Annotated in this window: 123 protein-coding genes and 3 tRNA genes (2 of these 126 only partly in view); 116 read left to right on the plus strand and 10 right to left on the minus strand. The window is 60.0% G+C overall.

Annotation, left to right across the window (positions count from 1 at the left end; translation table 11 throughout):
- From Q4T40_08120 to Q4T40_08170, 11 genes are all read left to right on the plus strand, one after another.
- Positions 1-326: the 3' portion of a DUF3189 family protein gene (locus tag Q4T40_08120; GenBank protein MDT8901201.1), read on the plus strand. The gene continues 133 nt to the left of window position 1, outside the view; 326 of the gene's 459 nt are visible here — the last part of the coding sequence; its start codon lies beyond the left edge, outside the window; the stop codon is at positions 324-326.
- Between the two features lie 54 nt (positions 327-380).
- On the plus strand, positions 381-1,739 hold the full coding sequence (locus Q4T40_08125; GenBank protein MDT8901202.1) for a DUF512 domain-containing protein: 1,359 nt from the start codon (positions 381-383) through the stop codon (positions 1,737-1,739).
- A gap of 3 nt (positions 1,740-1,742) precedes the next feature.
- Positions 1,743-2,267, plus strand: a complete 525-nt coding sequence (locus Q4T40_08130; GenBank protein ID MDT8901203.1) for a cob(I)yrinic acid a,c-diamide adenosyltransferase — start codon at positions 1,743-1,745, stop codon at positions 2,265-2,267.
- A gap of 24 nt (positions 2,268-2,291) precedes the next feature.
- Positions 2,292-3,620 carry a ribosome biogenesis GTPase Der gene (der, locus tag Q4T40_08135; protein ID MDT8901204.1) on the plus strand — a complete coding sequence of 443 codons (1,329 nt, stop codon included), beginning with the start codon at positions 2,292-2,294 and terminating at the stop codon, positions 3,618-3,620.
- 163 nt (positions 3,621-3,783) lie between these two features.
- A complete protein-coding gene (gene plsY / locus Q4T40_08140; GenBank protein ID MDT8901205.1) occupies positions 3,784-4,407 on the plus strand; it encodes a glycerol-3-phosphate 1-O-acyltransferase PlsY in 624 nt (207 codons plus the stop codon).
- On the plus strand, positions 4,404-5,426 hold the full coding sequence (locus tag Q4T40_08145) for an NAD(P)H-dependent glycerol-3-phosphate dehydrogenase (protein MDT8901206.1): 1,023 nt from the start codon (positions 4,404-4,406) through the stop codon (positions 5,424-5,426). Before plsY ends, Q4T40_08145 begins: the two co-directional genes overlap by 4 nt.
- Positions 5,427-5,886: 460 nt before the next feature.
- Complete coding sequence (spoIVA, locus tag Q4T40_08150; protein MDT8901207.1) at positions 5,887-7,365, plus strand: stage IV sporulation protein A; 1,479 nt, start codon at positions 5,887-5,889, stop codon at positions 7,363-7,365.
- Between the two features lie 197 nt (positions 7,366-7,562).
- Complete coding sequence (locus Q4T40_08155) at positions 7,563-8,009, plus strand: ACT domain-containing protein (GenBank protein MDT8901208.1); 447 nt, start codon at positions 7,563-7,565, stop codon at positions 8,007-8,009.
- A gap of 18 nt (positions 8,010-8,027) precedes the next feature.
- Entirely contained in the window at positions 8,028-9,329 is a 1,302-nt protein-coding gene (locus Q4T40_08160) for a homoserine dehydrogenase (GenBank protein MDT8901209.1), read from the plus strand.
- A gap of 24 nt (positions 9,330-9,353) precedes the next feature.
- A complete protein-coding gene (gene thrB, locus Q4T40_08165) occupies positions 9,354-10,262 on the plus strand; it encodes a homoserine kinase (GenBank protein ID MDT8901210.1) in 909 nt (302 codons plus the stop codon).
- A gap of 46 nt (positions 10,263-10,308) precedes the next feature.
- Positions 10,309-10,385 (plus strand) — tRNA-Pro (locus tag Q4T40_08170).
- Between the two features lie 172 nt (positions 10,386-10,557).
- Here Q4T40_08170 and Q4T40_08175 read toward each other — a convergent pair.
- On the minus strand, positions 10,558-12,087 hold the full coding sequence (locus Q4T40_08175; GenBank protein ID MDT8901211.1) for an amino acid permease: 1,530 nt from the start codon (positions 12,085-12,087) through the stop codon (positions 10,558-10,560).
- 229 nt (positions 12,088-12,316) lie between these two features.
- Between Q4T40_08175 and Q4T40_08180 the strand changes: the two genes are divergently transcribed.
- The 12 genes from Q4T40_08180 (at position 12,317) to fusA (ending at position 22,064) form a co-directional block, all read left to right on the plus strand.
- Positions 12,317-12,481 carry a hypothetical protein gene (locus Q4T40_08180; protein ID MDT8901212.1) on the plus strand — a complete coding sequence of 55 codons (165 nt, stop codon included), beginning with the start codon at positions 12,317-12,319 and terminating at the stop codon, positions 12,479-12,481.
- An 86-nt stretch (positions 12,482-12,567) separates the two neighbouring features.
- Positions 12,568-13,821 (plus strand): aminotransferase class III-fold pyridoxal phosphate-dependent enzyme, encoded by a 1,254-nt coding sequence (locus Q4T40_08185; GenBank protein MDT8901213.1) that lies wholly within the window; start codon positions 12,568-12,570, stop codon positions 13,819-13,821.
- Between the two features lie 12 nt (positions 13,822-13,833).
- Complete coding sequence (locus Q4T40_08190; GenBank protein ID MDT8901214.1) at positions 13,834-14,274, plus strand: aromatase/cyclase; 441 nt, start codon at positions 13,834-13,836, stop codon at positions 14,272-14,274.
- A 147-nt stretch (positions 14,275-14,421) separates the two neighbouring features.
- Positions 14,422-15,291, plus strand: coding sequence for a zinc metalloprotease HtpX (gene htpX, locus Q4T40_08195; GenBank protein ID MDT8901215.1), 870 nt, complete (start codon positions 14,422-14,424; stop codon positions 15,289-15,291).
- A gap of 105 nt (positions 15,292-15,396) precedes the next feature.
- The gene (locus Q4T40_08200) at positions 15,397-16,155 is read left to right on the plus strand and encodes a fumarylacetoacetate hydrolase family protein (protein MDT8901216.1); all 759 of its coding nucleotides are present in this window, start codon (positions 15,397-15,399) and stop codon (positions 16,153-16,155) included.
- 134 nt (positions 16,156-16,289) lie between these two features.
- The gene (speD, locus tag Q4T40_08205) at positions 16,290-16,664 is read left to right on the plus strand and encodes an adenosylmethionine decarboxylase (GenBank protein MDT8901217.1); all 375 of its coding nucleotides are present in this window, start codon (positions 16,290-16,292) and stop codon (positions 16,662-16,664) included.
- A gap of 215 nt (positions 16,665-16,879) precedes the next feature.
- Positions 16,880-17,953, plus strand: a complete 1,074-nt coding sequence (locus tag Q4T40_08210; protein ID MDT8901218.1) for a M42 family metallopeptidase — start codon at positions 16,880-16,882, stop codon at positions 17,951-17,953.
- Positions 17,950-18,474, plus strand: coding sequence for a gamma carbonic anhydrase family protein (locus tag Q4T40_08215; GenBank protein ID MDT8901219.1), 525 nt, complete (start codon positions 17,950-17,952; stop codon positions 18,472-18,474). The genes Q4T40_08210 and Q4T40_08215 overlap by 4 nt, the downstream gene beginning before the upstream one ends.
- Positions 18,475-18,497: 23 nt before the next feature.
- Positions 18,498-18,914, plus strand: coding sequence for a nucleoside-diphosphate kinase (gene ndk / locus Q4T40_08220; protein ID MDT8901220.1), 417 nt, complete (start codon positions 18,498-18,500; stop codon positions 18,912-18,914).
- Positions 18,915-18,929: 15 nt separating this feature from the next.
- On the plus strand, positions 18,930-19,433 hold the full coding sequence (locus tag Q4T40_08225; protein MDT8901221.1) for a cob(I)yrinic acid a,c-diamide adenosyltransferase: 504 nt from the start codon (positions 18,930-18,932) through the stop codon (positions 19,431-19,433).
- Between the two features lie 5 nt (positions 19,434-19,438).
- The gene (locus Q4T40_08230; GenBank protein ID MDT8901222.1) at positions 19,439-19,642 is read left to right on the plus strand and encodes a zinc ribbon domain-containing protein; all 204 of its coding nucleotides are present in this window, start codon (positions 19,439-19,441) and stop codon (positions 19,640-19,642) included.
- A gap of 337 nt (positions 19,643-19,979) precedes the next feature.
- Complete coding sequence (gene fusA, locus Q4T40_08235; protein MDT8901223.1) at positions 19,980-22,064, plus strand: elongation factor G; 2,085 nt, start codon at positions 19,980-19,982, stop codon at positions 22,062-22,064.
- Between the two features lie 244 nt (positions 22,065-22,308).
- Here the strand turns inward: fusA and Q4T40_08240 are convergent.
- The 3 genes from Q4T40_08240 to Q4T40_08250 all read right to left on the minus strand — a co-directional run bounded on the left by Q4T40_08240 (position 22,309) and on the right by Q4T40_08250 (position 23,644).
- A tRNA-Gln gene (locus tag Q4T40_08240) sits at positions 22,309-22,383 on the minus strand.
- Positions 22,384-22,762: 379 nt separating this feature from the next.
- Positions 22,763-23,431 (minus strand): hypothetical protein, encoded by a 669-nt coding sequence (locus Q4T40_08245; GenBank protein MDT8901224.1) that lies wholly within the window; start codon positions 23,429-23,431, stop codon positions 22,763-22,765.
- Positions 23,432-23,567: 136 nt separating this feature from the next.
- A tRNA-Pro gene (locus Q4T40_08250) sits at positions 23,568-23,644 on the minus strand.
- A gap of 163 nt (positions 23,645-23,807) precedes the next feature.
- On the opposite strand from Q4T40_08250, the gene Q4T40_08255 reads away from it, so the two are divergent.
- Positions 23,808-24,506, plus strand: coding sequence for an NlpC/P60 family protein (locus tag Q4T40_08255; GenBank protein MDT8901225.1), 699 nt, complete (start codon positions 23,808-23,810; stop codon positions 24,504-24,506).
- Between the two features lie 104 nt (positions 24,507-24,610).
- Here Q4T40_08255 and Q4T40_08260 read toward each other — a convergent pair whose 3' ends face one another.
- Complete coding sequence (locus tag Q4T40_08260; GenBank protein MDT8901226.1) at positions 24,611-26,293, minus strand: DUF4127 family protein; 1,683 nt, start codon at positions 26,291-26,293, stop codon at positions 24,611-24,613.
- Between the two features lie 146 nt (positions 26,294-26,439).
- On the opposite strand from Q4T40_08260, the gene rsmD reads away from it, so the two are divergent.
- From rsmD to Q4T40_08275, 3 genes are read left to right on the plus strand one after another with little or no spacing between them, the layout of a single operon-like run.
- Positions 26,440-26,994, plus strand: a complete 555-nt coding sequence (rsmD, locus tag Q4T40_08265; protein ID MDT8901227.1) for a 16S rRNA (guanine(966)-N(2))-methyltransferase RsmD — start codon at positions 26,440-26,442, stop codon at positions 26,992-26,994.
- 15 nt (positions 26,995-27,009) lie between these two features.
- Positions 27,010-27,492 (plus strand): pantetheine-phosphate adenylyltransferase, encoded by a 483-nt coding sequence (gene coaD / locus Q4T40_08270; protein MDT8901228.1) that lies wholly within the window; start codon positions 27,010-27,012, stop codon positions 27,490-27,492.
- Positions 27,493-27,520: 28 nt separating this feature from the next.
- Positions 27,521-27,973 (plus strand): ATPase, encoded by a 453-nt coding sequence (locus tag Q4T40_08275; protein ID MDT8901229.1) that lies wholly within the window; start codon positions 27,521-27,523, stop codon positions 27,971-27,973.
- 50 nt (positions 27,974-28,023) lie between these two features.
- On the opposite strand, the gene ylbJ is transcribed toward Q4T40_08275, so the two are convergent.
- Positions 28,024-29,274 (minus strand): sporulation integral membrane protein YlbJ, encoded by a 1,251-nt coding sequence (gene ylbJ, locus Q4T40_08280; GenBank protein ID MDT8901230.1) that lies wholly within the window; start codon positions 29,272-29,274, stop codon positions 28,024-28,026.
- Between the two features lie 98 nt (positions 29,275-29,372).
- Between ylbJ and Q4T40_08285 the strand changes: the two genes are divergently transcribed.
- Positions 29,373-30,200, plus strand: coding sequence for a patatin-like phospholipase family protein (locus tag Q4T40_08285; protein MDT8901231.1), 828 nt, complete (start codon positions 29,373-29,375; stop codon positions 30,198-30,200).
- On the opposite strand, the gene Q4T40_08290 is transcribed toward Q4T40_08285, so the two are convergent.
- On the minus strand, positions 30,121-31,374 hold the full coding sequence (locus Q4T40_08290) for a nucleotidyltransferase family protein (GenBank protein ID MDT8901232.1): 1,254 nt from the start codon (positions 31,372-31,374) through the stop codon (positions 30,121-30,123). The two genes, Q4T40_08285 and Q4T40_08290, sit on opposite strands and share 80 nt — an antisense overlap.
- A 197-nt stretch (positions 31,375-31,571) precedes the next feature.
- On the opposite strand from Q4T40_08290, the gene Q4T40_08295 reads away from it, so the two are divergent.
- The 17 genes from Q4T40_08295 to ftsY all read left to right on the plus strand — a co-directional run bounded on the left by Q4T40_08295 (position 31,572) and on the right by ftsY (position 48,651).
- Entirely contained in the window at positions 31,572-32,774 is a 1,203-nt protein-coding gene (locus Q4T40_08295; GenBank protein ID MDT8901233.1) for an acetate kinase, read from the plus strand.
- Positions 32,775-33,041: 267 nt separating this feature from the next.
- Positions 33,042-33,548 (plus strand): DUF177 domain-containing protein, encoded by a 507-nt coding sequence (locus tag Q4T40_08300; GenBank protein MDT8901234.1) that lies wholly within the window; start codon positions 33,042-33,044, stop codon positions 33,546-33,548.
- A gap of 72 nt (positions 33,549-33,620) precedes the next feature.
- Positions 33,621-33,800, plus strand: a complete 180-nt coding sequence (gene rpmF / locus Q4T40_08305; GenBank protein ID MDT8901235.1) for a 50S ribosomal protein L32 — start codon at positions 33,621-33,623, stop codon at positions 33,798-33,800.
- Positions 33,801-33,944: 144 nt separating this feature from the next.
- A complete protein-coding gene (gene fapR / locus Q4T40_08310; GenBank protein ID MDT8901236.1) occupies positions 33,945-34,511 on the plus strand; it encodes a transcription factor FapR in 567 nt (188 codons plus the stop codon).
- Between the two features lies 1 nt (position 34,512).
- Entirely contained in the window at positions 34,513-35,532 is a 1,020-nt protein-coding gene (gene plsX, locus Q4T40_08315; GenBank protein ID MDT8901237.1) for a phosphate acyltransferase PlsX, read from the plus strand.
- On the plus strand, positions 35,522-36,535 hold the full coding sequence (locus tag Q4T40_08320) for a beta-ketoacyl-ACP synthase III (protein MDT8901238.1): 1,014 nt from the start codon (positions 35,522-35,524) through the stop codon (positions 36,533-36,535). The genes plsX and Q4T40_08320 overlap by 11 nt, the downstream gene beginning before the upstream one ends.
- Positions 36,528-37,466, plus strand: a complete 939-nt coding sequence (gene fabK / locus Q4T40_08325) for an enoyl-[acyl-carrier-protein] reductase FabK (protein ID MDT8901239.1) — start codon at positions 36,528-36,530, stop codon at positions 37,464-37,466. Before Q4T40_08320 ends, fabK begins: the two co-directional genes overlap by 8 nt.
- A gap of 40 nt (positions 37,467-37,506) precedes the next feature.
- Entirely contained in the window at positions 37,507-38,451 is a 945-nt protein-coding gene (gene fabD / locus Q4T40_08330) for an ACP S-malonyltransferase (GenBank protein MDT8901240.1), read from the plus strand.
- A gap of 1 nt (position 38,452) precedes the next feature.
- Positions 38,453-39,196, plus strand: coding sequence for a 3-oxoacyl-[acyl-carrier-protein] reductase (gene fabG / locus Q4T40_08335; protein MDT8901241.1), 744 nt, complete (start codon positions 38,453-38,455; stop codon positions 39,194-39,196).
- A 38-nt stretch (positions 39,197-39,234) separates the two neighbouring features.
- Positions 39,235-39,471, plus strand: a complete 237-nt coding sequence (locus Q4T40_08340; GenBank protein MDT8901242.1) for an acyl carrier protein — start codon at positions 39,235-39,237, stop codon at positions 39,469-39,471.
- 88 nt (positions 39,472-39,559) lie between these two features.
- Positions 39,560-40,522 (plus strand): nitronate monooxygenase, encoded by a 963-nt coding sequence (locus Q4T40_08345; protein MDT8901243.1) that lies wholly within the window; start codon positions 39,560-39,562, stop codon positions 40,520-40,522.
- Between the two features lie 15 nt (positions 40,523-40,537).
- Positions 40,538-41,779 (plus strand): beta-ketoacyl-ACP synthase II, encoded by a 1,242-nt coding sequence (gene fabF, locus Q4T40_08350; GenBank protein ID MDT8901244.1) that lies wholly within the window; start codon positions 40,538-40,540, stop codon positions 41,777-41,779.
- Positions 41,780-41,783: 4 nt separating this feature from the next.
- Entirely contained in the window at positions 41,784-42,497 is a 714-nt protein-coding gene (gene rnc, locus Q4T40_08355; protein ID MDT8901245.1) for a ribonuclease III, read from the plus strand.
- Between the two features lie 91 nt (positions 42,498-42,588).
- Positions 42,589-43,638 (plus strand): radical SAM protein, encoded by a 1,050-nt coding sequence (locus Q4T40_08360; GenBank protein ID MDT8901246.1) that lies wholly within the window; start codon positions 42,589-42,591, stop codon positions 43,636-43,638.
- 83 nt (positions 43,639-43,721) lie between these two features.
- Positions 43,722-43,982 carry a stage V sporulation protein S gene (locus tag Q4T40_08365; protein MDT8901247.1) on the plus strand — a complete coding sequence of 87 codons (261 nt, stop codon included), beginning with the start codon at positions 43,722-43,724 and terminating at the stop codon, positions 43,980-43,982.
- Between the two features lie 187 nt (positions 43,983-44,169).
- Positions 44,170-47,727 carry a chromosome segregation protein SMC gene (smc, locus tag Q4T40_08370; protein MDT8901248.1) on the plus strand — a complete coding sequence of 1,186 codons (3,558 nt, stop codon included), beginning with the start codon at positions 44,170-44,172 and terminating at the stop codon, positions 47,725-47,727.
- A 6-nt stretch (positions 47,728-47,733) separates the two neighbouring features.
- On the plus strand, positions 47,734-48,651 hold the full coding sequence (ftsY, locus tag Q4T40_08375) for a signal recognition particle-docking protein FtsY (protein MDT8901249.1): 918 nt from the start codon (positions 47,734-47,736) through the stop codon (positions 48,649-48,651).
- 201 nt (positions 48,652-48,852) lie between these two features.
- Here the strand turns inward: ftsY and fliB are convergent, their stop codons facing one another.
- A complete protein-coding gene (gene fliB / locus Q4T40_08380) occupies positions 48,853-49,794 on the minus strand; it encodes a flagellin lysine-N-methylase (GenBank protein MDT8901250.1) in 942 nt (313 codons plus the stop codon).
- 264 nt (positions 49,795-50,058) lie between these two features.
- Positions 50,059-51,273 carry an HDOD domain-containing protein gene (locus Q4T40_08385; protein ID MDT8901251.1) on the minus strand — a complete coding sequence of 405 codons (1,215 nt, stop codon included), beginning with the start codon at positions 51,271-51,273 and terminating at the stop codon, positions 50,059-50,061.
- Positions 51,274-51,687: 414 nt separating this feature from the next.
- Between Q4T40_08385 and Q4T40_08390 the strand changes: the two genes are divergently transcribed.
- From Q4T40_08390 to Q4T40_08490, 21 genes are all read left to right on the plus strand, one after another.
- On the plus strand, positions 51,688-53,673 hold the full coding sequence (locus Q4T40_08390) for an ATP-dependent endonuclease (GenBank protein ID MDT8901252.1): 1,986 nt from the start codon (positions 51,688-51,690) through the stop codon (positions 53,671-53,673).
- A gap of 140 nt (positions 53,674-53,813) precedes the next feature.
- Positions 53,814-54,161, plus strand: coding sequence for a YlxM family DNA-binding protein (locus tag Q4T40_08395; GenBank protein MDT8901253.1), 348 nt, complete (start codon positions 53,814-53,816; stop codon positions 54,159-54,161).
- 13 nt (positions 54,162-54,174) lie between these two features.
- Positions 54,175-55,521 (plus strand): signal recognition particle protein, encoded by a 1,347-nt coding sequence (gene ffh, locus Q4T40_08400; GenBank protein MDT8901254.1) that lies wholly within the window; start codon positions 54,175-54,177, stop codon positions 55,519-55,521.
- Positions 55,522-55,564: 43 nt separating this feature from the next.
- Positions 55,565-55,846 carry a 30S ribosomal protein S16 gene (rpsP, locus tag Q4T40_08405; protein ID MDT8901255.1) on the plus strand — a complete coding sequence of 94 codons (282 nt, stop codon included), beginning with the start codon at positions 55,565-55,567 and terminating at the stop codon, positions 55,844-55,846.
- A 6-nt stretch (positions 55,847-55,852) separates the two neighbouring features.
- Positions 55,853-56,080: a KH domain-containing protein gene (locus Q4T40_08410; protein ID MDT8901256.1), complete on the plus strand. Its 228-nt coding sequence runs from the start codon at positions 55,853-55,855 to the stop codon at positions 56,078-56,080.
- Positions 56,081-56,096: 16 nt separating this feature from the next.
- Complete coding sequence (locus Q4T40_08415) at positions 56,097-56,504, plus strand: YlqD family protein (GenBank protein ID MDT8901257.1); 408 nt, start codon at positions 56,097-56,099, stop codon at positions 56,502-56,504.
- A 2-nt stretch (positions 56,505-56,506) separates the two neighbouring features.
- Entirely contained in the window at positions 56,507-57,010 is a 504-nt protein-coding gene (rimM, locus tag Q4T40_08420; GenBank protein MDT8901258.1) for a ribosome maturation factor RimM, read from the plus strand.
- Position 57,011: 1 nt separating this feature from the next.
- The gene (gene trmD, locus Q4T40_08425) at positions 57,012-57,755 is read left to right on the plus strand and encodes a tRNA (guanosine(37)-N1)-methyltransferase TrmD (GenBank protein MDT8901259.1); all 744 of its coding nucleotides are present in this window, start codon (positions 57,012-57,014) and stop codon (positions 57,753-57,755) included.
- A gap of 1 nt (position 57,756) precedes the next feature.
- Positions 57,757-58,347 (plus strand): RNA methyltransferase, encoded by a 591-nt coding sequence (locus Q4T40_08430; GenBank protein MDT8901260.1) that lies wholly within the window; start codon positions 57,757-57,759, stop codon positions 58,345-58,347.
- 101 nt (positions 58,348-58,448) lie between these two features.
- Positions 58,449-58,790 (plus strand): 50S ribosomal protein L19, encoded by a 342-nt coding sequence (rplS, locus tag Q4T40_08435; protein MDT8901261.1) that lies wholly within the window; start codon positions 58,449-58,451, stop codon positions 58,788-58,790.
- A 100-nt stretch (positions 58,791-58,890) separates the two neighbouring features.
- Positions 58,891-59,418 (plus strand): signal peptidase I, encoded by a 528-nt coding sequence (gene lepB, locus Q4T40_08440; protein MDT8901262.1) that lies wholly within the window; start codon positions 58,891-58,893, stop codon positions 59,416-59,418.
- A gap of 100 nt (positions 59,419-59,518) precedes the next feature.
- On the plus strand, positions 59,519-60,370 hold the full coding sequence (gene ylqF, locus Q4T40_08445) for a ribosome biogenesis GTPase YlqF (GenBank protein MDT8901263.1): 852 nt from the start codon (positions 59,519-59,521) through the stop codon (positions 60,368-60,370).
- Positions 60,371-60,479: 109 nt separating this feature from the next.
- On the plus strand, positions 60,480-61,271 hold the full coding sequence (locus Q4T40_08450; GenBank protein ID MDT8901264.1) for a ribonuclease HII: 792 nt from the start codon (positions 60,480-60,482) through the stop codon (positions 61,269-61,271).
- Positions 61,258-62,409, plus strand: coding sequence for a hypothetical protein (locus Q4T40_08455; GenBank protein ID MDT8901265.1), 1,152 nt, complete (start codon positions 61,258-61,260; stop codon positions 62,407-62,409). Before Q4T40_08450 ends, Q4T40_08455 begins: the two co-directional genes overlap by 14 nt.
- A 15-nt stretch (positions 62,410-62,424) precedes the next feature.
- On the plus strand, positions 62,425-62,706 hold the full coding sequence (locus Q4T40_08460; protein MDT8901266.1) for an EscU/YscU/HrcU family type III secretion system export apparatus switch protein: 282 nt from the start codon (positions 62,425-62,427) through the stop codon (positions 62,704-62,706).
- Positions 62,707-62,720: 14 nt separating this feature from the next.
- Entirely contained in the window at positions 62,721-63,785 is a 1,065-nt protein-coding gene (locus Q4T40_08465) for an HD-GYP domain-containing protein (protein MDT8901267.1), read from the plus strand.
- Positions 63,786-63,792: 7 nt separating this feature from the next.
- Positions 63,793-64,149 carry a YraN family protein gene (locus Q4T40_08470; protein MDT8901268.1) on the plus strand — a complete coding sequence of 119 codons (357 nt, stop codon included), beginning with the start codon at positions 63,793-63,795 and terminating at the stop codon, positions 64,147-64,149.
- Between the two features lie 31 nt (positions 64,150-64,180).
- Complete coding sequence (locus Q4T40_08475; GenBank protein ID MDT8901269.1) at positions 64,181-64,738, plus strand: UbiX family flavin prenyltransferase; 558 nt, start codon at positions 64,181-64,183, stop codon at positions 64,736-64,738.
- A gap of 620 nt (positions 64,739-65,358) precedes the next feature.
- Positions 65,359-65,817 (plus strand): OmpH family outer membrane protein, encoded by a 459-nt coding sequence (locus tag Q4T40_08480; GenBank protein ID MDT8901270.1) that lies wholly within the window; start codon positions 65,359-65,361, stop codon positions 65,815-65,817.
- Positions 65,818-66,054: 237 nt separating this feature from the next.
- A complete protein-coding gene (locus Q4T40_08485; protein ID MDT8901271.1) occupies positions 66,055-67,590 on the plus strand; it encodes a YifB family Mg chelatase-like AAA ATPase in 1,536 nt (511 codons plus the stop codon).
- Positions 67,591-68,155: 565 nt separating this feature from the next.
- Entirely contained in the window at positions 68,156-68,986 is an 831-nt protein-coding gene (locus Q4T40_08490) for a methyl-accepting chemotaxis protein (protein ID MDT8901272.1), read from the plus strand.
- A gap of 128 nt (positions 68,987-69,114) precedes the next feature.
- Here Q4T40_08490 and Q4T40_08495 read toward each other — a convergent pair whose 3' ends face one another.
- A complete protein-coding gene (locus Q4T40_08495; protein MDT8901273.1) occupies positions 69,115-70,167 on the minus strand; it encodes a nicotinate phosphoribosyltransferase in 1,053 nt (350 codons plus the stop codon).
- A gap of 113 nt (positions 70,168-70,280) precedes the next feature.
- On the opposite strand from Q4T40_08495, the gene folP reads away from it, so the two are divergent.
- The 50 genes from folP to rpsB all read left to right on the plus strand — a co-directional run.
- The gene (folP, locus tag Q4T40_08500; GenBank protein MDT8901274.1) at positions 70,281-71,492 is read left to right on the plus strand and encodes a dihydropteroate synthase; all 1,212 of its coding nucleotides are present in this window, start codon (positions 70,281-70,283) and stop codon (positions 71,490-71,492) included.
- A complete protein-coding gene (gene folB / locus Q4T40_08505; protein MDT8901275.1) occupies positions 71,485-71,844 on the plus strand; it encodes a dihydroneopterin aldolase in 360 nt (119 codons plus the stop codon). Before folP ends, folB begins: the two co-directional genes overlap by 8 nt.
- On the plus strand, positions 71,841-72,332 hold the full coding sequence (gene folK, locus Q4T40_08510; protein ID MDT8901276.1) for a 2-amino-4-hydroxy-6-hydroxymethyldihydropteridine diphosphokinase: 492 nt from the start codon (positions 71,841-71,843) through the stop codon (positions 72,330-72,332). Before folB ends, folK begins: the two co-directional genes overlap by 4 nt.
- A 4-nt stretch (positions 72,333-72,336) precedes the next feature.
- Positions 72,337-73,473 carry a glycosyltransferase gene (locus Q4T40_08515; protein ID MDT8901277.1) on the plus strand — a complete coding sequence of 379 codons (1,137 nt, stop codon included), beginning with the start codon at positions 72,337-72,339 and terminating at the stop codon, positions 73,471-73,473.
- A gap of 68 nt (positions 73,474-73,541) precedes the next feature.
- Positions 73,542-74,636, plus strand: a complete 1,095-nt coding sequence (gene dprA, locus Q4T40_08520; protein ID MDT8901278.1) for a DNA-processing protein DprA — start codon at positions 73,542-73,544, stop codon at positions 74,634-74,636.
- Positions 74,629-76,785: a type I DNA topoisomerase gene (gene topA, locus Q4T40_08525; protein MDT8901279.1), complete on the plus strand. Its 2,157-nt coding sequence runs from the start codon at positions 74,629-74,631 to the stop codon at positions 76,783-76,785. The genes dprA and topA overlap by 8 nt, the downstream gene beginning before the upstream one ends.
- A complete protein-coding gene (gene trmFO / locus Q4T40_08530) occupies positions 76,778-78,088 on the plus strand; it encodes a methylenetetrahydrofolate--tRNA-(uracil(54)-C(5))-methyltransferase (FADH(2)-oxidizing) TrmFO (GenBank protein MDT8901280.1) in 1,311 nt (436 codons plus the stop codon). Before topA ends, trmFO begins: the two co-directional genes overlap by 8 nt.
- 103 nt (positions 78,089-78,191) lie before the next feature.
- Positions 78,192-79,097: a tyrosine recombinase XerC gene (gene xerC, locus Q4T40_08535; GenBank protein MDT8901281.1), complete on the plus strand. Its 906-nt coding sequence runs from the start codon at positions 78,192-78,194 to the stop codon at positions 79,095-79,097.
- A gap of 5 nt (positions 79,098-79,102) precedes the next feature.
- Positions 79,103-79,639 carry an ATP-dependent protease subunit HslV gene (gene hslV, locus Q4T40_08540; GenBank protein MDT8901282.1) on the plus strand — a complete coding sequence of 179 codons (537 nt, stop codon included), beginning with the start codon at positions 79,103-79,105 and terminating at the stop codon, positions 79,637-79,639.
- A gap of 16 nt (positions 79,640-79,655) precedes the next feature.
- Positions 79,656-81,047, plus strand: coding sequence for an ATP-dependent protease ATPase subunit HslU (hslU, locus tag Q4T40_08545; GenBank protein MDT8901283.1), 1,392 nt, complete (start codon positions 79,656-79,658; stop codon positions 81,045-81,047).
- Between the two features lie 105 nt (positions 81,048-81,152).
- The gene (gene codY, locus Q4T40_08550) at positions 81,153-81,929 is read left to right on the plus strand and encodes a GTP-sensing pleiotropic transcriptional regulator CodY (GenBank protein ID MDT8901284.1); all 777 of its coding nucleotides are present in this window, start codon (positions 81,153-81,155) and stop codon (positions 81,927-81,929) included.
- A gap of 326 nt (positions 81,930-82,255) precedes the next feature.
- Positions 82,256-82,666 carry a flagellar basal body rod protein FlgB gene (gene flgB, locus Q4T40_08555; protein MDT8901285.1) on the plus strand — a complete coding sequence of 137 codons (411 nt, stop codon included), beginning with the start codon at positions 82,256-82,258 and terminating at the stop codon, positions 82,664-82,666.
- A 2-nt stretch (positions 82,667-82,668) separates the two neighbouring features.
- Entirely contained in the window at positions 82,669-83,103 is a 435-nt protein-coding gene (gene flgC, locus Q4T40_08560) for a flagellar basal body rod protein FlgC (protein MDT8901286.1), read from the plus strand.
- Between the two features lie 18 nt (positions 83,104-83,121).
- The gene (gene fliE, locus Q4T40_08565; GenBank protein ID MDT8901287.1) at positions 83,122-83,424 is read left to right on the plus strand and encodes a flagellar hook-basal body complex protein FliE; all 303 of its coding nucleotides are present in this window, start codon (positions 83,122-83,124) and stop codon (positions 83,422-83,424) included.
- 50 nt (positions 83,425-83,474) lie between these two features.
- On the plus strand, positions 83,475-85,010 hold the full coding sequence (gene fliF / locus Q4T40_08570) for a flagellar basal-body MS-ring/collar protein FliF (protein ID MDT8901288.1): 1,536 nt from the start codon (positions 83,475-83,477) through the stop codon (positions 85,008-85,010).
- A gap of 15 nt (positions 85,011-85,025) precedes the next feature.
- Positions 85,026-86,036 (plus strand): flagellar motor switch protein FliG, encoded by a 1,011-nt coding sequence (gene fliG / locus Q4T40_08575; protein ID MDT8901289.1) that lies wholly within the window; start codon positions 85,026-85,028, stop codon positions 86,034-86,036.
- Positions 86,029-86,796, plus strand: a complete 768-nt coding sequence (locus Q4T40_08580; protein ID MDT8901290.1) for a FliH/SctL family protein — start codon at positions 86,029-86,031, stop codon at positions 86,794-86,796. The genes fliG and Q4T40_08580 overlap by 8 nt, the downstream gene beginning before the upstream one ends.
- A complete protein-coding gene (gene fliI / locus Q4T40_08585) occupies positions 86,793-88,106 on the plus strand; it encodes a flagellar protein export ATPase FliI (protein ID MDT8901291.1) in 1,314 nt (437 codons plus the stop codon). Before Q4T40_08580 ends, fliI begins: the two co-directional genes overlap by 4 nt.
- A 25-nt stretch (positions 88,107-88,131) precedes the next feature.
- A complete protein-coding gene (gene fliJ / locus Q4T40_08590) occupies positions 88,132-88,575 on the plus strand; it encodes a flagellar export protein FliJ (protein MDT8901292.1) in 444 nt (147 codons plus the stop codon).
- A gap of 11 nt (positions 88,576-88,586) precedes the next feature.
- On the plus strand, positions 88,587-89,117 hold the full coding sequence (locus Q4T40_08595; protein ID MDT8901293.1) for a lytic transglycosylase domain-containing protein: 531 nt from the start codon (positions 88,587-88,589) through the stop codon (positions 89,115-89,117).
- A 30-nt stretch (positions 89,118-89,147) separates the two neighbouring features.
- Positions 89,148-89,756: a magnesium transporter MgtE gene (locus tag Q4T40_08600; GenBank protein ID MDT8901294.1), complete on the plus strand. Its 609-nt coding sequence runs from the start codon at positions 89,148-89,150 to the stop codon at positions 89,754-89,756.
- Between the two features lie 50 nt (positions 89,757-89,806).
- The gene (locus Q4T40_08605) at positions 89,807-91,318 is read left to right on the plus strand and encodes a flagellar hook-length control protein FliK (protein ID MDT8901295.1); all 1,512 of its coding nucleotides are present in this window, start codon (positions 89,807-89,809) and stop codon (positions 91,316-91,318) included.
- A gap of 17 nt (positions 91,319-91,335) precedes the next feature.
- Entirely contained in the window at positions 91,336-92,073 is a 738-nt protein-coding gene (locus tag Q4T40_08610; protein MDT8901296.1) for a flagellar hook capping FlgD N-terminal domain-containing protein, read from the plus strand.
- Positions 92,074-92,088: 15 nt separating this feature from the next.
- The gene (locus tag Q4T40_08615) at positions 92,089-92,475 is read left to right on the plus strand and encodes a TIGR02530 family flagellar biosynthesis protein (GenBank protein ID MDT8901297.1); all 387 of its coding nucleotides are present in this window, start codon (positions 92,089-92,091) and stop codon (positions 92,473-92,475) included.
- Between the two features lie 87 nt (positions 92,476-92,562).
- Complete coding sequence (locus Q4T40_08620) at positions 92,563-94,191, plus strand: flagellar hook protein FlgE (GenBank protein ID MDT8901298.1); 1,629 nt, start codon at positions 92,563-92,565, stop codon at positions 94,189-94,191.
- Positions 94,192-94,258: 67 nt separating this feature from the next.
- Positions 94,259-94,456 (plus strand): flagellar FlbD family protein, encoded by a 198-nt coding sequence (locus Q4T40_08625; protein ID MDT8901299.1) that lies wholly within the window; start codon positions 94,259-94,261, stop codon positions 94,454-94,456.
- 13 nt (positions 94,457-94,469) lie between these two features.
- A complete protein-coding gene (locus Q4T40_08630) occupies positions 94,470-95,249 on the plus strand; it encodes a flagellar motor protein (protein MDT8901300.1) in 780 nt (259 codons plus the stop codon).
- A gap of 41 nt (positions 95,250-95,290) precedes the next feature.
- Complete coding sequence (locus Q4T40_08635; protein ID MDT8901301.1) at positions 95,291-95,761, plus strand: flagellar basal body-associated FliL family protein; 471 nt, start codon at positions 95,291-95,293, stop codon at positions 95,759-95,761.
- 30 nt (positions 95,762-95,791) lie between these two features.
- Positions 95,792-96,796 (plus strand): flagellar motor switch protein FliM, encoded by a 1,005-nt coding sequence (gene fliM, locus Q4T40_08640; GenBank protein MDT8901302.1) that lies wholly within the window; start codon positions 95,792-95,794, stop codon positions 96,794-96,796.
- Positions 96,789-97,949 carry a flagellar motor switch phosphatase FliY gene (gene fliY / locus Q4T40_08645; GenBank protein MDT8901303.1) on the plus strand — a complete coding sequence of 387 codons (1,161 nt, stop codon included), beginning with the start codon at positions 96,789-96,791 and terminating at the stop codon, positions 97,947-97,949. Before fliM ends, fliY begins: the two co-directional genes overlap by 8 nt.
- A gap of 35 nt (positions 97,950-97,984) precedes the next feature.
- Positions 97,985-98,347 (plus strand): response regulator, encoded by a 363-nt coding sequence (locus Q4T40_08650; GenBank protein MDT8901304.1) that lies wholly within the window; start codon positions 97,985-97,987, stop codon positions 98,345-98,347.
- A 1-nt stretch (position 98,348) separates the two neighbouring features.
- Positions 98,349-98,900, plus strand: coding sequence for a flagellar biosynthetic protein FliO (gene fliO / locus Q4T40_08655; GenBank protein ID MDT8901305.1), 552 nt, complete (start codon positions 98,349-98,351; stop codon positions 98,898-98,900).
- 19 nt (positions 98,901-98,919) lie between these two features.
- Positions 98,920-99,666: a flagellar type III secretion system pore protein FliP gene (gene fliP / locus Q4T40_08660; GenBank protein ID MDT8901306.1), complete on the plus strand. Its 747-nt coding sequence runs from the start codon at positions 98,920-98,922 to the stop codon at positions 99,664-99,666.
- 13 nt (positions 99,667-99,679) lie between these two features.
- Positions 99,680-99,949 carry a flagellar biosynthesis protein FliQ gene (gene fliQ, locus Q4T40_08665; GenBank protein MDT8901307.1) on the plus strand — a complete coding sequence of 90 codons (270 nt, stop codon included), beginning with the start codon at positions 99,680-99,682 and terminating at the stop codon, positions 99,947-99,949.
- Positions 99,950-99,968: 19 nt separating this feature from the next.
- Positions 99,969-100,748 carry a flagellar biosynthetic protein FliR gene (fliR, locus tag Q4T40_08670; protein ID MDT8901308.1) on the plus strand — a complete coding sequence of 260 codons (780 nt, stop codon included), beginning with the start codon at positions 99,969-99,971 and terminating at the stop codon, positions 100,746-100,748.
- Positions 100,702-101,847, plus strand: a complete 1,146-nt coding sequence (gene flhB / locus Q4T40_08675; protein ID MDT8901309.1) for a flagellar biosynthesis protein FlhB — start codon at positions 100,702-100,704, stop codon at positions 101,845-101,847. The genes fliR and flhB overlap by 47 nt, the downstream gene beginning before the upstream one ends.
- Positions 101,848-101,905: 58 nt before the next feature.
- The gene (gene flhA, locus Q4T40_08680) at positions 101,906-103,969 is read left to right on the plus strand and encodes a flagellar biosynthesis protein FlhA (GenBank protein ID MDT8901310.1); all 2,064 of its coding nucleotides are present in this window, start codon (positions 101,906-101,908) and stop codon (positions 103,967-103,969) included.
- Entirely contained in the window at positions 103,970-105,076 is a 1,107-nt protein-coding gene (gene flhF / locus Q4T40_08685; GenBank protein ID MDT8901311.1) for a flagellar biosynthesis protein FlhF, read from the plus strand.
- Between the two features lies 1 nt (position 105,077).
- Complete coding sequence (locus Q4T40_08690) at positions 105,078-105,968, plus strand: MinD/ParA family protein (GenBank protein MDT8901312.1); 891 nt, start codon at positions 105,078-105,080, stop codon at positions 105,966-105,968.
- Positions 105,969-106,137: 169 nt separating this feature from the next.
- Complete coding sequence (locus Q4T40_08695) at positions 106,138-107,202, plus strand: chemotaxis response regulator protein-glutamate methylesterase (protein ID MDT8901313.1); 1,065 nt, start codon at positions 106,138-106,140, stop codon at positions 107,200-107,202.
- A gap of 1 nt (position 107,203) precedes the next feature.
- A complete protein-coding gene (locus Q4T40_08700; GenBank protein MDT8901314.1) occupies positions 107,204-109,282 on the plus strand; it encodes a chemotaxis protein CheA in 2,079 nt (692 codons plus the stop codon).
- 12 nt (positions 109,283-109,294) lie between these two features.
- A complete protein-coding gene (locus Q4T40_08705; GenBank protein MDT8901315.1) occupies positions 109,295-109,762 on the plus strand; it encodes a chemotaxis protein CheW in 468 nt (155 codons plus the stop codon).
- A gap of 35 nt (positions 109,763-109,797) precedes the next feature.
- Positions 109,798-110,421 (plus strand): chemotaxis protein CheC, encoded by a 624-nt coding sequence (locus Q4T40_08710; protein ID MDT8901316.1) that lies wholly within the window; start codon positions 109,798-109,800, stop codon positions 110,419-110,421.
- Complete coding sequence (locus Q4T40_08715) at positions 110,421-110,906, plus strand: chemotaxis protein CheD (protein MDT8901317.1); 486 nt, start codon at positions 110,421-110,423, stop codon at positions 110,904-110,906. Before Q4T40_08710 ends, Q4T40_08715 begins: the two co-directional genes overlap by 1 nt.
- A 13-nt stretch (positions 110,907-110,919) precedes the next feature.
- Positions 110,920-111,252: a hypothetical protein gene (locus Q4T40_08720; protein ID MDT8901318.1), complete on the plus strand. Its 333-nt coding sequence runs from the start codon at positions 110,920-110,922 to the stop codon at positions 111,250-111,252.
- Between the two features lie 29 nt (positions 111,253-111,281).
- The gene (locus Q4T40_08725) at positions 111,282-112,028 is read left to right on the plus strand and encodes a FliA/WhiG family RNA polymerase sigma factor (protein ID MDT8901319.1); all 747 of its coding nucleotides are present in this window, start codon (positions 111,282-111,284) and stop codon (positions 112,026-112,028) included.
- 26 nt (positions 112,029-112,054) lie between these two features.
- The gene (locus Q4T40_08730) at positions 112,055-113,677 is read left to right on the plus strand and encodes a FapA family protein (GenBank protein ID MDT8901320.1); all 1,623 of its coding nucleotides are present in this window, start codon (positions 112,055-112,057) and stop codon (positions 113,675-113,677) included.
- A gap of 24 nt (positions 113,678-113,701) precedes the next feature.
- Complete coding sequence (locus tag Q4T40_08735; GenBank protein MDT8901321.1) at positions 113,702-114,013, plus strand: hypothetical protein; 312 nt, start codon at positions 113,702-113,704, stop codon at positions 114,011-114,013.
- A gap of 8 nt (positions 114,014-114,021) precedes the next feature.
- Positions 114,022-114,537 (plus strand): hypothetical protein, encoded by a 516-nt coding sequence (locus Q4T40_08740; GenBank protein MDT8901322.1) that lies wholly within the window; start codon positions 114,022-114,024, stop codon positions 114,535-114,537.
- Positions 114,538-114,719: 182 nt separating this feature from the next.
- A protein-coding gene (rpsB, locus tag Q4T40_08745) for a 30S ribosomal protein S2 (GenBank protein MDT8901323.1) crosses the window boundary here: on the plus strand, positions 114,720-115,343 show its 5' portion. It continues 93 nt past the right edge of the window; only the first 624 of its 717 coding nucleotides appear in the window; the start codon lies at positions 114,720-114,722; its stop codon lies off the right edge, out of view.

A 115,343-nucleotide genomic window follows, 5' to 3' on the forward strand; every position in this document is an offset into this window, starting at 1 on the left:
CCGCTCCCCGCCTGATCGGCAGCCCTTATCTCATGGGCAGGGACGAATACGGCCACAACGTTTACTTCCTCGGCCTCTGGGACCAGCGCCTGCCCATCATGGCCGCCGTCGGCGCTCTGCTCGCCACCGCCAGCATTGACGAACAGGACTACTTCTTCCAGGACGCCTTTCCGCTCATCAACTTTTCCACAAAAATCGGCGGGCTGCTTTCCAAGCGCTACTGCCTCACGAGCATTGGCAGAAGGATTACCGTCTGGGGCATGCAGCGGCAATACCCGGCGTTCGTATCCATGGTTGCGGACGTCAAAAGCAAACTTCACCCGTGACGGCAACTTGGCCTATTTATCGCCGTCCGGCAGGAAAAGGCTGCTAAAGGCGGAATACATAGTAAAGGCCGAAAGAAGCGGCCACAAGTACCGGAGGAGAGAAAAACCTTGACCAAAGGAACAATCTGCCGGGTTGCCGACGACAGCATCGCCGCCGAACTGGGGCTTCGCCCCGGCGACGCGCTTCTCGCCGTCAACGGCGAACCCGTCAGCGACATAATCGACTTAAGCTTCGCGCTGGCCGACGAAAACGTGGAGCTCCTCGTGGCGCGGCAAAACGGCGAAGAGGAGCTTTTCGCAATCGAAAAAGACTACGACCAGGATCTCGGGCTGGAATTCGAAAGCGCCGTCTTTGACCGCGTCCGCCCGTGCGCCAACAACTGCGTCTTCTGCTTCGTCGACCAGATGCCACCCGGCATGAGGGAAAGCCTCTACATCAAAGACGACGACTATCGGCTCTCCTTCCTCTACGGCAACTTCATCACCCTCACCAACCTCTCGCCGCGCGACTTTGCCCGCATCCGCCGCCTTCACCTGTCGCCCCTCTACGTCTCCGTACACGCCACCGACGGCGACCTCCGGGCTTCCCTGCTCGGCAACCCGCGCGCCAAAAATATCATGGCCCGTCTCCGCGAACTTTCCGACAGCGGCATCGAGCTCCACACCCAAGTTGTCCTCTGCCCCGGTCTCAACGATGGCCCAGTCCTAGAGCGCACCGTCGCCGACCTCTTCGCCCTCGCCCCCGGTGTCCTCTCGCTCGCCATCGTGCCCGTCGGCCTCACCCGCCATCGGGAAAAATGCCGGCCCCTGCGCTGCTTCACACCGGACGAAGCCCGCGCCGTCATCGCCGCCGTTTCCGCGTGGCAGAGCCGCTGCCGGGCCGAAACCGGCTCCACCTTCGTCTACCTCGCCGACGAATTCTACCTCGCCGCCGGCTTACCCATACCCGAATACGACCATTACGACGACTTCCCCCAGCTTGAGAATGGCGTCGGCATCGTCCGCTCCTTCCTCGCCGAATGGGAGGAAACTGCCGCACCAAAAGAAGGCTACGCCACTCCCCGGCGCATCGACGTCGTCTGCGGCGTTTCCGCGTCAGCGGTACTCGCCCCCCTTATCGCCGGCCTTTCCCTAAAAAACCTTACCATCCGGCTCGTCACCGCCGTCAACGCCTTTTTCGGGCCGTCCGTCACCGTAACCGGCCTCCTTACCGGCGCCGACATCATCGCCGCCCTCAGGGACGCAGATTCGCCGTCCGACGGCGTCATCATCCCCGGCGTCGCCCTCAGAAAAGGCGAAAACATCTTTCTCGACGGCCTCACCCCCGAAGACGTCGCCCGCGTCATCGGCCGCCCCGTGCGGGTGGCCCACTTCGCCGCCGACCTCAAATCGCAGCTCGCCGCTTGGAGGTGAACCATGAAAGACCTCGGACTCATCCAAGTGTATACCGGCAACGGCAAAGGAAAAACTACAGCTAGCCTCGGCCTGGCCTTCCGGGCCTCGGGCCACGGCTTCAAAGTCTGCATGCTCCAATTCATGAAAGACTGCTCGGATTATGGCGAAGTAAAAGCGGCCCAGTATCTGCCGGGCTTTGTCGTCATTCCGGTCGGCCGCCACGACTTCGTCGACCTCGCCGACCCCGCTCCCGTCGACATCGAGCTTGCCGGAAAAGGCTGGGAGCAGGCAAAAAAAACCATCGACTCCGGCGAATACGACATCGTAATCCTTGACGAAATAAACGTCGCCATGGCCTGCGGACTACTCCCCGCAGCCGACGTCGCCGCCTTCCTTACGGCCGAAAAGCGCAACGTCGAAATCGTCCTCACCGGCCGCTACGCGCCGCCGGAAATAATCGCCATCGCCCACCTCGTCACCGAAATGCAGGAAGTGAAGCACCCCTACAACGACGGTGTGGCGGCCCGCCAGGGCATCGACTACTGAACCAACGCGAAAAAGGTGATGACCATGAGCAAACCGATCGTAGCCATCGTTGGCCGGCCCAATGTCGGCAAATCCACCCTCTTCAACCGCATCGCCCAGAAGCGCGTCTCCATCGTCGAAGACATCCCCGGCGTAACCAGGGATCGCATCTACATGGACGCAGAATGGCTTAACCACGAATTCACCATGATCGACACCGGCGGCATCGAGATCGAGTCCACCGACAAAATCCTGACCTCCATGCGCCATCAGGCCAAACTCGCCATCAAAGAGGCCGACGTCGTCGTCTTCGTCGTCGACGCCAAAACAGGCCTGACCTCAGCCGACGAAGAAGTCGCCGTCATCCTCAAAAACGCCCGCAAACCCATCCTTCTCGCCGTCAACAAAGTCGACAGCCCCAAAGACGAACTGGAAACCTTCGAATTCTACAACCTCGGCCTCGGCGAGCCCTACGCCATTTCGGCCGCCAACGCCCTCGGCCTCGGCGACCTCCTTGACCAGATCGTCGCCGCTCTGCCTAAAGAGACATCCGTCGCCGACGAAACCGACACCATCAAAGTCGCCTTCATCGGTCGGCCAAATGTTGGCAAATCGTCGCTCGTCAACGCCCTACTCGGCGAAGAAAGGGTCATCGTCAGCGACATCCCCGGCACCACCCGAGACGCCATCGACACCCACTACTCCAAAGACGGCTCCGACTTCATCCTCATCGACACCGCCGGCATGCGGCGCAAAGCCAGAATCGACCAACCCGTGGAACGCTACAGCGTCATCCGTTCCCTCCGGGCCGTCGACCGGGCCGACGTAGTCCTGATGCTCATCGACGCCGTCGACGGCGTCACCGAGCAGGACAAAAAAATCGCCGGCTACGCCCACGAGGCCGGACGGGCCAGCATCATCGTCGTCAACAAATGGGACCTCGTCGAAAAAGACAGCAAAACCACCCTCCGTTACACCGAAACCATTCGCAGCGAGCTCGGCTTCATGCAGTACGCGCCCGTGCTGTTTCTCTCGGCCCTTACCAGGCAACGCGTCAACCGGGTCAGCGAACTGGTCAAATTCGTCGCCGATCAGCACGCCATGCGCGTTGCCACCAGCGTGCTCAACCAGGTCATCGAAGACGCCGTCGCCATCAACCCCCCGCCGTCCGAGCGGGGCAGAAAACTGAAAATCTTCTACACCACTCAGCCGGGCGTAAAACCGCCCACCTTCGTCTTCTTCGTCAACGACGCCGAAATCATGCACTTCTCCTACCTCCGATACCTCGAAAATAAACTGCGGGAAGCCTTCGGCTTCGAAGGCACGCCGCTGAAGCTAGTCGTGCGCGGCCGCAAAGACAAAGAAGACGATTGACGGCCGTTGATAAGCGCCCATCTGCGGCGTTAGGTCTGCGGGCGCTTGCTAGCGTACGGACCGAGTACGCGTCGCTGCGCGTCCTCGACCTGCCTTGCATATGGGCACTTCTAAACGGCCTAAGCCAGATATTTTACTTGTAAGCTTTTTGTGGGGTGAGAAAATGGACTACTTTATTGTAATAGCCCTCAGCTACGTCATTGGCTCCATCCCCAACGGCCTCATTGTCGGCAAATTCTTCAAGGGCGTCGACATCCGCCAGTTCGGCAGCAAAAACATCGGCGCCACCAACGTATACAGAGTCCTCGGTCCGTGGCCCGCCTTCTGGGTACTCGTCACCGACATCGCCAAAGGCATCGCCGGCGTCTACATCGGCAAAGCCGTCCTCGGCACCCCGCCGGCCGCTCTCCTTGGCGGCATCGCCGCCATCGCCGGACACAACTGGTCGCTCTTCCTCGGCTTCAAAGGCGGCCGCGGTGTTGCCACCGCCCTCGGCGTCATCGCCGTTCTCATGCCAAAAGTCACCGCCATCGTCTTTATCGTCTGGGCCGTCATCGTCGCCCTTACCCGCTACGTCTCCCTCGGCTCGATCGTCGCCGCCGCCATCGCTCCGCCGCTTATCTGGCTGTTCGGCGAGCGGGTGGAATACCTCTACTTCGGTCTTGTGGCCGCCATCTTCGTCATCGTTCGCCACCGCCCAAACATCGAGCGCCTCCTCAAGGGCCAGGAACTAAAAATCAAAGCCGGCAGCGCCTCGCCGGAAAAAAAGGATACCGACAAACCATGAAAATTGCCGTAATCGGCGCCGGCGGCTGGGGAACGGCCCTGGCCACCGTCCTTGGAGAAAACAACCATCAGGTATCGCTCTGGGCCCGCAGTCAGGCGTTCGCCGCCGAACTCGCCGCTACCAGACACAACCCGCGCTACCTTCCCGACGCCGTCCTCCCGGATGGCGTCGTCTGCACCGCCGACCTTGACGCCGCCGCACGCGGCGCCGCCATCGTCATCATCGCCACCCCGTCCCACGCCGTCAGAGCTGCCGCCGGCGCCCTCGCTGAGCATCTCGCCGCCGGCGCCGTCGTCGTCAGCGCTGCCAAAGGCCTTGAAATCGGCTCCCTCAAGCGCATGTCCGAAGTCATCGTCGAAGAGATACCCGCCGCTGCCGCGCGCCTCGTCGCCCTCTCCGGCCCGAACCACGCCGAAGAAGTAGCCCTCCGCCAGCCCACCGCCACTGTCGCCGCCTCCGCCTCCCGCGAGGCCGCCGAAGCCGTCCAGGACGCCCTCATGGCGCCCTACTTCCGTGTATACACCAATCCTGACATCATCGGCGTCGAACTCGGCGGCGCCCTCAAAAACATCGTCGCCCTCGGCGCCGGTATCGGCGACGGCCTCGGTTTCGGCGACAACGCCAAAGCCGCTCTCATGACCCGCGGCCTAGCCGAGATTACCCGCCTCGGCGTCGCCATGGGCGCCAGCCCGCTAACCTTTGCCGGCCTCGCCGGCATCGGCGACCTCATCGTCACCTGCACCAGCAGCCACAGCCGCAACCGCCGCGCCGGCCTGGCCCTCGCCGCCGGCAAAACGGTGGGGGAGATAGAAGGGGAGACCGGCATGGTCGTCGAAGGCATCCGCTCCACCCTCGCCGCCCACCAGCTAGCAGGCCGCCTCGGAGTGGAGATGCCCATTACCGCCGAAATCCACCGTGTCCTCTACCAGGGAGCCGATCCCAGAGAAGCGGTCGGCAGACTGATGGGGCGGGGGAGGACGCATGAAGTAGAAGAGGGCGCGGAAATCGAAAACTGGTAATCTTAATTTGCGGACAAATTTGAAAACCCCCTGGCCATGTACAATGGCCAGGGGGTTTCATTGTGCCGTTAGAATTTAAACGTCAGCCCGATTCCGGGGCCCTTCACTCTCAGGTTGTATTTATCATCGTCATCCTGGCGCGATACCTCAATAAATTGCTTGTACGCAAAATAAATTCGCTCTATTGGGTGGTAAGGGCCAACCGGGTGGACGCTAAACTTCCTTTTGTGCGGGGCATGACCGCAATAGCTCGACACCGACAGTTGCCATACTCTTTTTTGTCTTTCGTCATATTCTTCTTGGCATGTCATATATTTGTAATGATTAATCGGGCAATTCCCCAGTAAGGACCTGAAGCTTCTGCGGCCCGTCGCGGAAGACGTTTTTCGGGGAGGGGTGACAGGCCAGCAGAGCTAATGTGCTCATACATACGAACATAGGGGGAGGGAAACGAAAGCAAATGGAAAAATTTGACCTGTTCCGGGACATTGCCGAGCGGACCGGCGGCGACATATACGTCGGCGTCGTCGGCCCCGTGCGCACAGGCAAATCCACCTTTATCAAGCGGTTCATGGAGACGATGGTGTTGCCGAACATCACCGATCCTTACGACAAAGAACGCGCCAAGGACGAACTGCCCCAGTCGGCCGCCGGGAGAACCATCATGACCACCGAGCCCAAGTTCATTCCCGACGAGGCGGTCGAAATCGTCGTCAAGGAAAATGTCAAGGTCCGCGTCCGGGTCGTGGACTGCGTCGGCTACACCGTCGACGGCGCCCTCGGCTACGAGGAGGAAGACGGGCCACGTATGGTTCTCACTCCCTGGGACGACAAGGAGATACCCTTCCAGGAGGCCGCCGAAATCGGCACCCGCAAGGTCATCGCCGACCATTCGACAATCGGCCTTGTCGTCACCACCGACGGCACCGTCACCGACCTGCCGCGCGACCAATACATCGCCGCTGAAGAGCGGGTTATCGGCGAACTCAAAGAACTGCAGAAACCGTTCCTCGTCATCCTCAACACCGGCCAGCCGACCGCCAAGGAGACCAGGGAACTTGTCGCCAAACTGGAGAACAAATACGATGTCCCCGTAATCCCCGTCGATTGCCTGCAGCTCACCACCGACGACATATACGCCATTCTCCAGGAAGTTCTCTACGAATTCCCTGTCAAGGAAGTCAACATCACGCTGCCGCGCTGGGTGGAAGAACTCGAAGCCGATCATTGGCTTCGCCAAAAATTCGACGGCGCGGTCAACGACGTCGTCCAGTACGTGCACCGCCTGCGCGACATCGATCGGGCCATCGACGACCTCTCGGGCTACGACTTTGTCGCCGACGTCATCCTTCACGACATGGACCTCGGCAGCGGCATCGCCGTCATCGAAATGACCGCCCGCAGCGAACTCTTCTACCAGGTGCTCGAAGAGCTCACCGGCTTCACCGTCAGCGGCGAACACCATGTCCTCCGCCTTATGCGCGACCTGTCAGTCGCCAAGCGCGAGCACGACAAGATCGCCTCCGCCCTCGAACAAGTACGCCAGACGGGCTATGGCATCGTTCCGCCCCAGACCGATGAAATGGTCCTCGAGGAGCCCGAAATCATCCGCACCGGCAACCGTTTCGGCGTGCGCCTCAAAGCTTCCGCGCCATCGCTCCACATCATCAGGACCGACGTCCAGGCCGAAATCTCGCCCATCATCGGCACCGAAAAACAAAGCGAAGAACTCATCCACTACCTGCTGCGCGAATTTGAAGGCGAGCCGGAAAAACTGTGGCGCACCAACCTGTTCGGCAAATCCCTCAACGCCCTCGTGCGCGAAGGCATCCAGAACAAACTCAACACCATGCCCGAAAACGCCCAGATCAAATTGCGCGAAACGCTGCAGAAAGTTGTCAACGAGGGGAGCGGCGGGCTGATCTGCATCATCTTCTAGCATAACAGGCCGGCGATGAAGGCCCTTTCGCAGCAAAGGCCTTTCTAGCCGGCCATAATATCGCCGAGTTTCGTCGGCTACGACCAGCCGGCTTCTTTTTTTGCCCTTTTTCCCTTGTCTTGGTATAATCCAAGTGTTATAATGTCTACGATACGGAGATAATTATCCTTTTGTGCAATACTAAAGGAGGGAAAAGAATGTCCGGCCTCAAGTCGACATTTTACTTAGTCCGGGAGGAAATCCTGCCCGAAGCCATCAAAAAAACCATCAAGGTTAAAGAGCTCTTGAAGCGCGGCGACGCCCGCACCATCAACGAAGCGGTGGAAAAGATGGAGCTCAGCCGCAGCGCATACTATAAGTACAAAGACTACGTATTCCCGTTTTACGAAGCCAGCAAGGAAAAAATCGTCACCCTCGCCCTGCTCCTCGAGCACAAGCCCGGCGTTCTCTCCCGCGTTCTCAACACCATCGCCAACGAACGCGGCAGCGTCCTCACCATCAACCAGGGAATCCCTCTCCAGGGCGTCGCTAACGCCACCGTCTCCCTCGAAACCGTCGAACTGGCCATCGACCTTGAAGCCCTGCTCGACAAACTGAGGATGGTGGATGGCGTCAAGCGCCTCGAAGTGCTGGGACAAGCTTAACAATAGGAGATGACCTCGATGAAAGCCAATTCGCACAAGCAAACAATCAACATCGGCATGCTCGGTCTTGGCACTGTAGGCACCGGCGTCGCCAAAATCCTCGCCGCCAACGAACACTGCATCGCCCAGAAGGTGGGTTCGGCAGTCGCCCTGAAAAAGGTCCTTGTCCGCAATGCCGCCAAGCCGCGGCGGGTCACGCTCGACGGCCTGCTCACCACCGATCCGGCCGCTGTCATCGACGACCCCGAAATCGACATCATCGTCGAACTCATGGGCGGCGAAGAACCGGCCAAGGACTATATAATCCGCGCTCTCAAGGCCGGCAAGCATGTCGTAACCGCCAACAAGGATGTCGTTGCCAGACACGGCCGCGACCTCTTCGCCGCAGCCGAGGAAAACAACGTCGACCTGCTCTTTGAAGCCAGCGTAGGCGGCGGCATACCCATCATCCGGCCGCTCAAGCAATGCCTGGCAGGCAACCGCATCAGCCAGGTAATGGGCATCGTCAACGGCACCACCAACTACATGCTCACCAAAATGACCGCCGACAAGAGCGACTACGAAGCCGTCCTTGCCGAGGCCCAGCAAAAAGGCTACGCCGAAGCCGACCCCACCGCCGACGTCGGCGGCTTTGACGCCGCCCGCAAGATCGCCATTCTCGCCTCCATCGCCTTCGGCACCCGCGTCACCCTGGACGATGTCTATGTCGAAGGCATCACCGGCATCACCCCCCAGGACATCGAATACGCCGGCGAATTCGGCTATGTCATCAAACTGCTGGCAATTGCCGGTGAAACTGATAAAGGCGTCGACGTCCGCGTCCATCCCGCCTTTATCGCCAAAAACCATCCGCTGGCAGCCGTCAACGACGTCTTCAACGCCATCTTCGTCAAAGGCGACGCCGTCGGCGAAACCATGTTCTACGGCCGGGGAGCGGGGGAGATGCCCACCGCCAGCGCCGTTGTCGCCGACATCATCGATGTCGCCCGCGACATCCAGCATGGCGTTGCCAGCCGCGTCCTCTGCACCTGTTTCGACAACAAGCCCCTTTGCCCCATCGACAAGACCGAGGCCCCCTACTACATCCGCCTGCTCGTCGAAGACAAACCCGGCGTGCTGGCTGCCATCGCCGGCGCCTTCGGCTGCCAGCAGGTCAGCCTCAACTCCGTCGTACAGAAACGCAAAGTGGATGACTGGGCGGAAATCGTCCTCATAACCTACCGCGTTTCCGACGCCAACATGCGGATGGCCCTAAGCGCCCTCGGCGGCATGCCGGTCGTAAACAAAATAAGCAGCGTCATCAGAGTGGTCGGGGAATAACGACCGCCACCCCGGGGAGGAAATATGGAATCGACAGTCACAGTGCGCGTGCCGGGAACGACAGCCAACTGCGGTCCCGGCTTTGATACGGTCGGCATCGCCTGCACCATCTACAACGACCTTACCCTCACATTGAGCGAAAAGCCGGGCTTCACCCTCGCCGTCACCGGCGAGGGCGCCGACGGCATCCCCAACAACGAACGCAACATCGCCTACCAGGCCGTAAGCGCCGTCCTCAATAAAGTCGGCGTCACCAGTCCGGGCATAACCATCGCCATGCACAACAACATTCCTCTGGCCCGCGGCCTCGGCTCGAGCGCCGCCGCCATCGTCGGCGGACTCGTCGCTGCCAACGCCGCCACCGGCGGCAAACTCGGCAAAGACGAACTGCTTGTTTTGGCCACCGCCCTCGAAGGCCATCCCGACAACGTCGCCCCGGCCATATTCGGCGGCATCACCGTAAGCTTCACCGCCGGCGGCACCCCTGAAACCCTGCGCTTCAACCCGCCCGATCCGCTCAGGCTGGTCGTCGCCGTGCCCGATTTCGGCCTCTCCACCAAAGCCGCCCGTCAGGTGTTGCCAAAAACCGTTCCCTATGCTGACGCCGTCTTCAACGTCAGTCGCGCCGCCCTGCTCGTCGGCGCCCTTTGCCAGGGACGACTCGACCTCCTGCGCTTCGCCCTCGAAGACCGGCTGCACCAGCCTTACCGCGCAAAACTCATCCCCGGCATGGACGAAGTCCTCGCCGCCGCCCAGGCAAACGGCGCACTGGGCGCGGCCATCAGCGGCGCCGGACCCTGTCTCATCGCCTTCGCGCACCGCGAGACCTCCGCCGCCATCGGCGGCGCCATGGTTGCGGCCTTTGCCCGCCATGGCGTAAAAGCCGCCTCTCTCGACCTGGACGTAGATAATCACGGCGCGAAGATAATATAGCCTTGACAGCGCCCTAAAAAAAAGGTACAATTGATTTTGTCAGTGTCGGGGCGTAGCGCAGTTTGGTAGCGCGCTTGCTTGGGGTGCAAGAGGTCGTGGGTTCAAGTCCCGCCGCTCCGACCAACTTTATATTAGCAAAATCAAGGACTCGCCGAACAGGCGAGTTTTTTGTTATGTAATGTTATCCCCTTCGGCAACGAAGTAATATTCTATACGGCCATCGCGGCTGTGGGTGCCTTTGCCACTCCAAGCATAGAACTTTGATGACGATGAGGATTTTTTCGTATTATCCTCCCTATGGACGTCGACCGGAGAGACGACGACGGCTAAGCTTCTTACCGGAACCGCGCATCCCGGTTGTAGAATAACGGAGAACTCCGGCAGGATCAGTCGCTGCTGCACCAACAGGAACGGCCTTAATCAGTTTGGGCCCTGAAGAGCCATCCTGGTTTTGGGCCAGAACGCTGTGGCGCCTGCTGAAGAGGAAATAGACGACCAACCCTATCCCCAGCCAGCTACCGAAGAATTTCCAGGTGAGCAGAGGCAGGTTGGCGAGCAGGTATGAGCAGAAGACGACCGCCAGCGGGGCAATTATGGTGACGGCCGGGCAGCGAAACGGCCGGCGGGCAGTGGGCCGTGTGTAGCGGAGGACGAGTACGCCGACGGACGCCACGATAAAAGCGAACAGTGTCCCGGCGTTGGTAAGCTCGGCGATGATGCTTATCGGCAGAATGGCGCTTATCGCCGCCACGGCTATACCGGTAATTACGGTGATGATAAAGGGAGTTTTATGGCGGGGATGGAGCTTGGCCAAAACGGCCGGCAGCATTCCATCACGGGCCATGGCGAGGAAGACGCGGCTCTGGCCGAATATAAACACAAGCAGGACGGTCGTCATGCCGCAGATAGCGCCGACGGCGACAACCGCGCTGCCCCAGTTTATGCCGATATAATGAAGTGCGAATGCTACCGGCTCACTGTTGTCCAGTTGACCGTAGGGAACGATGCCGGTAAGAACGCCGGCAACGACGATATACAGGACTGTGCAGACTATCAGCGAGCCGATGATACCTGTTGGAAGGTCGCGGTTCGGGCGGCGGCACTCCTCGGCCGCGGTGGCAACCGCATCAAATCCGATATAAGCGAAAAAGACGATGGCCGCTCCGGCGGCTATTCCTTTGTAGCCGAAAGGGAGAAACGGCTCCCAGTTTACCGGATTGACATGGGGTACGGCCAGCACCAGGAAGAGGGCGACGACCGAGAGCTTAACGGTTACAAGAATCTTGTTTAGGGATGCGCTTTCCCTAGTGCCCTGGATGAGAAGAGCGGTCAGGAGCAGGACGATTATAACCGCCGGCATGTTGACTATGCCGCCTTCAGAAGGGACCGCTGTAAATGCCTTGGGCAATCTGAACCCGATTGCCTCCGCCAAGCCGGCAAAATACCCGGACCAACCGGCGGCCACCGCAGCGGCGCCCACGGTGTATTCGAGGATTAACGCCCAGCCGACCAGGAAAGCGACGATTTCACCAAGGGCCACGTAGGCGAATGTGTATGCGCTGCCGGCAACGGGGACCATGGCAGCCAGTTCCGCGTAGGCGAGGGCAGCGAACCCGCACGCCGATCCCGACAGGATGAAGGACAGCGTTATTCCTGGGCCGGCAAACCTAGCCGCTGCCACGCCGGTGAGGACAAAGATACCAGTGCCGATTATGCAGCCGATTCCCAGCAGCACCAGATCAACGGCTCCTAGCGTCTTAGCAAGCCCCCTATTTTTCGTTCCCGCGACGGTGCGACTGATATCTTTTGTACGAAATAAGTCCATGAAGTCAACCTCGCAATTAATACGACCCATCTTACTGCATGTACAGAACCATTATTAGACTCTCCAATATAAAGGGAGGTAATTCCGTCATATATGGTTCAGCTATGTTCTCCGTGCGAGCCGCTCAGCAGACAAGGTGGAGGGTAGCGCCGGCTTGCCGCGCGATTAAGTAACCGTTCCAGTGTCAATACTATCCATGTGATCAAAGATATGCCAAAAGGGGTACCAAATGAGCGATTTTATTTATATTTTCGCCTCGGCCCTCGCCGGTTTCCACGCCCTCACCTTCGCCCGCTGGCTACGGCTGAACGGCAACAAAAAAGGCGCTTACGGGGTATTCGCCCTCATCCTCGTCTCGCTGGCATTGCCCATTTTGCGGCTGCTATCCCAATAACAATTTTCTATGTCGCGCGGGCGGCAAAGAAGGGTTTGCCAGCGGCGGATAGAAAATAATACCAATATTACGAGGAGGTGTTGACGGTGGATAAGGACAAAATTGTCGCCGAAACCATCGCGAAATACGAACAATTCATCAACCCGGCCGTAGCGCGGCTGTTCCGCTTCATGGGCCTGGCCACGGTCGAGTGGCAGGCTGAGGGAGACATTATCCGCGACATCGACGGCAAGGAGTACATCGACTGCCTGGGCGGATACGGCGTCTTCAGCCTCGGCCATCGCCACCCAAGGGTTATCGCCGCCGTCAAAGAGCAACTCGACATGATGCCTCTCTCCAGCAAAGTGCTCTTCGACAAGCCCCTCGCCGACCTGTGCGCCGCTCTGGCCGACATAACCCCCGGCGATCTTACTTACAGCTTTGTGGTCAACAGCGGCACAGAGGCCGTCGAAGGCGCCCTCAAGCTGGCTCGCATCCACACCGGCCGCCCCAAATTCGTCGCCACCGCCGGCGCCTTCCACGGCAAAACGCTCGGCGCCCTGACAGCCACCGGCCGCGAACTCTTCCGCACCCCGTTCCAGCCCCTGCTGGAGGGCTTCAGCCATATACCCTTCGGCGACGCCGCCGCCCTCGAAGCCGTCATCGACGAAGAGACCGCTGCCGTAATCGTCGAACCCGTCCAGGGAGAGGGCGGCATTATCGTACCTCCGGACGATTATCTGCCCGCCGTCCGGCGGCTTTGCGACCGCTTCGGCGCCGTATTCATCTGCGACGAGGTTCAGACCGGCCTCGGCCGCACCGGCGCCATGTTCGCCGTCGACCACCACGGCGTCGTGCCTGACGTCATCACGACCGCCAAGGCCCTCGGCGGCGGCGTCATGCCTGTCGGCGCCTTTACCGCCCGTCCTCACCTGTGGGAAAAATATATCACCGCCCCCTTCCTGCACACCACCACCTTCGGCGGCAACCCCTTGGCCTGCGCCGCCGCCCTCGCGGCCATCGCCGTAACCAGGGAAGAGGACCTTCCGGCGCGCGCCGCCGCCACCGGCGGCTACTTCATCGACGCCCTCCGCCGACTGGCCGCCGCCTACCCTGAAGTTGTCCGCGAAGTCCGCGGCCGCGGCCTCATGATCGGCCTCGAACTCACCAAAGAAGGCGTCGGCGGCCTGCTCATGTCCGAACTCATCAACCGCGGCGTCCTCGTCGCCTACACCCTTAACAACCCCAAAGTCATCCGCATCGAACCGCCGCTTGCCATCAGCCGCGAAAACGTCGCTTACGTCCTGGACGCGTTTAAACAGGCTGTCGAAGCAGCCCAGGACATGATAGAGGATTTATAAGGAGGCGCACTCATGCCGTACGTCGAAGTTTCCATGCCCGTTAACGCCGGCCGCGAGGCCATCTACCCCATCCTCAAAGAAATGGACAAATACCCCGACTTCATGGCCGACCTGGTCAGCGTCGAGGTTATCGAGCGTACAGACAACACCACTGTCACCAAATGGGTCTCCAACGTCGACGGCCGCGTCATCCGTTGGACCGAGCGCGACATCTTCGATGACGCAAACTTTCACATCGCCTACAAACAAATTGACGGCGATCTCAAAAGATTCGAAGGTGAGTGGATCCTCACCCCTATGGGGGGCGGCGCCACCGAAATAAAACTCACTGTCGACTTCGAATTCGGCATCCCGATGATTGCGGGCCTGCTAAACCCCATCCTGAAGAAGAAAGTGAAGACCAACAGTGAAAATATGCTCAAAGCGATTAAAGACCGTTTGGAAAAGCCGTAATTGGCGGTTGTTAAATATAAGTAATTTACTTATAATTAGTATTATCAAACAAGGAGGAGGGATAACCGCGAGAAGAATAAACGTTCGTCACCAGGCTATATAATACTACTGAATATAAGGCCCCAAAGTAAACGGAGGTGGATTCTTATGAATTCGCTAAAAACTACCTTGCTGCTTGCGACCCTGACCGGCTTGCTGCTGGCCATCGGATATTCCTTCGGAGGCACCAGGGGCATGACCTTCATGTTCGTAATCTCCATCCTCATGAACTTCGTCAGCTTCTGGTACAGCGACAAAATCGTCCTCAACATGTACGGCGCCAGGGAAGTGACCCCCCAGCAGGCCCCCGACCTCATCCGCATGGTCTCCGGACTGGCCCAGAAAGCCAAACTGCCCATGCCGAAAGTCTACATCATCGACACCGACGTTCCCAACGCCTTCGCCACCGGACGCGACCCGGAGCACGCCGCCGTCGCCGTCACCACCGGCATCATGCGGGCCCTCAACTACGAAGAACTCGAAGGCGTTGTCGCCCACGAACTCGGCCATGTCAAGAACCGTGACACCCTGATAAGCACCATCGTCGCCACCATCGCCGGCGTCATAACCATGATCGCCCAGATCGCTCAGTGGGCCGCCATTTTCGGCGGCCGCGTCGGCGACGACGAAGACGGCGGCGGCCTTGGCGGCGTCCTGGAATTCGTATTCCTGGCCGTGCTCGCGCCCATAGCCGCCACCCTAATCCAGCTCGGCATCTCCCGCGTCCGCGAATTTCAGGCCGACGCAACCGGCGGCACGGTGAGCGGCAACCCGCTGGCCCTCGCCAGCGCCCTGCAGAAAATCGAACAATACGCCCAGCACCGCGTCATGAACGAAGCCACGCCCGCCACCTCGCACATGTTCATCATCAACCCCTTCTCCGGCGTCGGCGGCTGGCTTACCGGCCTCTTCAGCACCCACCCCCCCACAGCCCAGCGGGTGGCGAAGCTTCAGGAACAGGCCAAGCGCATGCGCTAAACGTAAACTCCCCGCTTCAGCGGGGAGTTTTCCTTTTCTGCACGGCAGGAATAAATTGGCCGGCAAGGAATCAATATATATCCACATCAATCAGGGGGTAATACAATGAAATTCGTCAGATTTCAGCAAGGCGCGGCCACCAGATACGGAGTACTGGAAGGTGAAAACATCCGTATCGTCGAAGGCGACATCTTCGGCCAATGGGCGATGGGCAACCAGGTCGTAAAACCCGAATCCGTCAAGCTGCTGGCGCCGTGCGCACCCTCCAAGGCCGTATGCATCGGCCTCAACTACCACGGACACGCCAAGGAAATGAAATCCGAACTTCCGAAACAGCCGCTCATGTTCCTCAAGCCCTCCTCAGCACTCACCCATCCGGGCGGAGAAGTGGAATACCCGGCTATCTCCCAAAACCTTCACTTCGAAGCCGAACTCGCCATCGTCATCGGCAAAGAAGCCCGTAAAGTCCCCGCCGCCGCCGCCCGCGACTACATCCTCGGCTACACCTGCGCCAACGACGTCACCGCCCGCGACATCCAAAAAGGCGACGGCCAATGGACGCGCGGCAAATCCTTCGACACCTTCCTGCCGCTCGGCCCGTGCATCGCCACCGACGTCGACCCTGCCGACATCGACATCAAACTCTTCCTCAACGGCGAAGTCAAACAAGCCTCAAACACCGGCGACCTCATCTTCAAAGTCGAAGAACTCGTAGCCTTCGCCAGCCAGGTCATGACCCTCTATCCCGGCGACGTCATCCTCACCGGCACCCCTGCCGGCGTCGGCCCCATGCAGGTCGGCGACACCGTCGCCGTCGAGCTCTCCGGCATCGGCCGGCTCGAAAACACCATCGTCAAAGGCTGAAAACGGCCGTAATCGACCGTCAGAAAGCACAATACGCCGGGAAAGCGATATATTATAAATATATATTGACTTTCCCGGCGTATTTGCTACAATTTAACTTGAAATTCGTATAAACGAAGGAGGTATTAGATGAATTGAACGCCTTAGGTCGGCACATTCTGGCGGAATTCTACGGCTGTGACGCCGCCGCCCTCAACGACCCCGCAAAAGTGGAGCGCGCCATGGTCGATGCCGCCCTCGAAGCCGGAGCCGAAGTACGCGAGGTAGCCTTTCACAAATTCAGTCCCCAAGGCGTTAGTGGAGTCGTCGTGATATCCGAATCGCATCTTGCCATCCACACCTGGCCGGAACTCGGCTACGCCGCTGTCGACGTATTCACCTGCGGTGACAGGGTCGATCCCTGGGAAGCCTGCCGCTACCTTGTCGATAGCCTTCACGCGGCCGATGTCGACGCCACAGAAGTCAAACGCGGCAAAATGACCGGACAGTTGGCGCAAAAAGTATCTTGAGGAGGGATTTTTATTTTACTCCTGACAATAAGTAGGAGATTGGTGGAAGACTGACATGCCTGTTGTACAAAGTGTACAGCAGGATATTTTTTTATCGGCCTAAAACGACGACATCGATTTTGACAAGAATATAACCTCTCCATATAATGGTAGTGTGGGAATAGCGCCCCGCACTTCGCCGCACACTACCGTTAAAGATAGGAGGGGACACATATATGGACAAAACTTTGGAATGGCTCAAACAAATCAGCGAAGTCGCCGGCCCGTCGGGCTACGAGCAGCGGGTCAAGGTCCTGCTGGCCGAGCGCCTCGCCGGCAAAGCCGAAGTATCGCGTGACCGCATCGGCAGCATCATCTTTAAAAAGAAAGGGACGGTCGACGACCCTCGCATCATGCTCGCCAGCCATATGGACGAAATAGGCTTCATGGTCAAGCACATCACCAAGGAAGGCTACCTCAAATTCACCACTCTCGGCGGCTGGTGGGAGCAGGTCATGCTTGGCCAGCGGGTCACCGTCATGACCGCCAAAGGCGACCTCCCAGGCATCATCGGCAGCAAACCGCCCCACATCCTCACCCCTGAAGAACGGAAAAAAGTCGTCCAGAAAAAAGAAATGTACATCGACATCGGAGCCGCCGACGAAAAAGACGCCAAAGAGCGGTTTGGCGTTCGCCCCGGCGACGCTGTAGCCCCCTACAGCACCTTCACCCCCCTGGCCGACGAAAAATACCTCATGGCCAAGGCCTGGGACAACCGCATCGGCTGCGCCGTAATGACCGACGTCATCGAAGCCCTCCACCAGGAAATCCACCCCAACACCGTCTATGGCGTCGGAACAGTACAAGAAGAAGTCGGCCTGCGCGGCGCCAAAACCAGCGCCAGCGTCATCGACCCCCACTTCGCCTTCGCCGTCGACACCTGCGTCGCCGGCGACACCCCCGGCGTCAGCGACGACCAGGCCTCCAGCCGCCTCGGCAAAGGCGTCGCCATCTCCATCTACGACGCCAGCCTCATCCCGCTGCCCAAACTCCGGGACTTCGCCGTCGCCGTAGCCGAAGAAAACAACATCCCCTACCAGCTTGAATTCACCGAAGGCGGCGGCACCGACGCCGGGCGCATCCACATCCACGGCCAGGGCGTTCCCAGCCTCGTTCTCAGCCTGCCCACCCGCTACATCCACAGCCACAACAGCATCATCCACCGCGACGACTACGACGCCGCCGTCCGGCTCATCGTCGCCATCCTCAAAAAACTCGACGCCGCCAAATACGAGGAACTGATAAAATGAACGGCCTCATGCCCTACAAAGGCATCTGGCCGAAACTAAGCGGCGAAGTATTCGTCGCCCCCGGCGCCAGGGTCATCGGCGACGTAGCAGTCGGTCACGGCAGCGGCATCTGGTTCAACAGCGTCGTCCGCGGCGACGACGCCCCCATCCGCCTCGGCCGCTACACCAACATCCAGGACGGCTCCATCATCCACGTCCAGCACGCCCACCCCACCGACATCGGCGACTACGTCACCGTCGGCCACAACGTCATCCTCCACGGCTGCACCGTCGGCGACAACTGCCTCATCGGTATGGGCGCCATCATCCTCACCGGCGCAGTCATCGGCGAAAACTGCATCATCGGCGCCGGCGCCCTCATCACCGAAGGCAAAGAAATTCCCGCCGGCTCGCTCGTTGTCGGCTCGCCCGGCCGCGTCATCCGCGCCGTAGAAGAACAGGACATCAAAGCCATCCGCGACTCCGCCCGCCATTACTGCGACCGGGCCCGCGAATACGCGGAAACAATAAAAACAACCTAGAAAAGAATAGGGGAGGGGACCCAATGGAAAAAACACTCGTACTCGTCAAACCCGACGGCGTCGCCAAAGGACTCACCGGCGAAATCATCGCCCGCTTCGAGCGGCGCGGCCTCACCTTAGCCGCCCTCAAAATGCTCAAACTCACCAAAGACAAAGCCGAAATTCACTACGCAGAACACAAAGAACGCCCCTTCTTCGGCGAACTCGTCGTCTTCATCACCTCCGGCCCCATCGTCGCCATGGTGATAAGCGGCGAAAACGCCGTCAAAATCGTCCGCGCCATGATGGGCCCCACCAACCCGGCCGACGCCGCCCCCGGCACCGTCCGCGGCGACTACGCCCTCAGCATCGGCCAAAACATCATCCACGGCTCCGACAGCCCGGCCAGCGCCGCGCGGGAGATCGAAATCTACTTCGCCCCCGACGAACTCGTCAACTAAAAGGGGAAACCAGCCATGAAAATCTACACCAAAACCGGCGACAAAGGCGAAACCTCCCTCTACAGCGGCGAACGCGTCCCCAAGGACAGCCCGCGGGTCGAAGCCTACGGCATCATCGACGAGCTCGACTCCGCCCTCGGCCTGGCCCGCGCCCTCTGCGTCAATCAGGAAGTCCGCGCCGCCGTCCACGACCTCCAGAAGCTCCTCTGGACCGTCATGGCCGAAGTCGCTACCATCGGCGGCGAACCGCGCGTCACCGCCGCCGAAGTCGCTGCCGTCGAAAACCTCATCGACAAATTCGACGCCGCCCTGCCGCCCCTCACCGCCTTCATCATCCCCGGCGACACGCCCGGCGGCGCAGCCCTCGACCTCGCCCGCACCGTCGCCCGGCGGGCCGAGCGACAGCTATGGCGCGTAGCGCGCGGCGAACAGCTCGGCGAGCATATCCTCGTCCTCGTAAACCGCCTGTCCGACCTCTGCTTCACCCTTGCGCGCGCCGAAATGGAAAACAAGCGGTGATATAAATGCCCATATACGAATTCAAGTGCAATCAATGCAAAGCCAATTTCGAGCAACTCTGCCGCCATGACTGGCACGGAACCGTATCCTGCCCGGCCTGCGGCGGCAAAGACCTCGCCAGAACACTATCCGCCTTCTGCTCGCCCGGCACCGGCGGCGGTAAAAATTGCGCCGGATGCGCCGGCGGCAACTGCGCCTCGTGTAAATAGTTGTCACAGGTGCGCCCCTTTCGTCATAAACTTATAGCGAGTATGATGGGAAGGGGCGAGGTGCAGTGAAACTCAAAGTTTACTCGATGTCCGTACCGCGGCCGCTGCGGAGAATATTGCGGATTTTTTGTAAAAATGGCTAAATACGGTAATACTAATAACCGCCTGAAACAGGCGGTTATCTATTTATGCACGCTCCGCGCAGACTGTCGGCGGCCCCATTCTTTCCACGCCGAAAAGCAGGAATATTTACACTAGACAGAGAATTAAGAGTACCGCATTTACTCTCGCCGCACTACCGTGTGGGACAGGACAATACCAGCAGGGGGGACTTGATTTGAAAGAGTACAAAAGCGACAAAATCCGGAACGTAGGCATTTTCGCCCATGGTGGCGCCGGCAAGACTTCGCTCGCGGAAGCTCTGCTTTACACCACCGGGGCTGTCACTCGTCTCGGCAAAGTGGACGATGGCACGGCGACCACCGATTTCGAGCCAGAGGAAGTCAAACGCAAAGTAACGATAAGCACCGGTTTGGCCCCTTGCGAGTGGCATGACCATAAAATAAATTTCCTCGACACGCCGGGCTACGCCGACTTCGTCGCCGAAGTCAAAGGAACCCTCAGAGCGGTTGACGCCGCCCTCATCGTCCTCTGCGCCGCCTCCGGCGTCGAAGTAGGCACCGAAAACGTCTGGAAGTACGCCGAAGAAGACGGCGTGCCCCGTTTCGCCTTCATCAACAAGATGGACCGTGAAAACGCCGACTTCTACTCCACCATCGACCAGATGAAAGAGAAATTCGGCAACAACATCTTCCCGATCCAGATACCCATCGGCGCCCAGGACAGCTTCAAAGGCATCGTCGACCTCGTTAAAATGAAAGCCTACACCGTCGCCAACGCCCAGGGCACCCAGTACACCGAAGGCGAAATCTCCGCCGATCTTAAAGACAAAGCCGAGGAAGCCAGGCTTGCCATGATCGAGGCCGCCGCCGAAGCCGACGACGACCTGCTCACGAAATACCTCGAAGGCGAAGAACTCAGCGACGAAGAAATCCGCACCGGGCTCATCAAAGGCGCGGCCCAGGGCAAATTCTGCCCCGTCATGTGCGGCGCAGCCGCCAAAAACATCGGCCCCCAGCAACTCCTCGACGCCCTGATCACCTACGCCCCCTCGCCGGAAAACGCCGTCGCCAAAGGCCACAGTCCCGCCACCAAGGACCCCGTCGAGCGTAAAGCCGGCGACCCGTTCGCCGCCCTGGTCTTTAAAACCACCGCCGACCCCTTCGTCGGCCGTCTCAGCTACATCCGCGTCTTCTCCGGCCAGCTCAAACCCGACTCCACCCTCTACAACGCCAGCCGTGAAAAGAGCGAGCGCATCGGCAACATCTTCACCATGCGCGGCAAAACCCAGGACACCCTCACCGTGGCCAACACCGGCGACATCGTCGTCGTCGCCAAGATGGCCGAAACCAAGACCGGCGACACCATCTGCGACAAAGACAAGCCCGTCGTCTTCGACCCCATCGCCTATCCCAAGCCGATGTTCACCATGGCCGTCGAAGCCAAAAACAAGGGCGACGAGGACAAGATCGGCAACGCCCTCGCCCGCATGGCCGACGAAGACCCCACCTTCACCCTCGAGAAAAACCTCGAAACCCACCAACTTCTCGCCAGCGGCATCAGCGACATGCATATCGACGTCATCGCCGAGCGCATGAAACGCAAATTCGGCGTCGACGTCAAACTCAGCGACCCCCGCATCCCCTACCGCGAAACCATCCGCTCCAGCGTCAAAGTCGAATACAAACACAAAAAACAAAGCGGCGGGCACGGCCAGTACGGCCACGTATGGCTGCAGCTCGACCCGCTGCCCACCGGCACCGGCTTCGAATTCACCGAGTCCATTTTCGGCGGCGCCGTGCCCCGCCAGTATTTCCCGGCCGTCGAAAAAGGCGTCCGCGAAGCCATGGATAAAGGCATCATCGCCGGCTACCCCGTCACCGACATGAAAGTCAACCTCACCGACGGCTCCTACCACGACGTCGACTCCTCGGAAATGGCCTTCAAGATCGCCGCCTCCGGCGCCATCAAAAAAGGCGCCCTCCAGGCCAAGCCCACCCTCCTCGAGCCGGTCTACAGCGTCGAAGTCACCGTCCCCGAGTCCTACATGGGCGACATCATCGGCGACTTCAACAGCCGCCGCGGCCGCATCCTCGGCATGGAGCCGATAGGAGGGGGGCTGGGCGTAGTCCGCGCCCAGGCGCCGCTGGCCGAAGTCTTCCGCTACTCCATCGACCTTCGCTCCATGACCCAGGGTCGCGGCAAATTCGACATGGCCTTCGACCACTACGAAGAAGTCCCGCAGCGTATCGCCGAAGGGATTATTGCCGCCTACAAGAAAGACAAAGAAGACGACGAATAATTTCGGTCGCGTAAAAAGTCCATCTGCGGCGTTGCTCCTCGGCTGCCATCCTCAGCGTACGTACGTGTACGCGCGATGCTGTTAAACCGATCCTCAGCAAACAACGCATATTAATGTTGTCGCAGAGGAAACGGTGGTGTCAGCCTCCGGTGCGCCTTGCATCTGGAGCTTTTTACGCAACCTCAACCCATCAAAACTGGACCATCGAAAAAGCACCCGCGCAAGCAGGTGCTTTTCTCTTCCTTGGCAGGGGCGGCTGGATTCGAACCAACGCATGACGGAGTCAAAGTCCGTTGCCTTACCGCTTGGCGACGCCCCTATATAAAGTTTCCTTTAAGAAAAATATATCATGTCTTGGTTCCTTATCGCAACTCTCGCGGAGAACGCAGGCTGTGCGCCGGAGCTGCGGCTGAACACGCCGTAAGGCTCGGGCCGACACAGCCGTACCGTCGCCAACGGACGTCCGTGTCCGATGGCTCCTCGCCCCACGTTCTGTATTCGATGCCTAGTCCGCCGTCGGTATAATAGGCAATAGCCACCCGCCTACTGTGTGCGAGCCGTCCATGGCCGGGCGTACGTTCGTGTTACCGGCCTCCTTTGCCAACGGCGCGTAACAGCCTTTGCAACGGCGCAGCACGCCTGCGTTCTCCGCCGCCTGTGGAGCTCTATCTATTATTATAGGAGAAAAGCGCGAGCGATTATTTTACTATTTGTGGATCGGATGATTCACTAAATTGGAGTGTCGTGCCTGCAGGGTATGTTATTTTGTTAATTTTGAATTCTTTGGCTATAGTTCCGCGGGACACTTGGCCACCGGGACCGAAAAAAACTTCTGTTTCGCCTTTGAATAATATAAAACCGGCGTTATCATCGAGTGGAAGGAAGTTTCGCCAACCGAGAGGGCGAAAGGTAATATCAGAATATATAGTTCCAGTCTTGACATAACCTTGTTCATCAAATTCAATATATGTATTTTTTTTGAAAGTTGCGTGAGACGCCGAGCCCCAAATGAGAAATGAAGCGTCTTCACCTATCTGACCGGAGAGCACCTCGCCGCGAGCATTAAATACTATTGGGCAAGTATCTGGTTTGAAGATCATTAACGTTGAATGCAAGTCCTTGTCGTAGAAATAGAAAAAGCCTTTAGACGCAGGGATTAAAAATCCGTAGTATTTTAACGTTCCCGATATTACTTCGTATTGTTCATTTAGAGTTACTGACGTTCCTCCTTTAAATTTAACAGAACCAGAAACGTCGCCCTGGGGATGCAGAAGGGTATCCTCGGCGAGAGTTTTTGTGATCGGTGCGGCGCTGGCAGAAGAAAAAGATAGGCAAACGAAAACCAACACCAGTAATATTTTGGACATACATTCATCATCTCCTTAATAAATTTCCTGTTGCTACCATAATACTATGTTGAAAAATAATGGGCAAGAAAAGCTCAGAGTCGTCGCACATGCAAACAAGAAGGACAGACGTAATCGTCTGTCCTTCTTGTTTGCATGGTCGGGGCGACAGGATTTGAACCTGCGACCTTTCGGTCCCGAACCGAACGCGCTACCAAACTGCGCTACGCCCCGTCATTCAACGTTTCTTAGTATACACAAGCCGGCGGGAAAAGTCAACATGATAGACCTGGAAAGCAGGCCTAAAAATATATAAATTAAAACAAAAGCCGGACAGGATTTTTCCTATTTTTGGCGAATTTCTTTAATTGCAGCATAAAAAGCGGGGAGGGGAAGCATGAGGCGCACGAAAAAAATCGTCTTCACCGTAATAATGGCGTTGCTCATCGCCACCGCCGCCGCCCACGCCGCAGCGTCCCCGTCGCTTCTCAAACAGGGCATGAGCGGCGACGACATCTATAAACTCCAGGCAAAGCTGCTGGAATTCGGCTACTACGAAGACACGCCCGACGGCAACTTCGGCTCCCAGACCAAGCTCGCCGTCCTGGAGTTCCAGCTCGACGTCGGCCTCGAAGCCGACGGTGTTGCCGGCCCCGCCACCATAAAAGCCCTGCGCGACTTCAAACCCGCCGACGGCCAGCCGAGCCGCGCTCAGGCGGAAACGCGCAAAGCCCAGCAACTCGTCGCCTTTGCCAAAAAATTCGTCGGCGTGCCGTACGTCTGGGCAGGCCGGTCCCCGGGCGGATTCGACTGCTCGGGCTACATCTGGTACGTCTACAACACCTTCGGCATCCAGTTGCCGCGAATGGCCGACGGCCAATTCGAAGTCGGCGTCCCAGTCAGCCGCCGCCACCTGGCCCCAGGCGATCTCGTCTTTTTTAGCACCTACGAACCCGGCCCCTCGCACGTTGGCATCTACATCGGCGGCGGCAAATTCATCCACGCCAGCTCCGGCGCCGAGGAGGTCACCGTAACCCCGTTGAACAAGCAATATTATCTGGAACGCTACCTGGGCGCAAGGAGAATAATTAGATAACAAATACAAGAACCGGGTAATAACCCCGGTTCTTTTTGCGTCCGTTGATACGGCCGTTTTCTGTACAGCATTGGCAAGCCGAATAGGGCGGGGGAGGGCGCTCTTTACTCGTTCACAACCGCAAAACTCAGCGTTGGCTCCAGCCTCACCTCGAACGTCCGCTGCCAGGGCAGGCGGCACTTCAGCGCCAGCCCGTTCACCACATACCGCTTCCCGTCGGCGCTCCTCACCGGCAGCGTCTGCCCCGCCAGCCCATCGCGAAGCAGCGTATTCGCCCGGTCGGCCATCAGGCCGCTTATCCAGCCCTCGACTTGCTGCATATGCTCACCGAGATTGTACGGATCGACCTTAGACATTTTCAGCCGCCGGTTTACGAACGGCTGGACATCTTTCTGATAATACCAATCGTCCAGCATCCGGCTGGCAAGAAACTCGTACTGCAACTTGTACAGCCCCAATCTATCGGTCCTAAGGCCCTTGCCCGCCAGCGCGGCGGTGAAAACCGCCGCCTGGGTCACCGCCGTTCCCAGCGAATTGCTCGTCGTGTTCCAGCCGGCGTATGCTGCCAACCGCGCCAGATCGGCGCCGCCCCTTAGCAGGTGTGGCAATAGCGTATCTTCGGCGAGAAAATGCTCGCTCAGATCCACCACCCCCACGCGGTGGCCTGCAGCCATCAGTTCCCTCACCTCGCGGGCGGCCGCCGCCGGCAGTCCTGGCCCCGTTTTGGCGGTGGCGGCATGGACGTACAGCACGAAATCGGCGCCATCCGCCCGGTCGACAAGCTTACCGCCGATCAGAGCGACCTTCTCGGCCACCGTACGGGCCATGGAATGCGGCATATACGGCATCACAATCCCCGGCGCCTCCGGATGAGAATACCTCACGAACACCCTCGGCCGGTAGCCCGCCGCCTGCATCGCAATCCTCCCCAGCAGCGTCAGCGCCACCTCGTCCGTCCCGCGGGTGATGACAACGCGGTCCGCCAAAGCAGGCCGACGGGCCACATAATGGCTCAGGCGGCTTTTTACCATATTCGGCATCCCGAAAGGGAACCCGTCGTCCTGGCCGATCACCAGCCCGGCGAGCACGCCCTCCTCAGTCATGGCCAGCAGGCGGAAATTGAGCTGAGTGTTCGCCTCGTACAGAGAGAGGTAACGGTTGACCACCGCCGGCGGGAGCTGGGCGGAAACCTTCTGCAGCTTATCCCGGTCCCGCGGGTTCTCAAACGTCAGTACCTCGTCCTTGAGAACCGAATACGCCAACATCTTTTTCTGGTAGCGGGCCGAATCGGCATTGTCGGCGACCAGCAGTCGGGGAATAATACTGAAAGCGTAGATCTTAAGCTGCGGGTTGCTCCTGTGCGCTTCGGAAAGCGCTTCCAGAGCGGCCTCCGCGTCGGCGGCCGTCCCTGTCCCGAGGCGCGAGGCCAGCAAACCGCCGTGCTCAAGCATATCGACGGAAACGATCGCCGCGTCCGCGTTCGCCGCCTGGCTACGCAGCCAGTCGCGCAGGCCGGTGCGGTTCGCGGGAGTACGATATTCGTCCAGCAGCTCGGTCGGCGGCAGCACGACGCGGATGCCGGCAAGGCGGCCAAGCTGCTCCACGAACTGGGTGCAGGGCGGGCGGCTGTCGAGCGGCACCAGCAGCACAGTCATCCCGTTCGCGGCCGGCGCGGTCAGCACAACCGGCTGCGCGGTGCGGATATAGCCGAAATTGAGATACAAGGCTGCCGCCGTAGCGGTCGCCGCCGCGATGATCGCCAGGCAGCACAGGAAACGTCTGAACATGATTCACCTCTTGTCGGGCTTGACCTACACCAAATTCGACCCCGGCGCCCGAAATCCTGTAAACGCGGGAATTTGTTCCGGGAACTTGACAGAACCTATTACTATTTTGTATAAATGTGGTAAGATATAAAAGGTGAATGAAAAAAATGCGGATTATAACCGGGACTGCCAAGGGCCTCAAACTCAAAGCCCCCCGCGGCCGTGACGTCCGGCCCACCAGCGACAGGGTCAAAGAATCGCTGTTCGCCATCCTGGCCGACCGCATCCGGGGAGCCGCCGTCGCCGACTTTTTCGCCGGCACCGGCAACCTCGGCCTCGAAGCCCTCAGCCGGGGTGCGGCCGCCGCCGTGTTCGTCGACGCCAGCCCAGCAAGCAACGCCTTGATTCGTGACAACGCGGACCGGGCCAGGCTTGCCGAAAAAGCCGAACTCCTCCGCAAGGACGCACTTGCCGCCGCCGGGCACTTCGCGCGCTCCGGCCGCACCTTCGACATCATATTCTGCGACCCTCCCTACAACAAGGGACTGGTCGCCGCCATCCTGGAAAAAATCGACGCCGGCAAGCTCTTAAAGCCCGGAGGCGTCGTCATAATCGAACACTCGCGCCACGAGCCGCTGCCAGCCGGCCTGGTGAACCTGACAATCAGCCGCACCGAACGCTACGGGGAAACGTTGCTCACATTTCTCGAACACACCACCTGAATGGAGGGCTCATCAGTGCGTATCGCAGTATGCCCCGGCAGTTTCGACCCTGTAACCAACGGCCACCTCGACATCTTCGCCAGAGCCAGCAGCATCTTTGACAAGATTATTGTCGCCGTTTTCCACAACCCTAACAAAAAACCGCTCTACACCATGGAAGAGCGCGTCGAAATGCTGCGGATGGCCACCGCCCACATTCCCAACGTACAAGTCGACTGCTTTTCCGGACTGCTATACGAATACGTGCGCCGCCAGGATTCCACCATCATCGTCCGCGGCCTGAGAGCCCTGTCCGATTTCGAATACGAATTCCAGCGGGCGCTGCTCATCAAAAAGATCGACCCCCAGATGGAAACGGTTTTCATGATGACCACCGCCGACTACTCCTTCGTCAGCTCCACCGGCGTCAAGGAGCTGGCCAAATTCGGCGGCGACATCAGCGGGCTCGTACCTGCGGCCGTGGCGGCGAAAATTATCGAGCGCCTCAACCAGGACTGAACCCCAGGCAGGGGAGGAGGATAATGGCATGACAGTAGAAGAGATATTGGAAGAAATGGAAGGCTTGCTCCTGGAGGCTTCGCGGGTGCCCTTCACCAACAAACGGGTCATCGACGAAGACGACCTCGGCCGCCTGATCGACGAACTTAGGGAAGTGCTGCCCGGCGAACTGATGGAAGCCAATCGCGTCCTCAGCGAACGGCAGCGCATCATTGAAGACGCCCAGAAAGAAGCCCAGGGGATTGTCGACCAGGGCAAAAGCTACGTTCACCGCCTCGCCGACGAGAACGTCATCGCCCGTCAGGCCCAGGAACAGGCCAACGAGATCCTCCAGCAGGCCCACAAAGAAGCCCGCGACCTTCGCGGCGACGCCGTCGCCTACGCCGACGACGTCTTCGGCTATCTCGAAGAAAATCTCGCCAAAACGCTCGAAGTCGTCCGCCAGAGCCACGGCAAGCTTCATCAGGCCCAAAAAGACTAGCCGCCGGAAGGCGGCCGGTGAATATACGCATTCCGGGAGCGACGCGCTCCCTATTTTTTTATCATCAGCCTAACCCCGCGGCCAATGTGCCAAGCCAGCGAAAGCGCTATCAGCAGCGTCGTGCAGAGCAGCGCCACATACCCCATCTGCTCAAACCGGGTGAGCCAGAATACCGGCGACCAGCCGCCCCCTGGCATCACCGCGGCCGGCACGCTCAACGCAGTCGGGAAAATTCCCCCGGAATCCATCAGCAGCAGCGTTATCAGCGCCGCCAGCACGGCGTGCAGCAAGCGGCCGAAAATATACGGCGCGATCCTGATGCCTGACTCAATTACGATACTGGCCACTTGTCCGTGGACGCATAATCCGCTCCAGGCGATGATCGCGCTGGCCATAGCCACCTTTTCCACCAGCGGCGCGTTTGCCTGGGCAGCCGCCATCGCGCCGATATCGATCTCGAACAAGCCGCTTACCAGCGACGGCGCCAGATTAGTGCTGAAGCCCACGGCGCCCAGCACCCAGGCGAACGCCGTCTCCAGCACGGCCGTCACCCCAATCACAGACACGATTCGCAGGAAAACGGAAAAAACGATGATGAACCCGCCGATAAGGAGAATAGTATTCATCGAAGATTTTACCGCGTCGCCGAGCAATTGGCCCATCGACCGCTTATCCTCCTGCCTGGCGTTATACAAAGCCCGAAAAGCGCGGATAATGATATTGCCGGGCGGCGTAGCCTCCTCGGGAGTGAGACGGTCGCGGCCACGGGCGTGGAAGCGGAATACGATCCCCACAAGGAAACTGGATAAATAGTGCGCCAGCGCGATCGTCGCCCCCAGCTCCGGCATCGCGAACATGCCCACCGCCACCGCCCCGAACATGAACAGCGGGTCGGCGGTATTGGTGAACGACAGCAGCCGTTCCGCCTCCACCGCCGTACAAAGCCGGTTCTTGCGGAACTTGCTCGTTATCACCGCATCCATCGGATACCCCGAAGCCAGTCCCATGCTGAGCGCGAAAGCGCCGACACCCGGCACGTTAAACACCGGGCGCATCAGCGGCTCAAGCAGCACCCCGATAAAATGCACCACCCCCAGACCCATCAGAATCTCTGACAAAATAAAAAAAGGCAACAAAGCGGGGAAAACGACGTTCCACCAGAGATTAAGCCCCATAATCGCCGAATCGAAAGCGTCTTTGGGGTACTGCACCATGGCAACGGTCACGAAAACCGTGGCGAGAGCCATAAAAAATGTCAGCAAGCGTGAACGGTAACGCCGCCCTTTTCCCCACAAACCCATATCTAACTCCCCTCCTCAACCCCGGCGTCTGCTAATATATATATTGGGGCGGGAGAGTTAATATAACCCCAACACACCCTCACAGACAGGAGGCACACATGACGCGACCGACCATCGGATTGGCCCTGGGTTCGGGCGGCCTCAGAGGCCTGGCCCACATCGGCGTCCTCAAAATTCTGGAGCGCGAAGGTATTTCCGTAGACTACATAGCCGGCTGCAGCATCGGCAGCCTCATCGGCTCCCTCTACGCATCCGGCCTTGACAGCGAAACGATATTCAAACTGGCGAAAAACCTCAAGCGCCGCCACTGGATCGACTTTGTGATCCCCAAAATGGGGCTGGTCGCCGGGGACAGAACCCTTGAAACCATAAAGCTACTCACGCGGCGCAAAAACTTTGACGAACTCGCCATCCCCCTGGCCGTCGTCGCCGCCGACCTCAACACCGGCGAGGAAGTCGTCTTCCGCGACGGCGAAGTCGCCCACGCCGTAAGAGCCAGCATATCCGTACCCGGCGTCTTCGTACCCTACGAATACAACGGCCGTCTCCTGATCGACGGCGCCGTCGTCAACCCCACACCCATGGACGTCGTCCACAGCATGGGCGCCGACATCGTCATCGCCGTCGACCTCGTTCCCACCGGCGAAGTCGCCGCCCTCACAAACATCTTCGACATCATCATCCAAACCATCGACATCGTTGAGCGGCAGCTCCTCAAACAACGCCAGCACTACAGCGACCTGCTGATCAAACCCGACGTCGGCCACATCTCGCCAAGCTCCTTCACCGAAATCGACGAATGCGTCGACCTTGGCGCCCGAGCCATGGAAGCAGGCCTCCCCCGGCTCAGGAACCTACTGGCCGACAAGCAACATAAAGCGGCGACTGGCGAAAATCCCGGCCCCCGCGCCGCCACTCAGGGTTAGGCATCCCCAGGCTGTACACATCCGTGGCGAGCGCATCCAAAGCCAGCATCGCCTGCAGCGGCGTCAGCTCCCTTCCGTCAAGATCGCGGCTATGGAGAAAATGCGTAGTCTTCGTCACCACCGGCACCGCCGCCGTCTTCGCCATTGCCCGCAGCAGTTCTCGCCCCCGCCCGCTAAACGCCAGCACCCGCGCATACAGCGGGCCACACTCGTCCCACCCCGCCACCGTCCTGCGATCCGTCATCAGCAAAGCATGCACCAGCACCCGCTGCAGACGGGTCAGCGAATACCGTTTACTCTTCAGAACCGCCAAAGACCCCTCCAGGCCGCCGGCAGCCCCGGCGGCCTTCATCTTGTACTCCAGCCCCTCCGTAACATCGGGCAGCTCCGCTAACTCAGCCACAGCCGCCCGCCGCAACGCGGCCAGCAAAACAACCGTCAAACCGCCCCACGACACCGGTCCGCGCCCCTCCGCCATACAGCGCTCCGCCAGCTCCCGGGCGGAAGGCGGCATGGCCCCGAAAGCCTCCAACGTTCGCCCACCCAACAGCGCTCCCCTGATCGCCGTAGCACTCGCGATCGCCCCCGCGACAACCTTCTCATGATAATGCGCGCCCTGACGGGCGACGGGGCAGGGGACCATATACGGCGCAAACTTCTCAATAGCCCGCAGATACTCCACCGCCAAAATATTGTTCGGCGAAGCCACCATCGCCGGCGGCAGACCGCTCGCGGCGGCCAACGACTTTCCCAGCGCGGCGGCGTAAGTCTCGCCCGCGTCCAGCCGGCTGCGCATAACCGCCCGCACCGTCTCATCGTCCACCGCCGCCGCCAACAGCTTCAGCGCCCCCAGCTCAGGGTGCTCCGCCCCGAAACTAAGCCAGTCCACCACTCCAAGAGAATAGAGGAAACGGACCGCACCGGCGGCAAAAAACTGCGCGCTCCGCACCGCGAAAGCCACCGGCAGCTCCAGCACCAGATCCACACCCCCGCGCACCGCCATCTCCGCGCGGGTCCACTTATCAAACAGCGCCGGCTCGCCGCGCTGCATAAAATTACCGCTCATCGCCGCCACAATCGGCGCATCCCCATACAAGCGGCGCGTTTCCTCCACATGATAGCGATGTCCGTTGTGAAACGGATTATACTCGGCCACAATACCCACCGCGCGCATCAAAGCAATACCTCCGCATCTTCGTTGCCACAGCCTTCGTCCTGAGGCGCCCCAAATCCTTCCACCGGCAAATACATATTTTTGATAATAGTCTCGCTGAAAGGCAGGGAAAATAATACGGGTGTCGAAGAAGGCAAAGTAAATATGTAGTCTGGTGGTCAGACCAGATATGACGAAACAGCATTGGAGGAATCAACATGGTAATCCTTGTGGTCAATTGCGGAAGCTCGTCGATCAAATACCAGCTTTTCAACATGACCGACGAGTCGGTATTGGCCAAGGGCTTGGTAGAGCGCATCGGACTGGAAGGTGCGCAGCTGACCCATCAGCCCGCCGGTAAAGAAAAAGTAGTCCTCACTGCCGACATCAAAAACCACAGCATCGGCATCAAAATGGTCCTCGAAGCTCTTACCCACGCCGAACACGGCGTGCTCAAAAGCATGCAGGAAATCAACGCCATCGGCCACCGGGTCGTCCACGGCGCCGAAAAATTCGCCGACTCCGTCCTCATCACCCCGCAAGTCATGGACGCCCTGGAAGAATGCATCGACCTGGCGCCCCTCCATAACCCGCCCAACATCCTCGGCATCAACGCCTGCGCCGAACTGATGCCCAAAACGCCCCAGGTCGGCGTCTTCGATACCGCCTTCCACCAGACCATGCCCAAATACTCCTTCCTGTACGGCCTGCCCTACGAAGCCTACGAAAAATACGGCGTCCGCCGCTACGGCTTCCATGGCACCTCGCACCGCTACGTCTCCCAGCGGGCCGGCGAACTGATGGACGAACACATCACCAACCTGCGCATCATCACCTGCCACCTCGGCAACGGCGCCAGCATCGCCGCCGTCAAACACGGCAAATCCGTCGACACCAGCATGGGCTTCACCCCCCTCGAAGGCTTGGTCATGGGCACGCGCTGCGGCGAGATCGACCCGGCGATAATCACCTACCTGATGAAAAAAGAAGGCCTCACCCCCGACCAGATCGACACCTACCTCAACAAAAAATCCGGTGTCCTCGGCCTCTCCGGCATCTCCAGCGACTTCCGCGACATCGAGGAAGCCGCCAATGAAGGCAACGAACGGGCCCAACTCGCCCTCGACGTCTTCGCCTACAAAGTCCGCAAATACATCGGCGGCTACGTCGCCGCCATGGGTGGCGTCGACGCCATCGTCTTCACCGCCGGCCTCGGCGAAAACTCCGTCTCCATGCGCGACAAAATCTGCCAGGGGCTCGAATTCCTCGGCACCCGCATCGACCCCGTCAAAAACAACGTTCGCGGCAAAGCCACCGAAATCAGCGTCGACGGCGCCAAGGTCAAAATCTTCGTCATACCCACCAACGAAGAATTGGTCATCGCCAGGGACACCGAGCAAATCTGCGCCAACCTCGTATAATTCCGGCCGTTGACAAGCCTTCCTCTGCGGCGTGCTTGCCTCTCGGCGCGGTTTTATCCGTCAGCATCTCATAAGAACGGACAGGGGAGGGGAGACCCTCCCTTTTTCATACCCATATTTTATATGAAGCAACCTTTTTCCCGCCCCAGCGAAAAACCGCATTTCCGCAGCGAAAGCAGCCGTCAGCGGGAATAATAACGGAGAACAAGCCTGTTTCTTGACAAACCCCGGTGCTGTCGCTATAATTAATGAAGGTTGGGGTGGAAAATGATGAAAATTAACATCGCGCAGCTTCGACAAGCGATTGGCGCCAGCCAATCATTTAGTTTTCACGGCACTGTCGAAGAGCTAACCGGCGAAGCCGGCGAACTCTGGCTCAGAGGCCGGCTGGAAGTAACCGGGGAAGCTGTCAACACCGGCCGCCTGCTCGCCATATCCGGAGAAATCAAAGGCGAATCCGCCCTGAACTGCGACAGGTGCCTGACCGACTTCACCCGCGAAGTGGCCGTCACCTTCAGCGAAACCTTCCGCGAAGAAGGCTCCGCCGCCACCGACCCGGACGCGCTCGTCTACCACGGCGACGAAATCGACATTACCGAAATCGTGCGCGAGGCGCTCATCGTCGCCGAACCGCTCAAAGCCCTCTGCGACGAAGAATGCCGCGGCCTGTGTCCCGTCTGTGGCGCAAACCGCAATGAAAATCCCTGCAACTGCGTTACCGCCAGCATCGACCCGCGACTCGCGGCGCTGGAAAAACTACTACCGAAACAATAGCGCAACCAAAACAACCTGCGCATACACGAACGGCGGCCCTATAGCCGGCCCGCAAGGAGGTGGATACGGACCATGGCAGTACCCAAGCGCAAAATGTCCAAAGCTCGTCGCGACAAGCGCCGCGCCAACTGGAAACTAACCGCACCCGGTTACGTCGAGTGCCCTCAGTGCCATCAAATGAAAATGCCGCACCGCGTGTGCCCCGAATGCGGCTACTACAAAGGCAAGGAAGTAGTGAAAGCCGCCGAGTAAGCCCCTGTATAAAAAGGCTCCGAATGAGCAAGATAAAAGGCAAAATGCCATTTTTATCTTGCTTTGTTTTTTTCTTGCAAAACGCAAAAACCCTCGCTATACTAGTATTAGGTTATAATACTTACTGATAAAAAAGGTGATAATGTGACACGCCCCCAGAAGAAGCTCAGGCATGAAGCCTTGCTGGAAAAACTGCAAACCAGCCCCTTTATGACCGACGACGCGCTGGCGGAAGCGATGGGGGTAAGCGTCCAGACCATCAGACTTGACCGCTTGGCGCTCGGCATACCGGAGCTCAGGGAAAGGACCAAACAAATGGCCGAAGAAGCTCGCACCAAGCTCAAGGCCATCGGCACCGGCGACGTCATCGGCGAACTCGTCGACCTCGAACTTGGCCGGTCCGGCATATCCGTCATGACCGTCGACGACAACATGGTCATGGAAAAAACCAAAGTCACGGGCGGACACTACATCTTCGCCCAGGCCAACTCCCTCGCCCTCGCCGTCCTCGATGCGCCGGCGGCTGTCACCGGAGTCGCCAACATCAAGTACAAAATACCCGTCACAGCAGGCGAAAAGCTGGTAGCCAAAGCCGAAGTAGTGAAAAAAAGAGGCAATAAATATTTTGTTTGGGTAAAGACTAGGAACGAAAAACAGGAAGTATTCCGCTCTAAATTCATCATGGTCTCGTTAGACTACGAGGGGAGATAAAATGAAGGTTGCCATAGATGCGATGGGTGGGGACTTCGCACCGGACGAAATCGTCCGCGGCGCCGTCGACGCGGCCCGCGAATACGGTTGCCAGATAATCCTGGTAGGCGACGAAGAGAAAATAACCCCCCTGCTCGATAAAGCCGGCGACTGGCGGGCCATGGGCATAAGCGTCCATCACGCCAGCCAGGTCATCGAAATGACCGACCATCCCGGCGCCGCCATCCGCAAGAAAAAAGACGCCTCCGTCGTCGTAGCCACCCGCCTGGTCAAACAAGGCCAATGCGACGTCGTCATATCGGCCGGCAGCACAGGCGCGGCCGTAGCCGCCGCCCATTTCGGCCTCGGCCGCATATCCGGCATCGAACGCCCGACCATTGCCACCCCGATGCCAAACCTCGCCGGCACCACCATCCTGCTCGACTCCGGCGCCAACACCGACGCCAAACCCAAGCACCTCCTCCAGAGCGCCGTAATGGGCTCGATCTACGCCGAATACGTCCTCGGCATCAAAAAACCCCGTGTCGGTCTGCTCAACATCGGCGAAGAAGAAACCAAGGGCAACGACCAGGTGCTTGCCACCTATCCGCTCCTGCAACACGCCAAAACCCTCAACTTCATCGGCAACGTCGAAGGGCGCGACATCCCCAAAGGCGGCGTCGACGTAGTCGTCTGCGACGGCTTTGTCGGCAACATCGTCCTCAAATTCGGCGAAGGGCTCGCCGGCGCCATCCTGCAGCTCGTCAAAGACGCCATCAAAAACGCCGGCTTCCTGGCCAAGACGGCCTCGCTCCTCGTACTCCCGGCCCTCAGAGGCCTGAAGAAAAAGCTCGACTACGCCGAATACGGCGGCGCGCCGCTCCTCGGCGTCGACGGCGGCTTCATAATCTGCCACGGCAGTTCGAAAGCCAAAGCCATCAAAAACGCCGTCAGGGTAGCCAAAGAATTCGCCGAAAAAAAAGTTGTCGAACATATCCGCGAAAACATCGCTAAGGAGGGCAACATCGCCAATGAAGACTGATATGGGAGTAGGGATACTGGGGCTGGGCATCTATGTACCGGAAAAAATACTGACAAATAAAGACCTGGAAAAAATGGTCGACACCTCCGACGAATGGATCGTCGAGCGCACCGGCATCCGCGAACGCCGCATCGTCGACCCCTCCATGGCCACCTCCGACCTTGCCACCCGCGCCGCCGAAAAGGCGCTCGCCGAAGCCAAAACCAGCCCTGACGAAATCGACCTCATCATCGTCGCCACAGCCACCCCCGACATGTTCTTCCCCTCGACCGCCTGCCTGGTCCAGGCAAACCTCAAAGCCGACAACGCCGCCGCCTTCGACCTCGCTGCCGGCTGCTCCGGCTTCATGTACGGCATCAACACCGGCGCCCAATTCATCAAAACCGGCCTTTATAAAAAAATACTCGTCATAGGCGCCGAAACCCTCACCCGGATAATGGACTACACCGACCGCAACACCTGCGTCCTCTTCGGCGACGGCGCCGGCGCCGTCGTCCTCGGCGAATGCCCTCCCGGCTGCGGCATAATCGGCTTCAACATGGGCGCCGACGGCGCCGGCGGCGACCTCCTCAAGCTTCCTGCCGGCGGCTCCCGCCTGCCGGCCACCGCCGAAACCGTTGCCAATCGCCAGCACTTCGTCCACATGAACGGCAACGAAGTCTTCAAATTCGCCGTCAAAGTCATGGGCGAATCGGCCTTCAAAGCCCTCGACCACGCCGGCCTCTCAGCCGCGGACGTCGATATCCTCATCCCGCACCAGGCCAACATCCGCATCATCCAGTCGGCCGCCAAGCGCCTTAAACTGCCGATGGAAAAAGTCATCGTCAACGTCGACCGCTATGGTAACACCTCCTCGGCCTCCATCCCCATCGCCCTCAGGGAAGCCATCGACGACGGGCGCGTAAAAGACGGCGACGTCATCGTCGCCGTGGGCTTCGGCGCCGGCCTCACCTGGGCCTCGTGCGTCATAAAGTGGTGCAAGGAGGCTAAAACTATTGCTTAAAAGCAGGCTCTTAGAGCTACTGCGCATCGAATACCCCATCCTGCAGGGCGGCATGGCCTGGGTAGCCACCGCCGAACTCGCCGCCGCCGTCTCCAACGCCGGCGGGCTCGGCCTCATCGGCGCCGGCCACATGCCCCCGGAGCCCCTCAGAGCGGAGATCCGCAAAGCCAAGGAACTCACCGCCAAACCCTTCGGCGTCAATATAATGCTCATGTCGCCGTTCGTCAGGGAAGTAATGCAGGTCATGCTTGACGAAAAAATCCCCGTCATAACCACCGGGGCGGGCAACCCCGCGGAATACATCGCCGCCCTCAAAGAAAACGGCACCCGCGTCATCCCCGTCGTCGCCTCCGTAGCGCTGGCCCGCAGGCTCGAGCGCACCGGCGTCGACGCCGTCATCGCCGAAGGCATGGAAAGCGGCGGCCATGTCGGCGAAGTAACCACCATGACCCTCGTCCCTCAGGTCGCCGACGCCGTCAAACTCCCCGTCATCGCCGCGGGAGGCATCGCCGACGCCCGCGGCGTCGTCGCCGCCTTCGCTCTCGGCGCCGCAGGCGTCCAGATCGGCACACGCTTCGTCGCCTCGCAGGAGTGCACCGCCCACCACGACTACAAAGAAGTCGTCGTCAAGGCCAAAGAACGCTCCACTGTCATCACCGGCCTCGCCGGCGGCCATCCGGTGCGCGTCCTCGACAACAAACTCGCCAAAGAATTCGCCGCCCTTGACAGGCGCGGCGCGCCGCCCGAGGAATTCGACCGCCTCGGCGCCGGCACACTCAAAGCCGCCGCCGTAGACGGCGACATCGAAAACGGCTCCGTCATGATCGGCCAGATCGCCGGCATGATAACCGAAATCAAACCAGCCGCCGCCATCATCGCCGAAATAATCGGCGACATACCCCGCGTGCTCGCCGGCCTGGAACGGCGTTAGCAAACGCGCGAAAGCCACCTTGCAAAGGGGATGCTAAACAATGACAAAAACGGCCTTCGTCTTTCCCGGTCAGGGCTCCCAGACCGTAGGCATGGGCAAAGACCTCCACGACCTATACCCGGTGGCGCGTGCCACCTTCGCCGAAGCTGACGCCGCCCTCGGCTTCTCCATCACCGACCTCTGCTTCGGCGGCCCTGAGGAAGAACTGCGCAAAACCTACAACACCCAGCCCGCCATCCTCACCGTCAGCGTCGCCTGCCACCGCGTCTTGGCCGAAAAAGGCCTTGCCCCGGCCATCGTCGCCGGCCACAGCCTCGGCGAATACTCGGCCCTCGTCGCCGCCGGCGCCCTCAGCTTCGCCGACGCCGTCCGCCTTGTCCGCAAACGCGGCCAGCTCATGCAGGAAGCGGTCCCCCTCGGCGAAGGCAGCATGGCCGCCGTACTCGGACTCGAACGCGACCAAATCATCGCCATCTGCGAAAAAACCCAACAGCAGGCCGGTCCCGTCCAGGCCGTCAACTTCAACTGCCCCGGTCAGGTAGTCATCGCCGGCGCCACAGCCGCCGTCGAAGCCGCCGTCGAAGCACTCAAACAGGCCGGCGCCAAACGGGCCATTCCCCTGCCGGTCAGCGCCCCATTCCACAGCACCCTCATGAAGCCGGCCGCCGAAAAACTCGCCGCCGAACTCGACAAAATAACCGTCAGCGACGCCGCCATCCCCGTTGTCGCCAACGTCGACGGCCAGATCGTAACCAAAGGCGACGCCATCAAAGCCTCCCTCGTCCGCCAGGCGGCCAGCCCCGTACTGTGGGAAGACTGCGTCGCCGCCATCGTCGCCTTCGGCGCCTCCGTATTCGTCGAAGCAGGGCCCGGCAAAGTTCTCACCGGCTTCACCAAAAAGATCGCCAAGGACGCCGTAACCCTCAACGTCGAAGATGACCTCTCCCTGCAAAAAACCCTTGATTATTTCAAGGAGGTTCGCTAAAATGCTTTTAGATGGCAAAGTGGCAATTGTAACCGGCGCTTCCAGGGGCATAGGACGGGCCACCGCCCTCCGCCTCGCCCGCGAGGGCGCCAAAGTCGTCGTTAACTTCGCCGGCAACCTCGCTGCCGCCGAAAAAACTGTCGAAGACATCAAACAAGCCGGCGGCGAAGCAATCCTCTTCAAGGCCGACGTAGCCGACTCCCAAGCCGTCGGCGAACTCGTCAAAGCCGCCATCGCCGCCTACGGGCGCATCGACATCCTCGTCAACAACGCAGGCATCACCAGGGACAACATTCTCGCCCTCATGAAAGAAGACGACTGGGATGCCGTAATCAGCACCAACCTCAAAGGCATCTTCAACTGCACCAAGGCCGTCGCCAAAGTCATGATCAAACAGCGTGCCGGCAAAATCATCAACATGACCTCTGTCGTCGGCATCATGGGGAACGCCGGCCAGACCAACTACGCTGCCGCCAAGGCCGGCGTCATCGGCTTCACCAAATCGGCGGCCAGGGAATTCGCCGCCAGAGGCATCACCGTCAACGCCATTGCCCCCGGCTACATAACCACCGACATGTCGGCAGCCATCTCCGAGCAGGCCAAGGCCGACCTAGCCCAAAAGATACCGCTCAGTCGCCTGGGTACGCCGGAAGATGTCGCGGAAGCCGTGTTATTTTTGGCTTCGGACGCGGCAAACTATATTACCGGCCAAACAATAAACGTCGACGGCGGCATGGTAATGTAACCTGACTACCCAGGATGTTCCGGAAGGAGGTGAACATAATGACGACTTTTGACAAAGTAAAAGAAATCGTTGTCGAACAACTCGGCGTAGACGAAGCCGACGTTAGTCTGGATTCCACCTTTATCGATGACCTGGGTGCGGATTCGCTCGATATCGTCGAGCTTATCATGGCCTTCGAAGAGGAATTCAACATCGAGATACCCGACGAAGCCGCCGAAAAAATCAAGACGGTTAGGGACGCTGTGGAGTACATAGACAAGGAAAAGCAGGGTTAAAAAATTACCTAAAAAAAGAAAGTCCCGTGGAAGATGTTTCGCGGGACTTTCTTGAGGGTAATTGTCCGGCGAATGGAGGAGTTGTTTCTTGAAACTTCCTGAACTAAGGATAGGGAAGCTGGTTGCGCGTGTGCCCATCATACAGGGGGGCATGGCCATAAGAATTTCCACTGCCAGACTGGCGGCCGCCGTTGGCGAAGCAGGCGGCATTGGCCTAATCGCAGCATCTGGTATGACACTGGACGAACTGCGCCACGAAATCCGCCTAGCCCGCTCGCTCACCCCCAAGGGACTAATCGGCATCAACGCCATGGTGGCCGCGAGAGTATTCCCTGACCTTGTCCGCACAGCCATCGAAGAAGGCATCGACGTGGTAGTCGCCGGCGCCGGCTTCTCCCGCGACATGTTCGCCATCGGCAAGGAAACCGGCACCCCAATCGTTCCCATCGTTTCCAGCGCCAAACTGGCCAAAATATCCGAAGCGCTCGGCGCAGCGGCTGTTGTCGTCGAAGGCAAGGAAGCCGGCGGTCACCTCGGCACTGACCGTTCCATGAAAGAAATCGTTCCCGAAGTCAGAGCCGCCGTCAAAATTCCCGTTATCGCCGCTGGCGGCGTCATCAACGGGCGCGACATCGTCGAGGCTCTCAAACTCGGCGCCGACGGCGTGCAAATGGGCACCCGCTTCATGGCCAGCGAAGAATCCAACGCCGCCCCCGCCCTCAAGGAATTCTACCTCAAAGCCAAACCGGAAGACGTAGTCCTCATAAAAAGTCCGGTCGGCCTTCCGGGGAGGGCCGTTAAGAACCCCTTTGCCGAGAAAATTCTTGAAGGTACTGTCGATGTGCCCGACTCCTGCGACGCATGCCTCAAACACTGCGAGCGCAACTTCTGCATCATCAAGGCCCTCATCAGGGCCCAGCAGGGTGATACGGAAACAGGCCTGGTATTCACCGGCGAGTACATTCATAAAATAGACGCCATCTTGCCTGTCAAAGAAATTTTCGCCCGCCTTCTCAAAGAAGCTAACGAAGTTGAAGATACAAATGACTAACGCGAGGTGAAATACGTGAAAAAACGAGTTGTTATAACAGGAATGGGCACAGTATCGCCAGTGGGCAACAACCTGGAAGAATTCTGGAGCGCGCTCCTGGCCGGCAAATCGGGAATAACCAAAGTGACCCAATTCGACGCCAGTGATTATGCCACTCAGATTGCCGGCGAAGTCAAGGGCTTCGAGCCGGGCAACTATATGGACAAAAAAGAGGCGCGGCGCATGGACCGCTTCACCCAGTTCGCCATCGCCTGCACCCGTATGGCCATCGACGACGCCAAACTCGACCTCGACAAAATCGACCGTGAGCGCGCCGGCACCCTTGTTGGCACCGGCATCGGCGGCATGGAAACCCTCCACGACCAGTACAAAGTCCTGTTCGAAAAAGGACCCAACCGCATCAGCCCCTTCTTCGTGCCGATGATGATCGCCAACATGGCCTCCGGCCTCACCTCGATCACCTTCGGTCTCCAGGGTCCCTGCCTCACCGTTGTCACCGCCTGCGCCACCGGCACCAACTCCATCGGCGAAGCCTTCAAGATCATCCAGCGCGGCGACGCCGACATCATGGTCTGCGGCGGCACCGAAGCCACCATATCGCCGGCCGCCATGGCCGGGTTCTGCTCCATGAAAGCCATGTCCACTCGCAACGACGCCCCCGAAAAAGCCTCCCGGCCCTTCGAAAGCGGCCGCGACGGCTTCGTGATGGGCGAAGGCTGCGGCATCGTCATCCTCGAAGAACTCGAGCACGCCAAAGCGCGGGGCGCGAAAATCTACGCCGAAATGGCCGGCTATGGCGCCAACGCCGACGCCTACCACATCACCGCCCCCGCCCCCGAGGGCGTCCAGCAGGGCAAAGTCATGGCCAAAGCCATCGCCGACGCGGGCCTCAAGCCGAGCGACGTCGACTACATCAACGCCCACGGCACCTCGACCCCTCTCAACGACAAAAACGAAACCCTGGCCATAAAAGCCCTCTTCGGCGACCATGCCAAAAAACTCGCCGTCAGCTCCACCAAATCCATGACCGGCCATCTCCTCGGCGCCGCCGGCGGCATCGAATGCATCGTCTGCGCCCTTACCGTCGCCAACGACATGATTCACCCCACCATCAACTACGAAACACCCGACCCCGAGCTCGACCTCGACTACGTTCCCAACCAGGCCCGCAAGCAGGTCGTCAACGTCGCCATCTCCAACTCCTTCGGCTTCGGCGGCCACAACGCCACCATCCTCGTCAAGAAATACGTCGGCTAACGCCATGGACAGCCGCCAGGAGAGCGACCCGCCGGACGACCTTGGCCGCGCCCTCGGCATTGCCTTCGCCGACCCGGCCCTCCTCCGCCAGGCCCTCGTCCACACCTCCTTCGCCAACGAACGCAAAACAGGCCACCTGGCCCACAATCAGCGGCTGGAGTTTCTCGGCGACGCCGTACTTGACCTCGTAATCAGCGAATACCTCTACCGGCGCTTCGGCAGCCTGCCCGAAGGCGAACTTACCAAAGCGCGAGCCGCCCTCGTCTGCGAACCCACGCTCGCCCGCAGGGCCAAAGCACTCGGCATCGGCCGCCACCTCCTCCTCGGCAGGGGGGAAGCAGCCTCCGGCGGCAGGGAACGCGACTCCATCCTCGCCGACGCCTTCGAGGCCATCGTCGGCGCCGTATACCTCGACCGCGGCTTCGCCGCCGCCAGCGAATGCGTCCTGCGCCTCCTCGCCGGCGAACTCGAAGCTATATCCGGAGGCGACTTCGGGCGCGACTACAAAACCATCCTGCAGGAAATCGCCCAGAAGAACGGCGACGTCAGAATCAGCTATGAAGTCATCGGCGAAAGCGGGCCGGATCACAACAAAACCTTCTCGGTAGCCGTGAGCGTCAACAACGTCCTCCTCGGTACAGGCAACGGCAGAAGCAAAAAGGAAGCCGAGCAGAGCGCCGCCCGCCGGGCGGTCGAACAACTCGGCGCCAGCGACTGAAACAGATATAAGGATGTTTAAAAGCTCCCCGCGGACTTTTAAACATCCTTTTCGCCTTTAAACCAACGCAACTTCTTCAGGATGTGAAACAATGCGCCACAGCATCATCCCCGTCTTCATACCCCACCAAGGCTGTCCCCACCGGTGCGTCTTCTGCGACCAGCGGACCATAACCGGCGTAGACCGCCCGCCCGGCGGCGCCGAAGTAGCCGCCCTCATCGGCGAGCGCCTCGCCGAGCCGCGCCGCGCCGCCACCTGGGAAATCGCCTTCTACGGCGGCTCCTTCACCTGCCTGCCAGCCGCCTGGCAGGAAGAACTCCTCGCCCCCGCCAAAGCGGCGCTCGACCGCGGCCAGATAAACGCCATCCGTCTCTCCACACGCCCCGACGCCATCGACCGGGAAACGCTCGCCAGATTGGCCGCCTTCGGTGTCAGCACCGTCGAACTCGGCGCCCAGTCTCTGGACGACCGCGTCCTCGCCGCCGCCGCCCGCGGCCACACCGCCGGCCACACCGCCGCCGCCGTCGCCGCCATCAAAGACGCCGGCCTCAAATGCGGCCTCCAGCTCATGCCCGGCCTCCCCGGCGAAGACTGGATTAGCCTAATCGCCACCACCAAGCAGGTTCTAGCCCTCGCCCCCGACTTCATCCGCATCTACCCGGCCGTCGTCCTTGCCGGCACCGAACTTGCCGCCATGGCCGCCGCCGGCGCATACCGTCCGCTCACCCTGGGAGCCGCCGTCGCCCGCGCCGCCTACCTCAAAAACCGGTGCGAAAACAACGGCATTCCCGCCATCAGGGTAGGTCTCCAGGCCAGCGAAGAACTCAGCGGCGGCGCCGTCCTCGCCGGCCCCTATCACCCCGCCTTCGGCGCAATGACCGAAGCCTACCTCTTTCGGATCATGGTCGCCGGCCTGCTCGAAAAAATCGGCCGCCCCCCCGGTGAAATGCTCATCCGCCACCACCCCCGCGACGCCTCCGTCGTGCGCGGAATAAGCAACGCCAACCTCCTCTACTGGGAAAAAACCTACCGCCTCGCCGGCTGCCGCCTCGCCGCCGACTGGCCGCGGCGCGGCGAAATCGCCGTCTTCCACCGTAATCTGACATATATATTAAATAAAGCGATGTTATTTAGCACTTAAAAAATACCAAAGAAGGAATTTTTAGGAAACATGGCGAATACCTTATACCCAACGAAGCTCTTACCGCAAAAGGGGGTTATGGTATGGAAGTACTCAAAGTATCCGCGCAGTCAAATCCAAAATCAGTAGCAGGCGCCCTCGCTGCCGTACTCAGAGAGAGAGGCTCGGCCGAAGTGCAGGCAGTTGGGGCGGGAGCGGTCAACCAGGCCATCAAGGCAGTTGCCATCGCTCGCGGCTTTGTCGCGCCCAACGGGATCGATCTCATCACAATTCCCGCCTTCACCGAAATCTCCATTGACGGGGAGGAGCGCACCGCCATCCGGTTCATCGTCGAGCCGCGCTGAACTGGGGAAATGCCTAGTGGGGATGATAATGAGAGGTTCATCACCGGATGAGCCTCTCTTTATTTATGCCGTTCGCCCATATGGCCCTGTCACCGAACAGGGTTTTTCGATAATATGTCGTATATACCATAAGAAGTGGTAAAAACTTGATTACATACTACATCTTGTAGTGAGGGTGGTTTTGGACTTGCTGCTCCGCAAACTCGAAGCCTACGGCTTCAAATCGTTCGCCGAAAAAACCGAAATGGAATTCAAGTCCGGCATCACCGCCATCGTCGGCCCCAACGGCAGCGGCAAAAGCAACATCTCCGACGCCGTCCGCTGGGTCCTCGGCGAACAGAACATCCGCAACCTCCGCGGCAACAAAATGGAGGACGTCATCTTCTCCGGCAGCGCCAAACGGCGGCCGCTGGGGGTTGCCGAAGTATCCCTCGTCTTCGACAACACCGACGGCCTCCTGCCCTTGGAATTCAGCGAAGTCACCATCACCCGCCGCGTCTTCCGTTCCGGCGACGGGGAATACTACATCAACAAAGCCCCCTGCCGCCTCAAAGACATCCACGACCTGCTCCTCGAGGCCGGCCTCAGCCGCGAATCCATGACCGTCATCAGCCAGAACAAGATCGACGAAGTCCTCAACAGCAAGCCCGAGGAACGGCGCCTGCTATTCGAGGAAGCCGCCGGCATCGTCAAATACAAGAACCGCAAAAAAGAAGCCCTGCGCAAACTTGAGGACACCGAGCAGAACCTCACCCGCGTCCTCGACATCACCGCCGAAATCGAAACCCAGCTCGGCCCCATGGCCGAAAGCGCCGAACGCACCGCCCGCTACAACGACCTCGCCGCCGAGCAAACCTCCTGCCAGGTCACCCTGCTCCTCCACAAGCTCACCCAAGCCGAAAAGAACCTCGAATCCGTCACCCTCGAGCAGGCCGCCCTCACCGACGAAGACATCGCCGTCACCACCAGACTTACCGTCGCCGAAACCGACAAAGAAAAATTCATCGACCGCCTCGCCGAGCTCGACGAAAACCTGCGCGACGCCGAAGCCGCCCTCACTCAGGCCGCCACCGAAATCGAGCGTCTCGACGGCAAAACCGCCGTCCTCAACGAACGCATCGGCCAGGAGCAAAAGAGCCGCGACCGGGTAATCCAGGACATCGACCGCCTCGAACAAGAAAAGCGGGAAAACCGTGCCCGCCTCGAAGAGTGGCAGGCCGGCCACGCCCGCAAGAACGCCCAGGCCGAAGAACTCCGCGCCGCCCTCGCCGGCCAGGACCAGGCCCTCACTCAGGCCGCCGCCGCCATCGCCGCCGTCGAAGCCAAAATCGACGCCGCCAAAGACGAAACCTTCGGCCACCTCCAGGAACTCGTCACCCAGAAAAACGCCCTCCGCACCCTTGAGCGCGACCAGGAAAACCAAAACCAGCGCGAAGGGCAGCTCATAAAAGAACGGGAAACCTTCGCCGGCCAGTTCCAGGAAACCACCCAATCGCTCGGCAGCGTCCAGTGGGAAAAACAAGCCCTCGACCAGGACCTCGCCGCCACCGACACCACCGTCGCCGGCCTCCAGGACCGCAAACGCCAGCAGGACGCCGCCCTCGCCGAAAATAAAGCCGCCGAAACCCGCCTCGCCGGCGAAATCGGCCAGCTCGCCTCGCGCCTCAAAGTCCTCAGCGACATGCAGGAAGAATACGAAGGCTTCGGCCGCGGACCCAAAAGCGTCCTCAAAAGCGACCGCCCCTGGCGCCAGGGCGTCCACGGCGCCGTCGCCGAAATCATCGCCGTCGAAGGCGCCCACGTCATCGCCATCGAAACCGCCCTCGGCGGCGCCCTCCAGCACATCATCGTCGCCAGCGACGACACCGCCAAAGCCGCCGTCGAACACCTCAAAAACCACAACCTCGGCCGGGCCACCTTCCTGCCCCTCAACACCATCAAACCCGCCCGCCCCCGCGACGCCGAAATCGCCGCCGCTCACGCCCACGGCGCGCTCGGCTTCGCCGCCGGCCTCGTCGAATGCGAACCGCGCTTTAGGCCCATCATCGACTACCTTCTCGCCCGCACCGTCGTCGCCGCCGACATCGACGCCGCCCTCCGCATAGCGCGCGGCGCCGCCTTCGGCGTCAAAATAGTCACCCTCGACGGCCAGCTTGTGAGCCCCGGCGGCAGCATCACCGGCGGCAGCACCGGCCGGCGCGAAGCCAGCTTCCTCGGCCGCAGCGGCGAAATCGCCACCCTTCGCGAAACCATGGCAACCCGCGAAACCGACCTCGCGGCCCGCCGCCGGCAGACCGCCCAGCTCCAGGCCGACCTTGCCGCCCTCGACGAAAAAATCGCCGGCGCCCACAGCCGCCGCCGCACCCTCGAAGTCCGCCAGGCCGAACTCACCGTACACGCCGAAAAAACCGGCCAGGAAATCAAACGCCTCGACCTCGCCCTCGCCACCATCGACGCCGAACTTGCCGCCAGCCGCGCCGAAGCCGCCGCCATCGCCGGTAAAATGGCCGACGTCGCCGCCGCCATCGCCGTCATGGAAGAACGCGACAACGAGCACAAGCGCCTCATCGCCGGCTGGCAGGAAGACCTCAAAAAACTCCAGGCCGACCGCGATGCCCTCGCCGGCTCCCTCACCGACAGCAAAATAAAACTCTCCGCCCTTGAGCAGGAAGTAAATGCAATTGCCGCCAACTGCGAACAATATAAACAAGCCGAAAGCCGCCTCGTCAGGCAGATCGACTCCCTGCGCGGCGACATCGACCGGATAGGGCAGGAGATCGCCCGCGCCGAGACCGAACTCGCCGGCATCGTCCAGGCCAAGGAAACCCTTGCCGCCCAAAAGGCCGACCATGAAAAAAACCGCGACGCCGTCCTCAAGGACAAGCTTGGCGTCCTCGCCAAACAGCAAAAACTCGAACGCGAGGTCAAGGACCTGCGCCGCCGCCAAAACGCCAGCCAGGCCCGCCTCCACGAGCTCGACCTCCTCGCAGCCAAGCACGGCTACGAAGTCACCAACTGCACCGAACAGCTCCGCGACCACTACTCCCTCGACCGCGAACAGGCTCAGGCCGTCTTCCGGCCCGACGACCCCGAAGCCCTCGCCGCCCGCGTCGACGAACTCGCCGCAGCCATAGAGGCCCTCGGGCCCGTCAACCCCGCGGCCATCGAAGAATACGCCCGCATCCAGGAACGCTACCAATTCCTCCGCACCCAGTACGACGACCTCACCGCCGCCAAAGACTACCTCCTCACCATCCTCAAAGACATCGACGCCACCATGGCCAAACAATTCAAAGCCGCCTTCGCCAAAATCAACGAACACTTCGGCGAACTCTTCGTCCGCCTCTTCGGCGGCGGCCGGGCCCAGCTCCTCCTGGCAAACCCCGACGACATCCTCGGCACCGGCATCGAAATCGTCGTCCAGCCGCCCGGCAAAAAACAGCAGAACCTCGCCCTCCTCTCCGGCGGCGAGCGGGCTCTCACCGTCATCGCCCTCCTGTTCTCCTTCCTGTCGTACCGCCCCACGCCCTTCTGCGTTCTCGACGAAATCGACGCCGCCCTCGACGAAGCCAACGTCCAGCGCTTCAGCGAATTCCTCCAGGACTACGCCCGCAGCACCCAATTCATCGTCGTCACCCACCGCAAAGGCACCATGGAAGCCGCCGACGTCATGCACGGCGTCACCATGGAAGAATCGGGCGTCTCCAAACTCATCTCCGTCAAATTCATGGACAAGGCAGGTTAACACACCATGGGCTTCTTCGACCGCCTTAAAGAAGGCCTCACAAAAACCCGCAAAGGCTTCACCGAAAAAGTCGAACAACTCGTCAGCGGCTACGCCACCATCGACGACGAATTCCTCGACGACCTCGAAGCCATCCTCCTTGCCGCCGACGTCGGCGTCAAAACCGTCGCCGCCCTCCTCGCCGACATCAAATCCGGCATCAAAGCCAAACAAATAAACGGCCCAGACGACCTCGTACCCTTCCTCAAAACCCGTATCGCCGCCATCCTGGCGGAAGGGGAGGGTGCCCCCCGCGAAGCCGAAACCGGTCCCACCGTAATCATGGTCGTCGGCGTCAACGGCGTCGGCAAAACCACCACCATCGCCAAACTCGGCCACTACTACCGCGAACAGGGCCGCCGCGTCCTCCTCGCCGCCGGCGACACCTTCCGCGCCGCCGCCAGCGAACAGCTCGAAATCTGGGGCAGCCGCATCGGCGCCGAAGTCATCCGCCACAAAGAAGGCTCCGACCCCGCCGCCGTCGCTTTCGACGCCGTCCAGGCCGCCAAAGCCAGGAGCACCGACCTCCTCATCGTCGACACCGCCGGCCGCCTCCACACCAAATCCAACCTCATGGAAGAACTCAAGAAAGTCCACCGCGTCATCGCCCGCGAGCTCCCCGGCGCCCCCCACGAAGTCCTCCTCGTCCTCGACGCCACCACCGGCCAGAACGCCCTCAGCCAGGCCCGCCTCTTCAAAGAAGCCGTCGAAATCAGCGGCCTCGTCCTCACCAAACTCGACGGCACCGCCAAAGGCGGCGTCATCGTCGCCGTCAAGAGCGAGCTAGGCGTGCCGGTCAAATGGATCGGGGTGGGGGAGAAGATGGAGGATTTGCGGCCTTTTGTCGCATCCGACTTTGCGGCCGCACTCTTTGGCGACCGTTGATAAGCGCCCATCTGCGGCGTTGCTCCTCAAAGCGCTTGCTTGCGTACATACGAGTACGCGGCGCAGCGCGCTTTTCCGGTGCGCCTTGCATCTGGACACTTCTGAACGGTCGCGGCGCATTAGCACGGAAAAAAACACCGGAGAATATCCGGTGTTTTGTGTTTGTATAGCCTATATTCATATGCACGCAATAGCTTCAATTCACTTCCCCGCCACGATCCTCTGCAGCGCCACGCGGTTGTGGCAGTACTCGAATTCCGCCGCCATCACCGCCGCCTTTACGCGCTCTAAGTTGTCCGTTCGGGCCGCCGCCGCCAGCCGCCGCCCAAGCGCGCCCAGCAGCCGCGTCGCTCCCGCCAGCCCGTGGAGGTAAAACACCTTCTTGAAAATCAGATTCACGAAAAAATGCTCCAGCAGGATAGCCGACGGCCCCGGCCCCGCACAGCCCGATCCCTCGGCCTCGTCAAGGCGGTCGTAATTCCCCCGGATCAGCCGGTCCACCGCGCGGCCTGTGTCCGGCGAACGGGGCAGGGAGTCCAGCGCGGCCGCCGTCGCCGCCAGGAAATCAAGCCTTTGCGCCACAGTAAGGCCGCGGCACTGCATGATATCGATGAAATGCCGCTCAAGCTCGAAATAAAAGCCCAGCACGCTGTCCTGGGGCTGTTGGCGGGGAAAAACCTCGGCCGTGAAACTGTCCGCCTCTATATTCGTCGGCGGCTCCTCAGCGCGGACCACCTCTAAAGGCTCCGTTCGCGCAGCCAGCCGCACTACCTCCGGGCAACTAAAGCTCAGCGTCACCTCCACGCCCCGCGCCGTCCGAATCGGGTAACGGGGGAAAAGGCGGCACACCTCGTCCAGGTGCTCGTGTCCCGCCTCGCGATGCAGCAGGCACAAATTGTCTTTTCGCAAAAACCAGCACCCGCCGTCCGCTCGCTTATTGATCGCCGCGAACTCGCCCGCGGCCCTGCGCCCCGCCAGCGGCCGGAACGCCGCCGCGAACTCGCCGGCGCGGCCCGATTGCGCGAAAAACGCCCGATTGCGCTCATACCCCGCCTCGTCCACCGTCACCAGCCAGTCGTTGCGGCAGCACCGGCCGCAGCAGGCGCAGGTGAAGTGGGGTACGATATCGAGATAAATATACATTGGCGTTTTATCCTTTCGTTGGGACCGCCCATAAGCGCCCATCTGCGGCGTTGCTCCTCAAAGCGCTTGCTTGCGTACATGCGAGTACGCGGCGCGGCGCGCTTTTCCGGTGCGCCTTGCATCTGGGCACTTCTGAACGGTCCCGGCAGTTCAAGGCTATTAGATAGGGGAGAGGGGAGCGGGAAATAATAAAACCCCGGATTTCTCCGGGAGTTTTAATTCTGTGACGCGCTCTTCAATTCCTCCATTTCGCGAGCTTTGCGCTCAATACACCAGCGAATCCGCCCACTCGACGGCGCTCACATACGCCGTCGGGACATCCCGCTCGTCTATCCCCAGCATCGCCAGCAGCGCCGGGATGCGCGCCCATTCGCCGCGCTCGTACGCCAGAATGCACTGGTACAGGTAATGGAGGCAGTTCTTTTCGCCGACGTCGAGGAGCGCATTTTTTATCGCCGCCGAGAGCGGCAACTCCGCCAGCATCTCCTCCAGCGGGCAGCCCGTCAGCGCGTCGATCAGCGAAAACATCCCCAGGAAGAAAACATCGCTGCAGCTGGGGTCCAGGCAAGTCTTCGCCGCCAGCAGCTCCCCGAACCTGGCCCTGACCACCGAAGCCTTGATTATCTCCTCCGGCCTGTCCTGGTCATACTCCCGCAGAGCCAGCAGCGTCACCCAGCGCACAATCTCCTTTTGCCCCAGCAAAACGAGCGCCTGCCTTATCGACTTGATCTCTCCGGAGAAGTTGAAAAAGCCCGAATTAATGAACTTCAGCAGCTTATACGAAAACGCCACGTCGCGGCTGACGACCGACTCTAGTTTGCCGAAATCGAGATCCGGGCCGTTCACCTCGTTGATGATATGCAGATAATGCGCCCCGCGTCCGGGAATATCCCGGCGCGACAGTATCTCCGGCCGGCTGAAAAAATAGCCTTGGAAAAGCGAATAGCCGAATTTACGCGCTTCGAGAAACTCTTTGCGCGTCTCCACCTTTTCCGCCAGAAAAACGACATCCGGCTGGGACACCTTGTTGATCACCCGCAGACGGTCGATACCGACAGTCTGGCGGAAATCCACCTTGACCACGTCCGCCAGGCTCAGCAGCGGCCGATACGCCGGCCGGAAAATAAAATCGTCCAGCGCCAGTTGGTAGCCGGACTTTTTCAGATTTTCGCACACCGCGACAACATCGCGGTCCGGGAAAATGTTCTCCAGCACTTCCACCGTCACAAGCTCCTTGGGAATGGAAGCGGTGACCTCGCTTTTCAGCATATTCTCGGTAAAATTGACGAATGCCCGCTTATGGCCCGTCAGCCGGTCGAGACCGAAAACCAGCAGCGAATTGACGATAACATCCCGCGTCGCCTGGTCCCCGTCGGCCGCGTTGTAGCTGTCCTGGTCCGCGCCGCGGAACAAAAGCTCGTAAGCGACGACTTTTTCGTTCACATCGAAAATCGGCTGGCGGGCGATAAATACGTTCACGGTTCGCTTCCTCCATGATAGCCGGTTTCACCCAATATTTACTATTAGTATAAATGGAAACCGTTGTTTTTGTCATCAGCTTAAAGATAGATGGCAATCACAAGGGAGCCAATAAGCGCCCATCTGCGAGTTTGCCTCTCGGTTTCAATGGAGCCGCACATAAGCGCCCATCTGCGTTGTTGGTCCTCCGGGCGCTCGCTCGCCGTACGTCCCGTGTACTGTCTTCGCGAGCGTCCTCGGAGCCGCCTAGCATCTGGACACTTCTGAACAGCTCCGGCTATTCAGGGAAGGGATGGGGAGAAGGCAAATGATTTTTATTCAAATCGCGCTAGTACACTGTAATCTGTGGAGGAAATTATAGGAAAATGTAGAAAGGTGCCGATAATAATCATTAGCAAAAGGCGGGAAGAGAATATGATTATCGAAAGTATTCGTGTAACAAACTTTCGTTCAATCCTAGCTGAAATGCTGCTATGCGATGATCTTACAGCACTTGTCGGAGTGAATGGAGCGGGGAAATCATCTTTTCTTCGAGCACTGGAAATATTCTATAGTCCAACGCCCAAGATAGATATGGGTGATTATTACAATAAAGACGTTACAAGGGACATTACTGTAGCGGTAACTTTTAAGAATTTGAGCGATGAGGCGCAGGAAAAGTTTTCAAAATATATGCAGGGAGATACGCTCACGGTTGAACGAGTATTTTCGTGGGATAGCGGAAAAACCACAGCGAAATATCACGGTTCTATACTCATGAACCCGGAATTTCAAGGAGTAAGAGAAGGTTTGCAAATTAAAGACCGTGGAGTAACAGCTAAAGAAGCCTATAATGCTCTTCGCAACAAGCCTGAGTATTCTACTCTACCCGCGTGGACTACATTAGCCGTCGTAGAAACAACCTTGAGAACATGGGAGGGCTTCAATTTAGCTAAGTGTAACCGCCAAAGGGACGATGGCCAATTTTTTGGTTTTAGAGGTGTTGGACAAGGATATCTGGGGAAGTTTACAAAGTTTCTATTCATTCCAGCAGTACGTAATGCATCTGATGATGCGGCGGAGGGGCGCGGTTCGGTATTGACGGGATTAATGGATCTTGTGGTACGAAGTATAATTGCCAATAAGGACACCGTTAAAAACCTAAAAGAAGAAACACAGAAAAAGTACGAGGAGTTAATGGACCCTACTAAGTTAACGGAGTTATCGACTTTATCAGTGAATATGACAAAAACGTTACAAACTTTCGTTCCAGATGCCGAGGTTGATTTAAAATGGCTGCCGTTACAGGAAATCTCTATTCCAATGCCACAGGCAGATATTAGGCTTGTTGAAGATGGTTACTCTTCGGATGTCGCTCGTACCGGGCATGGTCTTCAAAGAGCTTTCATTCTAACAATGTTACAACATCTTGTGTTAGCGCAAACAGCTACTGAGCATATGCAAAAAACAACCGATGGTGATGATTGGGGAGAGAAGCCTGCATTTAAGCCTTCTTTACCAAACCTCGTGCTTGGAATTGAAGAACCTGAGCTTTATCAACACCCTAGTAGACAGAGGTACTTCGCGGATATCTTACTTAAACTTGCAAGTGGCATGACGCCAGGAGTTGCTGAAAAGACACAAGTTATTTATGGAACTCATTCCCCACTTTTCGTTGGAATAGACCGGATAAATCAGGTAAGGTTATTAAGAAAAGTTGATAATTCAGGGATGCCCAAAATTACAAAAATTATCAGTACATCTTTAGATAGTGTTGCAAAAAAGATTTGGGAAGCTGACGGTTGCGTTGGTCCGAAATATACTGGGAAAACACTACAGCCAAGGCTTCAGGCCATAATGACACCTTGGATGAACGAAGGTTTCTTTGCTAACGTTGTAGTTTTGGTTGAGGGTGAAGATGATAGGGCAGCTATATTAGGAATTGCACAATCTAAGGGACATATTTTTGAAAGTATGGGAGTCGCTGTGATACCATGTGGAGGAAAGACGAATATTGATAGACCGGCTACGATTTTTCATGAACTCGGTATTCCGGTATATGTGATTTGGGATGGTGACAAGGGCGGAAAAAATGCTAATCCAGAAGATAACAAGCGATTACTCAGATTAATGAATGCGAGAGTAGAGGAATGGCCTTTTACATTAGTTGGAGGTCATTATACCTGTTTTGAAATTGATCTGGAGAGCATTTTGCAAGAAGAGGTCGGTAATGTTCTTTTCGAGGAATTACTAAAAGAGTGTCAAGATGATCTTTGTATTCCAAAACGTAAACATGCTCTTAAGAATCCACATATAGTAGCAAAAATTATAAAACTGGCCAGAGAGAAGAGACGCACAAGCAATACACTGGAAAATGTAGTAGATAGAATCGTTGCCAAAATTGTCGCCCCGACAGCCTAGGATATTTAGAGTGGTAATATAAATGCCAGAGTGTGCTAGTTTAACTTTTCCTGTCAACCCCTGGCACTTGACAGCCGCCCTTTTTTCCTCTATACTTAGCAGGTGTAAAGGTATTGACCTTGTCAGCGAGGGAAAAGCAAATGCTCGATAAGGTACTCAGGATAGCAGAACTGTACGACTTCTACGGCGCGCTGCTTACCGACAAGCAGCAGCGCTGCATCGAAATGCACTACCTCGGCGACGACTCGCTCGCCGAGATCGCCGAGGAATTCCGGGTCTCCCGCCAGGCCGTCCACGACATCCTCCGCCGCGGCGAGCAGCTTCTCGTCGAATACGAGGAAAAGCTCGGCCTCGTCGAACGTCAGCGCCGCGACCGGGAAACCATCGCCAAAGTCCGCGCCTGCCTTGAGGCCCTGCCGGCGGAAACCCGCCGCCTGCCCGAGACCGATCAGGCGCTCGAACTTCTCCGCCAACTTACCGACCGCTGAAAGGAGGCCCCTTATGGTATTCGAAGGCTTGGCCGATAAACTCCAGCAAACGTTCAAAAAACTCAGGGGCCGGGGCAAACTGTCCGAATCCGACGTCAATGACGCCCTCCGCGAGGTGCGCATGGCCTTATTGGAGGCCGACGTCAACTTCAAGGTCGTAAAAGACTTTGTCGCCAAGGTCAAGGAACGGGCCATCGGCCACGAAGTCCTCGAAAGCCTCACCCCCGCCCAGCAGGTCGTCAAGATCGTCAACGACGAGCTCACCGCCCTCATGGGCGGCACCATGAGCCGCATCGCCATCTCGCCCAAGCCGCCCACCGTCGTCATGCTCGTCGGCCTCCAGGGCGCCGGCAAGACGACCACCGCCGGCAAGCTAGCCCTTCTGCTCAAAAAGCAGAACAAGCGCCCCCTGCTCGTCGCGGCCGACATCTACCGCCCGGCGGCCATCAAGCAGCTCGAAGTGCTGGGCGAAAAACTCGAAATCCCCGTCTTCACCCTCGGCGACAAGGAAAAGCCGGTCGTCATCGCCAAAAAGGCCATCGAACACGCCCAGGCCTACGCCAACGACATCGTCATCATCGACACCGCCGGCCGTCTCCACATCAACGCCGAGCTCATGGACGAGCTCAAATCTGTCAAACAGACCGTCCGGCCCCACGAAATCCTCCTCGTCGTCGACGCCATGACCGGCCAGGACGCCGTCACCGTCGCCGAAAGCTTCAACAACGACCTCGGCCTCGACGGCGTCATCCTCACCAAACTCGACGGCGACGCCCGCGGCGGCGCGGCCCTGTCCGTCAAGGCCGTCACCGGCTGCCCGATCAAGTTCGCCGGCATGGGCGAAAAGCTCGAAGCCCTCGAGCCCTTCCATCCCGACCGCATGGCCTCCCGCATCCTCGGCATGGGCGACGTCCTCAGCCTCATCGAAAAAGCCGAGCAGGCCATCGACTTCGACAAGGCCCAGGCGCTTGAGAAGAAGCTCCGCAAAGAGGAATTCACCCTCGACGACTTCCTCGACCAGCTCCAGCAGGTCCGCAAGCTCGGCTCCCTCGACCAGATCCTCGGCATGATCCCCGGGATGGGCGGCCTCACCAAAAAGCTCCAGGGCGCCGAACTCGACGAAAAGCAGCTCAAGCAGGTCGAAGCCATCATCCGCTCGATGACCCGGAAAGAGCGCCGCGACCCCAACATCATCAACGGCAGCCGCCGTAAGCGCATCGCCGCCGGCAGCGGCACCCGCGTCCAGGACGTCAACCGCCTCCTGAAGCAGTTCGTCGACGCCCGCAAGATGATGAAGCAGCTCCAGCAGCACCAGAAAAGCGGCAAAAAAGGCGGTTTCAAGCTGCCTTTCATGCGATAAAACCCCGCATATTGGTTATTTTATAAAGGAGGTGAATTGTAACATGGCGGTTAAAATCCGACTCAAACGCATGGGCGCCAAGAAAAGCCCCTTCTACCGCGTAGTCGTTGCCGACGCCCGTTCCCCGCGCGACGGCAGGTTCATCGAAGCCCTCGGCCACTACGACTCCACTACCGAGCCGGCCATCATCAAAATCGATGAGGAAAAGGCCATCGAGTGGCTGCAGAAAGGCGCGCAACCCACCGACACCGTTAAAGACCTTTTCGGTCAGGCCGGTATCATGAAAAAGTGGGATGAAGTCAAGCGCACCAAGAAAGAAGCGTGATAACTAATGAAAGAACTGATAGAAGTTATCGCCAAATCCCTCGTTAAAAACCCCGGCCAGGTCAGCGTCACGGCCAATGAAGACAAGGGCGTCACCGTCTACGAGATCAGGGTCGCGCCGGAGGACATGGGCAAGGTCATCGGCAAGCAGGGCCGCATCGCCAAAGCGCTGCGCACCGTCGTCAAAGCCGCGGCCACCCGTGAAAACCAGCGGGTCATGGTGGAAATCATCTGAAAAGGTGCTGAAAAAAATGGAAAGCATGACTTTGAAATGCCCGGTGGCCGTCAAGGCCAAAGTCACCGAGCAGCTCAAGGCCCAGATGGCGGCCGAGATCCAGGACGCCATCCGCAAAGCCGACATGGAGCTGCAGCAGATCGAATTCCATGCCAAGCGCGTCATGACCGAGCAGGCCAAGGTGGACGCCCAGGGCCTCACCGCCCTGCGTCAGCAGATCGACGCCGAGAAAGCCAAGCGGGTCGAATTCAAGACCCACATGACCGAGAAGCTCAAGGAAACGGCGGCGCTCGAAATCGGCTCGGAAGTCGTTCAGGGCACCATGGAAAGATCGGTCACGGTCAGCGTCGGCGACAATCTGCATGAAATAATGGGCGCCGAGATTTTGCTCGAAGACGGCAAGATCATCGCTTTCCGCTCCTAGCCATGACTGACGCGAAACTCATAACGATAGGCAAGGCAGTTGCCCCGCACGGCGTGCGGGGTGACGTTCGTGTTATCCCGCTGACCGATTTCCCCGACCGCTTCCTCACCATGAAAGAAGTCAGGCTGGAGGACGGCCGCGTCCTTGCCGTCGAAAGCGCCAAATTCCATAAGCAATTCGTCATCCTGAAGTTCCGCGGCCTTGACGACCGCGACGCCGTCGATAACCTGCGCGGCAAGCTCCTCGTGGTAAACCGCGAGGAACTCGTCAAGCTGCCTGAAGGCCACTACTACATCTTCGACATCGTCGGCCTCAAAGTCTACGACGAAACCGGCGCCTGCCTCGGCACCGTTACCGACGTCATCTCCACCGGATCGAACGACGTCTACATCGCCGAGCAGGAAGGCAAAAAGCCGCTGCTCATCCCCGCCCTCAAGGACGTCGTTCGCGAGATCGACGTACCCGGCGGACGGATGACAGTAAGATTGCAGGAAGAATGGGATTGACATGCGCATCGACATAGTCTCGCTCTTCCCCGAAATGTTTGACGGCCCCCTCGGCCACAGCATCATAAAAAGGGCCTGCGACGCCGGCCTCCTGAGCATCGGCGTCGTCAACCCCCGCGACTTCGCGGAGGGCAAGCACCGCATCGTCGACGACACCCCCTTCGGCGGCGGCTCGGGCATGGTCATGAAGCCTGACCCGCTATTTCTGGCCGTAGAGAGCCTCACCGGCGAGCCTGCCGGCCGCCGGCGCGTTATCCTTCTCTGTCCGGGCGGCAACCGTCTTGACCAGGCCAAGGTGCGCGAACTGGCCGGCTACGACCACCTCGTCCTCGTCTGCGGCCACTACGAAGGCGTCGACGAACGGGTCAAGGAGCACCTCGTCGACGAAGCCGTCTCGATCGGCGACTATGTCCTCACCGGCGGCGAGCTGCCGGCCATGGTCGTCACCGACGCCGTCGCCCGCCTGATTCCCGGTGTGCTTGGCGCCGCTGACGCCGCCGAACACGACTCCTTTGCCGCCGGCCTCCTCGAATACCCGCAGTACACGCGGCCCCGCGAATTTCGCGGCTGGGAGGTCCCCGAGATCCTCGTCTCGGGCGATCACGCCAAAATCGCCCGCTGGCGCCGCAAGGAATCGCTCAGGCGGACTTTAGCCGTCCGCCCCGACCTGCTCGACAAAATCGAGCTTGAAGGCCTTGACGCCGTTTTGCTCAGGGAAATTCTCGCCGAACGGGAGGGAGGCTGATATGGCCGCCCCCGTCTACATCGGCCTCGTCCATTACCCCATCTATAACAAAAACGGCGAAACGATCGCCACCGCCATCACCAACTTCGACATCCACGACATCGCCCGCACGGCGCGCACCTACGATCTCGCCCGCTACTTCGTCATCCATCCCCACGACAGCCAGGCCGAACTGGCGCGGGACATCCTCGCCTACTGGCGGGAAGGCTACGGCGGCGAATACAACCCCGACCGGCGCGAAGCCCTGTCGGTGTTGGCCATCGTTCCCGACATCCCTGCCGCCGTCGCGACAATCGCCGCCGAAACCGGCCAAACCCCCGTCGTCGTTACCACCGACGCCCGCCGCTACGCCAACACCGTCGGCTACGCCGAGCTCCGCTCCCGCCTCGAAGAGAGCGACCGGCCGTGCCTGCTGCTGTTCGGCACCGGCTGGGGCATCGACAAGGAAGTGATGGCCGGCTTCGACCATATCCTCGAACCCATCTGGGGCCGGGGAGAGTACAACCATCTTCCCGTCAGGGCGGCGGTCGCCATCATCCTCGACCGCCTGCTGGGCGCCGCCTGGTGGGATAAAGGCGGCCACAGGGAATAAATGTTGTCATTTCGGTAAACATATGTTATAATCCATCTGTGTAAAACGGACGGTCCGCTGCCCGCTGCGGCATGAACGTCTAGTATGAGGAGGAACCACCCTTGGACATTATCAAAGCACTCGAACAGGAGCAAATGCGCAGCGACATCCCCGTATTCAAGCCTGGCGACACTGTCCGGGTCCACGTGAAAGTCGTGGAAGGCACCCGCGAGCGTATCCAGGTTTTCGAAGGCGCCGTCATCAGGCGTCAGGGCAGCGGGGCCCGCGAAACCTTCACCGTCCGACGGATATCCTACGGCGTCGGCGTAGAACGCACCTTCCCCGTCCACTCGCCGCGCGTCGAGAAAATCGAAGTGGCGCGCCGCGGCGTAGTACGCAGAGCCAAGCTCTACTACCTGCGCAACCTGACCGGCAAAGCGGCTAGAATCAAGGAAAAACGCTAGCGAAACTGGGACTGGCAGCAGTCCCTTTTTCTTCATCTCCGAGCTTTCGGATTTGCCACAAAGCCTTGCGAAAGCAGGCTCCAAACGGCAGGGAGGTATACTGTTGAAAAATTCTCTCGGCGAGGAAATCAAGGACTGGATTATATCAATTCTGATCGCGGTTGTCCTGGCCTTTTTCATCCGCTATTTCATCGTCGAACTCTATATGGTCGAAGGCCCTTCGATGCGGCCGACCCTCCTGAACGGCGAACGGCTGGTCGTCAACAAATTCCTTTATCGCTTCAAAAGCCCGGAACGGGGCGAAATAATCGTCTTCCGTTACCCGCGCGACCCTAGCCGCGACTTCATCAAACGCGTCATCGGCGTGCCGGGCGACACCATTGAAATCAAGGAAGGCCGGGTGTTCGTCAACGGCAAGCTCCAGAACGAGACCTATATACTTGAAAAAACCCGGGGCTCTTTCTCGATGGTCACCGTGCCCGCCGGGCATGTATTTGTTATGGGTGACAACCGCAACAACTCGGAGGACAGCCGCTTCCGCGACGTGGGATTTGTGTCGTACGAGCTGATCAAGGGCAAGGCGGTGTTCGTTTTCTGGCCGATAGAATACCTCAAGTCCTTGCCGTAGAGCATCTGACATTCACTATCATTTGCCCTGGCGTTAGCTGACGTTTTTGCGAACATTCGACCCTGACAAATCTCTGACATGGGTTGTGAAGATTAAGACGATGCATATCAACTGGTTTCCCGGCCATATGGCCAAGGCTCAGCGGATGATCCGCGAGCAGCTAAAACTGGTGGACGTGGCCATCGAACTGCTGGACGCCCGCATTCCGGCCGCCAGCGCCAATCCGGTCATCGACGAGGTGGTCGGCGACAAGCCGCGCGTGGTGGTGCTCAATAAGGCTGACCTGGCCGAACCGGAAGGGACGGAGCGGTGGTTGGCCTTTTTCCGCGCCGCGGGCCGGGAGGCGATCGCGGTCGAGTCGCTGGGCGGCGGCGGGACGAAGCAACTCGCCGCGCGGGTCGAGAAGGCGGCGGCGCCGATGCTGGCCAAGCTGGCCGCCAAGGGCATCAGGCCGCGGGCGGTGCGGGCGATGATCCTCGGCATCCCGAACGTCGGCAAGTCGTCGCTGATCAACCGCCTGCTGGGGACGGCGACGGTGCGGACGGGCGACAAGCCGGGCGTGACCCGCGGGCAGCAGTGGCTGAAGATTGGCCGCAACCTTGAACTGCTGGATACGCCTGGGGTGCTGTGGCCCAAGCTGGAGGATCAGGAGGCGGCCTTCCGCCTGGCGATAACCGGTGCGATCAGCGACGAGGTTTTCGACCGCGAGAAGGTTGTGGCGGTGTTGCTTGATATGCTGCGCCGCGAGTATCCCGACCGGCTGACGGCCCGTTTCAACCTGACCGGGCCGCTGCCCGAGGACGGCCTCGAATTGCTGGCGCAGGTAGGAAAACGGCGCGGCTGTCTCAGGGGCGGCGGCGCAGTCGATTACGAGAAGGCGGGACGGATCGTGCTGAGCGAGTTCCGCGACGGCAAGCTAGGGCGGTATACATTGGATTATCCGCCGGAATAAGGGGGCGGCTTCCTTTTGGGGGCCGGCCTTTTTTTATGGCGGGAGGATTTGGGGTATTGGCCAAGAATACTATTAGGACACACAATTTGCGCCGTACGGAGGGAAAGCCGTGGCGAAAGGCCGGATGACGGTGGCGGAGGCGGCGGCGGCACTGACTGCCGACAACGTCGCCCCGGAGACGCTGGAGCTTCTGGGCGCCGATCCGCGGGTGGCCGTGGCCCGGCTGGTGGCCCGCTGGCGCCGCCGGCGGGAGGCGCTGGCCGCGGAAGAGCGCCGTCTCGATAATCTTTTTAAATACGAACGGGCCCTGTATGAACAGGGCCGTATGCTGGTGGCCGGTGTGGATGAAGCCGGCCGGGGGCCGTTGGCCGGCCCGGTGGTGGTGGGGGCGGTAATCCTGCCGCCCGGATGCCGCCTGCCCGGGCTCGACGATTCCAAGAAGCTGACGGCGGCGGAGCGGGACGACCTGTACGAGCGCATCAAGGCGACGGCGGTGGCGGTGAGCCATGCCGTCGTCGGCGTGGAGGATATCGACCGCATCAACATCTATCAGGCGACTGTCCAGGGCATGTACGCGGCCGTGGCCGCCCTGACGCCCGCCCCGGAGGCGGTGCTGGTGGACGCGGTGCCGCTTAGGCTGCTTACCATGCCCCACCAGCCGATCATCGACGGCGACGCTTTGAGCGCGTCGATTGCCGCCGCCTCGGTCATCGCCAAGGTGGAACGCGACCGGCTGATGGCCGCCCTTGACGCGGAATACCCGGACTACGGTTTTGCCCGTCACAAGGGCTACGGCACGCCGGAGCACCTGGCGGCCCTGCGCCGCTTGGGACCTTGCGCCATTCACCGGCGCAGTTTTGCGCCGGTGAGAGGGGAGGGGAGTCTGTTTGCTGAAGATTAATCCCGGCATGGCGACCGACCAGGCGACCGCCGCCCCGCTAGGGGCGCAGGCCGAGGCCGGCGGTCAGGCGGCGTCCTCCCAGGCTGTTTTCCGCAATGCGGTCCAGTTGCTTTCGGATGCCAACATCAAGGCGCTGCTCGACGCCCTTGGCAAGACTTTAAGTGAGTTCAAGAAGCTTTCCGGCGAGCTGCCTGCAGAGACTGCGCGTGAGGCGCTTAACCTCGGCCGGGCCGCAACGGGAGCGGACACCGTTCTGCCCCGCGGCCTGGCGGCGATGGTGCGCGGCGCACGGAGCGGCGGCGAATCGCTGGCCGCTTTCGCGCAGACGCTGGCCGATGCAGCGGTTTTGGGCGAGCTTTTCCCGGACGGTCTTAAGGCTGAAACGGCGGCGGCGGCGGCCGCCTTCGCCCGTTTGGCCGGCGAGAGCGGTGATTTTACCGCCAGGCTGCTGACGTTGGTACGCCAGTTGGCCGCCGCCCCGGAGGGCGACGAGACGCTGCTGGCGCTGGCGAAGGTGCTGCTGTCGGAACTGCCGGAGGACATCCAGGCGCCGGCCGTGCGGGCGGATATCGCCAAGGCGGCCGCGGCGCTGAGCCGTTCCGTTCCGGAGAAGGCGCGCCAGGCAGCCGCGTTTTACAACCTGCCCGAACTTGAGGAGGCGCTGGTGTGGCAGAAGGTGGCCGACAGCCTGCCGTGGCTGAAGCTGCCCACGGCGACGCTCGAACAGTCGGGCCGGACGCTGCGGGAGATGGCCGCTGCCATGTCCGCATCGAGGGAGTCGGCCGCGGAGACGCCGGCCGGACAGAAGGTGCTGGTGTTCACCATGCCGGTGTTTTTCGCGGACGGGCGCGCTTACCCGGCGTATATCCATATTTCCCGCGACCGTGAGCAGGCGGATAACCCCGCCGCGCCGGTGCGCGAGACGTGGCTAAGGATGTGCGTGGCTACCGACAACCTCGGTGTGGTTGACATGGTTTTTCATCTTCGCGGCGAGCAGCAGCTCAGCATCCGCGTGACGTTCTCCAGCCGCGAGGCCGGTGAGGAATTCCGCGGTGTGCTGCCTGATCTGCGCGGCGCGCTGGCGGATTCGGCGCTGACGGTGGCCGATATCGCCGTCGTGGCTCTGAGCGAAAAGTAAGCGCCGAGGTGGAGTATGGCCGAATCCGAGAAACGCCGCCGGGAAGCGGTGGCCGTTCGTTATGACAGCAAGGAAGACAAGGCCCCCAAGGTCGTCGCCAAGGGGGCGGGAATCGTCGCCGACAATATTCTGGCGGCGGCCGAAAAGCATGCTGTTCCCGTTTACCAAAACCGAGCCCTTACGTCCATGCTGATGGCGGTGGACCTGGACCGGGAAATCCCGCCCGCCCTCTACAAGGCGGTGGCTGAGGTGCTGGCCTATGTGTACCGCCTAGATCAGAAGCGGCGCAAACGGTAATCCTGGAGGATGCTATGCGACGGATATTGCTTGACAACGTCACCTCGGGGATGAAGCTGGCCAAGCCGCTGTTCACGGCCGACGGCAAGATTCTGCTCAACGCCGGCCTGGAGCTGAAGGACCGCTATATCGAGCGCCTGCGCAATCTCGAAGTGACTTATGTTTATATTGAGGATGAGCTGACGGCCGATATCGACATTCCCGACGTCGTCAGTGAGCAGGCCCGCGTCGAGGCGGTGGCGACCGCCAAGCAGGTTATGGATCAGATCAAGCTCGGACGCAAGGTGGATGCCGGCGAGGCGAAGAAGATCGCCAACACGCTGGTGGACGAACTGTGCCGCAATCACGGCGCGCTGGTCAATTTCACCGATATGCGGACCAAGGCCGATTATCTTTTCAGCCACTCGGTCAACGTCTGTATCCTGGCGACGATGACGGGCATCAGCCTGGGTTATGACGAGCTTCGCCTGCGCGACCTGGGCGTGGGGGCGCTGCTCCACGATGTCGGTAAATTGTTGGTGCCGCCGGAAATACTAAATAAGACCGAGCGGCTGACCCTCGCCGAGCTTGACGAGGTCCGCAGGCACCCTCAATACGGTTTCGATATCCTGCGCAAGAACCCAGATGTCAGTTTGATGTCGGCGCATTGCGCGTTTCAGCATCACGAACGCTACGACGGCAGCGGCTACCCCCGCAGCCTGGCCAACAAGGAGATCCATCAGTTCGCCCAGATCGTCGCCCTGGCCGACGTGTACGACGCGCTGACCTCGGACGCGACTTACCGTAAAGCGGTGCCGGTCTACGAGGCTTTAGCGATCATCACCAAGGCGGCGGGCACGTATTTCGACCCCGAGCTTGTCGATCACTTTGCCGGTAACATCGCCCCTTATCCGATCGGTTCGGTGGTGCGGCTGAGCAACAACCATATCGGCGTGGTGGTGGATATTTCCAACGAGTACAAGACCAAGCCGGTGGTGCGGGTTATCGCCGACGAGCAAAAGCGGCGGATGAACAGGCTGGTGGAGATCGACCTGTCGAAGAACAGCCGGTTGTATATCGCCGACGTGGCCGAGAGGTGAGGCGGCGATGGAGCACATCCGCACCGGCGACGCCGGCGAACAGGCGGCCGCCGCTCACCTCAAGGCGGCGGGTTACGACATCCTCGCGCTGAAGTACCGGGCCAGAACGGGCGAGGTGGATATAGTGGCGAAGCACGGCGGGACGGTGGTGTTCGCCGAGGTCAAGACGCGCCGGGGCGGGCTCTACGGAACGCCGGCGGAGGCGGTGACTCGCCGCAAGCAGGAGAAGCTGATGGCGACGGCGCTGTGCTTTATGAAGCACCACGGTTTGTATGACCGGCCGATGCGGTTCGATGTGATCGAGGTAATGCTGTCGGGTAATGTATTAAAAATAAACCATATTGAGAATGCGTTCGGCCGTTGACGAGGAGAATTGTGTGTACGGAGGAGTTTGTGTGCGGGTTGTCGTTGGGATAACTGGAGCCAGCGGCGCTGTTTATGGCTGGCGGCTGCTGGCGGCGCTCCGGAAGGGCGGCTGCGAGGTCCACGCCGTCGTTTCCGAGAACGGTTGGACGGTGCTGAAGCATGAGTGTGGCGTCGGCCGCGACGCGGTGGCGGCGCTCGTCCAGCGGCTGTACGAGCCGGACGATTACGGCGCGGCGCCGGCGAGCGGTTCTTTCCGGGCCGACGCGATGGTGGTCGCTCCCTGCTCGATGCGGACGCTGGCGGCGGTCGCCGCCGGTCTGGCCGACAACCTGCTGACGCGGGCGGCTGACGTGGCGGTCAAGGAGGGCCGCCGGCTGGTGCTGGTGCCCCGCGAGACGCCGCTGAGCGCCATCCATCTGGAGAATATGCTGAAGCTCGCCCGCCTCGGCGTGCGCATCGTGCCCGCCAGCCCTGGTTTTTATCACAACCCGCAGGATGTCGCGGCCCTGGTCGACATGATGGTCGGCAAGGTGTGCGACGCGCTGGGGGTGGAGCATGAGCTGTTCAAGCGGTGGGAGGGACTGTGAGGAATCGGCGGTTGAAGGCGCACGAAGCGAGTTGTACGGCGCGTTCAGCCGGAACATGGGAGCCGCGGTTTGCGCCTTCCGTCGGCACGCTAAAAAATACAAAATACACGCTAATCCCCGCTTTTATCGCGGGGTCTTTTTCATTTATCCAGCGTTTGGCAGCCGACGGGGTGTAACCGCTACGGCAGGTTTGACATAGGATATTATGACTCTGAACAAAGGAGGAATGGGCATGGGCCGTTACTTCGGCGGCTGCGGCGGCGGCAATGGGATCGTGGTTGTGATCATAATCATCATCCTGCTCCTGCTGTTCCTGGGAGAAGAAGACACCTGCACCATCTGACGATTAGGCAACCTGTTGCGCAACTTCGTTAGCGGCGATCAAGTACTTACCGCAAAAGAGTTTTTCCCCCTGTCAATATGAGCAGCGCGCCCCCCTGAGATATGCCCCGGCTTTTGCCGCGCAATCCGGGGGGGCGCTCTGCATTTCCGCACAAGCGCGCGGCGGCTGAGATGTTTTGTTTGCGTTTCGGGTTGCAGTTGAAGGTATTAGAGCATTGCTGTAGAATTTACCATTCAAGTGCCTTTTGGGGCCTTTGCGAATAGTAGGAGGTAAAATCGTGCTCGTTATCGCGAAAAAGTCCGGGCAACGGATGGCCGTTTTCGTCGCCGCGCTGTTTTTGGCAGCTGTTTTTCAGGCAATAGCACCCGCCGGAGCCGTCGCAGCGCCTGCCGCGGGCATCTACAGCGTCGATATGGCTTTTCTTGTCGCGCATCACCCGGACGCCGCGGCAGCCGGCCAGGCGATCAAGGACGCCGCCGCGGCTGCGGAAAAAGAATTCAACGAAAAAGCGGCGAATATGAACGCCAATGAGCAGACCGTCTTATTCGACCAACTCAAAAAACAGCTTGACGCCAAAGCGTTCACGCTGATGTCGGCTATCCAGGCCAAGGTGGCGGCCGCCGTCCAGGAGTATGCGACCGAAAAGGGTCTGCCGGTGGTCATCGAAAAAGGTGTGGCCATTTACAGCAGTGTGGATATCACTGCCGAAGTGGGCAAGAAAATTAACGGCAAGTAGCGCCTTACCAACGATTGTTCAGGCAGGCCCCCCGATATTAGCGGGGGGCCTTTTGCACGCCGTAAAACTGCTGGCGAGCGGGTGTTCTTAAGGAAGGATTTGGTCGAATTTCCTCGAAAAGTAAATACAATGGCGACCATGAGTTCTTTCGTCGTCGATTTTTTGATGGTTGCCCGCTGACGGCTATAATCACGCGGCGGGCGGGAAAACACGCGGGTGAGCGGGAGGTAGGGGAGTATGTCATACGCGCAGGTGTTCGGCGCGGCGACGCTCGGCATCAACGGCGCTCTTGTCACGGTCGAAGTGGATATCGCGAACGGCTTACCGGGGCTCGACATCGTGGGGTTGCCGGATGCGGCGGTGAAGGAATCGAAGGAGCGGGTGCGGGCGGCGATAAAAAACGCCGGGCTGGAGTTTCCTGTGCGCCGCGTGACCGTCAATCTGGCGCCGGCCGATATGCGCAAGGACGGTTCGGGGCTCGATCTGCCGATTGCTCTCGGTATCCTGGCGGCCAGCGGGCAGGTGGACGCAGAGGCCTGCCGTCGGGGGGCGTTCATCGGCGAACTTTCGCTGGAGGGGCGGCTGAGAGGCATCGCCGGTATTCTGCCGATGGCGATGGATATCGCCGCACGGGGCCTGGAGGCTATTTTCGTAGCGCCGGACAACGCCCAGGAGGCGCTTTACGCCGGCCGGCTGTCCGTTTTCGCGCCGGCGACGTTAGAGGAAACGGTGGCCCATCTGCGCGGCGAGCGCCTGTTGTCCCCGTCGACCAGGACGGACTGTCCGCCGTCCGGCGGCGTGCCTGCCGACGATATGGCCGAGGTTCAGGGGCAGGCGGCGGCCAAGCGCGCCCTGGAGATCGCCGCCGCCGGCGGCCACAACGTGCTGATGGTGGGGCCGCCGGGATCGGGCAAGACGATGCTGGCCCGGCGCCTGCCGTCGATCTTGCCGGCGCTCACCGACGGCGAGGCGCTGGAGGTGACGAAGATTTACAGCATCGCCGGCCTGCTGCGCCCCGGGCTGGGGCTGGTGGCGCACCGGCCGTTCAGGAATCCGCACCATACCGTGTCCGACGCGGGGATGATCGGCGGGGGACGGGTGCCACGGCCGGGCGAGGTGACGCTGAGCCATAACGGCGTGCTGTTTTTGGACGAGTTGCCCGAGTTTCCCCGCCTGGTGCTGGAGGTGCTCCGCCAGCCGATGGAGGATGGGGAGGTGACGATTTCGCGGGTCAACGCCACGCTTTCTTATCCGGCTAAGTTTATGATGGTGGCGGCGATGAATCCCTGTCCGTGCGGTTATTTTGGGGACGCCAGCCGGCAGTGCGGCTGCACGCCCGGTGATATCCGCCGCTATGTGAAGAAGATTTCCGGGCCGCTTCTGGACCGGATCGACATCAATATCGGCGTTCCGCGGCTCGAATACCGGGAGATCGCCGGCGAGGCGGCGACCGAGCCGTCGGCGCCCATCCGCGCACGGGTAGAGCGGGCGCGGGCTTTGCAGCAGCGACGCCTGGCCAGGTACGGGCTGGGGGCCAACGCGCAGATGGGGCATCGCCATGTGAAAGCGACCTGTATTATGGATGACGCCGCGCAAAGTCTCCTGCAACAGGCGTTTCAGCGCCTGAATCTGAGCGCCCGCGGCTATGACCGGGTGCTGAAGGTGGCGCGTACGATCGCCGACCTCGACGGGGCGGAGCGGCTGACGGCGCAGGCGGTGGCGGAGGCTATCCATCTGCGCAATAACATCAAGGAGAGTCTGCTCGGCGTGTAGGGCGGCGGAGATCGGACGGGGATATCGGAACCGTATCAGTAATTAGTATTAAAGTAAATCTTTTGCTACTATGTAAGTTGTAATATTGCTGTTTTTTACAACTAGTCAAAAGTCGACATTGTTCGGCATGGAATAACTGGTGGAACGGGGGGTTGACGGAACGGGATAGGTTGGGCGTGCGTCGCGGGGAGGGGTTGTGCGCGGGCGCGGAACTGAGGATAGTCGGCGGGGTATATGCGCGGTGAGGGTTATAGAGCAGGCGGGGCGGCCGGCTTGCTCGACTAATGGACAATGTATTGCACCTGGAAGTCTCATTGTGATGCCTTCTTTTGTGAGAACGCTCCTAAGCCGCTTTTCGCCTTGTGCGCTCTTGAAGGCGAGAGGTAATCCGCCCAGGTAGGCTGGTTCGTAATTTCCTGGAAATATATGGACATTTTCAGGGCGGGTTGAACGCAGGCGGGAGGCGCATAACGACAATTGATGACGGAAAATATTGATTTTTCATTTTATGGAGTTATACTTATTGTTATAGATAACTATTATTTGGTAAAACGAGGTGGGTGACATGTCGGAGTTGTTGGCTAGTTTTTGCAGGGTGGCCGAGCATATCCCGAAGCTGATGACGGGGCGGGTGGGGATGGCGGTCTGCGACCGTGAGAAGTGGCTGGCGTGCAACTGTATTGCGGAGCTTGCCGGCTCGGTGACGATCGGAGACCAGATAAAACCCGGGTCGGCGGGCCATAAGGCGATGGAGATGAACGAGCGGGTCGTCGTCGAAGTGGCCAAGGAGGTTTACGGCGTTCCGTATATCGCGGTGAGCCTGCCGGTGGTCGAAGACGGCCGGGTCGTGGGGGCGGTCGCTGTTCACGAGTCGCTGGAGCGCCGGGAGACGCTTTTGAATGCGGCCAGGCAGCTTTCCGGTTCGGCGGGCGAGCTGAGCGAGTCGATCCAGTCGATACTCGCCCAGGCCGAGGAGCTGGCGGCCAGCGGGCGCTGCCTGAAAGATATGTCGGTGGAGGCGACCCGTCAGGTGGGCGATACCGACAAGGTTGTCGGCTTTATAAAGGATGTGGCCAGCCAGACCAATCTGCTGGGCCTGAATGCCGCGATCGAAGCGGCGAGGGTCGGGGAGCAGGGGCGCGGTTTCGGCGTGGTGGCCGAGGAGGTGCGCAAGCTGGCGGTGAACAGCGCTGGGTCGGCGACGCAGATTACGAGCATTCTGGCCGAGATCCGCGCGTCGATCGCCAAGATAGCGGGCGAGATTTCCCAGATCGAGGCGGTGGCCGGGCATCAGGCTGAGACTATCCAGAAGCTGACGGCCCATAGCCAGGCGCTGGCGGCGATGTCGGACCAGATGACGGGAATGGCTGCCAATGCGGGCGGCGAGAGCAAGTAAAAAGGGAGGCTGTCTATCTCCGGTGCTCCTTGCATCTGAAGCTTTTTAGACGCCTCGCTCATCCAATAAGAGAACCCGGAACTTTCGTTCCGGGTTTGACTTTTTCGGCTTATAGGCTACTTCCCCTTTTATTCGACGACTGCTAAACGGGGGTTGGGGCGGTAGCTGCGGCCGACTTTGGCGCAGTGCCGGCCGTCGACTGTGACGATGTCGGCGGTGAAGTTGATGTTGTCGGCGAAGAGGCTGGCGCCGACGGCGTAGATGTCGACCGGGACGCGGGCGGTTTCGAATTCGGTGATGCGGTTGGCGTTGAAGCCGCCGGATACCATGATTTTGACATGGGGGAAGCCGGCTTCGTCGAGGGCGGTGCGGACGTTGCGGACGAGCTGTGGGCAGACGCCGGTGGGGCGGAAGGCGCCCATCTGCGGGATTACCGAGGCGTCGACGAGGGTATCGCTGGTGTCGAGGCGTACTCCCCAGAGTTTGCCGCCCATGGCCCGCGCGACGGCTAGCGAGGTGGCGACGCAGTCGTTGTCGTAGTCGACGAGGGCGACGCGGTTGACAGCCGGGTCGATGTGGCGGTCGAAGGCATAGGTGGCGTCTAGGGTGTCGCCGCTGTAGGTGGCGATGAGGGCATGGGGGATGGTGCCGATGGCCTGGGCGCCCCAGTAGAGTCCGTTGGCCGGGGTGGATACGCCGGCGGCGCCGCCTATGTGGGCGGCGTAGCCGTCGCCTGCCTGGGTGCCCCAGGGGTCGAACCGCGAGGAGAAGAAGAAGACCGGTTTGCCGGCGGCGGCTTTGACGCAGCGGCGGGTGTTGGTGGCGACTTTGGTCTGGCGGGAGAGGACGCCGAGGTAGACGGTTTCGAGGTGGGCGAAGTCGGCGAGGTCGCCTTCGATGGTCATGACGGTTTCCCAGGGGGCTATTTCGTCACCGTCGTAGAGGGCGTTGATGACGAGGTTTTCAGGGTTGTGGGCGCATTTTTTGATGATGGCGAGGGCTTCGTCGACGCCGCAGATGACGGCGTTCTGGCGCTGGAAGATTTGCATCACGACTCTGGGGTGGCGGTTGTCGGCGATGAGGATGTCTCGAGTGCGGTTGAAGTAGCAGTCGCTGTAAAGGCCGCTTTTGATTTCTTCGGCCGGAAAGGTGAATTTGTCGGGCGAGAGTCGCTGTTTCATACGGGAACCTCCGCAGGGTTTTTCGTGTGTTTTTTGCTTTATTGGGGAAATTTGTTTAATGCATATACCCATGATACAATAAAATTGTATTTTACAGCAAGAGGAGGACGTGAATGAATTTCAACCCGCGGCTTTTAAGGCTTGAAAGCGAGGATTCGGCCCGGACCGAACTGGCCGGGCTGGGGTGCGACCCGGTCGGGGTTAATATTATGTCCGCGAAGGCGGTATTTAAGATAGTGAGGCTTGATAAGGTGCCGGCGAAGGCGGCCAATCTGCTGAAGCAGACGTTCCTGGCCAAGGGGGGCGAGGTGGCGCTGGCGCGGGGGACGGCGGATTTGAGCGTGGCGGAGAGCGATGTGCTGATTTGCGCTACGCTGAAGCAGTACCGCCTGGCGCTGGCGCAGCTTAAGCTGCAGCCGTGGGGGCTGCCGAAGGTGGCGGCGGCGGTGGAGCGGGCGCTGGCGGCGGAGGAGGCGTTTCCGGCGCGGCGGTATGAGTGGCCGGGGCGCGAGCTGGTGATACGGCCGGGGCGGACGGTGGTGATGGGGATTTTGAATGTTACGCCGGATTCGTTTTCGGACGGGGGCCGCTATAATCGGATCGACGCCGCGCTGCGCCACGCGGAGGCGATGGCGGCGGACGGCGCGGATGTGATCGATATCGGCGCCGAGTCGACCCGCCCATACGGGGCGACGGAGGTGGACGCGGAGGAGGAGATGGAGCGCCTGCTGCCGGTGGTGGAACGGGTGCTGGCGGCTTCGCCGCTGCCGGTGTCGGTGGATACGTATAAGGCGTCGGTGGCGGAGGCGGCTCTCAGGCTGGGGGCGCATATTGTGAACGATGTGTGGGGGCTGCAGCGCGACGCGGCGATGGCAAAGGTGTGCGCGCGGTACGGGGCGCCGGTGGTGGTGATGCACAATCAGGCGGGTACGCAGTATGAGGGGGATGTGATGGCGGCGGTGTGCGATTTTCTGCGCCGCAGTGTTGTGCTGGCGGCGGAGGCGGGCGTGGCCGCGGAGAAGGTTATCGTCGACCCCGGGATCGGGTTCGGGAAGACGCCGATTCATAATTTGCAGGTGTTGAACCGTCTCGACGAGCTGAAGGCGCTGGGCTGTCCGGTGCTGTTGGGGACGTCGCGCAAGCGGTTTATCGGCGAGGCGCTGGGCGGGTTGCCGCCGGGCGATCGCGTGGCGGGCACGGCGGCGACGGTGGCGTGCGGGATTATGCGCGGGGCGCAGATCGTGAGGGTGCACGATGTGAGGGAGATGGCCAGGGTGGCGCGTGTGACGGATGCTATTATGGAGGAGATGATGCCCAATGGGTAAGATTACGCTGCAGAATATGATGTTTTACGGTTATCACGGGGTGTATGAGCATGAACGGGAGATGGGGCAGCGATTCGCGGTGGACGCGGAGCTGACGATGGATCTGACGAAGGCCGGCGAGACGGACGAGTTGGCGGATTCGCTGGATTACGTGGGCGCGTACGAGGATATCCGGGCGGTGGTGGAAAATAACAAGTTCAAGCTGCTGGAGGCTCTGGCCGCGAAGTTGGCGGAGGTGCTGGTGAAGGGCCCGGTGACGGCGGCGACGGTGCGGGTGCGCAAGCCGGGGGTGACGCTGCCGGGGCATCTGGATTTCGTCCAGGTGGAGGTGACGCAGGGCAGGCAGCCGTGATCTGCCTGGGGCTGGGCTCGAATCTGGGCGACCGCGAGGGGAATATCGCCGCGGCTGTGGCTCGCTTGGCCGCCTGGCCGGGGGTGACGGTGGAACGGGTGTCGTCGCTGTATGAGACGGCGCCGTTGGGGTATACCGACCAGCCGGATTTCCTCAACGCGGTGGCGAGTGTCAGTACGACGTTGACGCCGCATGAGTTGCTGGCGGCCTGTCTGGCGGTGGAGCGCGCTCTCGGGCGCGAGCGCAAGGTCCGCTGGGGGCCACGGACGGTGGATATCGATGTGTTGTTTTATGACGATGTTGTGCTTGAAGCCGCGGAGTTGACGCTGCCGCACCCGCGTTTTCACGAGCGCTGTTTTGTGCTGGTGCCGCTGGCGGAGATCGCCGGCGAGGCGCCGGTGTACGGCGGGAAAACGGCCGGGGAGTTGGCGGCGGCCTGCGACGACGGCACGGTGAGGTTTTTCGGGAAGCTGCGCCAGGGAGGCTAGGGCTGTGGGAGAAGAGCGGCGCAAGGTGTTGTTCATCAGCGCGCCCGTGGGGGCCGGCCATGTGCGGGCGGCCCAGGCGGTGGGGGCGGCTTTGCGCCGTCTGGCGCCCGGAGTGGCGACCGAGTTCGCGAATGTGTTCGATTTCTTCAGCCCGCGGCTGGGGAAGGCGATTCTCGCAGGTTATTTGAAGGTGCTGGATGTTTTTCCGCAGGCGTACGGGGCGGCTTACGGCTGGGGCAACAGCAGCCGCCTGGCGTTGGCCGGGCGGGCGGCGGTGAGCGGGTTTCTGGCGGGGCGGATGGAAAGGTATATCGCGGTTTCGCGGCCGGATGTGGTCGTCGTGAGCCACGCTACGCCGGCCGGTCTGGTGGCGCATTTGGCGGCGCGGGGCCGCCTGGCGGCGCCGACGGTGGCGGTGGTGACCGATTTCGTGGTCCATCGCTTATGGGTGTATCCGGAGTTAGGCATGTATTGCGTGGCGCATGAAGGGCTGCGTGATTATCTCGCCGCCGCCGGTGTGCCGCGGGAGCGCAGCGCGGTGACCGGCATCCCGGTGGACGGGCGGTTCGCCGCGCCGCTGGGTAAAAGGGAGGCGCGGGCGGCTCTGGGGCTGCGCGAGGATGCGCCGGTGGTGCTGATCATGGGCGGCGGCGCCGGGGTGCTGCCGATGGCGGAGATTGTCGCGGGGCTGGAGGCGCTGGCGCGGCCGCTGCAGTTGGTGGCTGTGGCCGGCCGGAACGAGGCGCTGAGGCGACGGCTGACGGCTGAGGCCGGCAGGTTGAAGTTTTGCACGTTAGAGGCACTGGGGTTTGTGGATAACGTCGATGTGCTGATGGCGGCGGCCGATCTGCTGGTGTCGAAGCCGGGCGGGCTGACGGCGGCCGAGGCGCTGGCCAGGGGTCTGCCGCTGCTGATTTTCCGCCCGATACCGGGGCAGGAGGATGCGAACACCGCTTTCCTGACCGCGCATGGCGCGGCGGTGAGGGTGGAATCTGCGGGTGAACTTGCGGCCCTGGCGGGCGGTATGCTTGCGGAGCGAGCGGCTGGGCTCGAAGCGTTGAGTTCGGCCGCTCTGGACCTGGGGCGGCCTGGGGCGGCGGAGGCGGTAGGACGTTTGATTCTCGACCGGTTGGTCAAATAGAGCCTTGACTGATAATTTTTTCCTGGTTATAATTAGGCCAATGTATTTTATGTGCGGAGGAGCGGGTTGTGGAGAGGTATTATCAGGCGGCGTTGACCATGGTTCCCGGTCTGGGCAACTCCCGGCTCAATTCGCTGGTCGCCTTTTTCGGTAGCGCCCGACAGGCCTGGATGGCTTCGCGGCGCGATTTGTTTTTGTGCGGCTGCCTCGACGAGACGATCGGTAATAATATACTTGCCCAGCGGGAAAAGATAGATATACACAAAATGGCTGCGGCCTGGGAGCAGAAGGGGATCGGCGTGGTGTGCGCCGCCGACGCCGCTTTTCCGGACAGGCTGCGGCGGATTTTCGACCCGCCGCAGGTGCTGTATTACCGCGGCCGCCTGCCGGTGGACGAGCTTTTGATCGCTGTTGTCGGCGCCCGCCGGGCGTCGGCTTACGGCCGGAACGCGGCTTTGTCGCTGGCGGCCGGTCTGGCGGCGGCGGGCGCGGGGGTGGTGAGCGGCGCCGCCCGCGGCGTGGACAGCGCGGCCCACGAAGGGGCGCTCTCGGCCGGCGGTTACACGGTGGCGGTGCTGGGCTGCGGGGTGGATGTGGTCTACCCGCCGGAGAACGGCCGGCTGCTGGCGCGGATCGCCGAGCAGGGGGCGATCGTGTCCGAGTATTGGCCGGGGACCGACCCGCTGCCGCACCATTTCCCGGTGCGTAACCGGATAATAAGCGGGCTGGCCCGCGGCGTCGCGGTCGTGGAGGCCGCCGAGAAGAGCGGGTCGCTGATTACGGCCGACTGGGCGCTGGAGCAGGGACGCGACGTGTTCGCCGTGCCTGGCAGTATCTTTTCCGCCACCAGCGCGGGCGCCAATAAGCTTATCAAGCAGGGCGCCAAGCCGGTGACGGCGGCGGCGGATATCCTGGAGGAGTACGGTCTGACCCGCGCGGCCGACGGCAGGCCTGGCCGGCCGGAGCCAGCCGGGGACGAGGGGCGGGTTTGGGCCGCCCTGAGCTGCGATACGCCGCTGACTGTGGATGAATTGATCATGAGGGTCGGTTTGCCGGCCCCGGTTGTTACATATATATTATTGCAGCTCGTGCTGAAGGATCTGGCAGCCGAGTTCGGCGGGCAACGCTATGTCCGCCTGCCTGGGAGGGAATCGGGTGAGTAAAGCGCTGGTCGTGGTCGAGTCGCCGGCAAAAGCGAAAACGATCGAGAAGTTTCTTGGCAAGAATTACACTGTAAGGGCGTCGATGGGGCATCTCCGTGATCTGCCCAAGAGCCAGTTCGGCGTCGATATCGAGCATGATTTCGCCCCCAAGTACATCAACATCCGCGGCAAGGGCGACCTGATCAAGAACCTGAAGGATGAGGCCAAAAAGGCGGGCGTCGTTTATCTGGCAACCGACCCTGACCGCGAAGGCGAGGCCATCGCCTGGCACCTGGCTCACTTGCTCGGCATCGGCGAGGATAAAGCCTGCCGGATCGAGTTCAACGAGATTACCAAGCCTGCCATCCAGAAGGCGGTGAAGCATCCGCGCCCGATCGACCTTTCGCGGGTCGACGCCCAGCAGGCCCGGCGTATTCTCGACCGCATTGTGGGCTATAAGCTGAGCCCGCTGCTGTGGCGCAAGGTGCGCAAGGGTCTGAGCGCCGGCCGGGTGCAGTCGGTGGCGGTGCGCCTAATCTGCGACCGCGAGCGGGAGATCCAGGCGTTCGTGTCGGAAGAGTACTGGACGGTGACCGCGAAGCTGCGCGCCAAGCCGAAGGGCGGTCTGTTCGACGCCGAGCTGGTGGCGGTGGACGGCAAGAAGCCGGAGATCGGCAGCGAGGCTGAGGCCGGGAAGATAACCGGGGAGCTGGAGAAGGCGGATTACCGCGTCCGCGAGGTTAAGAAAAGGGAGCGCCGCCGCAATCCGTCGCCGCCGTTCATCACCAGCAGCCTGCAGCAGGATGCGTCCCGCCGCCTGGGGTTCACGGCCCGCAAGACGATGCTGCTCGCCCAGCAGCTGTACGAAGGCATCGATGTGGCCGGGGTCGGCCCGGTCGGCCTTGTGACGTATATCCGCACCGATTCGACGCGGGTGGCGACCTCGGCCCAGGAGGAGGCGAGGAGCTATGTCGCCGCCCGGCACGGGAGCGAGTATCTGCCCGAAAGGCCGCCGGTCTACAGCACCAAGAAGAACGCCCAGGACGCCCATGAGGCGATCAGGCCCACCAGTCTCGAACTCACGCCGGACGCTGTGCAGCGCAGTCTCAGCCGCGATCAGCTCCGCCTTTACACTTTGATCTGGGAGCGGTTTGTCGCCAGCCAGATGGCGCCGGCCGTGTACGACACGCTGACGGTGGAGATCGCCGCCGGCCGCTTCGGGTTGCGGGCCACCGGCTCGGTCCTGAAGTTTCCGGGTTATCTGGCCGTTTACGGCGATAGCCGCGAGGAGGCGGAGAAGGACGCCCTGCTGCCTGAGGTGGCGGAGGGACAGGAACTCAAGCTGCAGAAGCTGCTGCCCAAGCAGCATTTCACCGAGCCGCCGCCGCGTTATACCGAGGCGTCGCTGGTGAAGGTGCTGGAGGAGAAGGGCATCGGCCGGCCGAGCACTTACGCGCCGATCATCGAGACCATCCAGGAGCGGGGCTATGTGCTGAAAGCCGAGAAGAAGTTTCAGCCGACCGACCTGGGGTTCGTGGTCGTCGATCTCTTGAAGGAGCATTTCCCCGATATCGTGGATGTGGATTTCACCGCCGATATGGAGGACCGCCTGGACGGCATCGCCGACGAGAAGGTGTCGCGAGCGAAGGTGCTGAAGGATTTTTACGATCCGTTCGCCGCCACGCTTACGAGCGCCGACGAGAAGATCGGCAATGTGGAGCTGCCGGTGGAGGTTTCGGATGTCCCGTGCCCCAACTGCGGCCGCATGTTGGTCGTGAAGCACGGCCGGTTCGGCAATTTCCTCGCCTGCCCCGGCTTTCCGGAATGCCGGACGACCAAGCCGATCCTCAAGGATACGGGGGTCAAATGCCCGCTTTGCGAGGGGGCGGTGGTGGAGCGCCGCACCAAGCGGGGCAAGGTGTTTTTCGGTTGCGCCAATTATCCCGAATGCCAGTTCACCACCTGGGACACGCCGCTCAAGGAAACGTGCGAGACCTGCGGTTCGTTCAAGGTGCGGCACAATTTCCGCCAGGGGCGGTTTACGGTCATGTGCGGCAATGCCAACTGTCCGACCCGCGCGAAGGAGGCGGAAGCGGCGGCCGCGACCAAACGGCCGGCTAAGCCGCGCCGGACGAGCGCCAAACGGAAAGCGGGCGGCAAACGTGGCTAAGGCGGTTGTTATCGGCGCAGGACTGGCCGGCAGCGAGGCCGCCTGGCAGATCGCCGCGGCGGGTGTGGATGTCGAGCTGTACGAGATGCGCCCGAAGGTGATGAGCCCGGCCCACCGCGGCGGCCTGTTCGCCGAACTGGTGTGCAGCAATTCGCTCCGGGCGGCGGCGATCGAGAATGCCGTCGGCCTGCTCAAGGAAGAGATGCGTCAGCTCGATTCGCTGATAATAAGGGCCGCCGACGCCTGCCGCGTCCCCGCGGGCGGGGCCCTGGCCGTGGACCGGGACGCTTTCAGCGCTTTCGTTACCAGGGCGCTGGCCGATCACCCGCGGGTGCGGGTGGTGACCGAGGAGGCTACCGATCTGCCGGCGGAAAGGCCGTTGGTGGTCGCCAGCGGGCCGCTGACCTCGCCGGCTCTGGCGGGGGCGATCGGCGGGCTGACCGGCGAGGAGTATCTGTATTTTTACGACGCGGCCGCGCCGATCGTGAGCGGCGATTCGCTCGATATGGACGTGATTTTCCGCGCATCCCGCTACGGGAAAGGCGACGACGATTATCTGAACTGCCCGCTCACGAAGGAAGATTACGAGCGGTTCTGGCACGAGCTCACGAGCGCCGCGACTGCGCCGGTGAAGGAGTTTGAGAAGACGGTGTTTTTCGAGGGCTGCATGCCGGTGGAGGCGATGGCGGCCCGCGGCATAGACACGCTACGCTTCGGGCCGCTGAAGCCGGTGGGGCTGCGCGACCCAAGGACGGGCGCGCTGCCTTACGCCGTCGTCCAGCTCCGCCAGGACAACGCCGCCGCCACGCTTTTCAATATGGTGGGGTTCCAGACCCACCTCAAGTGGCCGGAGCAGGAGCGGGTGTTCCGGATGATTCCCGGCCTCGGGCGGGCCGAGTTCGTGAGGTTCGGGGTGATGCACCGCAACACTTACCTGAATTCGCCCCGCATCCTTGCGCCGACGCTGGCGATGAGGAACGAGCCCGGCCTGTTTTTCGCCGGCCAGATCACTGGGGTGGAGGGGTATGTAGAATCGGCCGCCGCCGGTCTCGTGGCCGGCGTCAACGCCGCCCGGCTGGCGAAGGGGCTTGAGCCGGTCGTATTCCCGGCCGCGACTGCCCACGGGGCTTTGTGCCATTATATCACCACCGCCGATCCGGCCAATTTTCAGCCGATGAATGTGAATTTCGGCCTGCTGCCGCCCCTGGAGGCGCGCATCCGCGACAAGAAGGAGAAGAATCGGCGGATCGCCGAACGGGCTTTGCGGGAATTGCGTGAATTTATTGGAATAGTCGGAAAATAATTTTCAAAAAAACTTGCCGCATTATTGCATAATTCAGACTAGTGTGCTACTATAAATTAGTGATTTTTCTTTTGCGGAAAATCGACAATTAAGCGTGGTAACTATGGAAACAGCAACTTGCTACCTTTCGGATTTCTTTCGTTATCTCAAGGTGCAGAAGAATGCCTCGCCCCATACTGTAACGAATTACCGGGCAGATCTCGACCATTTTCTCGCTTTCGCCGCCGCTAAGCTGGGTATGGACGAAGTTCCGCTGGCCGCTGTCACGCCGATTCTGATACGGGCTTATCTCGCCAACCTCAAGGATGAGGACTACGCACGGCGCACCATTGCCCGCAAGATGGCTGCACTGCGGTCCTTTTTTCGTCATTTGTGCCGTGAGGCGGTTTTGGCGGAAAACCCGTTCAGCGCGGTGCGGACGCCAAAGCTGGAGAAGCGGCTGCCTAGCTTCCTCGATCCGGGGGAGATGACCGCTCTGCTGGAGCTGCCGGACAAAAGCAGCCTCGGGCGGCGCGACGCCGCCATCCTGGAGCTGTTGTACGCTACCGGGATGCGGGTCAGCGAGCTGGCCGGCCTGGCGGTGCGGGACGTCGACCTGGACAGCGGCTATGCGCTGGTGTACGGCAAGGGGGCGAAGGAGCGGGTGGTGCCGGTGGGCCGCAAGGCTGTGGCCGCCGTGAAGCTGTACCTGGATCTGGCCCGGCCGCGGCTGGTGCCGGCGGGGGAAGACCATCAGACACTGTTCGTCAATAAGCGCGGCGGCCCGCTCACTGATCGCAGCGTGCGCCGCGTTGTCGATAAATATGTGGAGGCGCTGGCGATAACCAAGCATGTAAGCCCTCACACCATCCGCCATACTTTCGCGACTCATCTTTTGAATAACGGCGCCGACCTCCGCTCGGTCCAGGAGCTGCTGGGCCATGTGAATTTATCGACGACCCAGCTTTACACCCACGTCACCAAGGAGCGGATCAAGTCCGTGTATTCGCAGGCGCATCCGCGCGCATAGGAGGAATGCCAGTGTTTCATGCCACGACTATCGTAGCCGTTCGCCTGAACGGCAAGACGGCGATCGCCGGCGACGGCCAGGTCACTTTCGGGCAGAATACCGTCATGAAGCACAATGCCAAGAAGGTCCGCCGCCTGTATCATGGCAAGGTGGTGGCGGGGTTCGCCGGCTCGGTGGCGGACGCCTTTACGCTGTTCGCCAAGTTCGAGCAGAAGCTTGAGGAGTATAACGGCAATATGATGAGAGCGGCGGTCGAGCTTGCCAAGGAGTGGCGCCTGGACCGCGTGCTGCGCCGGCTGGAGGCGCTGCTGATCGTCGCCGATGCCGATAATATGCTGATTATTTCCGGTAATGGCGAGGTGATCGAGCCTGACGACGGCGTGACGGCCATCGGATCGGGGGGACCTTACGCGCTGGCCGCGGCCCGCGCCCTGGCGGCCCATTCGTCGCTGACGGCGCCCGAGATCGCCCGTGAGGCGCTCACCATCGCCGCCGATATCTGCGTTTATACCAATAATCATATAACTGTGGAAGAATTGTAGCGAAGGGGGGAATATCTTGACAGAGTTGACGCCAAGACAGATTGTCGCCGAGCTCGATAATTTCATCGTCGGCCAGCGCCAGGCGAAGAAGTCGGTGGCGGTGGCCCTGCGCAACCGCTGGCGCAGCAAGCAGCTTTCCGCGGAGCTGAAAGAGGAGATTATTCCTAAGAATATACTGATGATCGGCCCGACGGGCGTGGGCAAGACCGAGATCGCCCGCCGGCTGGCGAAGCTGGTCAACGCGCCGTTCATCAAGGTGGAAGCGACGAAGTTCACGGAGATCGGTTATGTCGGCCGCGATGTGGAGTCGATGGTCCGCGATCTTGTGGAGACGGCCATCCGCATGGTGAAACAGGAGCGGATGACGGCGATGGCCGAGAAGGCCAGGGAGCTCGCGAACGAGCGCATTCTCGACCATTTCCTGCCTTCGGCGAAGAAGGAGTCGGCCCGCAATCCGTTTGAGATGCTTTTTTCCGGAGGACTCGGACAGCCGGCGACACCGCCGCCGCCGTCCGAGGAACCGGCGCCGAACACGGCGCGCGACTGGTGGCGTTCCCGCCTGGAGCGCGGCGAGTTGGAGGAGGAGCTGATCGAGATAACGGTGGAAGACAATGCGTCGCCGATGATGGGGATGTTCGCCGGCACCGGGGCGGAAGAAATGGGCATCAATATTCAGGATATGCTCGGAAATCTTCTGCCTAAAAAGCAGAAACGGCGTAAGGTAACGGTTGCCGTAGCCCGCAAGGTGTTCGCCCAGGAGGAAGCGCAGAAGCTTATCGATATGGATGAAGTGGCCGCCGCGGGGGTTTCGCTGGCGGAAAACTACGGGATCATTTTTCTCGACGAGATCGATAAGATCGCCGGCCGGGGCAAAAACGCCGGCCCCGATGTCTCCCGCGAGGGGGTGCAGCGGGATATACTGCCGATTGTGGAAGGTTCGACGGTGGTCACGAAGCATGGACCGGTCAAGACCGATCATGTTCTCTTCATCGCCGCGGGCGCGTTCCATATTTCCAAGCCTTCGGACCTTATTCCCGAGCTGCAGGGCAGGTTCCCGATACGGGTGGAGCTGGCGAGCCTGTCGAAGGACGATCTTAAGCAGATTCTGACCGAGCCGGCAAACGCGTTGATCAAGCAGTACACTTCTTTGCTGGCGACGGAAGGGATTACCATCGAATTTGGCGAAGATGCTATTGACGAGCTCGCCGAGATCGCCTGTAAGGTGAACGCGCAGACGGAGAATATCGGCGCGCGGAGGCTCCATACCATTCTCGAGAAGCTGCTCGAGGATCTCGCGTTTGAGGCTCCCGATACCGAGGCAGGGAAGGTGAGCATCGATCGCGCATATGTCAAGGGCAAGCTGGACGCGATTGTCGTCAATCAGGATCTGAGCCAGTTTATTCTCTAGGGGAGAAGGGCGGCGGCCGGTTTTGCGGCCGGCCGCGGAAACAACCTCTGATAACAGGTAGTAGTTTAGAGAGAAAATGTCTAGCGAAAGGCAGGATTGATCACAGTGTCGTCAATGTTGGACCGTACCCGGAAAATTAATCGTTTGCTGCAAAAATCCGACAAAGTCAAATACGAAGAGATTTCATCTGTTCTGAGCCAGGTTATGAGTTCGAACGTCTATATCGTGAGCAGGGAAGGGATAGTGCTGGGCTACGCGCTCATCGACCAGTTCGAGTGCGAGATCATGCGGGAGCGGGTTTTGCTTCGCGGGCAATTCCCCGAGCGTTATGTGGAGTTTTTGCTGAAGATCCAGGAGACTTCTCCCAACCTGCGCCTGGAAAACGGTTTGTGCGCGTTCGCCGAGAAGACGGTTTGTATCTCCAACGACAAGTTTACGACGATCATCCCCATCCACGGCGGCGGCGAGCGCATCGGCACCCTTATCGTCGCGAAGTTCGAGCGGGAGTTTAACGACGATGACCTTATCCTGGCGGAGTACGGCGCGACGGTTGTCGGGATGGAGATTCTCCGCGACCGCAGCGAGAAGATCGAGGAGGAGGCCCGCAAGAAGGCTACCGTGCAGGTCGCGCTTGGGACGCTGTCGTATTCGGAGCTGGAGGCCGTGATGCATATTCTCGGCGAGCTAGAGGGCAACGAGGGCCTGCTGGTTGCCAGTAAGATCGCGGACCGCGTGGGCATTACCCGGTCGGTGATCGTCAACGCGCTGCGGAAGTTCGAGAGCGCGGGTGTGATCGAGTCGAAGTCTCTGGGGATGAAGGGGACTTATATCAAGGTGCTGAACGAGCGCCTGCTCGATGAGCTGAAGAAGCTTAAAAAGTAGGGGAGAACCACAACGGCCCGCCTTATCGGCGGGCCGTTTTAATGTGCTTAACTTTTTTGCCGCGGGCGACGAATTCTATAGTAGCGGCGGCAGAAATGCCGGTGAAGCAAGGGGGCGTTGTCCTCGTGGGGCAGACATGGAGCGTTTTGTCGATTTATGACGGTTAACAACTTATTATGACGATATTTCCATAATTTTAACGGAAATTTAGAGGACGGAAGGGCGTTATCGCGAAATTTGTAAAAGGATTTTCCTGAATTATGTAGAATGATGCAAAAGATATAGTATTCCTGTCGTCATTTTTCTCCGGATAGGGGGGCTATCTTGTGGTCAAATCGATTTTATCGTCACCTCAGGAGTCGGTCCTTGAGCGGGCGCTGGGAGCTGCTGCCCTGCGCCACAAGGTTGTCGCCAACAATATCGCTAATGTGAATACGCCCGGTTTCAAGCGCAGCGATGTGGTTTTCGAGGACAAGCTGGCGGAGGCGATGTCTGGCGGGAAGCTGCCGCTTGCCCGCACGCACGCCAAGCATCTGGCCGGGCGCCAGGGTGGTGATGTTTCCGCGCCGTCGGTGGTGACCGATACGCGGACGACCATGCGGACCGACGGTAATAATGTCGATATCGATGCCGAGATGGCGAACGTTGCTAAGAACTCGATTTATTACAACGCGGTCGCCCAGCAGCTCGGCACTTATTTTTCCAATTTGAAGTCGGTGATTAGAGGAGGGAACTGACGATGGGGATGTTCGGGGCTATTGACGCCGCGGCGTCCGGGATGACGGCCGAACGCCTGCGCATGGATGTGATCGCCAATAATCTCGCCAACGCCAATTCGACCCGGACGGCGGAAGGAGGCCCTTACCGCCGCCAGATGGTGGTTTTCGCCCCGCGTTCGGACGGCTCCGTTTTCGGCCAGGTGCTGGCCGCCAGCCTCGAGGGAGGCGCCGGGGTGAGGGTGGTCGGGATCGTGAAGGATGAGTCGCCGCTTAAGATGGTTTACGATCCGCATCATCCTGACGCCAATACCGACGGATATGTGGCGATGCCGAATGTGAACGTGGTGGCGGAGATGGTCGATATGATGACCGCCACGCGGGCGTACGAGGCGAATGTGACGGCGGTCAATGCCGCCAAGGGTATGGCTTCGAAGGCTTTGGAAATCGGCCGTTAGGCCTAAGGAGGAAGCGTTATGCGTGTTGATCGGATTGCGCTTGCGCCCGCAGGCGCGGACCGTACGGCCGCCGGAGCGTCTCCGGCAGGCGCTGAGGGCGGCAAGAGTTTCGGCCAGTTCCTCGCCGACAGCCTTGGCGAGGTGAACAAGCTTCAGGGGGACGCCCAGCAGGCGTCGATGAATCTGGCCGCCGGCAAGATTCAGGATGTTTCCGAGGTTGTCATCGCTACCGAGAAGGCGTCGATCGCGCTGCAGCTTACTATGCAGGTGCGGAACAAGGTTGTCGAGGCTTATCATGAAATGATGCGGATGCAGGTTTAGTTTTACGGGGTTAGCCTCGGTCCTTAATCGTCACTTGGAGAGGTGGAACCATGGCCGACTGGAAGGAACAGTCAATCAGCCTCTGGCGTAATATCGGCAAGCGGGAAAGGTATATGATCGTCGGCGCGGCGGTGCTGCTGTTCGTGGCCATCATCGGTTGGAGCGTATGGTGGGGGGGACGGCCTGATTATGTTCCCCTTTTTACCGGAATGGATGCCAAGGATGCCGGCGAGGTCGCCGCAAAACTCAAGGAGTCGAAGGTCCCTTATGAGATCGGCAATAACGGTACGGCTGTCCTTGTTTCGTCGAAGGATGTGTACCGCGTACGTCTCGAGCTTGCGCGCCAGGGCTTGCCCCGCGGCTATAAGGGGTTTGAGATTTTCGACCAGAATAAGTTTGGCGCGACGGAGTTTCAGAACAAGGTGTATTATCTGCAGGCTCTCCAGGGCGAGTTGACCCGCACGATCGAGCAGATGGCCGAGGTGGAGAAGGCCAGGGTGCATATCGTGTTGCCGGAGGATAGCCTTTACAAGCGCAACGAGAAGCCGGCGACGGCGTCGATCATGCTTAAGCTGCGCCGGGGAGCCCAGTTGTCGCGCGAGCAGGTAAAAGGGATTGTGAATCTGGTGGCCCACAGCATCCAGAGTCTCAAGCCCGAGAACGTGACGGTGGTGGATAGTTTCGCGCGCGTGCTGAACGATCAGCCGGACGAGAAGCAGTTGCCGAGCGCTGTCACGCTTACCCAACTGGAGATGACGAAGAAGGTCCAGGATAATCTGCAGAAGAGCGTTCAGTCGCTGCTGGAGCAGGTGCTCGGCCCGAATAAGACGGCTGTGCGGGTGAGCGTGGAGCTGAATTTCGATTTACGGACGGTCGACCGCCAGGTGTTCGAGCCGGTGGTTGACGATAAGGGGATTATCAGGAGTTCGCAGGATGTTAACGAAAGTTTCAAGGGCACGACTCCCCAACAGGGCGGGGTGCCCGGGACGACGACGAACATCCCCGGTTATGTGACCAGCAATCAGAGCCAGTCTCAGTATGAGAAGAAGGAAACAACCCGCAATTATGAGATTAATGAGCTTAAGGAAAAGACGGTCGTAGCCCCCGGCTCGATCCGCCGCCTGACGGTGGCGGTGCTGGTGGACGCGAATGTTAATAACGCCCAGCGGGAGAGCCTCGTTAAGGCGGTGTCTTCGGCGGTGGGCTTTAACGCCGCCCGCGGCGATATGATTTCGGTGGAGAGCATCCCGTTCAGTACCGAGCTTGCCGACCGGCAGCGCCGCGAGGAGCAGGAGTTGGCGGAACAGCAGAAGCAGGCTCTGTATATGAAGCTGGGGGTCGCGGCGGTGGCGCTGCTCGCCTTGCTGTTTGTGGTGCGTACCTTCCTGCGCCGCCGGCAGCCCGAGGAGCCCGAAGTGATGGAGATACCCGTCCAGCAGCCGACCCATATCATGGAGGCGGCGGCGAAGGAGCTGACGCCCCAGGAGAAGGAACGCGCCGCGCAGCGTGAAGCGATCGCGAAGATGGCGAAGGCTAAGCCGGACGAGGTCGCGCAGTTGGTCAAAGCGTGGATTAACGAGGAGTAGGCGGGAGGGTGAAGGATGTATCAGCCCTCAGAAATGAGCGGCAAGCAGAAGGCGGCGATTTTGCTCATCTCCCTCGGCCCGGATGTGGCGTCCCAGGTGTTCAAGCACCTGAAGGAAGATGAGATCGAAAAGCTGACTCTGGAGATCGCCAACCAGCGCAAGGTTACCCAGGAGAGCAAGGATAAGGTGCTGGTGGAGTTTCATCAGATGGCGCTTGCCAAGGAGTATATTTCGAGCGGCGGTATCGATTACGCCCGCGAGATTATCGAGAAGGCCCTCGGGCAGGAGAAGGCGATGATGATTATCAACCGCCTGACTTCCAGCCTGCAGATACGGCCGTTCGATTTCGCCCGCAAGACCGATCCGGCTCAGTTGCTTAATTTCATCCAGAACGAGCATCCCCAGACAATCGCCCTGATTATGGCTTATCTGCAGCCCGATCAGGCGGGGACGATTTTGTCGGCTTTGCCGCCCGACAGGCAGGTGGACGTGGCGAAGCGGATCGCGATGATGGACAGGACTTCGCCGGATGTGATCAAGGATGTGGAGCGCATCCTGGAACGCAAGCTATCGTCGCTGGTGACGCAGGATTTTACGGCCGCAGGCGGCGTGGACGCGATCGTCGAGGTGCTGAACAGGGTGGACCGGACTACCGAGCGGACGATTATCGAGAATCTGGAGATTCAGAATCCCGAGTTGGCGGAAGAGATCAAGAAGCGGATGTTCGTGTTCGAGGATATCGTGCTGCTGGACGACCGTTCGCTGCAGCTGGTGCTGCGCGAGATCGACTCCAAGGATTTGGGGCTGGCGCTCAAGGCTTCGTCGAGCGAGGTCGCCGAGAAGGTTTACAAGAATATGTCGAAACGCGCTTCGGAGATGCTGCGCGAGGAGATCCAATATATGGGCCCGGTGCGCATCCGCGATGTGGAAGAGGCGCAGCAAAAGGTGGTCAATGTTATCCGTCGTCTCGAGGAGTCGGGTGAGATTATTGTTTCCCGCGGTAAAGGAGACGAGATAATTGTCTAGGATTTTCAAAAGCGTGTCGCTGCGCGATACGCCGCATGTAGTTACATATTCGCCGCCGCGACTGCCCGAGCCGGAGGTCGACGAGGAGCCGCTCCCGGAAGCGGAGGAGACGGCTGCCGAAGAGGATGTCGTTTCTGCGGCGAGCGGCGAGGCGGTCACTATTATTGCCGCGGCCCGCGAGACGGCGGCCGCGGTGGTGGCGGCCGCCAATGAGGATGCCGCGAAGCTGCGGCGCGAGGCGTATGACGAAGGTTATGAGAAGGGGTTTGCCGAGGGCCGGGTGAACGGCGAGGCCGCCGGTCTGGAGCAGGCCCGGGAGCAGACCAGGGGGACGGTCGCCGAAGCGGCGGAAAGGGCGACCGAACTGTTGGCGCTCGCCCGGCAGCAGGCCGACGAGGCGCTCGCGGGCGCCGAGCGGCAGGTGGTGGAGTTGGCTCTGGCTGTGGCTTCCAAGGTGCTGGCTCGCGAGGTGGCGGAGAACCCGACGGTCATCCTGCCGATTGTCAGGGCGGCGCTCGAAAGGGTGCAGGATCAGGAACAGATTACGATCCGCGTTAATCCGGAGTGCTACGAGCTGGTGCTGTCCGCCCGGCCGGAGCTGCAGGCCGCCATGGCGCGCGCCGCCAGTGTGGCGGTGGTGGCCGACGGCGCGCTCAGGGACGGCGATTGCATCGTGGAAACGCCGTTCGGGACGGTGGACGCCCGTGTCGATACCCAGCTTGAGATGGTGAAGGCGGCGTTGAAGGATTTGCTGCCATGACGGCCGTGAATATCGCCCGTTATGTGGATGGGCTGAAAAGTATAGACTCGATCCAACAGGTGGGCAAGGTCAGCAAGATCATCGGCCTGCTGATCGAATCCCAAGGTCCCCGGGTCAATCTGGGGGATTTGTGTTATATCACCTCGCCGGACGATGGGTTCAGCCTGCCGGCCGAGGTGGTCGGGTTCCGCGAGAGCAGCGTGCTGCTTATGCCGCTGGGAGAGCTCCACGGGATCGGTCCCGGCTGCCGGGTGGTTTCGGCCAGGCGCACGCTGACGGTTAAGGTGGGCCGGAGTTTGCTCGGCCGTGTTATCGACGGGCTGGGCAACCCGATCGACGGTAAAGGGCCGCTGACGGGGACCGCGGAATATCCGCTCCATGCCGTGCCGCCGCCGCCGCTTTCCAGGCAGCGGATTACTGATAAGATTTCCGTCGGCGTCCGCGCGGTCGACGGCCTTCTGACCCTCGGCCGCGGCCAGCGGGTGGGGATAATGGCCGGCAGCGGCGTGGGCAAGAGCACGTTGCTGGGAATGGTGGCGCGCAATACGGAGGCCGATATCAGCGTCATCGCGCTGGTGGGCGAACGCGGTCGCGAGGTGCGCGAGTTTATCGAGCGCGATCTCGGCGAGGAGGGGCTGAAAAGGGCGGTGGTCGTTGTGGCGACTTCCGATCAGCCGGCGCTCCTGCGCCTGAAGGGTGCGATGACGGCCACCGCGGTTGCCGAGTATTTCCGCGACCAGGGTATGGATGTCGTGCTGATGATGGATTCGGTGACGAGGTTCGCGGTCGCCCAGCGCGAGGTTGGTCTGACGGTCGGCGAACCGCCGGCAACCCGTGGCTATACGCCGTCGGTGTTCGCGCTGCTGCCCAAGCTGCTGGAGCGTTCCGGGGCGGGGGAGAAGGGGTCGATAACCGGCATTTATACGGTGCTGGTGGACGGCGACGATATGAATGAGCCGATCGCCGACGCGGCGCGCAGCATCCTTGACGGCCATATTGTGCTTTCACGGGCGCTGGCGGCCCAGAACCACTACCCGGCGATCGATATCCTCCAGAGCGTCAGCAGGCTGATGCTGGAGATAGTCGACGAGGGTCATTGGGACGCCGCCCAGAAGCTCAGGACAATGCTGGCGACGTACCGCGAGGCCGAAGACCTGATCAATATCGGCGCTTACGCCCACGGCAGCAATCCTGCCATCGACCAGGCCATCAAGATGATCGGCCCGATCCGGGAGTTTCTCCGCCAGAGCGTCCGCGAGCATACCGACCTTCGGGACGCGGTTGCCCGGATGCTGACCCTGGCTCCGTAAATTTTTTCTGGCGAGGTGATCCGCGATGCGGCCGTTCCAGTTCCGCCTGGAGACGTTGTTGAAGTTCCGCCGCATGCAGGAGGAGCAGGCGCAGATAAGACTGGCCGAGGCCACGGCCCAGTATGCGGCCGAGCGGGATCGGTTGACCGTCCTGGAGACGGAGCTGGCCGCCCATGTGGCCGATTACCGCCGCACGCTTTCCGAGCCGGTAACGGTGGCTGTGCTTAAGATGTTCCGGGATTATAACGATAAACTTAAAGGGGATATTTCCCGTCAGCATATTCGGGTGGAAACGGCCGCCCACAGGCGGCAGGAATGCCTGACCGCGCTGGAGGAGGCCGCCAGGGCCCGCAAGCTGGTGGAAAAACTGCGTGAGAAGCGGCTTGCCCAGTATCAGGCCGAAGCGCTGCTCGAAGAGCAGAAGCTGTTGGACGAGCTGGGACTGCAGGCCTTCGCCCGCAACGGTTAGCGAGGGAGACTATGGAGAGCATGCAGCGGGTGATGCAGCGCATCGCCGCCATAGAACAGCGTTTTCAACATTTGACGCCGGCGAAGCCGGTCAGGACTGACGGCTTCGCAGCGGCTATGACCAAGGCGCAAAGCTCCGGCGGGCCGGTCAGGACGACCGCGGCCGGGCGGCAGGAGATCGCGGCGATGGTCCAGGCGGCCGCCAGGCGGCACGGTGTCGACGCCAACCTGGCGCTGGCGGTGGCTACGGCGGAGTCTGACCTACAGCCGCAGGCGGTTTCGTCCGCCGGGGCGAAAGGCGTGATGCAGCTTATGCCCGATACGGCCCAAGCGCTGGGGGTTGGCAATACTTTCGATCCGCGCGAGAATATCGACGGCGGGGTCCGCTATCTTAAGCAGATGCTCGCCGCGTTCGACGGCGACGTCGTCAAGGCCGTCGCCGCGTATAACGCCGGGCCGGACGCGGTGCGGCAGCACGCCGGCGTGCCTCCTTTTCCGGAGACGCGGGCCTATGTCAATAGGGTTTTGAGCCTGTGCGGCTGATCCTAGCTTAAAGGTGGGTTGATACCGTCCATGGCTGAAAAAATAAAACCGCCTGAAAAAGATAAACCGGTCGCGAAAGGGGCGGCCAAGAAAAAAAGGTTCCGCTTTCTTCTCAAGGCCCTGCTGGCGCTGCTGGCGGTGCTGATGCTGGCCGGCGGCGGTTTCGCCGCCGCGGTGTACCTGAAGTTCGTCGATTTAGACGCGCTGGCCGCCCGCTACAAACTGGCCACTTACCCGGTAATCGGCCGTTACTTCGCTAAGCAGCCGGCGACCAATTTCGCGACCGTCGACCTGCCGCCCGAAGCGGCGGCGGAGAAACCGGCGCCAGCGCCGGAAACCGCGCCGGCGGTCCAGGCCGCCCCGGCTCCCGCCCCCGCCGCCGTATCGACTGAAGAGCTAAAGGCCAGGGAGGCGAAAGCGAAGAAGGAGGAGGCCAAGCGCATTTCCCGGCTGGCCCGCCTATACTCCGAGATGAAGCCCGACGAGGCGGTGCCGATCCTCAATCAGCTCGACGACCCGACCGTCCTGGCGATCCTCGGAAAGATGGAGGACAGCCAGGTGGCCAAGATAATGTCGCTTTTCGACGCCCGGCGGGCCGCCCGCCTCACTCAGGATATGCTGAAAGGCAAGACCATGTAAGTGGCCGGCCTTTTGGTATATAGATAGCTTCACGGAAAGGAGGTGAATTAATGGATGCAGCTTTGATGCAAGTGGCCTTCGAGGCCCCGCCGGCCGCGCCGCCGAAAGGGCAGGCAAAACCCGCTGCTTCGCCGGGCAAGGACGACGGCGGCTTCGGGGCGATGTTCGCCGGTCTGGTGGACACCGGGCAGCCGCAGGGGGGCGAAGGCGTGAAAGCGGACGCGGAGACCACGCCCGACGGCGAGTCCGCTCCGGCGGTTTCACCGGGGATGTTGAATTTCGCCGCGCTGCTGGCGTCGCTGCAGGTGACGGCGGGACCGCAGCAGGCCGCGCCGCAGCCGCAGGCAGCCCAGGAGCAGGCAGGGGCGATCGCGCCGATACAGACCGCGCTGGGCCAGGCTTCCCAAGCAGTTCAGACCTTGCCGACGCCACAAACTGCCGTTCCCGTGCCACCTGTCGCTCCTCAGTCGGTTTTGCCTGAGGCGGTAAGCCAGCCGGCCGGCCGGGAAGGGGCGCAAACGCCGCAGCAGATGCCGGCCTTTACCGGCCAGCAGTCCCTGCAACAGACGCCGGCCTTCACCGGCGGACAGACACTGCCTGCCGGGCAGGATGCTCCGACCGCTCCCGCAGTACCTTCGGCAACCCCGGCGACGGCAACCGCCCCGAGTCCCGAGATGCAGACAATGCCTGTTCCGACCGCAACGGATATGCCGGCGCCGGTCGCGCAACCCGCGACAGACGCGCCAAGTCAGGAGGCGGCAGGGCAGCAACAGACGTCGCCGGCAGCGGTAACGCAGGCGGCGATAGCGGGCGAGCCGCACAAGCAAGTGGAGTCCGCTCCAGCGCCCTCGCCAACCGCCGCAGAGACGAACGCTCATGAAGCGTCCGCCGCGCAGGCGACACAGGCAGCGCCGGTGCAGGCTGCCGCGGGCGGCAAGTCGCCGTCTTCGGGCGACGACGGAGCGCAGACGGCCGAGAGTTTCCAGCAGACGCCGCCAAGCGACGCGCCGCAACCGCAACCAGCTAACGCCAGTCAGGTGTTCGCCGGCCTCATGGAGCAGGCGGCCAGCCGGGCCAACGCGGCTAACGACGCTGCCGCCCCGCAGGGCGCGCAATCGGCACCCGCTCAGGACCCGCACGATGTCGCCGGCCAGATCGTCGACCACGCCCGTCTGATTACCCGGGCCGAGAACAGCGAGATGGTCATCAAGCTCAAGCCCGAACACTTAGGCGAGCTGACGCTGAAGATCGTGGTGGACAGCGGTGCGGTCAGCGCCACCTTCCACAGTTCGAATTCCGAGGTCCGCGCCGCCATCGAGGCTTCGCTGCCCCAACTGAGGCAGGATATGGCCAACCAGGGACTGAAGGTCGACAACGTGGGCGTGTATGCTTCTCTCGATCACTTCTTCGCCAACGACCAGCGTCACGCGCCCCAGCAGCAGATGCCGCAGCCGGCGCGCCGGCCGAGCGGCGACGATGCTTATGCCGAACCGCTAGCCGCGGCCACGGCGGTCAGCGCCCGGACGACAGCCGGCGGGACGGGCATCGATTACCGAGTATAAGGGAAAGGAGGGAGAAAATGTCGACAGTATACGGCACGGGTCAGACGACAGGCACGACGGACACAGGGACGACGACGACACGGCAGGCCAACGATTCCATGGGCAAGGACGAGTTTCTGAAGCTGCTGATCACCCAGCTGCAAAACCAGGACCCGCTCTCGCCGATGAACGACACGGATTTCATCGCCCAGATGGCGCAGTTTTCCGGCCTGGAGCAGATGCAGAACATGAACACGATGATGCAGACGACGAAGGCGACGAGCATGATCGGCTCGCTGGTGACGTGGGCCAACGACAAAGGCGAGTTACTATCCGGCGTTGTTACCGGAGTCCAGATAGTCAACGGCCAGCCGAAGCTGATGATCGGCGACACTCAGATCGATGTCGACAAGGTTGCCACCGTCGAGCCGCTGGTGGACACCACCGAGCTTATGGCACGGGCCACGGCGTTGATCGGCAAGACGGTCGATTTTAACACCGGTTTGGGCTACAATCTCAGTGGCACGGTCAAGTCGGTCAAGATGGTGAACGGCCAGCCGAAGCTCCAGCTTGAGGACACGCTGCTGGACATATCCAGGATCAAGGAGACGGTGCCGGAGAATCTCGATGAGCTAGTCGGCAAGACGGTGACCTGGGCTGACGCCGACGGACATGTGCTTTCCGGCAAGGTGACCGGGTTCGACAGCAACAAGAAGCTGGTCATCGAAGGCAGCCTGATCAGCGTAGGACAGGTGGCCGAGGTAATGAACGCGTAAAGGGGGCGCACGGGTATGACCGACAATCGCATCTACTATCAGCAACCGCTTCTGCCGGTCCAGAAGCCCGGCCAGGCGCCGCCAGCGCAGCCTTCCGCAAAGACGCCCGAAGGCCAGTCGTTCAATCAGGTGCTCGCCCAGGAGCTGACCGGGGTGAAGTTTTCCCAGCACGCTCTGCAGCGGTTATCGAGCCGCAACATCCAGCTTGACCGCGGCGATCTCGCCAAGATTTCCGGGGCGGTGGACAAGGCGGCCCAGAAAGGGGCGCGCGACTCGCTCATCCTGATGAACAACCTGGCGCTTGTGGTAAGCGTCAAGAACCGGACGGTCATCACGGCCATGGATGGCGCCAATATCAGAGATAATGTTTTCACCAACATCGACAGCGCAGTGATTGTGTAGGGCTGGACCTCTCGGGAAGCCCCCCGGCCGCCGAACGAATGACGCGGCCGGCGCAACGCGCGCAAGAATTTAGGGAGGTCATTTGTTATGATGCGTTCGCTGTTTTCCGGCGTCTCGGGCCTGAGGAACCACCAGACCCGCATGGACGTAATCGGCAACAACATCGCCAACGTAAACACCGTCGGTTTTAAAGGCAGCCGCGTGCAGTTTCAGGATGTCTTAAGCCAGACGATCACCGGCGCGGCGTCCGCCCAGGGCAACCGCGGCGGCACCAACCCGATGCAGGTCGGCCTCGGCATGGGCCTGGCCAGCATTGACACCATCTTCACCGACGGCTCGTTCCAGCCGACCGGCAAGGGTACGGACCTGTCGATCCAGGGTTCGGGTTTCTTCATCCTTGGCAACGGCGCCCAGAAAATCTACACCCGCGCCGGCAACTTCGACTTCGACACCGACGGCAACTATCTGGTGCCCGGCACCGGCTACAAGGTGATGGGCTGGATGGCCGACAACACCGGCGTCATTAACACCGCCGGCGATGTCTCGAACATCCAGATCCCGGTCGGGGCGGCCATGCCGGCCAAAGCGTCGACAGAGATCACCTACGCCAACAACCTGTCGGCCGATGCGGCTATCGGCACAACGATCAACACTTCGCGGGACGTGTACGACTCGCTCGGCAACAGCCACGAGGTCAAGCAGACGTTCGTCAAGACCGGCACCAACACTTGGCTGGGTTATGTCCAGGTCCCTGACGCGACCGGCGCAGTGACCAACTCGCTGCGGGAGATAACCTTCAATACCGACGGAACGCTGGCCAGCGTGACGAACGTGGCGATGACGGCCGACCCGGCCCGCCGCACACTTAATTTCGCCGCGGCTGCCGATTTTAAGCTGGACAATACGAGCGTCGGAACCACGTCCTCGCACAACTTCACCGTTTTCGGCAGCGACGGCATGCCGCATGCGTTCAAGGTCACTTTCACGAATACCGGTGCATCGTCTTGGACATATAGCATTACCGACCCAAGCAGCTCCTCCACGACGCCGATCGATTCAGGCAATCTTACCTGGGTTGGAGGCGCGTACCGTTTTGGCACTCTTGCTGCCGATCCAACGACAAAGAGCTTTGTTGCTCCTGATGGGACAACATATAACCTCAATTTGACAAATGGTACTGCGCCAACAGCGGCGGCAGCCATCTTTAATCCCGTTGCTACCACCGGCGCGGGAACCACGGGACCTGTCGGTTTCACCACCACCGGCGCAGATCCGATGTCGATAGCTCTTGATATGGATATCACCCAGTTCGGCGGCAGTTCGACGGTGCAGGCGACGGGCCAGAACGGTTACGCGGCCGGTACGCTCGACACGACGTCGATCGACCCGTCGGGGATCATCGTCGGCAAGTTCACCAACGGCCAAAGCCAGAATCTGGCCAAGGTGGCGCTGGCGACCTTCAACAACCCGGCCGGTCTCAACAAGGTGGGCGAGAATCTGTTCGCCGAGTCGAACAACTCGGGCGTGGCCCAGGTCGGCGAGAGCGGCACCGGCGGCCGCGGGAAGTTCAACCCCGGCACGCTGGAGATGGCCAACGTCGATCTGGCGAACGAGTTTTCGAATATGATCATCACCCAGCGCGGCTTCCAGGCTAACTCGAAGATTATTACGGTAACCGACGAGATGCTGCAGGAGCTGGCGAATCTGAAACGGTAATTCCCCGGGCCCGGGGCGGGGGTGTTTTCACTCCCGCCCGCGGGCGGGGTTATAAGGGGGCTTATGGATGATTAAGCTGACCAAGTTCAAATCACACGATCACGATTTTGTGTTGAACGCCGAACTGATCGAAACTATCGAAGAAACTCCGGATACGGTGATAACGCTCACGAACGGCAAGAAGCTGATCGTCGCCGAAGGGATGGACGAGGTGGTGCGGCGGGTAATGGAATACCGCCGGGCGATGTTCCGCAATACGCGATAGTTGAGGTGCTGGTATGGATTTGACGACAATTCTCGGCCTGGTGGTCGGCATCGGGGCACTGCTGATTTCAGTGGTTCTGGAGGGCGGGCATCTTGTCAGCCTTATCAGCCTGCCGGCGTTCGTGGTCATCTTCGGCGGCACGATCGGCGCGACCGCCATCGGGTTTACTCTTGAGGAGCTTAAGACGGTGCCGACGCTGATGCGAATCGCCTTCAAGGACGAGAAGCACGACGTGAGCAGCCTGATCGCGACGCTGGTTAGCTTTGCGGAGAAGGCCCGCCGCGAAGGCCTGCTGGCTCTGGAGGAAGACCTGAACGGGATCGGAGACAAGTTCCTCAAAAAGGGCATGCAGCTCGTTATCGACGGCACGGACGCCGAGCTGGTCCGCAGCATTATGGAGACGGAGCTGGCTTTCATCCAGGAGCGCCACCACAAGGGCGCGAGTATTTTCGACGCCGCCGGCGGCTATGCGCCGACGATGGGTATCATCGGGACGGTTATGGGCCTGGTGCACGTGCTGGGCAACCTGACGGATACCGAGTCGCTCGGACCGGCAATTTCCACGGCGTTTCTCGCGACGCTGTACGGCATTTTTTCCGCGAATATCTTTTTCCTGCCGATCGCCGGCAAGCTGAAGAACCGCAGCGCCCATCAGGTGCTTGTGTATGAGGTTACTCTGGAGGGTATCCTGTCTGTCCAGGCCGGGGACAATCCGCGCATCGTCGAAGAGAAGCTGGAGGCTTTCCTGGCGCCTACGAAGAGGAAAAAACCGCAGGCTCAGGCCGATGATTAGGTTCTGACCGATGATATACATATGACTGGAGGGGTTGTGGCATGGCCGAAGAAGGCGGCAAGAAGTTTTCAGTGATGTTGATTGTCGGTCTGATTGTCGTTGGGCTGATTTTAGCCGGCGGTATTTCGTACTTCATCGCTACGAAGGTGATCAGTACCCGGTCGGAAGGGAAGGCAGCGCGTGAGCCGGGAGTGTTCCTGAAGCTCGGCGATCCCAAGGAAGGGCTGATCGTGAATATCGGCGGCGTGACCTCGGGTCGATATTTGAAAATCGGTGTCATATTAGAGCTAAAACCTGCGAAGAATGCGCCGGCTCCAGGAGGAAAAGGCGCCTCGCCCGATGAAATTAAATCACTAGACGCGGTGGTGCAGCTGCTGCGGTCCCAGAAGGTCGAGGATTTCGAGCCGTCCCGCCAGGAACGGCTGAAAGAGCTTATCAAGGCTGAGGTTAATAAGGCCTTGGGCGAGGATCGGGTTTATGAGGTCTTTATCACGAATTTCGTGCTCCAGTAAGGTTTCGACCACGCGGAAGGAGGTGGTTACGTGGCAGGTTCCGACGTGCTTTCCCAGTCGGAAATAGACGAGTTGTTGTCAGCTTTGTCGACCGGTGTCGTTTCGGCGGAAGAGATGAAGATCGAGCAGACCCAGCGCAAGGTCAAGGTGTACGACTTCAAGCGCCCGGACAAGTTCTCCAAGGATCAGATCCGCACTTTATACATGCTTCACGAGAATTTTGCCCGTCTTCTCAATACATACCTGGCTGCTCACCTCCGCTCGTTCGTCAATATCAATGTTGCTTCGGTCGATCAGCTTACATATGAGGAGTTCATCCGCTCGCTGCCCAACCCCAGCGTTATCAGCATCTTCCAGATGCGTCCCCTGAAGGGCAGCGTGCTTCTGGAGCTTAATCCGAACATCGTGTTTTCGATCATCGACCGCCTGTTCGGCGGCCCCGGGTTACCACCCGCCAAGCCCCGCCCTCTTACGGATATCGAGGAGGTCATCGTTAAAAGGGTGCTGGCGAAAACGCTGGAGAGTTTCACGGAGGCGTGGAAGCAGGTGATCGCCCTGGAGCCGCGGATGGACGCGATCGAGACCAATCCTCAGTTTACGCAGATCGTGCCGCCCAACGATATGGTGGTCATCATTACGCTGCAGGCGAAAATCGGCCAGGCGGAGGGGCTGCTGAACATTTGCATCCCGTATCTGGTGCTTGAGCCGATTATGTCGAAGCTGTCGACTACTTACTGGGTGGCTTCGTCAATGGCCAAGCAGCTGACGGACGAGAATATCAACGCCCTGCAGCGCAAGCTGGAGAGAACGCTTATTCCGATCGTGGTGGAGCTGGGCTGTATCGGCGTGAACGTCCACGAGCTGCTGGGGCTGAACCCGGGCGATGTGCTCCAGTTGGAGACGAGGGTGGAAGACGATCTGAAAATAGTGGTCGGCAGCAACGAGAAGTTCCGCTGCAAGCCGGGTATCTCCGGCAAGAAGCTGGCTGTGCAGATAACGCAAATAATATCCAAAGGAGAAGATGGTGATGAATAACGGCTTTCTTTCGCAAGAAGAGATAGACGCCTTGTTGCGTGGGGAACCTGTCGCGAGCGGCGAGGGAGACCTTAGCGACATCGAAAAGGATGCGATGGGCGAAATAGGCAATATCTCGATGGGCAGCGCGGCGACGACGCTGTCGATCCTGCTGAGCCGCCGCGTGTCCATCACTACTCCTAAGGTGCGCATTTCGAGCATCAACGAGATAAAGAAGCAGTACCCGCTGCCGTATCTGGTCATTGAGGTGGGGTATACCCACGGGTTGACCGGCAGTAATATCCTGGCGATCCGCGAGCAGGACGCGCTGATTATTTCCGATCTGATGATGGGCGGCGACGGCACTAATCCGCCGGCCGAGCTGAACGAGCTGTATATGAGCGCGGTGTCCGAGGCGATGAATCAGATGATGGGTTCGGTGGCGACGTCGATGTCGACGGTTTTCAAGAAGAAGATCGATATCGCGCCTCCGGCCTGCAATCTGCTGGATTTCTCGGGCGACGCCAATATCACCAGTGTGACGAGCCCCGACGAGCCCATGGTGGAAGTGTCTTTCCGCATGGAGGTCGAGGATCTGATCGATAGCGAGATTATGCAGCTGGTTTCGCTGGATGTCGCCAAGGAGATGGTGTCCAACCTGATCGGGGTGGTGGAGGCTAACGCCGCGCCTCAGCCGGCCGCTGCTCCCGCTCCTGCGGCTCCCCCTTCGCCTCAGCCTATGCCGGTCGCGGCCGCGCCTTCGCAGCAACCCATGCCGCAACCGACACCCCAGCCGATGATGCCGCCTCCGCAGACGATGGTGGCGATGCCGGCGGCGTCGGCGGCGGTGCCGCCCAATGTGGTGGTGCAGCCGGTCCAGTTTGCGCCGCTCAAGCCGACGATGCTGCCGGTGACGGATACGAATATCGGGCTTATCCTGGATGTGCCGCTGCAGGTTACGGTGGAGCTGGGCCGGACCCGCAAACTCATCCGCGAGATTCTCGAACTCGCCCCCGGCTCGGTGGTCGAACTCGATAAGTTGGCCGGCGAACCGGTGGATATCCTGGTGAACGGCAAGCAGATCGCCAAAGGCGAAGTTGTGGTCATTGATGAGAATTTCGGTGTGCGGGTTACCGAGATTATCGGCCAGCTTGACCGGACGACCCTACAGTAGTCTCAGACGAAATTATAAGAGGGAGCGAATGAGTTATGGCAATTAAGGTCCTGATAGTGGATGATGCAGCGTTTATGCGGATGATGATCAAGGATATCCTGACTAAGAACGGGTTCGAGGTTGTGGGCGAGGCGGAGAACGGCGCCAAGGCGGTGGAGAAGTTTCAGGAACTGCGCCCCGATTTGACGACGATGGATATTACGATGCCTGAGATGGACGGGATTTCGGCCGTGAAGCAGATAAAGAAGATCGATCCGGGCGCGAAGGTCATCATGTGCAGCGCTATGGGCCAGCAGGCTATGGTTATCGAGGCTATCCAGTCGGGGGCCCGCGATTTCATCGTCAAGCCGTTCCAGCCGGACAGGGTGTTGGAAGCTATCCGCAAAGCCATCGGCTGATATGAGCAGTCGTAATTTTTGGCGGTTGGCGGCGATAGTGCTGGCGGTGCTTTGCCTGTGCGGCACGGCGCTGGCGGCGGGGCAGGGAGGGGAATATCTGTCTTATCAGGAGCCCAAGCCTGCCGGCTCGTCGTGGCTTTCGACCGTCGCTTATGTAATTACTTTATTGGTTACCTTTGCCGTCGTCATCGCGCTCGCTTTCTTTACGTCGCGTTTTCTTGGGCAGCGGATGGGGCGGATGAACGGGATGGGCGACAACCGGGTGCTGGTATCTCTGCCGCTCGGGCAAAACCGGGGGGTATTTGTGGTGGAGGTGGCCGGCAAATTTTTGATACTGGGCGTGACGGACCATAGTGTCAATTTTTTGCAGGAAATCACCGACCCCGAGATGATCGACAAGCTGAGGACCACCGCTCCGCCGCTTGCGATGGGCCAGTTCGATACGGTTTTCAAACGGCAGCTTGCATCTTTGCAGCAGATGGGCAACAAGTTCCCGGGCGTTTTCGGCCAGTACAGCCGGGGCGATAACGAAATCGACCGCGAGAAGAGGTAAGCGAGTGTCAAGACGCCTTATAACGATAACCGGTTTGTCTGCGCTATTCTGCCTGTTCGCTCAGGCGGCGGTGCAGGGCGCTCCTCTTGTCCCTGTGCCGAATATCAACATCGGCGTCGAAGCGGCCAATAATCCCCGCGATGTCGCTTTGAGCCTTCAGGTGCTTTTCGTATTGACTGTGCTTTCGCTGGCACCGTCAATTTTAATAATGATGACGTCCTTTACCCGCATCATTGTCGTGCTGTCGTTTGTGCGCAGCGCGCTGGCGACGCAGCAGATGCCGCCGAACCAGGTTCTGGTCGGACTCGCGCTGTTTCTGACGTTTTTTACGATGTCGCCTTATTGGAACCAGGTCAACCAGAACGCCCTGCAGCCTTATATCGCCGGCAAGCTGAGCCAGGACGCCGCATTGACGGCGGCGATGAAGCCGATGCGCGAGTTTATGTTCAAGCAGACGCGGGAGAACGACCTGGCCTTGTTTGTCAATATTTCCGACGCGCCCCGGCCCAATTCGCAGGAGGATGTTCCTACTTCGACCCTTATCCCGGCTTTTGTCATCAGTGAGCTGAAGACCGCTTTCCAGATCGGGTTTCTGATTTATATCCCGTTTATTGTCATCGATATGGTCGTGGCCAGCACGCTGATGTCGATGGGGATGATGATGCTGCCGCCGGTTATGATTTCTATGCCGTTCAAGATTCTGCTCTTTATTCTCGTCGACGGCTGGCACCTGATTATCCGGTCGCTGGTTACGAGCTTCAACTAGGGGGGGACGGGCGATGTCCAACGATCTGGCGATTGAGGTCGGCCGCGAGGCGCTGGTGATGGTGATGCTGGTTTCGGCGCCGATGCTCGGACTGGGCTTGTTGGTGGGCGTGCTTGTGAGTATTTTTCAGGCGATTACCCAGATTCAGGAGCAGACGCTCAGTTTCGTGCCGAAGATTATGGCCGTGTTTGTGGCGGTGCTGTTGTTCGGGCCGTGGATGCTCAGCCTGTTGGTGGGGTACACCCGCGAGCTGCTGATTAATCTGCCGCAGATGATTCGCTAGGCGGAGGTGGGATCAGCGGGTGGACATAGTAGCGGTTCTTCTTAACCAGACAAGTTTTTTTCTGCTGATCTTCGCCCGCATCAGCGGTATTTTCTCGGTTACGCCGTTTCTGGGCAGCACCAATATCCCCGTTTATGCCAAGGCGGGGTTGTCGATGATGCTGTCGTACATTCTTTTTCCGGCGGTCTATTCCGCCGCCACGGTCATTCCCGATACCGTTTTTGGCTATGCCGCGCTGGTGGCCGGCGAGTTTCTCCTCGGACTTATTTTTGGTTTTGTGAGTTCGCTGATCATGCAGGCCGTCCAGATGGCCGGGCATGTTCTCGATATGCAGATCGGCTTCGGTATGGTCAATGTTTTCGACCCGCAGTTCGGTCAGCAGATTCCGCTCCTGGGCAATTTCAAGTATATCCTGGCGCTGATGGTTTTCCTGGCGACCAACGGCCATCATGTGGTACTGAGTGCGCTGGTGGCTAGCTTTAAGCTGGTGCCGGTGACCGGGGTGGTCATCCCGGCGTCGCTGGCGGGGTTTATCCTCGATCTGGTGAGCGGCGCTTTCACCATCGCTTTTAAGATTTCGGTGCCGGTGCTGGCTTCGCTGCTTCTCACCGAGGTGGCGTTCGGCATCCTGGCGCGCACCATGCCGCAGATGAATATTTTCGTTGTCGGCATCCCGGCGAAGCTGATTATCGGCACTTTTGCCCTGATGATGGCGCTGCCGTTTTATGTCGCGATGATGGAGGTGGGCTTCAATGGCATGTACCAGGATCTCTACCGCTTCTTGTCGGCTGTCCGCTGACGGCGGGGAGCGCCGGTACAGGCTGGCCGTTTTCGACCTGCAGCTTTTTAATCAGGAGAAGACGGAGGAGGCCACCCCGAAGCGCAAGCAGGAGGCCCGCCAACGAGGGCAGGTCGCCAAGAGCACCGAGATCAGCACAGCGTTCGTTATTCTGACCGCTTTTCTGGCCCTGAAATTGCTTAGTCCGTATATGTATGACACGATTTCCTCTTATATGCGGTTCATTTTTACCAACTTGGCCACGGCGGATTTCACCATCAATAGCGTTCATCTCCTGTTCCTGCAGTTGGGCTTGGTTTGTTTGAAGATTGTCCTGCCGGTGATGCTGTCGGTGCTCGTCATTTCGCTGGCGGTTAACATACTCCAGGTGGGGTTCGTGCTGACGTTCGAACCTCTGATGCCCCAACTTGACCGCATCAATCCCATCAAGGGCTTCCAACGCCTGTTTTCGCTGCGTTCCATCGTCGAGTTGTTTAAGTCGCTGTTCAAGATCGGCATCATTTCTTATTTTGTGTACCGCTTCGTCATCAAGGAGACGGACCTGGTGCCGCAGTTGATCAGCGTCGATTTGCTGGATACGCTGCGTTATATCGCCGGTCTGGTTGCCGATCTGGCGCTGGAAATCGGCGCGGTAATCCTCGTGCTTGCCGCGATGGACTATTTTTACCAATGGTGGGAGCACAACAAGGGTCTGCGGATGTCCAAGCAGGAGGTCAAGGAGGAATTCAAGCAGACTGAGGGCAACCCGCAGATCAAGGGGAAGATCAAGGAACGCCAACGGGCGATGGCGCTGCGGCGAATGATGCAGGAGGTGCCGAAGGCGACCGCGGTTATCACCAACCCGACCCATTTCGCGGTGGCGATAAAGTACGATAAGTCGATGGCCGCTCCTGAGGTTGTCGCCAAAGGGCAGGATTTCCTGGCCGAACGCATCAAGCAGGTGGCGCGCGAAAACCGGGTGGCGATTGTGGAGAACAAGCCCCTCGCCCGTACGCTGTATTCGACCGTGGAGGTGGGAGAGCCCATCCCGCCCGAGCTTTACCAGGCTGTTGCCGAGGTTCTGGCTTACATTATCAGACTCAAACGGCGGCTGTCCTGATCGCAGGCGGTGTCCGCCGTCGTTGGGAAGCAATTCAATGAGGAAGGAGCGGAGATAAGTGGCTACGCAGACTTCGCCATTTGCGGCAATTTTACGCTACAGCGACATATTCATAGCCATTGCTATCATCACGGTGGTGGTGATGATGATTATCCCCGTGCCACCGCTTCTCCTTGATATTCTGCTTACTTTTAACATTACTTTCGCGCTGATCATCGTGATGGTGGCGATTTATAACACCGAACCGCTGCAGTTGTCTGTTTTTCCGTCGCTGCTGCTGATTACGACGCTTTTCCGGTTATCGTTGAATGTTTCGTCGACAAGGCTCATTCTGCTCGACGGTTATGCCGGAGACGTCATCTTGGCGTTCGGCAATTTCGTTGTCGGCGGCAATGCGCTGGTCGGCTTTATCGTGTTCGTCATCCTTATCATTATTCAGTTCATCGTCATAACCCGCGGCGCCGAGCGCGTCGCCGAGGTGGGCGCGCGCTTCACGCTGGACGCCATGCCCGGCAAACAGATGAGCATCGACGCCGACCTCAACGCCGGCCTCATCAATGACGCCGAGGCCCGCCAGCGTCGCCGCAACATCCAGCGGGAGGCGGATTTTTACGGCGCGATGGACGGCGCCAGTAAATTCGTCAAGGGCGATGCGATCGCCGCGATAATAATAATAATAATAAATATCGTCGGCGGTTTCGCTATCGGCATGCTGCAGCGCAATATGGATATTTTCCAGGCGCTTTCGACTTATACGCTGTTGACGGTGGGCGAAGGTCTTGTCAATCAGATTCCGGCGCTGCTGATTTCGACGGCGACCGGCATCGTGGTGACCCGCGCCGCCTCGGATTACAATCTCGGCCACGATATTGTCGGCCAGTTGTTGACCAACCCGCGCGTGTTTATGATCGCCGCCGCCGTTCTCGCCGGGCTGGGCTTGGTGCCAGGCCTGCCGGGGTTTCCGTTCTTCGTGCTGAGCGTGCTTTGCGGCGTTATCGCGTTCGTGCTGATGAAGACCGCGAAGAGCGACGCGGAGACGGAGGTTTCCCGCCGCGAGGAGAAGGAGAACGAGGAGGTCCGCAAGCCGGAGAATGTTGTTTCCCTGCTGGCTGTCGACCCGATGGAGCTGGAGATCGGCTACAGTCTTATACCGATGGTGGACGTCAGCCAGGGCGGCGATTTGCTGGACAGGATCGTGATGATCCGCCGCCAGTGCGCTCTCGAACTCGGCCTGGTGGTGCCGACGATCCGTATCCGCGACAATATTCAGCTCAAACCCAACGCTTATGTTATTAAGTTGCGCGGGGTGGAGGTGGCCAAGGGCGAGTTGCTGCCCGACCATTATATGGCCATGAACCCGGGCACGGTGGCGGAGGAGATCAGCGGCATCGAGACGTTCGAGCCCGCTTTCGGCTTGCCGGCGTTGTGGATCCAGGAGAGCGAGCGCGAGCAGGCTGAGCTGGCCGGCTATACGGTCGTGGATTCGGTGTCGGTGCTGGCGACTCACCTTACGGAGATTATCAAGGGTCACGCGGCGGAGATCATCGGCCGCCAGGAGGTTCAGACGCTTGTAGAGTCTGTCAAGCAGTCGAATCCGGCGGTGGTGGACGAGCTTGTGCCTAATCTGATGTCGCTGGGCGATATCCAGAAGGTGCTGGCAAACTTACTCCGGGAGCGGATTTCTATTCGCGATCTGGTGACTATTTTCGAGACGCTGGCCGATTATGCGCCGTCCACGAAGGATACCGAGGTGCTGGCCGAATATGTGCGCCACGCGCTCGCCCGCCAGATTTCCCGGCAGTTCATCTATAACAATGTCCTGGCCTGCCTGACGGTGGACCCCCAGCTTGAGAATACGATCAATAACGCGGTGCAGCGGACCGAGCAGGGTTCGTACGTCGCCCTTGATCCTTCGACGGTGCAGGCGATTGTCAACAGTTTGTCGAACGAGTTGCCGAAGCTCACTAATCTCGGCTATCAGCCGGTGGTGCTGGCAAGCCCGGCCACCAGGCTGTATTTCCGCAAGGTGACTGAGCGCGTGGCGCCCAACCTGATTGTGCTTTCATACGCTGAGCTGGACCCGAAGATCGAAGTGCAAGCCGTTGGGATGGTGAGAGTTTAAGTGAAGGTCAAGGTTTTTACCGCCAGCAATATGCAGGAGGCCATGGCCCAGGTCAAGGGAGATCTCGGCCGTGACGCGGTTATTCTCCACACGCGCCGGTTCCGCCGGGGCGGCTTTCTCGGCTTCTTCGGCAAGGAGATGGTGGAGGTTATGGCGGCGCTCGATACGCCTCCTCCGGCGCCGGTCCCCGAGCGCAAGGCGCCCGCCCCGCAGGTGCTGGTTCCGCCGCGGCAAAGCGACGATGACGCCAAGGTAACCGCTCTTCAGTTGGAGATTTCGAATATGCGCAAGCTGGTCGAGCAGGTGCTCGCCAAGCTGCCGCGCCAGGAAAAACAGCGCCATCCCCTTTACGAGCTTCTGGTCAGGAACGATATTGACGCCGTGATTGCCGAAAATCTCGTGCAGGGGCTTCCCGAAGAGGGGCCGCTGACTGGGACCAACCCGGCTTTTGTGCGCCAGTTGCTGCTTGAACGGCTGACCAACCACTTGCAGCGGGTGGAGGGCATCGTCATCCCGGAGTCAGGTTGCAAGGTCGTGGCGTTCATCGGCCCCACAGGGGTCGGCAAGACGACGACGATCGCCAAGCTGGCCGCCAGTTTTGCTTTCGGACAGGGTCTGAAGCTGGCGGTGGTGACCGCCGATACATACCGGATTTCCGCTGTGGAACAATTGAAGACTTACGCCGATATCATCGATGTACCGCTCGATATAGTCTATACCCCTGATGAGATGAAGGCGGCCTTGTACCGTCATCGCGACAAACGGCTGGTGCTGATCGATACCGCCGGCCGCAGTCCCCGCAATCATTATCAGTTGGCCGAGTTGCAGGCGCTGCTGGCTGTCGACCCGTACATCGAGACTCACCTGGTTTTGAGCTCGACCACCAAGTATGCCGATGCGCTGGAAACGGTCAACCGTTTTTCCGTCTGTTCGCCGCAGAAGTTTCTGTTCACGAAGATCGACGAGGCGACTAATTTCGGCACGGTGTTCAATCTGTTATACCAGTTCCCGACAACGTTATCGTATATCACCACCGGTCAGAATGTGCCAGACGATATTGAAATGGCTAACCCTGCAAAACTGGCGAATATGATTTTGAGGGACTGACATGCGCGATCAAGCTGAGCGGCTCAGGCAATTGGCGCGCGGCTATCAGAAGGCGGCGCCCAAGAGCCCGATAATAAAGCAGTCCGAATCCCGGGCGCGCGTCATCACTGTTACCAGCGGCAAAGGCGGGGTTGGCAAGACCAACCTTACCGTCAATCTTGCCCTTGCTCTGGCCAAACTGGGGCAAAAGGTGCTGATAATCGACGCCGATCTGGGGCTGGCCAACGTGGAGTTTGTGCTGGGGCTTACGCCCAAGTACAACCTTCTTAACCTGCTCGACGGCGGCTATGACATCAATGATGTCGTCATGGACGGCCCGCGGGGCATCAAGTTCATGTCCGGCGGCTCGGGCATCTATCAGTTGGCCAATCTGAGCGATGCCCAGGTTCAGAAGATCATTGGCGAGGTGGTGCTGTTCGACAGTTGGGCCAACATTATCCTTATCGACACGGGCGCCGGGCTGCACCGCAATGTTCTCAATTTCGTGATGGCCGCCGACGAGGTGATTATCATAACTACGCCCGAGCCGACGGCGATCGCCGACGCCTACGCGATGATAAAGGCTTATGCCGCCCATCACGGCTGCGCGCCGCTCCGCCTGGTTGTCAACCGGGTACTGGAAGCGGAAGAGGGGCAGACGGTCATCGATAAGTTGGGCAAGGTGGCGCAAAGGTTTCTCGGGGTGGGGGTAACCAATCTGGGGTTCGTTTTCGAGGATCCTAATGTGCTGAAGGCGGTCAAGAGTCAGGTGCCGGTTGTGGTTGCCCACCCGGAGACTGTTTCCGCACGCTGCTTCGACCATATCGCCCAGCGTCTGCTGTATGGCAGGGAGGTCAACCAGCCTTCCGGCATCAAGGGTTTTTTCAGCAAGTTTATTGATTTGATCCGCTGACCAATAAGTCGAAACAGTGGTAATTTTGACGATATGACGCAATTTTTATGCAGTTTCCTGAAATTTGTCGCAATAGCGAAAGGTAGCGGGGCAAAATTATGGAAATATACATTATCGGTATTTTTTTGGTGTGGTGTTCGCTTTCATTTCTCGGGGAGGTGGGATAGCTGTGATCAAGGTGCTTGTCGTTGATGATTCCGCATTTATGCGCAAAGTGTTATCCGACCTGTTCGCCGCTGAAAGCGATTTTACCGTTCTCGAGCCGGCGCGCAACGGCAAGGATGCCATTGATAAGATCAAACGTCTGAAGCCTGATGTTGTTACTATGGATGTCGAGATGCCGGTGATGGACGGCATCAGCGCTCTGGAGACGATCATGCGGGAGATTCCGACGCCTGTGGTGATGGTGAGCAGCCTGACCCGCGAGGGTGCGGACGCCACGCTCAGGGCGCTGGAGTGCGGAGCGGTGGATTTTGTCGCCAAAACGGCCGGGCCGATATCGAGCATCGACAGGATCAGGACGGAGATTCTCGCCAAGTGCCGCGCGGCGGCCCGCGCCAACGTGCGCCAGCTGATCCGGCCGCCGGCGCCGCCGAAGCCTGTCCCGCCGGCGCCTGTCATGCCTCCGGCGTTCGCCCCCGGCCATGACGAGCAGATCGTCGCCATCGGTACTTCGACCGGCGGCCCGCGCGCCCTGCAGGAGATTCTGACCCGTCTGCCCGGCAATCTGCCGTGCCCGGTAGTAATTGTTCAGCATATGCCTCCCGGGTTCACCAAATCGCTCTCCGACCGCCTCAACAGTTTGTCGGCTCTGTCGGTGAAGGAAGCGGAGGATGGCGATATTCTGAAGCCCGGCCTGGCGGTGATCGCTCCCGGCGATTTTCATATGACGCTGGTGCGCGAGGGGGCGAAGACGGTGGTGCGTCTCCACCAGGAGCCACCCATCGGCGGTCACCGGCCGTCGGTCGATCCGACGATGGAGGCGGTGGCGAGGATCTACGGACCGCGGGCGGTGGGCGTGATTCTTACGGGGATGGGCGCCGATGGTTCCCGCGGTTTGAAGGCGATCAAGAACGGCCGGGGGTTTACCATCGCCGAGGATCAGTCAACCACAGTGGTGTTCGGTATGCCGAAAGCGGCTATCGAACTGGGGATAGTGGATAAAGTCGTGCCGTTGCCCGGTGTCGCCGGCGAAATCGTCAAACACCTGCAAAGCAAACACGGAGGTGTGTAAAATGGAGTTAAATCAATACTTGGGGATGTTCCTGGAAGAGTCGCGCGAACACCTTCAGACTCTAAACAAGTGCCTGCTAAGTCTCGAGAACGATCCACGCAATCTGTCGGTGTTGGACGAGATATTCCGCAGCGCGCACACTATCAAGGGCATGTCGGCCACAATGGGGTTTACGGCGATCGCCGAGCTGACCCATGAGATGGAGAATGTGCTTGATCTGCTTAGAAAGGGTCAGCTTAAGGCTTCGCCCGCGATCATCGACACGCTGTTCAAGTGTTTGGATACGCTGGAGCAGTCGGTGGAGAGTATCGCCAGCAACAGTGAGGCAACGGTGGATATTAAACCGCTGGCCGCCAAGCTGGCCAAGCTGGCTGCCGGCAACGGCGCGGAGGAGCCCGTCCCGGCCGCCGTTGAGAAGAAGGCCGCCGCTCCTGTTTCCGCCACTTCGTCCGGTATCGTTCTCAACGATACCGAGATCGAAGTGATCCGGGCTGCGAATCGCCAGGGCTACGCGGCTTATGAGGTGCAGGTGGCGCTGCGCGAGGGCTGCCTGTTGAAGTCGGCCCGGGCGTATATGGTGATGAACGCCCTCGACGAGCTCGGCGACGTTATTAAGAGCGTTCCGCCGGCCGAGGATTTGGAGAAGGAGAATTTCGACCACAGTTTCACGGTCGTGGCGCTGAGTGATGCGGAGCCGGAAAAGGTGCAGCATACTCTGCTGGCGATTTCGGAGATCGAGACAGCCACCGTGCTGCCGCTGGCAATTCCCGACGCCGCCACATCGGCTGCGCCGGTTTCTCAACAGGCTGTCGCCGCTGTTTCCGCGCCGGAGCCCGCCGAGAAGAGGCGCGACGCCGAGCTGCCGGTTGCAAGACCCGAGGCGCCCGCGGCGGCGGATGCGCCGGCGATGGCGGATAAGAAGCTCCGCGGCGGTCAATCGGTGCGGGTGGATATCGAGAAGCTTGACACGCTGCTCAATCTGGTGGGCGAGCTTGTCATTAACAAGACCCGCCTTGAGCAGATCGGCCTCAGCCATCGCCTTACCGATCTTACGGAGACGATCGAGCAGATGGACCGGGTTACAACCGATCTCCAGGCGGTGGTGATGAAGGTCCGCATGGTTCCCGTGGGCCAGGTTTTCAACCGCTTCCCCCGCATGGTGCGCGATTTGTCGCGTGATCTGAGTAAAGAGGTCAACCTTATCATCCAGGGCGAGGAGACGGAGCTTGACCGGACCGTCATCGACGAGATCGGCGACCCGCTCGTCCACTTGCTGCGCAATGCGATCGACCACGGTATTGAGAGCCCGGCGGAGCGCGAGGCCAAGGGCAAGAATCCGGTCGGCGAGATTCGCCTTATCGCCCGCCATGAGGGCAATAATGTCATCATCATGGTCGAGGACGACGGGGCGGGCGTAAATCCTGAGATCGTGAAGCAGAAAGCGCTGGAAAAAGGGATGATAACCCAGGCCGAGGCCGAGAAGATGGATGCGGCCGAGGCTGTCCGCCTGCTGTTCCTGCCAGGCTTTTCGACCGCCAGGGTGGTGACGGACGTGTCCGGCCGTGGCGTGGGCATGGACGCGGTGAAGACGAAGATCGAGTCTTTGGGCGGTATGGTGGATGTCGAGACCAAGGTCAACGAGGGGTCGCGGTTCAAGATCAGGCTGCCGTTGACGCTGGCGATCATCCAGGCGCTGCTTGTGAAGGTGTGCGAGGAGATTTACGCCATTCCGCTGGGGTCGATCGACAGCACGATCAATATCACCCCTGGGGATATCAAGACGATCCAGAACCAGGAGGTTATCCTCCTGCGCGGGCAGATTATCCCGATCGTCCGCCTGGGCAAAGTTCTCGGCGTTTCCCATGCCGGGAACGAAGACGCCGAGGAGCTTTACGTTGTTATCGTCCACATGGGCGATCAGAAGGCGGGCGTAATCGTCGACACGCTGATCGGCCAGCAGGAGATTGTAATCAAGTCGCTGGGCAAGCTGCTGGCTTCGATAAAGGTTCTTGCCGGGGCTACGATTCTCGGCGACGGCCGGGTGGCTCTTATTCTCGATGTCGGCTCGTTAATGCAGTAAGGGGGGATAGACATGGCCGAAAGCACTTACACGGACAGGGAAACGCAACTGGTTATCTTCAAGCTCGGCCGCGAGGATTACGGCATCAGCATTCTGCAGGTGCAGGAAATCAAGCGGATTATGGACATTACCCGCGTGCCCAATTCGCCGGATTATATCAAGGGCGTCATTAACCTGCGCGGCAGCGTCCTGCCGGTCATCGATCTGAAGAAACGCCTCAGGCTGCCGCCTGCCGACTATACCGAGGATACCCGCATCATCATTGTTAAGGTGGAGGAGATTGTCGTCGGTCTGATTGTTGACGCCGTTTCCGAGGTGACGACGCTGAGCAGTGAGAATATCGAGCCGCCCAATACGGTGGTCGGCGGCGTCAGCGCGGAGTATCTGAGCGGCGTGGGCAAGCAGGACGGAAACCTGCTGATTCTCCTCAATCTCGCCGCTATTGTCGGTGTTGGCGCCGAAGCTGGCAAGACCGGTTGACCTGCCGGTGATTATGACCGAACGGGGTGGATGTTTTGACTGAAGATATAATGAAGCTTTCGTCGCTGGAACTGGATGCGTTGAAAGAGGTGGGCAATGTCGGGGCTGGCAATGCGGCTACGGCTTTGTCGCAGATTATCAACCGCAAAATCGACATGACGGTGCCGCAGGTGGCGATTTTGCCCCTGGGGGAGGTGCCCGATGTTGTCGGCGGGCCGGAGATTATGGTGGCCGGCGTTTTTCTGCGCGTGTTCGGCCCGGCGCCAAGCAGCATTCTCTTTCTGCTCCCCCGCGACAGCGCCTTTCTGCTGGTCGATATGCTTATGGGCCGCGAGCGCGGTCTGACAGATCACCTCGATTCGATGGATGAGTCCGCTCTGTTGGAAATAGGCAATATTTTGGCCGGCGCTTATCTTAACGCGCTGTCCTTTTTTACCAAGTTTACCCTGCTGCCTTCAATCCCCGCTCTGGCGATCGATATGGCGGGAGCAATTCTGAGTGTTATTTTGAGCCAGCTTGGTCAGATGGGCGATCATGCTCTCGTTATCGAGACCGAGTTTTCCACCGAGGGTGACGGCGGCGTTAAGGGCCATTTCTTTCTCATCCCCGATCCCGGTTCGCTGGGAACGATTCTCGCGGCAATAGGGGTGAAGGAATAATGGCTGAATTGATTAAGGTTGGCATGGCCGATTACAAGGTCGGCCGTGACCCCGCCAGTCTTATTAGCTACGGCCTTGGTTCCTGCGTAGGTATTGCGGTTTTCGATCCGGTGACCAAAGTCGGCGGTTTGGCGCATATTATGCTGCCTGACAGCAACCAGGCCCGGTCGACGGACAATCCGGCCAAATTTGCCGATACGTGCCTGCCGCTGATGCTCGATGACCTGCTGAAGATGGGGGCGGTGAAGAGCCGCTTGCTGGCGAAGATCGCCGGGGGCGCGCAGATGTTTACGTTTGCGAACGCCACCGATATTATGCGCGTCGGGGAACGTAACAGCGAAGCGGTGCGGATGATGCTGAAAAAGCTTGATCTCAGGCTGATCGCCGAGGATTGCGGCGGCAACTACGGACGTACGGTTGAGCTGAAGCTGGACAACGGCGTTTTCCGTGTCAAGACGATTGATAAGGGTGAAAAAGAACTGTAACCGGGGGAGCATTATGGTTAAGTTGTATATCGCTCTTGGGTTGGCTTTGGTTGTCACCGTTGTCACTGCGGCCGTTGGGCTGGCGAAAGGCGTGCGGCTGCCTACGGTTCTATACCGGTCGGCGATTTCGCTGGTCGGGTGCGCACTCGCCGCTTACCTGGCCGCGTATCTTGCCGAGGGCTATTACCGGCGGCGTTTCGGCGGCATTAAGCCCGGCAGGAATAAAGTCGATATTATTAGTAAGGACGGCATTATTGATAACGATGAGCTTCTTAATCCGTCTCACGCGACGCCCCAGTTCAACCCTATGGACCCGGAGAGTTTAGAGCACGTTTCGGTGAAATGACTGTTGCCGGGGACAGGGGGGGTTGGTAAATGCCAGACGCCGGGCTCGCTTTGCAGAATTTGTGGTCGGAATACCGGGAAAGCCGGCGGGCCGACATCCGCGAAAAACTGATCGAGAATTATCTTCCGCTGGTGAAGTTGGTTGCCGGGCGGATAGCTGTAGGTCTTCCTCAGCATGTCGATAAGGATGATCTGATCAGCAACGGTTTTTTCGGGTTGCTTGAGGCGATCGAGCGTTATGATTTGTCCCGCGGGGTGAAGTTTGAGACTTATGCGGTGGCCCGCATCCGCGGCGCTATGCTCGATTCGCTTCGTGCCCAGGATTGGATCCCGGCTACCGTCAGGCAGAAGGCCCGTCAGTATGAGCAGACTCTGTCCGAACTGGAGCACCGGCTTGGCCGGTCGGCCACCGATGAGGAGATCGCCGGCGCTATGGGGGTTTCGGTGCCTCAGTTCCACACGCTTATCAATACCCTGAACGGCTGCACGCTGGTTCCGCTGGAGGATTATGTAAAAACGGAGTCACCGGCCAGCCATGCCCCTAATCCGTCCCAGTTTCTTGAGGACGAGGAAGTCAAGGCGACTTTGGCGAAGGCTATCGAGCGCCTGTCGGAAAAGGAGCGTCTGGTTGTTACTTTGTATTATTACGAGGGACTGACGCTGAAGGAGATCAGTATGATTCTGAAGTTGACAGAGGCCCGGATTTCCCAGCTTCATACGAAGGCGATCTTCCGCCTGCGCGGCGCGCTGTCCCGTTTTAAGTCCAGCTTGCTGTAGCCTCAGAGTAAAGCGAGGTGTATGTAATGAACGACGAGGAAAAGAACGCCGCCAATCAATCCGGCGCTTCCGCAGATGTCGATGGCTCTTTTAAGGTAGACTATAATGAAGACGGCATTTATCTTACGGTGAATCCTGCCCAAGGCGCGGGTGCTCCGGTAAGGGAGCCGCTGGTTATGGCTGAGCTGAAAAGTCGCGATATTCAGGGTGCGAATTTTTCCGCGATTATCCGTATTGTCAAGGAGGCTAGCGGCACGCCGGTGAAGATCGCCGAGATGACGGCCGCTGTCCAGGAGCCGGAGATTCAGGTGCTGGTCGACCGCGACCGGATGTCGGCGTCGCTGCAGATTATCCAGCCGAAAGGCAGTCGTCCGCTGTCTTTCGAAGAGGTGTTGGAGAAAATCCACGCCGCCGGTGTCGTCCAGGGTATCGATATGGAGGCTGTGAAGCGGGCTTTCGACCGGCCGGGAACGCCGGTGACGTGCGCCCGCGGCGATGCGCCGGTTAACGGCAGCGACGCGGCTATCCGCTTCGCTCACGATACGAATGCCAAGGGCCGCCCGGTCGAGCTTGAGGATGGCCGGGTCGATTTCAAGGATCTTAATCTTTTCACCGTGGTGTCCGAGGGTGACCTGCTGGCGGAAAAGATTCCGCCTACGGCGGGGAATCCGGGCGTGGATGTTATCGGCCAGCCGATTTTCCCCAAACCGGGCAAGGATATCCCCATGCCGCTCGGCAAGAATGTGTATGCGGACGGCGGTCTGATCAAGGCTGCGATCGCCGGGCAGTTGCAGTTCGTGAATAATAAGTTGCACGTGTCGCCGGTGATCGAGATCAAGGGCGATGTGGATCTTTCCACCGGTAACGTCGAGTTTGTCGGCAATGTGGTGGTGCGCGGCTCGGTGCAGTCGGGTTTTACGGTCAAGGCCGACGGCAATGTGGAAATTTACGGGTCGGTGAGCGGCGGCACGGTGGAAGGTTGTAATATCGTCATCAGGATGGGCATCCAGGGGATGCAGCGCGGTTATGTCCGCGCCAAGGAGAATGTGACGACCAAGTTCATCGAGAATGCCAACGTTTCCGCCGAGGGCGACGTGATGGTGAATGATGTGATTCTTCACAGCAACGTTAGCGCCGGTAAGCGGGTGATAGTGGAGGGCCGCCGCGGCTTCATCGCCGGAGGCCACGTTATCGCGGCCGAGGAGATCCGCGCGAAGACGGTGGGGACGCATCTGGCGGTGGCCACCGATCTCGAGGTGGGGGTCAATCCCGTGATCCGCGCCGAGTATACCGAGCTGCGCAAGGAGCTGAGGAAGAACGAGGTTACTCTCGATCAGGCGCAGAAAGCTCTCAATGTGCTCCGGTCCGTCAATCAGTCCGATCTGTCGCCGGAGAAGCGCGAGATGATGCTGAAGCTGACGAAAGCGCAGTTTCATATGGCCGGCCAGGTGGAAACGATGCGTAAACGGATTACGGAGATCGAGTTGTTGTTTGAGGAGATGCGTTACGGCCGCATCAGGGTTTCGGATGTCGTTTATCCGGGTGTGAAGATTGTTATCGGCACGCTTGTAAAGCCGGTGCGCGAGATGCTGAAGTACGCTTCTTTTTATGCAGAGGACGGGGAGATCAGAATCGGGTCGTTCCGTTAAGTTGACAGTAGGGGAGGGGAGGACGTGACAATTCGTGCCATCGACCTCCAGGTACTTATTCCCCGGGTGACCGAGGTAGGTAAAGTCCAGCAGATTGCCGACAACCAGGGTGCTTTGCAGCAGCAGCAGGGCGCCGATCAGTGGCAGAAGCTTGCCGCCGCGCGCCAGCAACAGGTGCAAAAATCCCCCCAAAACGCCGGCGGCAAGGTTAACGCGGATGCCGACGGCAAGGAGAAGCACCAGGAGGAGAACAATAAGGGCAGCCGCCGTCATGAGGACGAGGCCGAAGACAGCCCCGACCCCATCCGTGGTCATACGATCGATATCAAGACTTGAGGTGGGTTATGCTAACAGGGACGATGGTCTTTGTCGTCATTATTCTTTTTTTTGTTTTTTTCATTGTTTACAAGCGGGGTATGATCGCCCGGATGTTCACTTTGAACGCGGCGTCGTCCGCCGGTGAGTTTCAGCAGGAGCTGGAGCGGACGGCCGATGCGGCCATCCGCCGCCTGGAAACGCAGATTGGCCATCTGGAGTATTTGCTGGATGAGGCCGACGCGAGGATTGCCGAGCTTGACAAGCGGCTTGCTGCTTCCCGGCCGGCGGACGAGCCCGCGTCCCCGGCGGCGTCTCCAGCCCAGGAGCCGGCCGCTTCGGTCGATGTTCGTCTTGCCGCCGAGCCGCCGCCTTCGCAGGCCGCGCCTATAGAGGAGCAGCCTGCCCGTGAGACGCCGGGCGCCGACCGGCGTAAGCTTATTTTGTCGATGGCCGAGCAGGGGTACAGCGTGACCGAGATCGCCAAGATGACGGGTGCAGGCAAGGGAGAAATAATTCTGCTGCTGCAGTTGAATAAAAAATGATTGTTTTTTCGATACTAGTAAGCGAATTGCCGGCGATTATGCTTGTGGGCGTCAGGTAATTATGCTATACTAACTTTTGGTGTAATATCACACACGCCTGACAATTCCCCGATTGTGCCGGACGAACCGGTGGACGGCGGAAAATGCGGCAGGCGGCGGAAAAAACAGGAGGTGTCCAGAGTATGTCGGTTATTTCCATGAAGCAGCTTCTGGAGGCTGGGGTCCATTTCGGCCACCAGACCAGAAGGTGGAACCCCAAGATGGCTCCGTACATTTTTACGGAGCGCAACGGTATCTACATCATCGATTTGCAGAAGACGGTCAAGAAGGTTGAGGAGGCGTACAATTTCGTGCGCGAGCTGGCGGGCGAGAACAAGACGCTGCTGTTCGTCGGCACGAAGAAGCAGGCCCAGGAGGCTGTCCGCGAAGAGGCTCAGCGTTGCGAGATGTTCTATGTCAACGAACGCTGGCTGGGCGGCATGCTGACCAACTTCCAGACCATCCAGCGCCGGATCAACCGTCTGCGCGAGCTCGAGACGATGGAAGAGAAGGGCATGTTCGAGGTCCTGCCGAAGAAGGAGGTCATCGCCCTCCGTCACGAGCAGGAGCGTTTGCAAAAGTTCCTCGGCGGCATTAAGAATATGCGCAAGCTGCCCGGGGCGTTGTTCATCATCGATCCGCGCAAGGAGCGGATCGCGGTGGCCGAGGCCCGCAAGCTGGGTATCCCGATCGTGGCGATCGTCGATACCAACTGCGATCCCGACGAGATCGATCACATCATCCCCGGCAACGATGACGCCATCCGC

This window comes from Selenomonadales bacterium 4137-cl, from assembly GCA_032334055.1.
In the GTDB taxonomy this organism is placed as follows: Bacteria; Bacillota; Negativicutes; order Sporomusales; family UBA7701; genus Anaeroselena; species Anaeroselena agilis.

Coding starts and splice junctions, on each gene's coding strand:
- Q4T40_08130 (MDT8901203.1), top strand. CDS start 1,743: ATGAAAGACCTCGGACTCATCCAAGTGTATACCGGCAACGGCAAAGGA.
- der (MDT8901204.1), top strand. CDS start 2,292: ATGAGCAAACCGATCGTAGCCATCGTTGGCCGGCCCAATGTCGGCAAA.
- plsY (MDT8901205.1), top strand. CDS start 3,784: ATGGACTACTTTATTGTAATAGCCCTCAGCTACGTCATTGGCTCCATC.
- Q4T40_08145 (MDT8901206.1), top strand. CDS start 4,404: ATGAAAATTGCCGTAATCGGCGCCGGCGGCTGGGGAACGGCCCTGGCC.
- spoIVA (MDT8901207.1), top strand. CDS start 5,887: ATGGAAAAATTTGACCTGTTCCGGGACATTGCCGAGCGGACCGGCGGC.
- Q4T40_08155 (MDT8901208.1), top strand. CDS start 7,563: ATGTCCGGCCTCAAGTCGACATTTTACTTAGTCCGGGAGGAAATCCTG.
- Q4T40_08160 (MDT8901209.1), top strand. CDS start 8,028: ATGAAAGCCAATTCGCACAAGCAAACAATCAACATCGGCATGCTCGGT.
- thrB (MDT8901210.1), top strand. CDS start 9,354: ATGGAATCGACAGTCACAGTGCGCGTGCCGGGAACGACAGCCAACTGC.
- Q4T40_08175 (MDT8901211.1), bottom strand. CDS start 12,087: ATGGACTTATTTCGTACAAAAGATATCAGTCGCACCGTCGCGGGAACG.
- Q4T40_08180 (MDT8901212.1), top strand. CDS start 12,317: ATGAGCGATTTTATTTATATTTTCGCCTCGGCCCTCGCCGGTTTCCAC.
- Q4T40_08190 (MDT8901214.1), top strand. CDS start 13,834: ATGCCGTACGTCGAAGTTTCCATGCCCGTTAACGCCGGCCGCGAGGCC.
- htpX (MDT8901215.1), top strand. CDS start 14,422: ATGAATTCGCTAAAAACTACCTTGCTGCTTGCGACCCTGACCGGCTTG.
- Q4T40_08200 (MDT8901216.1), top strand. CDS start 15,397: ATGAAATTCGTCAGATTTCAGCAAGGCGCGGCCACCAGATACGGAGTA.
- Q4T40_08210 (MDT8901218.1), top strand. CDS start 16,880: ATGGACAAAACTTTGGAATGGCTCAAACAAATCAGCGAAGTCGCCGGC.
- Q4T40_08215 (MDT8901219.1), top strand. CDS start 17,950: ATGAACGGCCTCATGCCCTACAAAGGCATCTGGCCGAAACTAAGCGGC.
- ndk (MDT8901220.1), top strand. CDS start 18,498: ATGGAAAAAACACTCGTACTCGTCAAACCCGACGGCGTCGCCAAAGGA.
- Q4T40_08225 (MDT8901221.1), top strand. CDS start 18,930: ATGAAAATCTACACCAAAACCGGCGACAAAGGCGAAACCTCCCTCTAC.
- Q4T40_08230 (MDT8901222.1), top strand. CDS start 19,439: ATGCCCATATACGAATTCAAGTGCAATCAATGCAAAGCCAATTTCGAG.
- Q4T40_08245 (MDT8901224.1), bottom strand. CDS start 23,431: ATGTCCAAAATATTACTGGTGTTGGTTTTCGTTTGCCTATCTTTTTCT.
- Q4T40_08255 (MDT8901225.1), top strand. CDS start 23,808: ATGAGGCGCACGAAAAAAATCGTCTTCACCGTAATAATGGCGTTGCTC.
- Q4T40_08260 (MDT8901226.1), bottom strand. CDS start 26,293: ATGTTCAGACGTTTCCTGTGCTGCCTGGCGATCATCGCGGCGGCGACC.
- rsmD (MDT8901227.1), top strand. CDS start 26,440: ATGCGGATTATAACCGGGACTGCCAAGGGCCTCAAACTCAAAGCCCCC.
- Q4T40_08275 (MDT8901229.1), top strand. CDS start 27,521: ATGACAGTAGAAGAGATATTGGAAGAAATGGAAGGCTTGCTCCTGGAG.
- ylbJ (MDT8901230.1), bottom strand. CDS start 29,274: ATGGGTTTGTGGGGAAAAGGGCGGCGTTACCGTTCACGCTTGCTGACA.
- Q4T40_08285 (MDT8901231.1), top strand. CDS start 29,373: ATGACGCGACCGACCATCGGATTGGCCCTGGGTTCGGGCGGCCTCAGA.
- Q4T40_08290 (MDT8901232.1), bottom strand. CDS start 31,374: ATGCGCGCGGTGGGTATTGTGGCCGAGTATAATCCGTTTCACAACGGA.
- Q4T40_08295 (MDT8901233.1), top strand. CDS start 31,572: ATGGTAATCCTTGTGGTCAATTGCGGAAGCTCGTCGATCAAATACCAG.
- Q4T40_08300 (MDT8901234.1), top strand. CDS start 33,042: ATGATGAAAATTAACATCGCGCAGCTTCGACAAGCGATTGGCGCCAGC.
- rpmF (MDT8901235.1), top strand. CDS start 33,621: ATGGCAGTACCCAAGCGCAAAATGTCCAAAGCTCGTCGCGACAAGCGC.
- plsX (MDT8901237.1), top strand. CDS start 34,513: ATGAAGGTTGCCATAGATGCGATGGGTGGGGACTTCGCACCGGACGAA.
- Q4T40_08320 (MDT8901238.1), top strand. CDS start 35,522: ATGAAGACTGATATGGGAGTAGGGATACTGGGGCTGGGCATCTATGTA.
- fabD (MDT8901240.1), top strand. CDS start 37,507: ATGACAAAAACGGCCTTCGTCTTTCCCGGTCAGGGCTCCCAGACCGTA.
- fabG (MDT8901241.1), top strand. CDS start 38,453: ATGCTTTTAGATGGCAAAGTGGCAATTGTAACCGGCGCTTCCAGGGGC.
- Q4T40_08340 (MDT8901242.1), top strand. CDS start 39,235: ATGACGACTTTTGACAAAGTAAAAGAAATCGTTGTCGAACAACTCGGC.
- rnc (MDT8901245.1), top strand. CDS start 41,784: ATGGACAGCCGCCAGGAGAGCGACCCGCCGGACGACCTTGGCCGCGCC.
- Q4T40_08360 (MDT8901246.1), top strand. CDS start 42,589: ATGCGCCACAGCATCATCCCCGTCTTCATACCCCACCAAGGCTGTCCC.
- Q4T40_08365 (MDT8901247.1), top strand. CDS start 43,722: ATGGAAGTACTCAAAGTATCCGCGCAGTCAAATCCAAAATCAGTAGCA.
- ftsY (MDT8901249.1), top strand. CDS start 47,734: ATGGGCTTCTTCGACCGCCTTAAAGAAGGCCTCACAAAAACCCGCAAA.
- fliB (MDT8901250.1), bottom strand. CDS start 49,794: ATGTATATTTATCTCGATATCGTACCCCACTTCACCTGCGCCTGCTGC.
- Q4T40_08390 (MDT8901252.1), top strand. CDS start 51,688: ATGATTATCGAAAGTATTCGTGTAACAAACTTTCGTTCAATCCTAGCT.
- Q4T40_08395 (MDT8901253.1), top strand. CDS start 53,814: ATGCTCGATAAGGTACTCAGGATAGCAGAACTGTACGACTTCTACGGC.
- ffh (MDT8901254.1), top strand. CDS start 54,175: ATGGTATTCGAAGGCTTGGCCGATAAACTCCAGCAAACGTTCAAAAAA.
- rpsP (MDT8901255.1), top strand. CDS start 55,565: ATGGCGGTTAAAATCCGACTCAAACGCATGGGCGCCAAGAAAAGCCCC.
- Q4T40_08410 (MDT8901256.1), top strand. CDS start 55,853: ATGAAAGAACTGATAGAAGTTATCGCCAAATCCCTCGTTAAAAACCCC.
- Q4T40_08415 (MDT8901257.1), top strand. CDS start 56,097: ATGGAAAGCATGACTTTGAAATGCCCGGTGGCCGTCAAGGCCAAAGTC.
- rimM (MDT8901258.1), top strand. CDS start 56,507: ATGACTGACGCGAAACTCATAACGATAGGCAAGGCAGTTGCCCCGCAC.
- trmD (MDT8901259.1), top strand. CDS start 57,012: ATGCGCATCGACATAGTCTCGCTCTTCCCCGAAATGTTTGACGGCCCC.
- Q4T40_08430 (MDT8901260.1), top strand. CDS start 57,757: ATGGCCGCCCCCGTCTACATCGGCCTCGTCCATTACCCCATCTATAAC.
- ylqF (MDT8901263.1), top strand. CDS start 59,519: ATGCATATCAACTGGTTTCCCGGCCATATGGCCAAGGCTCAGCGGATG.
- Q4T40_08460 (MDT8901266.1), top strand. CDS start 62,425: ATGGCCGAATCCGAGAAACGCCGCCGGGAAGCGGTGGCCGTTCGTTAT.
- Q4T40_08465 (MDT8901267.1), top strand. CDS start 62,721: ATGCGACGGATATTGCTTGACAACGTCACCTCGGGGATGAAGCTGGCC.
- Q4T40_08470 (MDT8901268.1), top strand. CDS start 63,793: ATGGAGCACATCCGCACCGGCGACGCCGGCGAACAGGCGGCCGCCGCT.
- Q4T40_08485 (MDT8901271.1), top strand. CDS start 66,055: ATGTCATACGCGCAGGTGTTCGGCGCGGCGACGCTCGGCATCAACGGC.
- Q4T40_08490 (MDT8901272.1), top strand. CDS start 68,156: ATGTCGGAGTTGTTGGCTAGTTTTTGCAGGGTGGCCGAGCATATCCCG.
- Q4T40_08495 (MDT8901273.1), bottom strand. CDS start 70,167: ATGAAACAGCGACTCTCGCCCGACAAATTCACCTTTCCGGCCGAAGAA.
- folP (MDT8901274.1), top strand. CDS start 70,281: ATGAATTTCAACCCGCGGCTTTTAAGGCTTGAAAGCGAGGATTCGGCC.
- folB (MDT8901275.1), top strand. CDS start 71,485: ATGGGTAAGATTACGCTGCAGAATATGATGTTTTACGGTTATCACGGG.
- xerC (MDT8901281.1), top strand. CDS start 78,192: ATGGAAACAGCAACTTGCTACCTTTCGGATTTCTTTCGTTATCTCAAG.
- hslV (MDT8901282.1), top strand. CDS start 79,103: ATGCCAGTGTTTCATGCCACGACTATCGTAGCCGTTCGCCTGAACGGC.
- flgC (MDT8901286.1), top strand. CDS start 82,669: ATGGGGATGTTCGGGGCTATTGACGCCGCGGCGTCCGGGATGACGGCC.
- fliE (MDT8901287.1), top strand. CDS start 83,122: ATGCGTGTTGATCGGATTGCGCTTGCGCCCGCAGGCGCGGACCGTACG.
- fliF (MDT8901288.1), top strand. CDS start 83,475: ATGGCCGACTGGAAGGAACAGTCAATCAGCCTCTGGCGTAATATCGGC.
- fliG (MDT8901289.1), top strand. CDS start 85,026: ATGTATCAGCCCTCAGAAATGAGCGGCAAGCAGAAGGCGGCGATTTTG.
- fliI (MDT8901291.1), top strand. CDS start 86,793: ATGACGGCCGTGAATATCGCCCGTTATGTGGATGGGCTGAAAAGTATA.
- fliJ (MDT8901292.1), top strand. CDS start 88,132: ATGCGGCCGTTCCAGTTCCGCCTGGAGACGTTGTTGAAGTTCCGCCGC.
- Q4T40_08595 (MDT8901293.1), top strand. CDS start 88,587: ATGGAGAGCATGCAGCGGGTGATGCAGCGCATCGCCGCCATAGAACAG.
- Q4T40_08600 (MDT8901294.1), top strand. CDS start 89,148: ATGGCTGAAAAAATAAAACCGCCTGAAAAAGATAAACCGGTCGCGAAA.
- Q4T40_08605 (MDT8901295.1), top strand. CDS start 89,807: ATGGATGCAGCTTTGATGCAAGTGGCCTTCGAGGCCCCGCCGGCCGCG.
- Q4T40_08610 (MDT8901296.1), top strand. CDS start 91,336: ATGTCGACAGTATACGGCACGGGTCAGACGACAGGCACGACGGACACA.
- Q4T40_08615 (MDT8901297.1), top strand. CDS start 92,089: ATGACCGACAATCGCATCTACTATCAGCAACCGCTTCTGCCGGTCCAG.
- Q4T40_08620 (MDT8901298.1), top strand. CDS start 92,563: ATGATGCGTTCGCTGTTTTCCGGCGTCTCGGGCCTGAGGAACCACCAG.
- Q4T40_08625 (MDT8901299.1), top strand. CDS start 94,259: ATGATTAAGCTGACCAAGTTCAAATCACACGATCACGATTTTGTGTTG.
- Q4T40_08630 (MDT8901300.1), top strand. CDS start 94,470: ATGGATTTGACGACAATTCTCGGCCTGGTGGTCGGCATCGGGGCACTG.
- Q4T40_08635 (MDT8901301.1), top strand. CDS start 95,291: ATGGCCGAAGAAGGCGGCAAGAAGTTTTCAGTGATGTTGATTGTCGGT.
- fliY (MDT8901303.1), top strand. CDS start 96,789: ATGAATAACGGCTTTCTTTCGCAAGAAGAGATAGACGCCTTGTTGCGT.
- Q4T40_08650 (MDT8901304.1), top strand. CDS start 97,985: ATGGCAATTAAGGTCCTGATAGTGGATGATGCAGCGTTTATGCGGATG.
- fliO (MDT8901305.1), top strand. CDS start 98,349: ATGAGCAGTCGTAATTTTTGGCGGTTGGCGGCGATAGTGCTGGCGGTG.
- fliQ (MDT8901307.1), top strand. CDS start 99,680: ATGTCCAACGATCTGGCGATTGAGGTCGGCCGCGAGGCGCTGGTGATG.
- flhB (MDT8901309.1), top strand. CDS start 100,702: ATGGCATGTACCAGGATCTCTACCGCTTCTTGTCGGCTGTCCGCTGAC.
- Q4T40_08690 (MDT8901312.1), top strand. CDS start 105,078: ATGCGCGATCAAGCTGAGCGGCTCAGGCAATTGGCGCGCGGCTATCAG.
- Q4T40_08700 (MDT8901314.1), top strand. CDS start 107,204: ATGGAGTTAAATCAATACTTGGGGATGTTCCTGGAAGAGTCGCGCGAA.
- Q4T40_08705 (MDT8901315.1), top strand. CDS start 109,295: ATGGCCGAAAGCACTTACACGGACAGGGAAACGCAACTGGTTATCTTC.
- Q4T40_08715 (MDT8901317.1), top strand. CDS start 110,421: ATGGCTGAATTGATTAAGGTTGGCATGGCCGATTACAAGGTCGGCCGT.
- Q4T40_08720 (MDT8901318.1), top strand. CDS start 110,920: ATGGTTAAGTTGTATATCGCTCTTGGGTTGGCTTTGGTTGTCACCGTT.
- Q4T40_08725 (MDT8901319.1), top strand. CDS start 111,282: ATGCCAGACGCCGGGCTCGCTTTGCAGAATTTGTGGTCGGAATACCGG.
- Q4T40_08730 (MDT8901320.1), top strand. CDS start 112,055: ATGAACGACGAGGAAAAGAACGCCGCCAATCAATCCGGCGCTTCCGCA.
- Q4T40_08740 (MDT8901322.1), top strand. CDS start 114,022: ATGCTAACAGGGACGATGGTCTTTGTCGTCATTATTCTTTTTTTTGTT.